This window comes from Anabaena sp. UHCC 0187 (genome assembly GCF_009712035.1).
GTDB lineage: Bacteria > Cyanobacteriota > Cyanobacteriia > Cyanobacteriales > Nostocaceae > Dolichospermum.
In genome coordinates this window covers 124,817-240,159 of record NZ_VILB01000011.1, presented here as the reverse complement: position 1 = coordinate 240,159, position 115,343 = coordinate 124,817, and the positions used below count along the sequence as shown (strand labels likewise).

General features: G+C 38.1%; 94 protein-coding genes, 2 tRNA genes and 4 pseudogenes (2 of these 100 running past the window's edge). 60 read left to right on the top strand and 40 right to left on the bottom strand.

Going from position 1 to position 115,343, the window contains the following annotated elements; genetic code table 11:
- A protein-coding gene (gene petH, locus FJR11_RS10175) for a ferredoxin--NADP reductase (protein ID WP_168503572.1) crosses the window boundary here: on the bottom strand, nt 1-476 show its 5' end (the start). The gene continues 856 nt to the left of window position 1, outside the view; only the first 476 of its 1,332 coding nucleotides appear in the window; the start codon lies at nt 474-476; its stop codon lies beyond the left edge, outside the window.
- 834 nt (nt 477-1,310) lie between these two features.
- On the opposite strand from petH, the gene FJR11_RS10170 reads away from it, so the two are divergent.
- Both FJR11_RS10170 and metK read left to right on the top strand, forming a co-directional pair.
- Nucleotides 1,311-2,312 (top strand): phosphoribulokinase, encoded by a 1,002-nt coding sequence (locus FJR11_RS10170; RefSeq protein WP_168503571.1) that lies wholly within the window; start codon nt 1,311-1,313, stop codon nt 2,310-2,312.
- A 208-nt stretch (nt 2,313-2,520) separates the two neighbouring features.
- Nucleotides 2,521-3,783, top strand: a complete 1,263-nt coding sequence (gene metK, locus FJR11_RS10165) for a methionine adenosyltransferase (RefSeq protein WP_168503570.1) — start codon at nt 2,521-2,523, stop codon at nt 3,781-3,783.
- 54 nt (nt 3,784-3,837) lie between these two features.
- Here metK and FJR11_RS10160 read toward each other — a convergent pair whose 3' ends face one another.
- The 4 genes from FJR11_RS10160 to FJR11_RS10145 form a co-directional block, all read right to left on the bottom strand.
- Nucleotides 3,838-4,269, bottom strand: coding sequence for a hypothetical protein (locus FJR11_RS10160; protein ID WP_168503569.1), 432 nt, complete (start codon nt 4,267-4,269; stop codon nt 3,838-3,840).
- An 11-nt stretch (nt 4,270-4,280) separates the two neighbouring features.
- Nucleotides 4,281-4,649, bottom strand: coding sequence for a YtxH domain-containing protein (locus tag FJR11_RS10155; RefSeq protein ID WP_168503568.1), 369 nt, complete (start codon nt 4,647-4,649; stop codon nt 4,281-4,283).
- A 97-nt stretch (nt 4,650-4,746) separates the two neighbouring features.
- The gene (locus FJR11_RS10150; protein WP_168503567.1) at nt 4,747-9,639 is read right to left on the bottom strand and encodes a CHAT domain-containing protein; all 4,893 of its coding nucleotides are present in this window, start codon (nt 9,637-9,639) and stop codon (nt 4,747-4,749) included.
- 115 nt (nt 9,640-9,754) lie between these two features.
- A complete protein-coding gene (locus tag FJR11_RS10145) occupies nt 9,755-10,174 on the bottom strand; it encodes a DUF2358 domain-containing protein (protein WP_168503566.1) in 420 nt (139 codons plus the stop codon).
- A 170-nt stretch (nt 10,175-10,344) separates the two neighbouring features.
- Here FJR11_RS10145 and FJR11_RS10140 point away from each other — a divergent pair, with 170 nt between their 5' ends.
- The 4 genes from FJR11_RS10140 to purT all read left to right on the top strand — a co-directional run bounded on the left by FJR11_RS10140 (nt 10,345) and on the right by purT (nt 15,236).
- Nucleotides 10,345-10,803, top strand: a complete 459-nt coding sequence (locus FJR11_RS10140) for a pentapeptide repeat-containing protein (RefSeq protein ID WP_168503565.1) — start codon at nt 10,345-10,347, stop codon at nt 10,801-10,803.
- Between the two features lie 287 nt (nt 10,804-11,090).
- Nucleotides 11,091-12,041 carry an ABC transporter ATP-binding protein gene (locus FJR11_RS10135; RefSeq protein WP_168503564.1) on the top strand — a complete coding sequence of 317 codons (951 nt, stop codon included), beginning with the start codon at nt 11,091-11,093 and terminating at the stop codon, nt 12,039-12,041.
- Between the two features lie 49 nt (nt 12,042-12,090).
- Complete coding sequence (locus FJR11_RS10130) at nt 12,091-13,905, top strand: ABC transporter permease (protein ID WP_168503563.1); 1,815 nt, start codon at nt 12,091-12,093, stop codon at nt 13,903-13,905.
- A 155-nt stretch (nt 13,906-14,060) separates the two neighbouring features.
- The gene (gene purT / locus FJR11_RS10125; RefSeq protein ID WP_168503562.1) at nt 14,061-15,236 is read left to right on the top strand and encodes a formate-dependent phosphoribosylglycinamide formyltransferase; all 1,176 of its coding nucleotides are present in this window, start codon (nt 14,061-14,063) and stop codon (nt 15,234-15,236) included.
- 135 nt (nt 15,237-15,371) lie between these two features.
- Here purT and FJR11_RS10120 read toward each other — a convergent pair whose 3' ends face one another.
- The 4 genes from FJR11_RS10120 to infC all read right to left on the bottom strand — a co-directional run bounded on the left by FJR11_RS10120 (nt 15,372) and on the right by infC (nt 19,984).
- Nucleotides 15,372-15,692, bottom strand: a complete 321-nt coding sequence (locus tag FJR11_RS10120; RefSeq protein WP_168503561.1) for a type II toxin-antitoxin system HicB family antitoxin — start codon at nt 15,690-15,692, stop codon at nt 15,372-15,374.
- Entirely contained in the window at nt 15,682-15,951 is a 270-nt protein-coding gene (locus FJR11_RS10115) for a type II toxin-antitoxin system HicA family toxin (RefSeq protein ID WP_168503560.1), read from the bottom strand. The genes FJR11_RS10120 and FJR11_RS10115 overlap by 11 nt, the downstream gene beginning before the upstream one ends.
- Nucleotides 15,952-16,064: 113 nt before the next feature.
- Nucleotides 16,065-19,085, bottom strand: a complete 3,021-nt coding sequence (locus tag FJR11_RS10110) for an MFS transporter (RefSeq protein ID WP_168503559.1) — start codon at nt 19,083-19,085, stop codon at nt 16,065-16,067.
- Nucleotides 19,086-19,450: 365 nt separating this feature from the next.
- Nucleotides 19,451-19,984 (bottom strand): translation initiation factor IF-3, encoded by a 534-nt coding sequence (infC, locus tag FJR11_RS10105; protein ID WP_104386296.1) that lies wholly within the window; start codon nt 19,982-19,984, stop codon nt 19,451-19,453.
- A 225-nt stretch (nt 19,985-20,209) separates the two neighbouring features.
- Between infC and FJR11_RS10100 the strand changes: the two genes are divergently transcribed.
- The gene (locus tag FJR11_RS10100) at nt 20,210-21,142 is read left to right on the top strand and encodes an alpha/beta fold hydrolase (RefSeq protein WP_168503558.1); all 933 of its coding nucleotides are present in this window, start codon (nt 20,210-20,212) and stop codon (nt 21,140-21,142) included.
- On the opposite strand, the gene FJR11_RS10095 is transcribed toward FJR11_RS10100, so the two are convergent.
- A complete protein-coding gene (locus FJR11_RS10095; RefSeq protein ID WP_168503557.1) occupies nt 21,120-21,452 on the bottom strand; it encodes a BON domain-containing protein in 333 nt (110 codons plus the stop codon). The two genes, FJR11_RS10100 and FJR11_RS10095, sit on opposite strands and share 23 nt — an antisense overlap.
- Nucleotides 21,453-21,722: 270 nt before the next feature.
- Here FJR11_RS10095 and ilvN point away from each other — a divergent pair, with 270 nt between their 5' ends.
- Nucleotides 21,723-22,241 (top strand): acetolactate synthase small subunit, encoded by a 519-nt coding sequence (ilvN, locus tag FJR11_RS10090; protein ID WP_168503556.1) that lies wholly within the window; start codon nt 21,723-21,725, stop codon nt 22,239-22,241.
- A gap of 143 nt (nt 22,242-22,384) precedes the next feature.
- Here the strand turns inward: ilvN and galE are convergent, their stop codons facing one another.
- Both galE and FJR11_RS10080 read right to left on the bottom strand, forming a co-directional pair.
- Entirely contained in the window at nt 22,385-23,425 is a 1,041-nt protein-coding gene (gene galE, locus FJR11_RS10085; protein ID WP_168503555.1) for a UDP-glucose 4-epimerase GalE, read from the bottom strand.
- A complete protein-coding gene (locus FJR11_RS10080) occupies nt 23,422-24,825 on the bottom strand; it encodes a sugar transferase (RefSeq protein WP_168503554.1) in 1,404 nt (467 codons plus the stop codon). The genes galE and FJR11_RS10080 overlap by 4 nt, the downstream gene beginning before the upstream one ends.
- A 944-nt stretch (nt 24,826-25,769) precedes the next feature.
- Between FJR11_RS10080 and FJR11_RS10075 the strand changes: the two genes are divergently transcribed.
- The 7 genes from FJR11_RS10075 to FJR11_RS10045 all read left to right on the top strand — a co-directional run bounded on the left by FJR11_RS10075 (nt 25,770) and on the right by FJR11_RS10045 (nt 35,328).
- Nucleotides 25,770-27,929 carry a GumC family protein gene (locus FJR11_RS10075; protein ID WP_168503553.1) on the top strand — a complete coding sequence of 720 codons (2,160 nt, stop codon included), beginning with the start codon at nt 25,770-25,772 and terminating at the stop codon, nt 27,927-27,929.
- A gap of 90 nt (nt 27,930-28,019) precedes the next feature.
- Nucleotides 28,020-29,519 (top strand): oligosaccharide flippase family protein, encoded by a 1,500-nt coding sequence (locus FJR11_RS10070; protein WP_168503552.1) that lies wholly within the window; start codon nt 28,020-28,022, stop codon nt 29,517-29,519.
- A gap of 72 nt (nt 29,520-29,591) precedes the next feature.
- The gene (locus FJR11_RS10065; protein WP_168503551.1) at nt 29,592-30,401 is read left to right on the top strand and encodes a glycosyltransferase family 2 protein; all 810 of its coding nucleotides are present in this window, start codon (nt 29,592-29,594) and stop codon (nt 30,399-30,401) included.
- 220 nt (nt 30,402-30,621) lie between these two features.
- Complete coding sequence (locus tag FJR11_RS10060) at nt 30,622-31,875, top strand: hypothetical protein (RefSeq protein ID WP_168503550.1); 1,254 nt, start codon at nt 30,622-30,624, stop codon at nt 31,873-31,875.
- 61 nt (nt 31,876-31,936) lie between these two features.
- The gene (locus FJR11_RS10055; RefSeq protein WP_168503549.1) at nt 31,937-33,076 is read left to right on the top strand and encodes a glycosyltransferase; all 1,140 of its coding nucleotides are present in this window, start codon (nt 31,937-31,939) and stop codon (nt 33,074-33,076) included.
- 35 nt (nt 33,077-33,111) lie between these two features.
- Nucleotides 33,112-33,960, top strand: a complete 849-nt coding sequence (locus FJR11_RS10050) for a glycosyltransferase family 2 protein (RefSeq protein WP_168503548.1) — start codon at nt 33,112-33,114, stop codon at nt 33,958-33,960.
- Nucleotides 33,961-34,143: 183 nt separating this feature from the next.
- The gene (locus FJR11_RS10045; protein WP_168503547.1) at nt 34,144-35,328 is read left to right on the top strand and encodes a glycosyltransferase family 4 protein; all 1,185 of its coding nucleotides are present in this window, start codon (nt 34,144-34,146) and stop codon (nt 35,326-35,328) included.
- Here FJR11_RS10045 and FJR11_RS10040 read toward each other — a convergent pair.
- The gene (locus tag FJR11_RS10040) at nt 35,254-35,895 is read right to left on the bottom strand and encodes a YdcF family protein (protein WP_168503546.1); all 642 of its coding nucleotides are present in this window, start codon (nt 35,893-35,895) and stop codon (nt 35,254-35,256) included. The two genes, FJR11_RS10045 and FJR11_RS10040, sit on opposite strands and share 75 nt — an antisense overlap.
- 63 nt (nt 35,896-35,958) lie before the next feature.
- Here FJR11_RS10040 and FJR11_RS10035 point away from each other — a divergent pair, with 63 nt between their 5' ends.
- The 5 genes from FJR11_RS10035 to FJR11_RS10015 all read left to right on the top strand — a co-directional run bounded on the left by FJR11_RS10035 (nt 35,959) and on the right by FJR11_RS10015 (nt 42,728).
- Nucleotides 35,959-36,909: a glycoside hydrolase family 32 protein gene (locus FJR11_RS10035; protein ID WP_168503545.1), complete on the top strand. Its 951-nt coding sequence runs from the start codon at nt 35,959-35,961 to the stop codon at nt 36,907-36,909.
- Between the two features lie 598 nt (nt 36,910-37,507).
- A complete protein-coding gene (locus FJR11_RS10030; protein WP_168503544.1) occupies nt 37,508-40,903 on the top strand; it encodes a phycobilisome rod-core linker polypeptide in 3,396 nt (1,131 codons plus the stop codon).
- 364 nt (nt 40,904-41,267) lie between these two features.
- A complete protein-coding gene (gene apcA / locus FJR11_RS10025) occupies nt 41,268-41,753 on the top strand; it encodes an allophycocyanin subunit alpha (RefSeq protein WP_148763726.1) in 486 nt (161 codons plus the stop codon).
- A 67-nt stretch (nt 41,754-41,820) separates the two neighbouring features.
- Nucleotides 41,821-42,306 (top strand): allophycocyanin subunit beta, encoded by a 486-nt coding sequence (gene apcB / locus FJR11_RS10020; RefSeq protein WP_168503543.1) that lies wholly within the window; start codon nt 41,821-41,823, stop codon nt 42,304-42,306.
- Between the two features lie 215 nt (nt 42,307-42,521).
- Nucleotides 42,522-42,728: a phycobilisome linker polypeptide gene (locus FJR11_RS10015; protein WP_168503542.1), complete on the top strand. Its 207-nt coding sequence runs from the start codon at nt 42,522-42,524 to the stop codon at nt 42,726-42,728.
- 143 nt (nt 42,729-42,871) lie between these two features.
- Here FJR11_RS10015 and FJR11_RS23880 read toward each other — a convergent pair whose 3' ends face one another.
- The 4 genes from FJR11_RS23880 to FJR11_RS09995 form a co-directional block, all read right to left on the bottom strand.
- Complete coding sequence (locus FJR11_RS23880; protein ID WP_168503541.1) at nt 42,872-42,997, bottom strand: abortive infection family protein; 126 nt, start codon at nt 42,995-42,997, stop codon at nt 42,872-42,874.
- A 251-nt stretch (nt 42,998-43,248) separates the two neighbouring features.
- Complete coding sequence (locus FJR11_RS10005; RefSeq protein ID WP_168503540.1) at nt 43,249-43,761, bottom strand: P pilus assembly/Cpx signaling pathway, periplasmic inhibitor/zinc-resistance associated protein; 513 nt, start codon at nt 43,759-43,761, stop codon at nt 43,249-43,251.
- Between the two features lie 155 nt (nt 43,762-43,916).
- The gene (locus FJR11_RS10000) at nt 43,917-44,420 is read right to left on the bottom strand and encodes a DUF2141 domain-containing protein (protein ID WP_168503539.1); all 504 of its coding nucleotides are present in this window, start codon (nt 44,418-44,420) and stop codon (nt 43,917-43,919) included.
- Between the two features lie 182 nt (nt 44,421-44,602).
- The gene (locus FJR11_RS09995) at nt 44,603-45,547 is read right to left on the bottom strand and encodes an NAD(P)-dependent alcohol dehydrogenase (RefSeq protein ID WP_168503538.1); all 945 of its coding nucleotides are present in this window, start codon (nt 45,545-45,547) and stop codon (nt 44,603-44,605) included.
- 813 nt (nt 45,548-46,360) lie between these two features.
- On the opposite strand from FJR11_RS09995, the gene nifB reads away from it, so the two are divergent.
- The 7 genes and pseudogenes from nifB to FJR11_RS09960 all read left to right on the top strand — a co-directional run bounded on the left by nifB (nt 46,361) and on the right by FJR11_RS09960 (nt 54,346).
- A complete protein-coding gene (gene nifB / locus FJR11_RS09990; RefSeq protein WP_168503537.1) occupies nt 46,361-47,800 on the top strand; it encodes a nitrogenase cofactor biosynthesis protein NifB in 1,440 nt (479 codons plus the stop codon).
- 117 nt (nt 47,801-47,917) lie between these two features.
- Nucleotides 47,918-48,262, top strand: a complete 345-nt coding sequence (locus tag FJR11_RS09985) for a DUF362 domain-containing protein (RefSeq protein ID WP_168503536.1) — start codon at nt 47,918-47,920, stop codon at nt 48,260-48,262.
- 170 nt (nt 48,263-48,432) lie between these two features.
- Entirely contained in the window at nt 48,433-49,641 is a 1,209-nt protein-coding gene (nifS, locus tag FJR11_RS09980) for a cysteine desulfurase NifS (RefSeq protein ID WP_168503535.1), read from the top strand.
- A 115-nt stretch (nt 49,642-49,756) separates the two neighbouring features.
- Complete coding sequence (gene nifU, locus FJR11_RS09975; RefSeq protein ID WP_168503534.1) at nt 49,757-50,656, top strand: Fe-S cluster assembly protein NifU; 900 nt, start codon at nt 49,757-49,759, stop codon at nt 50,654-50,656.
- 222 nt (nt 50,657-50,878) lie between these two features.
- Entirely contained in the window at nt 50,879-51,748 is an 870-nt protein-coding gene (gene nifH, locus FJR11_RS09970) for a nitrogenase iron protein (RefSeq protein WP_168503533.1), read from the top strand.
- A 176-nt stretch (nt 51,749-51,924) separates the two neighbouring features.
- Nucleotides 51,925-52,839, top strand: a pseudogene (locus tag FJR11_RS09965) (nitrogenase component 1); the annotation flags it as partial.
- Between the two features lie 97 nt (nt 52,840-52,936).
- The gene (locus FJR11_RS09960; protein ID WP_168503531.1) at nt 52,937-54,346 is read left to right on the top strand and encodes a site-specific integrase; all 1,410 of its coding nucleotides are present in this window, start codon (nt 52,937-52,939) and stop codon (nt 54,344-54,346) included.
- A 747-nt stretch (nt 54,347-55,093) separates the two neighbouring features.
- Here FJR11_RS09960 and FJR11_RS09955 read toward each other — a convergent pair.
- Entirely contained in the window at nt 55,094-55,831 is a 738-nt protein-coding gene (locus FJR11_RS09955; RefSeq protein WP_168503530.1) for a hypothetical protein, read from the bottom strand.
- 179 nt (nt 55,832-56,010) lie between these two features.
- Nucleotides 56,011-57,297, bottom strand: a complete 1,287-nt coding sequence (locus FJR11_RS09950) for an ATP-binding protein (RefSeq protein WP_168503529.1) — start codon at nt 57,295-57,297, stop codon at nt 56,011-56,013.
- Nucleotides 57,298-57,606: 309 nt separating this feature from the next.
- On the opposite strand from FJR11_RS09950, the gene FJR11_RS09945 reads away from it, so the two are divergent.
- Nucleotides 57,607-58,182: a Uma2 family endonuclease gene (locus FJR11_RS09945; protein WP_168503528.1), complete on the top strand. Its 576-nt coding sequence runs from the start codon at nt 57,607-57,609 to the stop codon at nt 58,180-58,182.
- Between the two features lie 105 nt (nt 58,183-58,287).
- On the opposite strand, the gene FJR11_RS09940 is transcribed toward FJR11_RS09945, so the two are convergent.
- The 6 genes and pseudogenes from FJR11_RS09940 to FJR11_RS09915 form a co-directional block, all read right to left on the bottom strand.
- Complete coding sequence (locus FJR11_RS09940) at nt 58,288-58,803, bottom strand: peptidylprolyl isomerase (protein WP_168503527.1); 516 nt, start codon at nt 58,801-58,803, stop codon at nt 58,288-58,290.
- A 143-nt stretch (nt 58,804-58,946) separates the two neighbouring features.
- Nucleotides 58,947-59,525 carry a hypothetical protein gene (locus FJR11_RS09935; protein WP_168503526.1) on the bottom strand — a complete coding sequence of 193 codons (579 nt, stop codon included), beginning with the start codon at nt 59,523-59,525 and terminating at the stop codon, nt 58,947-58,949.
- 61 nt (nt 59,526-59,586) lie between these two features.
- Nucleotides 59,587-60,164 (bottom strand): annotated as a pseudogene (locus tag FJR11_RS09930) (Uma2 family endonuclease).
- Between the two features lie 60 nt (nt 60,165-60,224).
- Nucleotides 60,225-61,751 (bottom strand): slipin family protein, encoded by a 1,527-nt coding sequence (locus FJR11_RS09925; protein WP_168504171.1) that lies wholly within the window; start codon nt 61,749-61,751, stop codon nt 60,225-60,227.
- Nucleotides 61,752-62,201: 450 nt separating this feature from the next.
- Nucleotides 62,202-62,277: transfer RNA gene (locus FJR11_RS09920), tRNA-Met, on the bottom strand.
- A pseudogene (locus FJR11_RS09915) lies at nt 62,277-62,356 on the bottom strand. The gene FJR11_RS09920 and the pseudogene FJR11_RS09915 overlap by 1 nt, the downstream one beginning before the upstream one ends.
- Nucleotides 62,357-62,560: 204 nt before the next feature.
- On the opposite strand from FJR11_RS09915, the gene FJR11_RS09910 reads away from it, so the two are divergent.
- Nucleotides 62,561-62,806 carry a type II toxin-antitoxin system Phd/YefM family antitoxin gene (locus tag FJR11_RS09910; RefSeq protein WP_168503525.1) on the top strand — a complete coding sequence of 82 codons (246 nt, stop codon included), beginning with the start codon at nt 62,561-62,563 and terminating at the stop codon, nt 62,804-62,806.
- Complete coding sequence (locus FJR11_RS09905; protein ID WP_168503524.1) at nt 62,803-63,207, top strand: type II toxin-antitoxin system VapC family toxin; 405 nt, start codon at nt 62,803-62,805, stop codon at nt 63,205-63,207. Before FJR11_RS09910 ends, FJR11_RS09905 begins: the two co-directional genes overlap by 4 nt.
- A gap of 42 nt (nt 63,208-63,249) precedes the next feature.
- Here the strand turns inward: FJR11_RS09905 and FJR11_RS09900 are convergent, their stop codons facing one another.
- Nucleotides 63,250-64,014 carry a hypothetical protein gene (locus FJR11_RS09900; protein ID WP_168503523.1) on the bottom strand — a complete coding sequence of 255 codons (765 nt, stop codon included), beginning with the start codon at nt 64,012-64,014 and terminating at the stop codon, nt 63,250-63,252.
- Nucleotides 64,007-65,203 carry an AAA family ATPase gene (locus FJR11_RS09895; protein ID WP_168503522.1) on the bottom strand — a complete coding sequence of 399 codons (1,197 nt, stop codon included), beginning with the start codon at nt 65,201-65,203 and terminating at the stop codon, nt 64,007-64,009. The genes FJR11_RS09900 and FJR11_RS09895 overlap by 8 nt, the downstream gene beginning before the upstream one ends.
- Before the next feature lie 185 nt (nt 65,204-65,388).
- On the opposite strand from FJR11_RS09895, the gene FJR11_RS09890 reads away from it, so the two are divergent.
- Nucleotides 65,389-66,723: a hypothetical protein gene (locus FJR11_RS09890; protein WP_168503521.1), complete on the top strand. Its 1,335-nt coding sequence runs from the start codon at nt 65,389-65,391 to the stop codon at nt 66,721-66,723.
- Nucleotides 66,724-66,743: 20 nt separating this feature from the next.
- On the opposite strand, the gene FJR11_RS09885 is transcribed toward FJR11_RS09890, so the two are convergent.
- Nucleotides 66,744-66,977 (bottom strand): hypothetical protein, encoded by a 234-nt coding sequence (locus FJR11_RS09885; RefSeq protein ID WP_254444732.1) that lies wholly within the window; start codon nt 66,975-66,977, stop codon nt 66,744-66,746.
- A gap of 122 nt (nt 66,978-67,099) precedes the next feature.
- A complete protein-coding gene (locus FJR11_RS09880) occupies nt 67,100-68,401 on the bottom strand; it encodes a site-specific integrase (RefSeq protein WP_168503519.1) in 1,302 nt (433 codons plus the stop codon).
- Between the two features lie 158 nt (nt 68,402-68,559).
- Here FJR11_RS09880 and FJR11_RS23875 point away from each other — a divergent pair.
- The 13 genes and pseudogenes from FJR11_RS23875 to FJR11_RS09815 all read left to right on the top strand — a co-directional run.
- A pseudogene (locus tag FJR11_RS23875) lies at nt 68,560-68,712 on the top strand (nitrogenase molybdenum-iron protein alpha chain); the annotation flags it as partial.
- A 161-nt stretch (nt 68,713-68,873) separates the two neighbouring features.
- Nucleotides 68,874-70,409 carry a nitrogenase molybdenum-iron protein subunit beta gene (gene nifK, locus FJR11_RS09870; RefSeq protein WP_168503518.1) on the top strand — a complete coding sequence of 512 codons (1,536 nt, stop codon included), beginning with the start codon at nt 68,874-68,876 and terminating at the stop codon, nt 70,407-70,409.
- Nucleotides 70,410-71,074: 665 nt separating this feature from the next.
- Nucleotides 71,075-72,442: a nitrogenase iron-molybdenum cofactor biosynthesis protein NifE gene (gene nifE / locus FJR11_RS09865; protein ID WP_168503517.1), complete on the top strand. Its 1,368-nt coding sequence runs from the start codon at nt 71,075-71,077 to the stop codon at nt 72,440-72,442.
- Between the two features lie 86 nt (nt 72,443-72,528).
- Complete coding sequence (gene nifN, locus FJR11_RS09860) at nt 72,529-73,857, top strand: nitrogenase iron-molybdenum cofactor biosynthesis protein NifN (protein WP_168503516.1); 1,329 nt, start codon at nt 72,529-72,531, stop codon at nt 73,855-73,857.
- Between the two features lie 117 nt (nt 73,858-73,974).
- Nucleotides 73,975-74,394: a nitrogen fixation protein NifX gene (nifX, locus tag FJR11_RS09855; RefSeq protein WP_168503515.1), complete on the top strand. Its 420-nt coding sequence runs from the start codon at nt 73,975-73,977 to the stop codon at nt 74,392-74,394.
- On the top strand, nt 74,391-74,867 hold the full coding sequence (locus FJR11_RS09850; protein ID WP_174762995.1) for a NifX-associated nitrogen fixation protein: 477 nt from the start codon (nt 74,391-74,393) through the stop codon (nt 74,865-74,867). The genes nifX and FJR11_RS09850 overlap by 4 nt, the downstream gene beginning before the upstream one ends.
- Before the next feature lie 69 nt (nt 74,868-74,936).
- Nucleotides 74,937-75,137, top strand: a complete 201-nt coding sequence (locus tag FJR11_RS09845; protein WP_168503514.1) for a CCE_0567 family metalloprotein — start codon at nt 74,937-74,939, stop codon at nt 75,135-75,137.
- Nucleotides 75,134-75,451, top strand: coding sequence for a nitrogenase-stabilizing/protective protein NifW (gene nifW / locus FJR11_RS09840; protein ID WP_168503513.1), 318 nt, complete (start codon nt 75,134-75,136; stop codon nt 75,449-75,451). The genes FJR11_RS09845 and nifW overlap by 4 nt, the downstream gene beginning before the upstream one ends.
- Before the next feature lie 10 nt (nt 75,452-75,461).
- Nucleotides 75,462-76,244, top strand: coding sequence for a HesA/MoeB/ThiF family protein (locus tag FJR11_RS09835; protein WP_168503512.1), 783 nt, complete (start codon nt 75,462-75,464; stop codon nt 76,242-76,244).
- A 186-nt stretch (nt 76,245-76,430) separates the two neighbouring features.
- On the top strand, nt 76,431-76,799 hold the full coding sequence (locus FJR11_RS09830) for an iron-sulfur cluster assembly accessory protein (RefSeq protein WP_168503511.1): 369 nt from the start codon (nt 76,431-76,433) through the stop codon (nt 76,797-76,799).
- Nucleotides 76,800-76,904: 105 nt separating this feature from the next.
- Nucleotides 76,905-77,204 carry a 2Fe-2S iron-sulfur cluster-binding protein gene (locus FJR11_RS09825; RefSeq protein ID WP_168503510.1) on the top strand — a complete coding sequence of 100 codons (300 nt, stop codon included), beginning with the start codon at nt 76,905-76,907 and terminating at the stop codon, nt 77,202-77,204.
- Nucleotides 77,205-77,314: 110 nt separating this feature from the next.
- Nucleotides 77,315-77,566, top strand: coding sequence for a FeoA family protein (locus FJR11_RS09820; RefSeq protein WP_168503509.1), 252 nt, complete (start codon nt 77,315-77,317; stop codon nt 77,564-77,566).
- Between the two features lie 182 nt (nt 77,567-77,748).
- Nucleotides 77,749-78,255, top strand: coding sequence for a hypothetical protein (locus FJR11_RS09815; RefSeq protein WP_168503508.1), 507 nt, complete (start codon nt 77,749-77,751; stop codon nt 78,253-78,255).
- Nucleotides 78,256-78,476: 221 nt separating this feature from the next.
- Here FJR11_RS09815 and FJR11_RS09810 read toward each other — a convergent pair whose 3' ends face one another.
- From FJR11_RS09810 to argF, 3 genes are all read right to left on the bottom strand, one after another.
- A complete protein-coding gene (locus FJR11_RS09810) occupies nt 78,477-79,958 on the bottom strand; it encodes a DNA phosphorothioation system restriction enzyme (RefSeq protein ID WP_168503507.1) in 1,482 nt (493 codons plus the stop codon).
- A gap of 80 nt (nt 79,959-80,038) precedes the next feature.
- A complete protein-coding gene (lexA, locus tag FJR11_RS09805) occupies nt 80,039-80,644 on the bottom strand; it encodes a transcriptional repressor LexA (protein WP_168503506.1) in 606 nt (201 codons plus the stop codon).
- A gap of 162 nt (nt 80,645-80,806) precedes the next feature.
- Nucleotides 80,807-81,727 (bottom strand): ornithine carbamoyltransferase, encoded by a 921-nt coding sequence (gene argF / locus FJR11_RS09800; protein ID WP_168503505.1) that lies wholly within the window; start codon nt 81,725-81,727, stop codon nt 80,807-80,809.
- A 229-nt stretch (nt 81,728-81,956) separates the two neighbouring features.
- Here argF and FJR11_RS09795 point away from each other — a divergent pair.
- A tRNA-Thr gene (locus tag FJR11_RS09795) sits at nt 81,957-82,028 on the top strand.
- A 1,119-nt stretch (nt 82,029-83,147) separates the two neighbouring features.
- Here FJR11_RS09795 and cas12k read toward each other — a convergent pair.
- Entirely contained in the window at nt 83,148-85,076 is a 1,929-nt protein-coding gene (gene cas12k / locus FJR11_RS09785) for a type V CRISPR-associated protein Cas12k (protein WP_168503503.1), read from the bottom strand.
- A gap of 163 nt (nt 85,077-85,239) precedes the next feature.
- On the opposite strand from cas12k, the gene FJR11_RS09780 reads away from it, so the two are divergent.
- The 6 genes from FJR11_RS09780 to FJR11_RS09755 all read left to right on the top strand — a co-directional run bounded on the left by FJR11_RS09780 (nt 85,240) and on the right by FJR11_RS09755 (nt 94,235).
- A complete protein-coding gene (locus FJR11_RS09780; RefSeq protein ID WP_168503502.1) occupies nt 85,240-85,413 on the top strand; it encodes a hypothetical protein in 174 nt (57 codons plus the stop codon).
- Nucleotides 85,414-85,612: 199 nt separating this feature from the next.
- Nucleotides 85,613-87,658 (top strand): class I SAM-dependent DNA methyltransferase, encoded by a 2,046-nt coding sequence (locus FJR11_RS09775; protein WP_168503501.1) that lies wholly within the window; start codon nt 85,613-85,615, stop codon nt 87,656-87,658.
- Nucleotides 87,659-88,954: a restriction endonuclease subunit S gene (locus FJR11_RS09770; protein WP_168503500.1), complete on the top strand. Its 1,296-nt coding sequence runs from the start codon at nt 87,659-87,661 to the stop codon at nt 88,952-88,954.
- A 202-nt stretch (nt 88,955-89,156) separates the two neighbouring features.
- On the top strand, nt 89,157-90,473 hold the full coding sequence (locus tag FJR11_RS09765; RefSeq protein ID WP_168503499.1) for an AAA family ATPase: 1,317 nt from the start codon (nt 89,157-89,159) through the stop codon (nt 90,471-90,473).
- Nucleotides 90,448-91,218, top strand: coding sequence for a hypothetical protein (locus FJR11_RS09760; RefSeq protein ID WP_168503498.1), 771 nt, complete (start codon nt 90,448-90,450; stop codon nt 91,216-91,218). The genes FJR11_RS09765 and FJR11_RS09760 overlap by 26 nt, the downstream gene beginning before the upstream one ends.
- Nucleotides 91,215-94,235, top strand: coding sequence for a type I restriction endonuclease subunit R (locus FJR11_RS09755; RefSeq protein ID WP_168503497.1), 3,021 nt, complete (start codon nt 91,215-91,217; stop codon nt 94,233-94,235). Before FJR11_RS09760 ends, FJR11_RS09755 begins: the two co-directional genes overlap by 4 nt.
- 73 nt (nt 94,236-94,308) lie before the next feature.
- Here the strand turns inward: FJR11_RS09755 and FJR11_RS09750 are convergent, their stop codons facing one another.
- From FJR11_RS09750 to FJR11_RS09730, 5 genes are all read right to left on the bottom strand, one after another.
- Nucleotides 94,309-94,863, bottom strand: a complete 555-nt coding sequence (locus FJR11_RS09750) for a TniQ family protein (RefSeq protein ID WP_174762994.1) — start codon at nt 94,861-94,863, stop codon at nt 94,309-94,311.
- Nucleotides 94,820-95,671: an AAA family ATPase gene (locus tag FJR11_RS09745; protein WP_168503496.1), complete on the bottom strand. Its 852-nt coding sequence runs from the start codon at nt 95,669-95,671 to the stop codon at nt 94,820-94,822. Before FJR11_RS09745 ends, FJR11_RS09750 begins: the two co-directional genes overlap by 44 nt.
- A gap of 3 nt (nt 95,672-95,674) precedes the next feature.
- Nucleotides 95,675-97,540 carry a Mu transposase C-terminal domain-containing protein gene (locus tag FJR11_RS09740; protein ID WP_168503495.1) on the bottom strand — a complete coding sequence of 622 codons (1,866 nt, stop codon included), beginning with the start codon at nt 97,538-97,540 and terminating at the stop codon, nt 95,675-95,677.
- 517 nt (nt 97,541-98,057) lie between these two features.
- The gene (locus FJR11_RS09735; RefSeq protein ID WP_168503494.1) at nt 98,058-99,140 is read right to left on the bottom strand and encodes a T3SS effector HopA1 family protein; all 1,083 of its coding nucleotides are present in this window, start codon (nt 99,138-99,140) and stop codon (nt 98,058-98,060) included.
- Between the two features lie 61 nt (nt 99,141-99,201).
- Nucleotides 99,202-100,440 (bottom strand): aminoglycoside phosphotransferase family protein, encoded by a 1,239-nt coding sequence (locus FJR11_RS09730; protein WP_168503493.1) that lies wholly within the window; start codon nt 100,438-100,440, stop codon nt 99,202-99,204.
- Nucleotides 100,441-101,060: 620 nt separating this feature from the next.
- Here FJR11_RS09730 and FJR11_RS09725 point away from each other — a divergent pair.
- The 3 genes from FJR11_RS09725 to FJR11_RS09715 all read left to right on the top strand — a co-directional run bounded on the left by FJR11_RS09725 (nt 101,061) and on the right by FJR11_RS09715 (nt 105,260).
- A complete protein-coding gene (locus FJR11_RS09725) occupies nt 101,061-102,386 on the top strand; it encodes an ATP-binding protein (protein ID WP_168503492.1) in 1,326 nt (441 codons plus the stop codon).
- Nucleotides 102,387-102,558: 172 nt separating this feature from the next.
- Entirely contained in the window at nt 102,559-103,869 is a 1,311-nt protein-coding gene (locus tag FJR11_RS09720; RefSeq protein ID WP_168503491.1) for a tellurite resistance TerB C-terminal domain-containing protein, read from the top strand.
- A gap of 62 nt (nt 103,870-103,931) precedes the next feature.
- Complete coding sequence (locus FJR11_RS09715; RefSeq protein WP_168503490.1) at nt 103,932-105,260, top strand: ATP-binding protein; 1,329 nt, start codon at nt 103,932-103,934, stop codon at nt 105,258-105,260.
- 178 nt (nt 105,261-105,438) lie between these two features.
- On the opposite strand, the gene FJR11_RS09710 is transcribed toward FJR11_RS09715, so the two are convergent.
- Nucleotides 105,439-106,065 carry an RloB family protein gene (locus FJR11_RS09710; RefSeq protein ID WP_168503489.1) on the bottom strand — a complete coding sequence of 209 codons (627 nt, stop codon included), beginning with the start codon at nt 106,063-106,065 and terminating at the stop codon, nt 105,439-105,441.
- The gene (locus FJR11_RS09705) at nt 106,050-107,366 is read right to left on the bottom strand and encodes an ATP/GTP-binding protein (protein WP_168503488.1); all 1,317 of its coding nucleotides are present in this window, start codon (nt 107,364-107,366) and stop codon (nt 106,050-106,052) included. The genes FJR11_RS09710 and FJR11_RS09705 overlap by 16 nt, the downstream gene beginning before the upstream one ends.
- 223 nt (nt 107,367-107,589) lie before the next feature.
- Here FJR11_RS09705 and FJR11_RS09700 point away from each other — a divergent pair, with 223 nt between their 5' ends.
- The 6 genes from FJR11_RS09700 to FJR11_RS09675 all read left to right on the top strand — a co-directional run.
- The gene (locus FJR11_RS09700; RefSeq protein ID WP_168503487.1) at nt 107,590-109,482 is read left to right on the top strand and encodes a GTPase family protein; all 1,893 of its coding nucleotides are present in this window, start codon (nt 107,590-107,592) and stop codon (nt 109,480-109,482) included.
- 241 nt (nt 109,483-109,723) lie between these two features.
- Nucleotides 109,724-110,575: a bile acid:sodium symporter family protein gene (locus tag FJR11_RS09695; protein ID WP_168503486.1), complete on the top strand. Its 852-nt coding sequence runs from the start codon at nt 109,724-109,726 to the stop codon at nt 110,573-110,575.
- Between the two features lie 64 nt (nt 110,576-110,639).
- Nucleotides 110,640-110,981 (top strand): DUF1622 domain-containing protein, encoded by a 342-nt coding sequence (locus tag FJR11_RS09690; protein ID WP_168503485.1) that lies wholly within the window; start codon nt 110,640-110,642, stop codon nt 110,979-110,981.
- Between the two features lie 42 nt (nt 110,982-111,023).
- The gene (locus FJR11_RS09685) at nt 111,024-111,461 is read left to right on the top strand and encodes a YidH family protein (RefSeq protein ID WP_168503484.1); all 438 of its coding nucleotides are present in this window, start codon (nt 111,024-111,026) and stop codon (nt 111,459-111,461) included.
- A gap of 75 nt (nt 111,462-111,536) precedes the next feature.
- Nucleotides 111,537-113,891 (top strand): arylsulfatase, encoded by a 2,355-nt coding sequence (locus FJR11_RS09680; protein ID WP_168503483.1) that lies wholly within the window; start codon nt 111,537-111,539, stop codon nt 113,889-113,891.
- A 104-nt stretch (nt 113,892-113,995) separates the two neighbouring features.
- Nucleotides 113,996-115,343, top strand: partial view of a mCpol domain-containing protein gene (locus FJR11_RS09675; RefSeq protein ID WP_254444731.1) — the 5' portion only. It continues 173 nt past the right edge of the window; the window shows 1,348 of its 1,521 coding nt (coding positions 1-1,348); its start codon is at nt 113,996-113,998; its stop codon lies off the right edge, out of view.

Below are 115,343 nucleotides of genomic sequence, written 5' to 3'. Positions count from 1 at the left end.
GCATTAGGACGATAAATGTTCACAGGAACATCAGCATGAGCATCTTTTTTGGCTTTTGCTTGAGTCATGGTGCTGCCTTTTTTCTCCTTAGCTGGTGTTTTAGCAAAGCCTTTGGCTTCACTAGCATTATTCACAGGTGTAGCTTTACCATGTTCCTCATCCTTAGCATTCACCTCAGCTTTGACTTCTGTGCTAACTGTAATATCAGCACTTGCTAATTCAACCTTGCCGTTGACTAGCTGTAAAGCTGTAATAGGTTGAATACTAACAATTTTACCGCCTAGGCGAGTGATCCGTCGCATTTCTTGATTCATGCGGTTGTAAGGTACTCTGATGAATACACTGCCACTTTTACGAATTGGGTAGTTGGTTTGATCAGTTTCTTCACTCTGACGCAAACCCATCACTTCATAAACGAAGACGCGGCTACCTGATTCTTTATTGGCAGCACCCTCAACAGCACCTTGATTGTACATTCCTTCTACCACTCCGATATTTACTTAACCGTTTATCAAAAAAATCATTCCCATCCTTATGCGAGCTTTAGTTTACCGGATTTTCGGATCACAAAACTGGCTATTTGGGAAAACGACATCATTGATCATGATGCCTTACTCAGTACACTCGCCCAAGACCAGTAGGCATGGCAAAAAACACACCTGTTCACCTTCTAAATTAGAGGATAAGTCTTTGCGAGAATGTTAATAGTGAATCACTTTAATCTTTTTTTCCTGAACTACATAGTTTTAGGCTTGTTGAAAACACATTCTACAGCATATTGACAATGCCAAAATCCTGGGTTTAAGGAAAAGCCTTTCTATTTGTGAAAATATCCCTAAAGATTGTATTATAACCTTGTTTGGTTATTGGACTAAAATCACCTACCCTAATTTATCATAACAGTGCGCTAACTTACGTACTTTCCTCCTGCTTTCTTCTGACTGGTCACTGAGCGAAGTCGAAGTGCCGATTCCTATTTTTCCTCACCCTGAAAAAAATTGTATCATCTGTGGCAGAATGTTAAGCAGATAATTGCTAGGGAACTAGATTCTTTCTGAGCGTAAGTCTTGTGAGAGTACACTCCCTTCTGTTAAAATTTAGGGCAACACTAAGATTAAATACTTACCAGCGATAAAATTAGGCTAATTAGGACGAGTAACTGCTATAGGCGTATAGTTATTTGTTTAAGTCTGTCATCGTTATGCTGGATAGCCAGAACGTAGGACGATACCATTGGGGTAAGCTCCTAGATTCAAAATCTGCTGTGAGAAAAATTATTGATTGACACATTTAGTATTTAGAGGAAATTTATGACTAAGCCGGAACGCGTGGTACTAATTGGAGTAGCTGGAGACTCTGGGTGCGGTAAATCTACGTTTTTGCGTCGGTTGATTGATCTATTTGGTGAAGAATTTATGACAGTTATCTGTTTAGATGACTATCATTGCCTAGATCGCATACAGCGTAAACAAACAGGAATAACAGCACTTGATCCTAGAGCAAACAATTTTGACCTGATGTATGAGCAAATCAAAGCTCTTAAAGAAGGTCATGGAGTGAGTAAGCCGATTTATAACCACGAAACCGGCATGATTGATCCTCCAGAATGGATTGAGCCAAATCATATTATTGTAGTAGAAGGTCTGCATCCTTTATACGATGAACGAGTACGAGCGCTCTTAGATTTCAGCGTTTACTTTGATATCAGTGATGAAGTCAAAATTGCGTGGAAAATTCAACGGGATATGGCTGAAAGAGGCCACCGCTATGAAGATGTTCTCGCACAAATCAATTCTCGTAAACCCGATTTTGAAAAATTCATCGAACCACAAAGAGAATTTGCTGATGTGGTTCTGCAAGTATTACCCACAAACTTAATTAAAAACGATACAGAACGTAAAGTTTTACGGGTACGGATGTTACAACGGGAAGGTAAGGAAGGCTTTGAGCCAAGCTACCTATTTGACGAAGGTTCATCAATTCAGTGGACTCCTTGCGGACGCAAACTGACCTGTTCTTATCCCGGTATGCAGCTTTACTATGGTTCTGATGTTTACTATGGTCGTTACGTCTCTGTTTTAGAAGTTGATGGTCAATTTGATAACCTCGATGAAGTAATTTACATCGAAACTCATTTGAGCAAAACATCCACCAAATATCAAGGTGAGATGACTCACTTGTTACTACAACACCGTGAATACCCAGGTTCTAACAATGGTACTGGTTTATTCCAAGTATTGACAGGTTTGAAAATGCGTGCTGCTTACGAACGATTGACAACTAAAGAAGCACAACTAGCGGTTCAAGTCTAAAACAGCAGTATTTGTGTCAAAGATTAGGGGGAAACAGTTAAATGTGTTCCCTCTTTTTTTATTGACTTCTTCCTTCTTCCTGACTCCTGCCTCCTGCTATACATTTAAGCCTTTAGATACTGGGATAAAAGATACTTATTGCCAAAACTGTAAATATTGTTATGATTTCATAAATTAAGTAAAAACATTCTTCCAGGAGGAAATTCCTTTGTCTCGACGCTATTTATTTACTTCCGAGTCAGTTACAGAAGGTCATCCAGATAAAATCTGCGATCAAATTTCCGATACGATTATTGATGCCCTACTCACAGAAGATCCTAATAGTCGGGTGGCAGCAGAAGTAGTAGTTAATACTGGTTTAGTGTTAATTACTGGGGAAATTACCACCAAAGCTCACGTCAATTATGTCAATCTTGCCCGTAAAAAAATTGCGGAAATTGGCTATACTGACGCTGGTAATGGTTTTTCTGCGGATAGTGCCAGTGTTCTCATTGCCTTGGATGAACAATCAGCCGATATTGCTCAAGGTGTAAATACTGCCAAAGAAACCCGGACTGAGGATAGTGAAGAACTATTCGATAAAATCGGTGCTGGTGATCAAGGGATCATGTTTGGTTTTGCTTGTAACGAAACCCCAGAATTGATGCCTTTACCCATCAGTTTAGCGCACCGCATTGCCCGGAGATTGGCAGGAGTTCGCAAAGCTGGTATTCTCCCTTACTTACGTCCTGATGGGAAAACTCAAGTTACCATCGTTTATGAAGATGGCAAACCTGTAGGTATTGACACTATCTTAATTTCCACCCAACATACAGCTACCATTGGCGATATTACCGATGATGCTGGGGTACAGGCTAAGATTAAAGCTGACCTGTGGACAGAAGTAGTAGAACCTGTATTTGGTGACATTAGTATCAAACCAAGTGAGGAAACAAAGTTTTTAGTTAACCCCACTGGTAAATTTGTTATTGGTGGACCCCAAGGTGACTCCGGCTTAACAGGACGGAAAATAATTGTTGATACCTACGGTGGTTATTCTCGCCATGGTGGCGGTGCTTTCTCTGGGAAAGATCCCACAAAAGTAGACCGTTCTGCGGCTTATGCTGCTCGCTATGCGGCTAAAAATATTGTTGCGGCTGGGTTAGCAGAAAAATGTGAAGTCCAGCTAAGTTATGCCATTGGTGTAGCGCGGCCTGTGAGTATCTTTGTTGATACTTTCGGTACAGGTAAGGTAGATGATGAAATTCTGTTGAATTTAGTCAAAGACAACTTTGAACTCCGTCCAGCGGGAATTATCCATGTTTTCAATTTACGTAACTTACCAAGTGAAAGAGGCGGACGTTTTTATCAGGACGTTGCAGCTTATGGTCATTTGGGAAGAACGGATTTGGATTTACCTTGGGAACGCATTGATAAAGTTGATGTATTAAAGCAATCTGTAAATACATCTCAATCAGCGACAATAGCTTAATCAGTTAGTTAGTTTGTTGACAATCCCAGTCCTGAACAGACGGGGATTGTCAATTCACCCTTCAAATCTTTTTGATGGTTTTTTATTGCTTGCTAACCGTTCAGCATTTATCTGGGCAGGTTTTTTACGCGTAAAGCTTGTCCAAGCGGCTTTAAAACCAACTAATACGCTGCCGGTGCTGATTTGAATATTTTCTGCTTGTTTTTTGGCACTATCTAGACTCTGATCAAATTGTTTAACAACTTGACCGGCACTTTTGACCCCTTCAGTAACATCATCGGTTAAATTTGTTATTTCTAAGCTGGTATTGCGGATAGCATTGAGTGTAGGTGGCAACTCCTGTGAAAGGATATCAAAGAATTTTTCGGCACTGCGAGCCGCACGGGCTAATTCCTGCAAAGCGGGTATGGCTGCGACCAACACCGACGTTAGGCTGGCAGCAACTAAGAGGATGGAGAGTCCCAGCCAAAATAAAGGATCAATCACAGTTATGTCATTTATAAACGTTCTAGTTTTTGAGTCAGAGGATCAGAATTATCTGCGGTGCTGCTGATATCAACAGTATTTTCTTTGTTTAAGCTTTGGCTTTCACGCTGGGCAGCATCTATGCCAACAGCGATCGCTTCCCGCAGTCTGTCTACCGTTTCATCCCAGTTTTGCAGGGTGCTAGTAGAAAGACGTTCTGCCTGAATTTGCACGCTAGTAGAGATATCTTCTGCTAATTCGGGGATAGCATTGGCAGATTTTTTAATAATTTTACGGGTATCGCGTCCTGTGCGGGGAGCAACTAGTAAACCGGCTAAAGTGCCGATAGCTGCCCCCAGCATCAAACCGCCAATAAAGATTCCAGAACGGTTGTTAGACATTTTTTGATTTTTCTACTCTATAAAACTTATCTTATCTGATGAGAAATTGCGGTTACACAGTTAAACCCCTACTTACAAGCATATTTGATCATCAACTTTACCAAGGATTACCAATCATTGTAAAAGCAGACCAAAAATAAGGATGTTGTAGATCTTTACGACCAATTTTCCTCAGTATGGGTGGTAGAATTACGTTACCACGAGACATCAGTAATTTACCATCTTGGATTCGGACTTCTCCTTTTAACATAGCTATTTGCGCTTGTCTTAATGCTTCGGCTTTAATGGGAGATGTTTTTAACTGCTTGTAGAACTCACTCATTAATCCTAAAGTCCCTTCATCAGAAACATACCATAAACTGGCTAATGCAGATTTAGCCCCAGCCTGGACGGCAAAGCCAGCAAAACCCAATTCAGCTTGTGCGTCTCCGACAGCGGTACGACAAGCACTTAATACGACTAACTCCACGGGAGGATTATTCCAACCCAATTGCCGCAACTGATCCATTTTTAACTGAGAATCCCACAATTGAATATAGGAGTTACCAGGGACACCGCTTTTAAATTCACCATGAGTAGCTAAGTGAATAATCCCGTAGGGTATTTGTTGTCTCTGGTTTTGCAGATTTTTGAGGGTAAAACCTTCATTTAAAAAAGATTTTCCTGTCCATAACTGGGCAGTAATAGCTGATAATTCTGTTGGTACTGCTGGTAAGGGATTTTGGTTGGTAAATTTAGATGCACCCATACCCAAAACCTCAGCTTTTTTAATATCAACATATTTAGTATCACTGAGGCTGAGACTCGGCATCAAACCCACGCTATAATTTTCTATCAGATATTTTTCACCATCATACAGGGTAGCGATGGGGAGCGATCGCAATCCCCCATCCATGATAAATACTAAATTATCTATTTTTTGTTTTTGCAGTTCTGACTCTATCGGTTTAATTAGCCAATCATACATTTGTTTGGCTGGCTTTTTATAGTTAGTCCGCAGTGTCGTATCTGTAACTGCCATTTTCAAGTTTTTAGCCACTTCTATGACTTGAGAACGAGTAACATTAATGATTTTCCGAATTGGTTCACCCTTACCAGTGACAATTAATAATTCTAAGTTATCACTATCAGACTTAATAATTTGTGAATCTGCGTTTGCAATATTTGTCGGTACAAAATTCACATATATTAATCCCGGTTTTATGCCAGTAGCATCACTAACTTTTGTCAGTATTCCCTGCGCTTCATTTACAGATACAATTTCAGTATTATCTGTAATTGATAAATATTGTTTAAACTCATTAGTAAATTTTTGATCAATTTCTACCACAGGATTGATGTTAACTTTTAGTGGAGGGTTAATTATTATAGGTGGCTGATCAGATTTAATTTCTGGTGGCTGCTCAGGAACATCGGGATTATTAGTAGGAACATCGGGATTATTCGTTAAACTAAATTGAGCAGGTGTTAAAATCCCACTATTAGCAGTAATATTATAAGTGCCGGCAATGGTATTTGCTTGAACGGGAATAGAGACAATACCACTACTATTAGTAGTTAAGGTACTGCTACCAGTGAAACTTGCACTTGCACCACTAATAGGAGCATTAAATGTTAATGTTACACCAGGAATTGTTTTACTAAAACCATTTTCTGTTACCTGTGCCTGTAAATTTGTAGCAAAAGCAGTATTTACCGTTGTACTTTGTCCCGAACCCCCAACAGGCATAATAGTATAACCAACTACTTCAAATGCACCAATGTCCGATGATGTGCCTTGAGGTCGAGAAATACCACGTTGATCTGTGGGAAAATCAAAATCTAAAAGACCAGCATTAATAGCAGGACTATCTGGTAATAAGGCCATAGTTGGAGTTTTACCACCATAATCGCCTAATACTGCTAGTTTAGGATCAATTGGTGCAGCAGCAGTACCAACTTGATTGCCATTGCTACCATTGGTAATACCTGTCATCCCAGTATCATTACCAATAAGGTTGTAACTACTGGTTGTATCCAGACTTCCAGATATATCAGGATTTGTTGAACCTGTATTACCTGCGACAATTGTATTCTGAAGTGTTATAGATCCATAGGGGTTGTAAATACCTCCACCCGTGATACTTGCAGAATTACCACTTAAAGTAGCATTATTAATATTTATTGTACCAAAATAGTTATAAATAGCACCACCGTTGTCTGTAGCCGAATTACCACTAAAGGTACTATTACTAATGTTTGTTGTACCAAAATAGTTATAAATAGCACCACCGTTGCCTGTAGCCGAATTACCACTAAAGGTACTATTACTAATGTTTAAAATACCACCAGAGGGATTATATATAGCACCTCCATAAACGGAAGAATTAGCTTTAAAATTAACATTATCAATGTTAATCGTAGTTCCAGACTTTTGATTATCAATACCACCACCGAATAAACCTAATGATTTACCATTGATTACACTAAGATTATTCAGATTGAGGGTTATCTCATTATTGGAAATTGTAAATACACAGTTTTGATTATTGCCATCAAGAAAGGTATTGATAGGATCAGCACCGTTAATTGTGATATTATTAGTAATATAAATTGGTGTTCCTGGTAAACTTTGATAAGTACCTGCACCGAGGTTGATTGTTGTCCCTCCTCCTACATTACCAATGGCATCTATAGCATTTTGAATAGAACTGCTAGGAGCTATTATTTCTGGGTTAATTTGATTAATATTAAATGTTAATGCACCATTTATGGTAATAGTAGGTGAACCATAGGAATTACGGTTAAATCTCCTACCTGTTAAAGTTAGAGATCCACTACCTAAGACTGATTGAGTAATACTATTACTTAAGGTAATATCACCATTACCACCTGTCCCACTAGCTGTGGTAATAGTTACGTTTGTACCTGTAGATAAAGCAGAAACAATGGTAGCAGGATCAATGTTAGTATTACCACCAGGATCAAAAAGACCACCTGTTAAACTTCCTGTACCACCACTGACAATTTCTACATTTGTAGGATCTAATAACCAATTTTCGGCATTAACAATAGCACCATTAACATCTAAAAAGTTTTTACCAGAAGTTTCAACAAATCCACCATTAATACCTGTGGCTGTAATTTTACCAAAGAAACGGTTAGTGTCATCTGCCCAAACAATGACTTTACCACCATTACCATTTGTACCATTGGCACTAATCACAGAATTCTGATTTGTGTAGGTATTAATAGCTCTGGGAATTGTACCTTTACCTTGATAATCTCCACCAATGAGGATTGTACCACCGTTGACACCATTAGCATTAATATTGGCATTAAATAGGGCTATGCGATCGCCTAAAATTTGGATTTGAGGTGTAGTATTATTAGTATTCTCAGAGTTAGCAACCGATACCTGTCCACTAATAATAGTCGTACCAGGATTACTAGGAATAACTGTATTTGTACTCGTCAGCTTAATTTCACCATTTTCCACAGTAAATCCCGTTGCACTGGGAAGATTTCCCCCTGTGAGAAGTTGTGGTAAAGAAAGAGGTGTGAATGGTTGGGGATTAATTTCATTTTGGGTTTCTATGGGTAAATCTACACTCAAGAGACTATTGTCTGGGGTAATTCTGACAAGTTTATTTCCGGAAACTGCCATAATTTTGATGTTACCACTGGGAGCAGTGAGCGTCCCTGTATTGATAACTGAACCTCCCAATAATGTGAAACTTTGCCCTGTTTTAACTGCCAAATTTCCCGCATTAAAAATACTTCCTGGTTGATTAGTTATAAAACCAAATCCTGTGGGATTACCAACTAAATTACTATAATTATTAGCACCAATGGTGTTAAACCATTGATTACCAAATTGAATACCATTGGCTGTAGTTGCGGTAAAAGATGCCGGAACATTTAAACTAGAATTAGCTCCAAATATAATTCCTGCTGGGTTAATTAGATATAAATTAGCATTACTACCAGTAACTTGAATTAAGCCATTAACAACAGAAGCATTACCACCTGTTACTCTACCTAAAATATTTTGAATAGATGGTTGAGCTAAAAAATTAGCAGTTTGATTAGCATCTAACCCAAATTGTGAGAAACTATGAAATAAATTGGCATTATCACTGCTAACGCTACCACCAGTAATATTAATATTATTGCCTTGATTATTAATAATAGTTCCTGTTCCATCATTAGCTGGTGTAATTTGGGCTTGAGCAGGATGAAAAAATAATCCTAAACAGAAAGGAAATATACTAGATGCTACCCAATTTGTCCAAGATTTATTCCAAGATTTATTTGCTAGTTGACGACGTTTTTGGGCTGCAACTATGGCTTTATAAGAATCTTTAATTTGTATATGTGGACGTTGCCAAGATAGACTATCTGGATGGGTGCGATAATAGTAAAGAGGTTTGAATATATGTTCTACTTGACTAACTTCTGATAGTTTGATACATAAATCATAATCTGATACTTCTGACTTTTCATTAATTCCCCCCACTAATTCCAATATTTCTCGACGAATTAGCCGAAAGTGAAATGTCATGAATTTATTTAATAATTCTTCTCGACTATAGGGAACAAGACAACGATAGCCATAACTCAGAATTGCATCCTTTTCATCAATATCTAAATAGTCTGTATAAACCCAACCAATATCGGGTTTTTGATCCAAAACCTGAGCAGTTTCTGCTAGTGCGGTTGGTGCTAATAAATCATCACTATCCAACCATCCCACATAGGGAGCAGACATTTGCGAAAATCCTCTTTGTAATGCTTGAGACTGTCCTAAATTTTCGGAACTTATGACTTTTATCCGGCGATCGCATTTTTCGTATTTACGAGCTATTGTTAATGAAGTATCTGTTGATCCATCATCCCAAATTAATAGCTCAAAATCACTTCTCGTCTGAGCTAATACACTTTCAATCGCAGCACCAAGATATTTTTCTCGATTATAAACTGTGATAATTAGAGATATTGCAGGCTTCATAAAAAATTTTATACTAAGACTTTAGTGATATCAACGGATTATATCGAAAATATCAATCTTAGCAAGTTATTAGTAAAATCTACGGATAAAAAAACATATATCTTAATATTTAATCTTAACCTTTTTGCCAAAACTGGGCTAGAATTTCCCCAGGTGTTTGCTCCCAAGTATCAATATGTTCATATATTAAACAATCGGCATTTAATTTATAGGTTGAGTAACCATTAAATAACAACCTAGCTGGCCAAGGAACACGCAAAACACCCCTCACAGTCCATGTTGCTACAATTGTATTAATATCAGTTTGATAAACATCATATAAATCAAAGGCAATTTCGCTAAAAAACAACCGAGCATGAAAACGCAAAGTCCAAAATATTAAGCGATAGTTAAATTTGCCTTTAAATTTATTAACCGGATCACGAAAATAGATATTATTGGTGTATATTTCATAAGAAATATCCTGCTCAAACAGTGTTGGTAAATCCTGTTGTAGGGTTTTAATTAGGTATTCTATCTGTAATTGAGGTTTCATGTAATTTTTACCTAGTAATAGATTCTTTACTGCGTCCTGTTGCTTATTACTGATAGATGAAAAAAAATCTCAAGCTTGTGATTTAAATCAACATTTTTTAGCCAATTAGTGGGATAATAAATTTGTGAGGAAAAGAACGGACATAACTCCATTATAAAGGGGGAAATTGTATGAAACTTCAACTTTTAGCCGCTATGGCCTTGATAACTCCCCTGTTTCTAGCTAATTCAGTTCAAGCTGGAAACCAACAAGATTTGCAGAAGCTTTTGTCAACAAGAGAATGTATTCAGTGTAACCTATCAGGACTCAACCTCAGCGGCACTCATTTGATTGGTGCTGACTTGCGAGGTGCAAATCTTCAAGGTGCTAACCTCACAAATGCTAACTTAGAAGGTGCTGACTTGACTGGAGCAAACTTAGCAGGTGCTAATTTAACATCAGCTTTTGTTACCAATGTCAATTTGAAACAAGCCAATTTAAACGGGGCAAATCTTACCCGCGCCACGGTTAATGATTCCAATGTCTATCAAGCATCAATGGATAATATTAACATTACTGATGCTGGCATATATAACACAGGGATCGGTATTGGTGGAGAAAATGGACAGATGATTCCCGATTGGGACTAGGTTAAATTTAGATATACGAACTGAGGAATGTTTGTATAAGTGGGTATAACTTCTCCACTAAACAAAAAGTGGAGAAGCCACCAACCTAGAATGGATAAAATATAAAATTATCAACAATTTTTAACTGATAAATACAATTAACTTCGCGTAGCGTCTCGAAGAGAAGGAAATATTCTGAATTCCGAATTATTTTATTTTTTATTGGTTTCCATTTCCGAAACGAAGGTAAATACTACTGTAGAAACAGGTTAGGGTAACTATTAAATACAAGCAGCACCCCAGCCGCGATGGTAAAAGAAATAGCAATTCGCACCACTGGACTAACTAAGCAATTTGAAAGACACGTTGCTGTTAATGATGTTGACTTAGAAATCCAAGTCGGTGAAGTTTACGGATTAATTGGTCCAAATGGGGCGGGTAAAACCACCCTAATTCGGATGTTAGCTACTGCTGAAGAACCGACTACCGGTGAGATTTATATTAACGGAGATCGGCTGCTGCGAGATCAAAGTAATCTCAAACTTAAACGTCGTCTTGGTTATTTACCTGATGACTACCCACTGTATGAAGATTTGACAGTTTGGGATTATTTAGATTATTTTGCGCGGTTGTATCGCTTGCAAGGAAAGCACCGTACCCAACGTCTTCACGAAGTTTTAGAACTCATTCAACTGGGTAATAAACGTCATAGCATGATTTCTACCCTGTCACGGGGAATGAAACAGCGGTTAAGTTTAGCCCGCACCATTATTCATGAACCAATTTTACTCCTTTTAGATGAACCTGTTTCTGGACTTGATCCCATTGCGCGGATGCAGTTTCGGGAAATTATTAAAGCTTTGCAAGAAGCAGGAATGACAATTTTAATTTCTTCCCACGTTCTTAGCGATTTAGCGGAATTGTGTACGTCCGTAGGAATTATGGAATTAGGTTTTTTGGTGGAAAGTTCTTCACTCAAACATCTTTATCAACGTCTTTCCCGACAGCAGATTTTTATCTCTACTTTGGGCAATATAGATATATTGGTGAGTGAACTAAAAAATCATCCTTTGGTGGAAGAGTGGGAGGTAATACCTAATAAAAATAGCGTGCGAGTCAATTTTTCCGGTAAACCCGAAGATTCTGCCGATTTATTGCGATCGCTTGTGAGTGCAGGAATTCCTTTAACAGAGTTTCATTGTACCCAAGAAGACCTAGAAACTATTTTCCTCAAATTAGGTCATAAACAAGCATCATAGACAATTAAAAATTAAAAATTAAAAATTAAAAAATTTGGAGGTATGGACTATGTTACTAAACTTCATAGATAGAGTGGGAGAATTAAATCCCCAACTATTTCGAGAACTAAAAGGTAGATTTAAGCCTTTTAACATAATTATAGCTATGGGTTCTTCCTTACTAGGACAACTCATAGTTTTTCTCTTTCAATTACGAGAATTTCCTGATGAAACCTACCGTCTAAGAGAAACTTACTGTACTTTACGAGAAGTATATCAAAGCCAAGAACAAGAACTTTATAAACAACAAAACTTACTTACTCAGAAAATAGTTAATTATCAGCAAATTCAATTATCAGACAATACCATAATTCCCAATTTAGAAGCCCAACTTCAGCAAGTTAGAACTGACCTATCTAGCCTTCAAAGTCATTTATCTAAGAATATTTGTCCTTTAGATAACATAGACTGGCAATTATGGTGGAGAGATCATTGGGAATACACCTTTTTAACCTTGAGTGTAATTTTCGTTTTTACACTATTAGTTGGAGGAACTTATTTACTCATTAGCGATTTAGCTAAAGAAGAACAACGGGGAACATTAAACTTTATTCGCCTTAGTCCCCAAACAGAAACAAGCATTTTAACTGGAAAAATTCTCGGAGTCCCCAGTTTAATTTATCTCTTTGTCCTCACCGCAATTCCTCTACATTTCTGGGCTGGACATTCTGCTAAAATCGCCTCCAGCCACATTTTCAGTTATTACGCTGTTCTTGTTGCCAGTTGTGTTTTCTTCTACAGTGCAGCCTTGATTTTTGGTTTAGTTAGTCGTTGGTTTAGCAGTTTTCAACCTTGGTTGGGTAGCGGGGCTGTACTTGTATTTTTGTTTATGACAATGACAATGGCATCCTCTTATGAACACTTCAATAATCCTCTAACTTGGATTAGATTTCTCGCTCCTTGGGATATCACCAATTATCTATTTCCTAATCTGTTTCATTCATATCGAAATTCATCAATAGACCAGCTCCAATTTTTCTATTTACCAATAGGTAAAAGTTTCATTACCTTAGTGGGCTTTCATTTAGTTAATTACGGAATTTGCTCCTACGGTATTTGGCAAGCAATGAAACGCTGCTTTCGGAATGCAGATAGTACAATATTGAGTAAAGGACAAAGTTATTTATTTGTAGCTTTTACTCAGGTGATGTTTTTCGGGTTGACTATATCAGGAGTTAACGATAGATACGATGTAGAGATGATGTTCCTGATTGCTTTATGCAATTTTGCCTTAGTTCTGGCTTTAACTATAGTCCTTTCACCCCATCGTCAAATTATTCAAGATTGGGCAAGATATAGACATCAAAATCATCGAGATAAATCTGTATTACAAGATTTGGTATTTGGTGAAAAAAGTCCAGCAATTGTTGCCATAGTGATTAATCTATTAATTGCTACTATACCAATAATGATCTGGGTTTTGCTTTCGCCCACAAGTTTCTATAATGGTGGTGTTGATAAAAGTAAAGTCCTATTAGCTTTGGTTTTGTCTTTTAGTTTGATGCTGATTTATGCCACAATTGCTCAACTGATGCTACTCATAAAAAATCCTAAGCGTTATGTGTGGACTGTTGGTACAATTGGTGTAGCAATGTTTCTACCATCAATTATTCTCTCAGTTTTGGGTGTTAGTCCTTCAGAAAATCCAACTTTGTGGTTATTCTCTACCTTCCCTTGGGCAGCTATAGAATATACTCAGATGACAACAATTTTTATAGCACTTTTAGCTAACTTTGCTGTTGTCGCTTTGTTAAACTTCCAATTAAATCGAAAAATTGGAATTTTAGGAGAATCTGCAACCAAAGTATTATTAGCAGGACGATAACTAAAGAATTCTTTCATTTATAACCGCCGATATCCGCGTTTATCTGCGGTTAATTTTTTATATTACTGATGATATGATCATGATCAGATCCCCGACTTCTTAAAAAAGTTGGGGATCTAAAATTTTTGTATTCTTTAAATAATTACCAGAAACTCATGGTTAAGGCGCTCAAACTCCCCCAAAAATTAATGCTGCTTGGTTCAGGAGAACTAGGAAAAGAATTTGTCATTGCGGCTCAACGTTTAGGCAATTATGTCATTGCTGTGGATAGATATGCTAATGCTCCCGCTATGCAGGTGGCTGATTGTGCAGAAGTTATTTCTATGCTCAGTGCTGATGATTTAGAAGCAGTGGTAAATAAACATCAGCCTGATTTTATAATCCCCGAAATTGAAGCAATTAGAACTGAAAAATTACAAGAATTTGAACAAAGAGGAATTACAGTGATTCCCACAGCAGCGGCTACTAACTACACCATGAACCGCGACAGAATTAGGGAATTAGCACATCAAGAATTAGGCATTAGAACTGCTAAATATGGTTATGCTGTCACCTTAGCAGAATTAATTACTATTTCCGAAGAAATTGGTTTTCCCAATGTTGTCAAACCTGTGATGTCATCTTCTGGAAAAGGACAATCTGTAGTTAATAATAGAACTGAAGTAGAAAAAGCTTGGAATTATGCAATTTCTAATTCTCGTGGTGATAGTCAAAAAGTAATTGTCGAAGAATTTATTAACTTTGAAATTGAAATTACTTTACTAACAATTAAACAATGGAACGCACCTACAATTTTCTGTTCTCCCATTGGCCACCGTCAAGAAAGAGGTGATTATCAAGAATCTTGGCAACCCGCAGCCATTTCTGAAGATAAAATATTAGCATCTCAAGAAATTGCTAAAAAAGTTACTGATGCTTTAGGTGGTGCGGGAATTTTTGGCGTAGAATTTTTCATTACTAAAGATGAAGTTATCTTTTCTGAATTGTCTCCAAGACCCCATGATACAGGGATGGTGACATTAATTTCCCAGAATTTGAATGAATTTGAATTACATTTGCGAGCGATTTTAGGTTTACCAATTCCCCACATTGAACAGTTAGGATTTTCGGCAAGTGCGGTAATTTTAGCTTCCGAAAAATCTGATTCTATTAGTTTTACTGGTGTCGCTGAAGCTTTAGCCGAAAAAGATGTTGATATTAAGTTATTTGGTAAACCTACGGCTCATCCTTATCGTCGTATGGGGGTGGCTTTGGCAAAAGGTGGGGATATTCAAGCAGCTAGAGAAAAGGCTACAAAGGCAGCTAGTCAGGTGAAATTGGTGACAGGGTAGAATTAAAAATAAAAACTGTCCTGGCGACTAGAAGTCACGGCTATACAAACAAAGTCCAACTTTGTGGACTAATAAAAATCAATGATTTTACCTGTATAGACGCGGTTTCTAACCGCCTTTTTAAGTAATTATGTCCTATGCAATAGATTCAGACAATTGTTGCTCTATCCAAGAATTTAGACTTTTACCTTCTTTTCTAGCTCGTATAGCAATTACTTGGTGTAATTGAGGATTAATTCTCACCACAAATTTACCTGAAAATGGCTTATCTGGTTCTTCACCACGTTGTTTACAAAATTCTAAATAATCATCTACGGAATCTTGAAAGGCTTGTTTTAATTCCTCTACACTACTCCCTTGAAATGTAATCACATCTCTAATATTAATAATTTCACCGTGAAAAATTTCAGCTTCATCATCAAATTCTACTACTGACTCATAACCTTTATATTTCATCACTATTAAACCCCGCTTCTAATAGAAAACGCCGCATAGATTTCACAGCACCTTTATCTGTTTCTTTTTCAGGATGTGGTCTATGAAAAACTGACCTGACTCCATTAAGAGCAATTCTGACTCTTGAACCAGAACCCTCGGTCACTTCAGCCCCCAATGCTAAAAACAAACCTTCGATAGCAGTCCAAGGGATGTTTGCTCTGATTGGGTTCTCAAAAATGTCTTGGAGAGTTTTTTGGTGTTTGTTGTTTAGTTCCATTTATATAGTATCATAGAGTGATACTATTATCCACCACGATGTCTATATATTGACAAGAATTTTATCTCCGATATATTGCTCACTCCCATATTGTTCTTGAAGCCTGTTACATTCTAAACAGATTTTTTCATCAATTCCTCAACTTGAGCCGCTACCAGAGGATGTGGATCTGTTTTCAAGTAGGGAAGAATTTCTTGGACAACCCTTCCAGAAACTACACTCAAATAGGATATAGCAGCTTCCCGCACAAAGCCTGTCGGGTGGCGTAAAGTTACTAAAATTTCATCGGAACTAACGCGGATATGGGCGGCTTGGGCAAAATGGAAACAGCAAGCCAAACACCAATCAGAAAGCAAATTACCAAGGCTAATCAACTTACGCAGACGATTAGCAATGATAGTGTCTTCTTTTTCATTACTTCCCGGTATTTTTTCCCGTTCTACAATCCCATTCTCTATAAGACGCTGGAGTTTTTCCTGGGGTGGACGGCGATCTAAAATCTGCAATAACAGTAATTTAGATGATAACTTGATTGTATGGTCTAAGATTTCTAAACCCCTGGCTAAACTTACCACTGATTCAGATTGAAGATTCAAGGCTGCGGCTTGGATCTTAGCGGGAGAATAAAGTAATTTTAGTAGTAATAGCAATCGATCTTTAACGTCAATTTCTCCTTCTAATAGTGATTTTTGCAATAATTCACCAATAGCCATTAATCTGTCATTATTGTGATGATTGTCTAGAGAATGGATCATTTGCAAGTCTATATAGGCAGCATAAATTTCTCCTAGAAATCGCAATTCTTCCTTAATTAAAGCTTCTATTCTAGTTTCATCCAACCGATGAATAACATTCTGATTTTCTGACTGTTGATTGATTTTAATTAAGCTACGGAGAATAGATTCCCTGGTACTACCCCAAGATGTTTCCAGATTTACCCATAAACTTTCCTGTGCTTCTACAGTCCCAATTTGAGCGATAGTCCGCCAAGCGTGCATTCGCACCACATCAGGTTTATAAATATTTGTCCCTAGTTGTAATAACAAATGCAGTCCATCGTTTTCCAATTTTACTAAAGAATGGATGGCAGTAGTCCGGGTAGACTTGTAGGATAATGCGGCTAATAATGTGGGATAGTATTCTTCTAATCTAGTCGCCGCAATCATTTCTAAGACAGCACAACGCACCCGCAATGATTTATCTGTTAATAAGTTGGGGATATGTACTCGTAATTCTTGCAAATCTACGGATTCTCTGAAAGCTTTCACCGCGTTAATCCGTTCTTGTTCCTGGGAATCAGTCAACATTTCCCGTAAAATTGTTGAGGCTGCTACTCTTTGATCCTTTGTTCCCTGACGCAGGAGTAAAGCCGCAGCGGTAGCCCGAATTAGAGAATGGTGTTGGGGATGTAGATACTTTTCTAATAGGCTTAAATCAGGATTGTTATTAGCTAACCAAACGTAACGTAAAGCCAGCGCAAACACATCTGGTGCAAATGTTTCTGGAGACTGTTCCAATAGGGGAGTAACTGCATTCAAGTATGCTGGGTTTGCACCGGCTAACAGCATTACTTCTAGGCTTTTAGACTGTAAATCCGGTGGCAATTGTCCGAGTAAAGGGGCTAAAACCTCCGCTGCTCCCTGGAGATCAATTTGGGCTAAAAGTTCAACACAAGCACCTTTATCGGCGGCGTTGCCTGTTTCTACTAAGGCTTTGACTACTCCCTGTTGGAATACTCGTAAACCAACGGTGGCTGCACTGACTTCTCCTCTTTCGGCACTTAAAACTAATAAATCAACGTAGCGCGATCGCAATTCCCAGACGACTTTTAAACAACTGGCGGCGATAATCACTGTTTCTCCCACAAACACCCATTTTTGTAAGGATACAGGTACATATTGTTCAATAAACCACAAAGTGGCAAAAATTGTTAATCCCGTTAAACCACTGGAGATGGCTTCTGCTGTACCACCAGATAGTGTTTGTATCCAACTGCGAATTTCTTCGGGAATCGGTTGATATAAGACGGGTCCACTACTAACAACAAAGGTGTAGCGAAGAAGTTCATCGCAGAATTTGAGGCTTACCAAACCCCAGAACACTGTTTGGGATTGGAGAGAAGGAAAGAAACTCAGAAGGGCGATCGCTGATGGTAATAAAAATCCCACAGTAATTGGTAAAAGTGCAGCCGTAGAAAATACGCCAATCTTTTCAATTAACCGACTAGAAACAAACCATTGAGTGAATAATTCACACAGTCCCACAATCCCACCAAACAACCCCAAAAAACTAGCTAAATCTTGATTACCAAAGTTAGCATTGAGTTCTCTGAGATATTGAAAATCTATTAATAAGCCCATCACTTGCAACAGGGCTACAAAAATAAACAAATACCAAACATAACGCTTTAAAGGAGTTTGTAAGCGGCGATGGCGAGTACCTTGTTCTTCGGGAATATCTCTTTGGGGAGAACTGGGAAAAGACCCACGATATTTATAAGTTAAAAGAAATAAAATTCCTGAACCACAGAGAACCACCAGACAGGCGATCATAATCACCTGATTAAGTGTCATCACTTTCACTAACCAAGGCAAACTAAAGCCACTGATAACATCTGCTACTAACAAACCACTACTAACCAGGGGGTAAGTTCGCTTAATTTCCCGAATATTAAAGAGTTGATTAGCAACTATGGAAGTATTCAGATCATTAACTACATAACAAGCATCTACCCATAATCGGAGTACAAAAATAATCACCATTGCCACGGAAGGAACACTGATTCCCCACCGCAATAATACTAATAAAAATAAAGGGACGATCATACAAGGTACAATCGCTACAATCACCCACCGCAAAGGAAAAATCCTTTGAAACCAAGAAAATAAACCGACTAAGCCCGCACCCAAGGCAGCACTAGCAATATAAATCCAAGGTAATTGCCCTGCACCATATTGATCCAAAAATAGGGCGACAGTGCTATCTTCTGCCCACCGTAAGCCCACAGCTACTACTGTGTAAAAGGCAAACATCATCCAAGTGCGTTCAACTTCTTCCGGCCGGAGATTCACCCACTGAAGCAGTCGTGCCAAAATGCCTCTATTGGCAGTAAACCCATGATTTTTTAATTCCATGCCATTTAATTTTCTGAGGTAAGTAAGTAAAAATAACTATACTTTGATAAGGATAAAGCAAGAGGGAAGAGAGTTTTGCGCTTTCGGGGGAATATTCCCATCTTAATATTGAATAAGGTTTTCTTACTTAATCACAGTCACAAAGGTAAGTAATATAGTTTAAAAGATTTTTTCAATAGCAAAAGTCCTGAACAACTGAGTATTATCTTTCCCACTCAGCCGTCAGGACTATCATTTTGAAATAAATTGAGAAGAATCTACATAGTGATGAACGCTGTGGGAATGGGAAAAATCCCGCTGGTATTAATTTTAGGTAATATCATTACGTAATTTATACGCCATTCAGCACCAGTTGGTTGACAAAATTATTTTTTGGGTGAAATCAGCATCATCATATTTCGCCCTTCTTTCTTTGGTGCTTGCTGAACTTCACCAAAAGGCTCTAAATCTGTAGCCATGCGCTTGAGCAAAGTTTCTGCCAAGTCACTGTGTTGAATTTCCCGACCTCGGAACATCACAGTAGCCTTAACTTTATCCCCATCTTTCAGGAAGCGTTCCGCTTGTTTGACGCGCACATTATAGTCATGTTCTTCTATTTTATAGCGCATCTTCACTTCTTTCACATCAGCGGTGTGCTGCTTCTTCCGGGCTTCCCGCGCCTTCTTCTCCTGCTCAAACTTATATTTCCCATAGTCCATAATTCGACATACCGGCGGATCGGCCTTGTCACTGATTAGCACTAGGTCTAATTCCTTTTCTTCTGCTAATTGTATGGCTTCTTGGGGAGTTATGATTCCCAGTTGTGCGCCATCAGTGTCAATCACCCGAATCTTCGGGAAGCGAATCCGTTCGTTAATTTGGGGCAGATCGCGAGTTCTTTTTTTCTCAATCACAGGCATTATGATTAGTGGCAGCTCTTTAGTTAAGAATTTGGGTTGGTCTTGATTTAGTTAGCTTAGTTTAATATGCCGATAAAGGCAAAATAAAAGAATAACTCAGAATTGAAAAGCAAGTATCCATCTTTAGTTTAGCTAATTCATATTATAGTAACAAAATTAAGTGGACATGGGATTTAATCAAATATAATGTAACATATTAGGAAACAAGGAAGAAAGTCAGTAACCGTGACCACTGCAATATCTTGGCAGTATAGAGTTGGTAATCAAAGGGACTGGGTGTGGCGTGGTTGGCAAACCCGTTATACTTACATTCGTCCTGAAAATAATTATGCAAAGACAACACCATTAATTTTACTTCACGGGTTCGGTGCTTCCATTGGTCATTGGCGACACAATTTAGAGGTTTTGGGTAAATCACATCCAGTTTACGCCCTAGATATGATTGGCTTTGGTGCTTCGGAAAAAGCTGCAACTAGCTACAATGTAGAACTATGGGTAGAGCAAGTTTACGATTTTTGGCAAACCTTTATCCGTCAACCAGTTATTTTAGTTGGTAATTCCATCGGTTCACTAATTTCTCTAGTCGCAGCCGCTACCCATCCTGACATGGTCAAGGGCATAGTGATGATGAGTTTACCCGATCCCACCTTGGAACAAGAAATGATTCCCACTGCTTTGCAACCTCTTGTGAGCGGGATTAAAAGTATATTTACTTCCAGATTAATATTAAAACCGATATTTTATTTTGTGCGTCGTCCCAGCGTCCTGCGTCGTTGGGCTGGTTTAGCTTATGCCAATCCCGAAGCCGTTACTGATGAACTGATCGATATTTTAGGGGGACCGCCCCAGGATAGGGGATCTGTCCGTGCATTTAGAGCGTTATTTAAGGCCACAACAGGAGTTAATTTTAGTCCTAGTGTCAAGAAAATTTTACCAAACTTAACAATTCCCATGCTATTAATTTGGGGAAAAAAAGATCGCTTTGTTCCCCCAAAATTAGCGAATCAATTTGTTCGCTACAACGAAAAATTGCAATTGCTATATTTAGAAGATGTGGGTCATTGTCCCCATGATGAATCACCAGAACAAGTTAATCAGGCTATTTTAGATTGGGTTAATAACCTCCCTGTATCATTTAACTCACATCGACTTGCGTAGTATCAATATCTGTACTTCCATCAACACGATGAGCGACAGCAACCATTTTATCGAGAATATCTTCACTGGGAACTTGACCTTTTAATACTACAGTGCTACCTGTTTGGGCAACCCAGAGAGTCTCAATATCGTCAAGATCGGGATCTTGATCAAATGCTAATGCTACCCGCTTTGCTAAACCATTTTGGTCATATTCTCCATTTAACCCCATGCGTTCTGGAGGTACTTCTTGGGTGTTAGCGTCCTCAGGAGGATTAACTTGAGTGCTTGCTGATGGTTCTAAGCCAAACATTCTTTGTAACCAACCCATAAATACTTTAGTCCTATCAATGTTTACTTATTAGGATAGTATAGTGCTTTTATCGAAAAGTGGCATCTACCTTGCTGAACATAGATATGTATATTCAGAAAAATTCCGGGGTTTTTAGCCAATCTTCTGATAACTTTTTTCAAAGTAACGTAACGAATGTTAACTATTAAGTATAAAATGGGAATTCAGACCGACAATTCAGCGTGGTAAAAACTCGCTTCGCAGTCATAAGTGCCGGTCTGCGTTCAAGCCATGCTCCTTTAATCGCCGATGAAACATACGCTGTCAGTTATCGTTGAAGATGAAGCGGGAGTTCTATCCCGCATTGCTAGTTTATTTGCTCGTCGGGGTTTTAATATTGAAAGCCTGGCTGTGGGACCTGCGGAGCAGGAAGGAGTATCACGGATTACAATGGTTGTCCCTGGTGATGATCGTATTATTGAGCAACTCACCAAGCAACTATATAAGTTAGTTAATGTTCTCAAAGTCCAAGATATTACAGAAACTCCTTGTGTAGAAAGAGAATTAATGCTTCTCAAGGTAAATGCTACTAGCAGTAATCGTTCAGAAGTTATTGAATTGTCTCAGATTTTTCGAGCGCGAATTGTTGATGTGGCTGAAGATTCTTTAACTTTAGAAGTTGTGGGTGATCCTGGTAAAATGGTGGCGATTGTGCAAGTGCTACAAAAATTTGGACTGAGAGAAATTGCTCGGACAGGTAAAATTTCTCTGACTCGTGAATCTGGTGTCAACACTGAATTACTCAAGTCCTTACAAGCAAAAGTCTAGTAGCACCGTGAATTTAAAAGAGTGCGGCTCTTTTGAGAAGACAATGTTAATCCTGGTATAAAGTCTAAAATTCATCCAGGGTAGGGATTGTAAGTTTTAGCTCAAATTTTAAAACCAGGATTATGTCTTTTTGTAGTATTATATTACACCGTGAAAAGGGATTTTTGGTTTGATTTTTCTGCGATCCCGGCGATCGCTCCGGACTCCATTTCTCGCTGTCTTTCCCAAGCCAAAGCGGTAGATACGATCAGATCCAGATCATTATATTTGGGTTGCCAGCCCAGCACCTTGTGGATTTTATCGGCACAAGCTGTGACGCAGGCTGGATCACCCTCACGACGGTCAGTTTCCACCACAGGGAAATCCACCTGAGAAATTGCCTTGACTCGTTCAATGACTTCGCGCACACTGTAGCCTTGCCCATAACCGCAATTAAGAATTTGGCTGTCTCCACCCATCTCCAAATAGCTTAAAGCATCTAAGTGCGCTGTTGCCAAGTCTTCCACATGGATATAGTCCCGAATTCCCGTACCATCTGGAGTGGGAAAATCAGTGCCAAAAATTTGCATTTGTGGCTGACGTTTAAGTGCTGCATTACAGGCAGACATAATCAGATGATTTGTTTTCGGTGATATTTGCCCCAGCTTTCCACTAGAATCGGCTCCTGCTACATTAAAATAACGGAGAATTACGTAACGCAGAGAAGAAGTAATTGCATAATCCTTAATTATCCATTCGCTCATTAGCTTTGAGCGCCCATAGGGATTAATCGGCATGGTTGGGGTATACTCAGCCACCGGATTTTCTCCTACTTCTCCATAAACTGCGGCTGTACTGGAAAAGATGATTTGATTAACACCCATCACATGACAACAGCGGAGTAAATTCAAAGTATTGCGTGTGTTATTAGCGTAGTAGTCAAGGGGATGGATGATTGATTCTGGAACAATCAGACTAGCGGCAAAGTGCAACACGGCACTAAATTCATGCTGGGCAAAAACTAGATAAAGACGGTCTAAATCTGCTAAATCGCCGATAATTAGATCGCCGTAAAGTACAGATTTTGGTGAACCGGTAGAGCAATTGTCATAGACTATAATGTCGTAGCCTGCTGTACCAAGTTGACGGACAACATGGGAGCCTATATAACCTGCTCCACCGGTGACTAAAACTTTTTTTCTCATCTACCTTTACCTAAAAAAACAACTCGGACAGTTTTGAAAGCGATCGCCAAATCTAACCAAATGGAATAGTTCTTGATGTAATAGAGGTCGTAAGAGAGCTTTTCATAGGCATCTTCAATTGATGCACCGTAGGGATAGAGTACCTGGGCCCAGCCTGTTATTCCCGGTTTGACCAAATAACGCAGTTCATAGTAAGGAATCGCTTCTTTCAGCTTGGTATCAAACTCCGGGCGTTCTGGACGTGGGCCAATCAAGCTCATTTCTCCCCTGAACACATTCCAAATCTGCGGTAGTTCATCAATTCGCAATAGACGTAGCCAACGTCCGACTCTAGTAACACGGGAGTCGTGTTTATCTGCCCACTGTACCCCGCGTTTTTCAGCATCTTGATACATGGAGCGGAATTTGTAAACTCTAAAAGACTTGCCATATAAGCCTGTTCGTAATTGGCTGTAGAATACTGGGCCTGGACTATCTAATTTAATTGCCAGAATTACGAGCAACATTAGTGGGGATAAAATTACGAGTAAAACCATGACCAGAATCAAATCTACAAACCGCTTTAACTTCATAGTTAAGTAACCAGGCATTAAGTGAAACCCAGGACTAAAAGCGAACCACTTATCCTGTAGTAGGTAAGAAGGGAGTTTATACCATAGGGTTTCATAAAAATCTGGAAGTCTATAAATGGGAATACCTCGCAGCCGGATTTGCATCAATTGCTGTACCTGGGTATCAGAAAACTGAATATTCGTGGCTATGATTACGGCAGACCAAGATTCTTGAATCCATTTAGATAAATCATTGAAGTCTCCTGCATAATTCAGATTATCCAATGCTGAACGAGGAGTATTTTGATCAGCTTCAGGAGTTAGCACAACTAACTTCCCCAATAGATTTAGCTGTAATAGATTTTGTGTAAATTTGGTGGCGTTTTCACCTGCACCCAGCATCAACCAACGACTTTGTTCAGTGCGCGATCGCACCCATCTCGCTGCCAATAATCTTAACATCACTGCCCAGATGCTAAACATTCCCAAACTTGATAGCAAAATGCCCCGTTTAACTAATGTGTGATCCACCCAAGCCATGAGCGCGAAAATGAAAAAACCACTTGCACAAATGCCGATTAGGGTGCGAGCCGATGTCGTCAATCCCGCAATTTGCCTGTCTGGATGATAAGTATCAGCCAAATAGAGTCCCACTAATATTAATAAGACAAAACAGTAAATAAATGGATCAAATCCGTCAATTGGTTGGTCTAACCGTAACCAAAAAGCAAATAATAAACTAACAAACAAACCAAAAATATCACCTAAAAAAAGTATTATAGGCAGGGTATGTGGTATGTTTGGCAACTTGATATTATTTGGAGAACTAATGTAACTGGTAAGAGTCATATATTTTATTAGCTTGTGTTTTGCTCATGTACAGATTTTAAATTTCGCGTACACATTGACAAGGTAGAAAAGATATCAATTAGCGGCAGAAGTTGAATATCCAACTACCACACAGTTGTGACCCAAAGCTGTAAAGTTAAAAGTATGGCTATGCCACGCAAGCTATCAAAAATTAAATAGGAGTCCTATACAATACTGCTCAGTTAAGGCAAAATTATCAAGGATTTTGTTGGGTTTTGCTGTCGCTCAACCCAACCTACATTTCCTTAACCGACAACTATTGAAGTCCTATAAAATGAGTTGTGCTTGAGAATGTACTTAAAGTACAAGCATCACAGCTTATTTGTCTAGTTTTATGCAACTATAATTTCAAAAAATTGCCATTGTTGCCATTGTAGAACTCATGCGAAATTGCCCCATCACATCCCCCAAGAAAACAAATAAATTTTTAATTTAAATTTTCAACTCATAATAGACATCTCCGAAAAATCTGTGTGGATTAAAAACTTTTGTAGAGACATTCCATGGAACGTATCTACAATCTTTACTAATTTGCTGGCTGAAAAAAGCCAATAATTATGGTTCTAGCAAGTTTTGACCAAGATTAGCAGCCAGTAATTGGGAAATTTAAATTGATGTTGCATAAGGGCTAGACAGATGAATTATGGTATGTGTATTGTAGGTACATCCTTTCAGAGGAATAGATGTTATAAGCAAATTAAAGATCCGTATAAATGTGGAATAGTCTTCTCTGTTTAAACCTGTAAACGAAGTTATTTGCCAGAATTTTTAGGCTCATAAGCTACAGTTAGAACAGAGATGGTTGAGTAAAATTTTGTCTAGTTCAATACAGCTAAAATCAGGTATTGTTTGCCAAAACAAATATGCCAAATATTCGTTTTTAACAATTAAAATTATATATCGGGTAGCGATCAAGTTTTAACATGGAATCTAACCAAGAAGACCAAAATCTATTAGAATTTTCAAATTACTCGCTGGTTTTCAAAAAGCATGGGTTGGTGATAGTAAGTGTGATTGCCTTTGTCTTTGGATTGACAGGGTTATTAACTTTCACACAAAAACCGATTTACGAAGCCAAAGGTAAACTACTTTTAAAGCAAAGTGATGCTTCTTCTTTGACGGGTTTGAATCAAAAATTGGGAGGACTGACAGGTCTGAGTAATGCAAGTAATCCATTGGATACAGAAGCAGAAATAATTCGTTCTAATCCCATGGTTCAGAAAATTATTGACAGACTTAAATTAAAAGATAACCAGGGTAACCCGCTAACAATCGGAGAATTTATCGCAAAACTAAAAGTCACCGGGATTCGTGGTACAGATGTGATGGAGTTAACTTATAAAAGTAATAATGCAACGGAAACTGCGGTAGTTGTTAATACTTTAATGAAAACTTATTGGGAAGATAATATTCTCATGAACCGATTAGAGACAACATCTGCGAAAGAATTTTTAAGTAAGCAATTGCCGCAAATTGAAAATAGATTGGCACGAGCAGAAGCAGCTTTACGGAACTTTAAAGATAAAAATCAAGTAGTTTCCTTAGAAGCAGAAGCAAATTTAGGAGTACAAGAAATCAAGACTTTATTAAGTGAAATTACCAAAGAAAAAGCCCAATTGGAGGCTGTTAAAAGTCGTTCTATAGGTTTGCAAAATCAGTTGAATTTGAGTCCTAAGCAAGCCTTTAATCTTGCTACTATAAGTCAGTCTCGTGGTGTGCAACAGGTGCTAACAGAATATGAAAAAGTTCAGGATGATTTGGTTGTAACACAAACTCGCTTGACAGATCAACATCCAACAGTTAAGAATTTGAGGAGGAAAGAACAAGCTTTAAAACAGCAGATAGAAAAGCGAGTTGGAGACATTATATATAGTCAAGAATCTATCCCAGAAAAAAATTTACAAATTGGACAATTGAAGCAAACACTGACCACTGAATTGGTACAATCGCAGCTAAATAAGTTGGCATTAACAAACCAAATTAGAGTTTTACAAAATGCCTTCTTGATCAAACAAGCACGATTAAGAATGTTACCCCGACTAGAACAACAACAGCGAGCGCTAGAACGACGTTTGCAAGTAGGACAAACAACTTATCAACAAGTATTCAAGCAATTACAAGAAATGGAGGTGGTAGAAAAGCAAAAAGTTGGTAATGTGCGGATAATTTCCGAGGCTTTGATTCCTGACACAGCTATTTCTCCCAAGATTAGCTTCAATTTAGCTCTAGGTGGATTTTTAGGGGTGCTATTGGGAATTGGTTTAGCACTACTGTTAGAAGCTATGGATAAATCACTGAAGACAGTTGAAGAAGCTAAACAGTTGTTGGGTTATCCCTTATTGGGAAGTATTCCTAGTCTCAGTCACAAAGAAGGAATTGGATCAGAACTACCCATTAGAGACAATCCCTATTCATCTGCCAGTGCTGCCTTTGAGATGCTGATGACTAACTTGAATTTCACCCTCTCTGACAAGGAATTACGGGTAATTTTAGTGACTAGTTCCATCCCCAATGAAGGCAAGTCTTTTGTTGCTGCTAATTTGGCAGTGGCAAAAGCACAGATGGGATGCCGAGTCCTGTTGGTGGATGCAGATATGCGTCGGCCTCGGCAACATGAAATTTGGCAACTACCTAATTTCGTGGGGTTGAGTAATGTGCTGGTAGGTCAGAGTGAATTAACAACACCGACACAAGTAATGGTTGGTTTAGAACTATTAACATCAGGAACAATTCCGCCCAATCCTGTTCCGTTAATTAATTCCCAGCGGATGGATTTGTTAATTAAAGAATATGCAAAAGAGTATGATTTTATCATTATTGATACTCCACCATTAAGTATAGCTGCGGAGACACAAATTCTCGGCAAATTGGTGGATGGAATGTTGCTAGTTGTCCGTCCTGGAGTGGTTGATTCCCCTGCGGCGATCGCAACCAAGTCCCTGCTAGAGCAGTCAGGGCAGCAAGTTTTGGGGATGGTGGTAAATGGGGTTGCTACTGAAATTAGTGGTTACTACAGTTACAAGGGTTATTACGAGAAAAATAGCAGTGGTCGGAATAGCAAGGATAAAGTGAAGTTTGCCTAATATAGGATTTTTCTAACCATTTAGTCGGAATTTTCAGCAATTTATTTTCTATGTTCAGAAAAAGTAATTTATCCAAGGAAAATATTTTTAGTGAAAAATAGCTTACTAAAAAATGGTTTTTACAACACAGTCGGAGGAGTAGTCCGAATCGGACTAGCTGTACTCACAATTCCCATACTAATTAGGATGCTGGGAATTGAGGAATATGGTTTGTGGACACTGGCTTCTGCAGTGGTGCAAGTGGTTAATTTAGCTGAGGCTGGGCTTTCTGTCGCTACTACAGTCTTTGTCTCACAAGACATAGTAAAAGAAGATGCTGATGATTTATCAAATTCTCTTTCAGAGACATTGACTGTAACCTTTGGGGGAATGCTAATATTTGCAACCCTTGCCGCTATTGCCCTGTTATTTGGTGCTGAAGCAATTGTTAGTTTATTTCCTAAATTAGGGCAAGTTCAACAGGTAACAATTCAACATACTTTACAGATTGGTGGGTTAGTAGTGTGGGCGCGATTGCTCCAAAGGGTTTTGATTGGTGTAGAACAAGCCTATCAACGTTATGACTTGATAAGTTTATTCAGTACAATTGAGTCACTATTGCTTTCTTTTGGAATGTTAATAGTGACTTGGCTAGGAGGACGGACAATCGCCCTCATGCAGTGGCAAGCTTTAGCAGCTATAGCAATTTTATTGAGTCATGTCTGGGTGTTACGAAATTTAACCCATAACGTGAAACTGCACGTAAACTGGAACCAAAAAAGAGGATTAGCAATAGCTCGATATAGTCTTATGAGTTGGCTAACCTTGTTGGGGGGAATAATTTTTGCTAGAGGCGATCGTTTAATTGTAGGAAGCTTGCTAGATACTCAGACTTTAGGAGTTTATGCGGTAATGACAGATATTACTACACAAATCAATTCCCTCTCCGCATTACCTGTACAACCCTTACTTCCGAGTGTAAGCAATCTCGCTGCCAATTTAGATACCCATGAGGCAAAGTTACAAAAGCAAGTTAAGCAAGCTCTTCAAATTAATAGCTTTATCGCATTAGTAATTGGAGCAGGATTATTCACACTTGCAGATGATGTTTTACATTTGTTTATTCCAGGGATATTTTCTAAAGAAAATATAGCTGCATTCTATATTTTAGTTATGATTTATTCTCTTTATTCCATAAATGCAGTAGGCTATTACCTTCTATTGGCATTAAATGCAGCAGATAAATGTATGCTTATTCAGCTTATTAGTGGGATTTCGTCATTATTGTTAATAGCTATTGGAGCCAATCAATTTGGTTTAGTGGGAGCATCGCTTGGAAATAGTGGATATCTTATAATTTGGTTATTAACTTTTTTTGGAATGCGACAATTATTTATTCCCTTAAAAAGATGGTTAATATGGCTTCGATATCCGCTACTATGGTTTTTTGTAGTAATTATGATAAATTTCTTTTTACCCAGTCAATTAGAAGTCAAAATATTTACTTTTTTTCTAGAGACAGTTCTTTTGACTGTTTGGTTTATTTATGAACAGAATATTAATGTTAGTTCTGCCATTAGGAGGCTATTTATTAAGTTCGTGAGGTCTTAATAATCTCTGCACCTTTAGGTGCGGAGAGTGTCAATTTTGTTTGGAAAATACTTCTCAAATAGTGTCAAAAATATGTCAAACTTAGTTTCTATTATTACACCCTGCCTCAACTCTGAGAAAACCATTGAACGAACAATTTTATCTGTACTTAATCAAAGTTACAAAAACATTCAATATATTGTGATTGATGGTAAATCATCAGATAACACTTTAGAAATATTAAAGAAGTACCAAGAAAAGGATTCCAGACTTTTAGTTGTATCTGAGAAAGACAACTCGATGACTGAAGCTTTGAATCGTGGCTTGTACTTAGCAAAAGGTAATATTGTTGCCTCCATCAATGCAGATGATTGGTATGAAATGGATGCTATTGCATACGTTGTAAAACTCTACCAAAACAAGCCCTTCATTTGCCTTATAGGAAACACTCAATTTATTTCAGAGTCAGGCAAAGTTCTCTACACCAACAGACCCTGGACTGCACCCTGGTTGTTAGCTTGGTATATAATGGGCTGTCTCACAACAGAGTCTTCTGTTTTTTATAGTGCAGATTGCATTAAAGATGTAGGTTACTTCAATGAAAAGTTTAAATATACTCAAGACTTTGAATATTACTTAAGAATCCTCAAGAAGCACAAAATTACATATACCAATAAGCTCATCTCAAATTTTTGGGTGAGCGCGAATCAGACTTCATTCTTGGTTGGTAATCAAATGAGTTCTGAAGTACTTAGCTATATAGACTACAAAATTCTAAGAAAAATAGTAGGAGGAACTAGTCTTGGTTCTTTCATTAGAATATTTTTAGGTGTTAGAAGGTATACGATCAATCAAATATACAATCATATTTTACAGTATCTAAAAATTAGAGGTTATTTATAAAATAAAAATCAATAAATCCAGAAACTTTAAGGTATTGGTAGATTATCAGAGTTACCTGTGCAGCCTTCAAAAAAATAGAGTTTAAAAATAATAAAAAGTCGTTTTTTAAGTAACAAAGTTTACATAAGGTATTTTTTTATGATAATTTGCAAAACAGTAATGCTTTTTTCGATACTTAATTCATAAATTAATTTGCAAAATCACAAGGAAATAATACTAAATGGCTTCCAATTTTTCTTCTATTTTATTAGTTGCAGTAATTACACTTTTACTATTTATTTGGATAAATACTTTTTTCAACAAGTATTTATTTATCGTCATTCTAGGATTTATAGTCAGGCTATTTTTGATTTTTATTCAGGAGCAGACACATTTTTTTGGAGATGCTGATATCGGAGACTACTTACCCTACTTTAAAAGATTTAGTCAGGCTGTAAGTACTGATCCCTTGAGCTATATTGAACCACACGTTCCCTTCTATTGTATCCTCTATCCCGGCTGGATATTCAATACTTTTGGAGAGTCTGGCCTTTGGATCATAAGAACTTTCAATGCAGCTTTAGGTGTAGCGGCTATTGCTCCATTGGTATGGATTAACCAAATTATCTTCGGGAAAAACCTCAGTGAGTTACAGGCAGCGATTGTTATATTCTGGCCTACTTGGTTGCGTTACAACATTGAGGTTGGGCGCTCTGCACCTAGTGTCTTAGTAGTTCTAGTTGGTATATCTGGTTTGCTTGCAATAATTAGTTATCCAAAAGCCCGCAATAACTTATTTGTACAAGTTTATACGTGTCTAGGTATCTTTTTTAGTTGTTATCTAAGAATCCATTACATAGCCTATTTCATACCGATTCTTTCACTAGCATTCTTAACTCAGGTGGGAAAATTAAAAATCTCACCCTACATACGTCCAATTCTATATTTCATTTCTATTATCCTAACACTGTTAATCACTTTTTCGATGGTTGGTATATATCAGCAATTATCTCAAGGAAATCATAGTGGGATGATATTTGAATCTTCAGAAAGTGCCTTAGGTTATTTAGAAATGAGAGATAATGAAGAAGGGAATTCTGGCTACCTTGAGGGTGTTTACCCCAGAACTCCTGTTGATTGGATTTGGTATTTACCTATTCACTGTTTCTATTTCATGTTTTCACCAATGCCTTGGAATGTCCATACTGCATTTGCAGCCGGTAGTTCACTACAGGCATTAATTCTATTTTCACTATGCTTTCAAGCACTAAAAAAAGGCTGGAAACTTTTTAAAAGGAATGAAGGTATTAAATTATTATTACTTTCATTATTTTTTGTTGCCCTTGCTTTTGGCTCCGTGACTAAAAATGCAGGAGGTGCTGAAAGATGGAGGCTGCCTTCAACTCTCATGTTAATTACAACAACCACAAGCATATTAGACTACTCAAAACAATTAGTTCAGGCAAGGAAATCTCCTGCGATACCGTATATATAACTGTTTTTTTAGTAAAAATGTTGATTGCGTTTAATGTATATAAAGCGGAGGAACATAACATATGAAATCGAGAATTCTAATACTATCTACTAGCTTAGGTCTAGGGGGTGCAGATCAGCAAGTAATCGCATTGGCTTCTAATCTTATTCAGAGAGGTCATCAAGTTAAGATTGTGTCAATGGTGCCTCTTGGAGTCATGGGATTAGAAGCTCAGTCTGACGGATTTGATATTGCGACTCTTAATATGTCACGAGGTGTTCCAGAACCAAGAGTAATTCCGAAATTGATACACCTGATCAATGACTGGCAACCTCACATCCTACATTCTCATTTGTTCCATGCAAATTTATTAGCCAGAATCGTCCGACTTTTTACAAGGGTTCCAGTTATCATCTCTACAGCTCATAGCATAGATGAAAGTAATGGTGCGCGTTGGCGAGAAATTGCTTACAAATTTACTGACTTTCTTTGCGATTTGACAATTTGTATAAGTAAAGCTGGAGTAGAACGTTATATTCAGATAGGATTAGTTTCCAGAGAAAAAGCAAAATTTATTCCTAACTTTGTGAACACAAATAAATTTAAATTTGACTCAGAATTAAGAAGTAATATTCGTTGTAAATTAGGACTTGGAGATGAATTTACATGGCTGGCAGTTGGACGATTTGATCCACCGAAAGATTATCCCACCACAATCAAAGCATTTGCAATTGTATTACAGCAAAACCCAAATGCTTTGTTAATTATTGTCGGCATAGGAAAACTCCAGTCAGATATTGAAGAATTAGTAAAAGAGCTACAAATTGATTCAAATGTTAGATTTTTAGGCGCTCGGAGCGATGTAGTGGCATTAATGAATGCCGCCGACGCATATTTAATGTCTTCGGCTTGGGAAGGAATGCCAATGGTTTTATTAGAAGCAGCAGCAACACAACTACCAGTAGTTTCTACAGATGTTGGTGGTATAAAAGAGACAGTATTGGATGGCAAAAGTGGATTTTTAGTACCATCAAAAAATCCTCAATTACTAGCTCAAGCAATGTTTAAAATGATGGCAATACCAGAGGTAGAACGATTACAAATGGGGCAAAAAGGGAGAGAATTTGTTGTTGCTAACTACAGCACAGAAGAAGTTGTTACACAATGGGAGCAATTATATTGCAACCTACTAAAACAACGTCAGATTACAGCTTTTATTTAGGGTAGATTTTAATTACTAATTTGGAAATATTTTCTATGTCGAAAAAACTTTCAGTTGTCACCACAGTCTATAATGGACAGCAATATTTTGATAGAGCAATTCCTAGTATTTTGAATCAAACATACAGTAATTTTGAATGGATTATTGTAGATGATGGCTCTACAGATGCAACATCAGAAATGCTGGCAAAAGTTGCACAAAAAGATAGTCGAGTTAAGATTTTTACCTCTGGACACTTAGGTCGTACAAAGGCTCTGAACTATGCCATTGAAAAAGCCCAAGGAGAATATATAGCTAACCAAGATTTTGATGACATTAGCTATCCAGAGCGTTTAAGTTTGCAAGTTGAATTTTTAGATGCTCATCCAGAAGTTGGCGTTGTTGGATGTAATTACATCGTAGAAGACGAGAATCGAAAAGAACGTTATGTCAGAATGCCTGCAACTGAGCATGATCAACTTATAAAGACGATGGCAAAATGCGTACCTTTTGCTTTTACACTAGCCACTTTCAGGAAACAAGCTTTGTTGCAAGCCGGAGGATATCCTGATGTGGAGGGAGGTGTAGAAGATTTACGGTTGTGGATTACATTTGCCAAGCATGGTTGGCTTTTGGCAAGTATTCCCGAAAATTTAGGTACACATTGGGTTCACCCAAAAAGTTTTTTTCATCGTAATTTTGAATATTCCTATCGTCAAAAACAGTTAGCTGGTGTACAGTGGCAAGCCATTCGGGAACTGAATTTGCCATTATGGATGGGCATTTATCCTATAGGACGGTTTGTATATTTATATGCACCGAATCAATTAAAGTCATTTGTGCGCCGTTTGTTAGGTGGCTCAAAAGAAAAAACTTTGGAATATCGCAAATCTGGCGTTGCATAAATGGGGGATGAATTGGCGGTTAAAACTCTTGAAAATTCGTTCCCAATTTGGCTAAATCATCCCATAATTCAGTAACACGGGGAAAGGAATTTCCCTTATCTTCCTTTCCTTGTCTACTTTTCCACAAAATCAAAAATCTAATATTCTTTGTCACAATTTTGTAACTTAGGTGAGGTGCTGTGTATGAAATATTCCAAAAAACCTGTCTTACTTTATATCATTACAAAATCAGAGCTTGGTGGCGCTCAGAAAAATGTTTATGATTTAATCAAAAATTTTTGCAAAGACTATGAAATTCACCTAGCAACTAGTCAATTAGGGTTACTTACAGAATTTGTTAGTGATTTAGATGTTCCTTTACATTTAATTTCTAACTTAAGTCGTGATATTAAATTCTCAGGTGAATTTCTCGCTATCAAAGAATGTATTTCATTGATTAATAAAATTAAACCTGATATCATTCATGCACATAGTAGTAAAGCTGGCGTTATAGCACGTATTTCTGGATGCATATCCAAGACACCTGTTATCTTCACGGCGCATGGTTGGGGTTTTACTCAGGGAACTCCTCCACTTCAGCGAACCGTGGCACTGATAGCTGAAAAATTATTGGCACCACTGTCTGCGAAGCTAATTTGTGTCTCTGAAAGCGATCGCCAACTAGCTCTAAGTCTTAGAGTTGGTAATCAAAATTCACTCCGGACTGTTCACAATGGCATTGCTAACATTCCTGTGACTATTGCTAATCCTTCACAACAGCCACCTCAACTGATTATGGTGGCACGTTTTAATGAACAAAAAGATCACAGTACATTACTTCAAGCGATCGCTCAACTCCAAAACCCTTGTATCCATCTGGACTTAGTTGGTAGTGGTTCTTCCCTGGAATCTTGCAAAGCTTTAGCTAATTCCTTGGGTATTACTGAGCAGGTTTCTTTTTTGGGCGATCGTAGAGACGTACCCGATTTATTAGCCCAATCTCAAATCTTTATTCTCAGTACCCATTATGAAGGTCTGCCTATCAGTATTCTAGAAGCTATGCGTGCTGGTCTACCTGTTGTGGCAACTAACGTAAATGGTATTCCAGAAGAAGTTGAAAATGGAAAAACAGGCTTATTAGTACCGCCTAAAGATATAGATGCACTGGCTAAAGCATTACAAACTCTGATTGAGTCTCCCGAACTTCGTCAGCAAATGGGTGAAGCGGGTAGACAAAAATTTGAGCAAGAATTTACAGTTGAGCGGATGATAAATGAAACCAAAATAGTGTACGAGAACATATTCAATCAAGAATCAAATAAATTCATTCAATTTAATTTTGGGGTTAAAGCTGGCACCAGTTCGACCAGTCGCAATCCAAATTACTGAGCGAGCGCAATCTCGTAAAATGTGTACCCAGGATTCAAATTCAACTCCTGTTGAAGGTACTACAACTGGGGTGACAATAACCCCGCGACTTCCCAAAACTATTGACGCGATCGCTTTTGCTCTGCTCATGTGATAATCCGAGGTAATCAGGTAAATATGGTTAAACTTTTGGACAACAAAATCTTCTGCCAAAGTTGTAAAATTAGTTACGGTATCTGTAGCTCTACCATCCAAATGTAACTGTCGCCTTGGAATATTAAACTTTTGGAAAATACGGCGGTTAATTTCTAAGTGCCAGGCATAATCAGAAACCCAAATATCCAAATTTTTGTGAATTTGCCAAAAGCGACCAGCAAATTCCATCCGTTCACTATCACTCCCTAACACAAAAATGGCCTGCGGAATTGGAGCTAGATGGAGTGCAACCACTAGCCTAACAGGAATAATACTAATCAAAACTAGTAAAGCAATTAAAACTAAGATTAACCGTCCTTGTTTGCGCTTGAAGTAAAAACGCAATTTTTCTTGAAAATGGTTTTTTCGTAACCCATGTTTACGGTTTTTCATTCAAATCGCCTTCTTCGTTTGTTATCTCACAAAACTTCCTTGTTGTTTATATTGTAATTCACAATGAAATTTCTCAAAAAAACCATTAGAAAGCCCTACTATAAGTTAGTTAATAGCCTTCCTAAATCCATAGCTAATCAATTACTCTTAATAAGTAGCTTAATTAATAGAAATATGTGGTCTATTGGGATTTATTTTGGTGATTCTCCTTTTAATTTAACTGCACCTGCAAATGTAAAAAATCCAGTCCTGACTCACCAAGATGTATCTGATGTTAGAGCTGCATTTGTTGCAGACCCCTTTATGATTAAAGTTGGTTTAACCTGGCTTATGTTTTTTGAGGTTTTAAATAACGGTATACGTCGAGGAGAAATTGCATTTGCAACGAGTGAAGATGGAACTAATTGGAAATATGAACAGATTGTAATTGCCGAACCATTTCACTTATCTTATCCATACGTTTTTGAATGGAATAATGAATATTACTTGATTCCAGAAAGTTATCAAGCAAACTCAATCCGACTTTACAAAGCATCAAATTTTCCTACAGAATGGAGTTTCGTTGGCAATCTCCTTAATGATGGATTTTTTGTAGATTCCTCTATTTTCCGTTACGCTGACAAATGGTGGATGTTTGCTGAAACTAATGCTGATCACAAACATGATACCCTGCGTCTTTACTATGCAGAGGATTTGCTCGGTTCTTGGTTGGAACACCCAAAGAGTCCAATTGTCAGTAACAATGCACATATAGCTAGACCAGCCGGTAGAGTTTTGGTAATGAACGATCAGATTTTTCGTTTTGCCCAAGACTGTCAGCCAGCTTATGGTACTCAGGTAAGAGCATTTGAGATTACCGAGTTAACGACTACAAGTTATCAAGAACGAGAAGTTGAACAAAGTTTAGTATTGAAACCAAGTGGTTCTGGTTGGAATAGTAGTGGTATGCACCACATTGACGCTCATTTCATCCATGAAGGAAAATGGATTGCTTGTGTAGATGGTCGAAGTTAAATCCTGGTACTAATATACTCTTTGACAGGTTCATCTTCAGACAATTTGAGTTAAAGTCTATTACTACTGAGTATCGTCGATATTTATTGAAGGTGTAGTGACGGTTATTCATAAAATCGCTACACCACAGTATTAGTATTTTCCCCCGGTAAAGCATAAACAGGAGCAACAGCAAATACCATTGCCAAAGTAGACAAAGCCATCTGGTACGCAAAGTTATATTTATTACTCAATTGTCTCTTCTCAGTAATTTAATTCTGCTCTTATATATAGCCGTTCTCATTTTTTCCGCCGGTTTTCCGCGTTTATGAGTAAGTCTGGCGACACCACACAAGCTATGATCAACTCAGACAGTGCGTTTACAGCGAGCAAAATGAAAGTATGTATTTTGTTCAAGATCAAATTTAGATTACAGATTCGACATACTTCTTAATAAACCAACAGTGTAAACGCAAAACGTTCTAATCTAAAAATTGACCGAGTTAATTTACTGGGTTTTAGAGGCGTAACATCCATAAATACGCAAAAATGTCAAGCCTTAAAATAAATAACCCAGGCTGAACAGATAAACAATTATGATAGGAGTCTTAAAAATCCCATGAGTGTTAAGGCAAGCGGTGGAAGCTCAGTTGCGCGTCCGCAACTATATCAGACCTTACCTGTCGCCACCATTTCCCAAGCGGAACAACAAGACCGCTTTTTGGGAAGAGGTGAACTAAGTGAATTGGGTAGTTATTTTGCCTCCGGGGCAAAGCGGTTAGAAATTGCCAAGATTCTGACAGAAAATTCCGAGATCATCGTTTCTCGCGCGGCTAACCGGATTTTCGTTGGTGGTTCACCAATGGCCTTCTTAGAAAAGCCCCAAGAGCGCGAACTGGCAATGGTTGGTGCTGGTGGTATGAGTGTCCAAGAGGGCATGACCCTAGGAACAGTCACCTACGTTGAAAGTCGTGGTGGTTTCTTTGAAAACCTGCGTTCCATCTTCAATACCTCTGCTGGTGGTCCCACACCTCCAGGCTTTAGACCGATTAACGTAGCTCGTTATGGTCCTAGCAACATGGCCAAAAGCTTACGGGACTTGTCCTGGTTCTTGCGCTATGCCACCTATGCGATTGTCGCTGGCGACCCCAACATCATCTCTGTGAACACCAGAGGTTTGCGGGAAATTATTGAAAATGCCTGTTCTGGCGAAGCAACCATTGTCGCTTTACAAGAAATCAAGTCAGCGTCCCTGTCTTATTTCCGTAAAGATGTCGCAGCCACAGAAATTGTGACTGAGTACATGGATGTGTTACTGACAGAATTCAAAGCACCCACACCATCTACAAAAGTTCGTCAACGTCCTTCTGGCGACCAACAAGGATTACAACTGCCGCAAATTTACGCTGTTGCCGCAGAACGTCGTCCCAAGTACGCCATGAAGCCAGGTTTGTCTTCTAGCGAGAAAATAGAAATCATCAAAGCGGCTTACCGTCAAGTATTTGAGCGCGATATTACCCGTGCTTACAGCTTGTCTATTTCTGACTTGGAATCAAAAGTTAAAAATTGCGAAATCTCCATGCGGGAGTTTATTCGCCGTTTAGCTAAATCTCCCCTTTACCAAAAACAGTTTTATCAACCTTTTATTAACAGCCGGGTGATTGAATTAGCTTTCCGTCACATTTTAGGACGGGGGCCAAGCAGCCGTGAGGAAGTGCAAAAATATTTTGCCATTGTTTCCCTCAAAGGTTTGGCAGGTTTAGTTGATGCTTTGGTAGATTCTAACGAATACAGCGATTACTTTGGTGAAGAAACAGTTCCCTACATTCGGGGTCTGGGTCAAGAAGCGCAAGAATGTCGCAACTGGGGACAACAGCAAGACCTGTTTAAATACAGTGCGCCTTTCCGCAAAGTTCCTCAGTTCATTACAACTTTTGCTGCTTACGAACAACCATTACCCGACCAACATCCCTACGGTTCTGGGAATGACCCCTTGGAAATTCAATTTGGGGCAATTTTCCCGAAAGCAACCCGCAACCCCAGCAGCAGCCCTGCACCGTTTAGTAAGGATACTCGCCGGATCTTGATTCACCAAGGGCCTGGTATCAATAACCAACTCAGCAATCCTAATGCTCGGAGTGTAGCTCCTGGGACTTTGGGTGCGAAGGTGTTCAAATTAGACCAGTTACCTGGAACTATTGGCAGAAAAGCTCCTAAGGGTGTAAGTGTCAAGTTCTCAGAAAGTTCTACCCAAGCGGTAATTAAGGCTACTTATCTACAAGTTTTTGGTCGTGATGTTTACGAAGGTCAACGCCTGAAAGTTGCGGAAATTAAGCTAGAAAACGGCGATATCACCGTCCGCGAGTTTGTGCGGATGTTGGCGAAGTCGGATTTATTCCGCAAGATGTACTGGACTTCTCTCTATGTCTGTAAAGCGATTGAATATATTCACCGTCGCTTGTTAGGTCGTCCTACCTACGGTCGGGAAGAGAACAACAAGTATTTTGACATTGCTGCTAAGAAAGGCTTCTATGCGGTCGTTGATGCCATTCTTGACAGTGAAGAATACAGTCAAGCATTTAATGAAGATACAGTTCCTTACGAACGCTATCTAACTCCTGCGGGTGTGTCTTTACGTCAATTGCGCGTGGGAACTATCCGCGAAGATTTGGCGAATGTTGAGAAACAGGAAACACCTCGCTTTGTGGAATTGGGTACAGTCACAGAAATGCGGACTGAACCAGATATTGAGTTCCGCATGAATCAAGGTGTTACTAAGCAACGTGAGCAAACCAAGGTCTTTAAACTGACAGCAGTTAAGAATGACAAGGTTGCGGCTGAAACTGTGATTAGCGGTGCTTATCGGCAGATTTTCGAGCGGGATATTGCTCCTTACATCTCTAAGAATGAGTTTACAGTTCTAGAAAGTAAGTTGGTAAACGGTGAAATTACCGTTAAGGAATTTATTCAAGGTTTGGGTTACTCTAGCCTGTACCAGAAAGAGTTCTACACTCCTTACCCCAATACAAAAGTAATTGAGTTGGGTACTAAGCATTTCTTAGGTCGCGCCCCTATTGACCAAGCAGAAATTCGCAAATACAACCAAATCCTCGCTACTCAAGGGATTCGGGCTTTTATTAGCGAGATGGTAGATAGTGCAGAATACCGTCAAGTGTTTGGAGAAGATACTGTTCCTTTCCGTCGCTTCCCCACTTTACCTGCGGCTAATTTCCCCAATACCGAGAAGCTTTACAACCAGCTAACCAAACAAAATGATGATGTGGTTGTTCCTAGTTTTGAAACTGTGAAGCCACGGATTAAAACTGAGAATACGCCAATTCTCGCCAAGGCGATCGCCGATTTGGCAGCCCAAGCCAAGAAAATGGACAAGACTAAACCCTTGTTTATCGAGTTGGGTCGTTCTTTCAACGATGGTCGTGGTCAATCTGTAGAAGTTGGTGTCGGTACAAGCCGTCGCAAACCAGCCCGGATTTACCGTGCTACCACCGGGACAAATTCCCCCGAAACCAATCAGGTCATTAATGCTATCTACTGTCAGGTAATGGACGTATTTAGCGGTCAAGTTCCTGAATATTTCCGCCGTTCTGACTTAGATAGCAAATTGCGTAACGGTGAAATTACCGTGCGTGAATTTGTGATTGAACTAGCCAGTTCTGAAATCTATCGCAAACGGTTCTACGCACCTTATCCCAACACCAAGGTAATTGAATTCCTATTCCGTCACCTTTTGGGACGCGCACCAGCTACCCAAGGCGAAATCCGTCAATATAACAAATTATTGGCTGATAGCGGTTTACGGGCGGCTGTAGAAGCAATGGTCAACAGTCCTGAGTATGCTCGCTACTTTGGTGAAGATGTTGTTCCTTACAAACGCTATCCATCTTTACCAGCAGGTAACTATTTAGGTAGTGTCCAGGCTGAAGCTGACCTAGTGAAACAATCCTGGTCTAGCTTATCTCCTTCTGTTTTAACAGGTGGTCTTCCCAATAGATAGGTGCTACGCCACGGTTACAGGTTACAGGTGACAGTAGAAGAAGAAATGGAGCAGGGAGCAAGGGGGAAATCCGTCTCCTCTGCACCCTGCCCTCTGCCCCTCTGCCTCTTTTGCCTGTTCCCTGTTCCCTGGTGAATGAGCAAATCTGAAAATAAGTGTTACAAAATATTAAGAGCAGTAATAAATGCTCAACATAATACTGGACAATATTTTGCGGGAGGTAATTGAGTTTTCCACCTGGTTTACACCAAATCCAGTCAATCTGGCTAGAAATGTAAATCAAGATGTAAAGTCAGTACCAACCATATAAAGTCGTACCAGTTTAATCAAATTCTGGTTCCATTAGTTTTGGAGGAATCCATTAATGAGTATCGTCACGAAAGCTATCGTGAATGCTGATGCAGAAGCTCGCTACCTCAGCCCCGGTGAATTAGACAGAATCAAAGGTTTTGTTGCTGGTGGCGCACAACGTCTTCGCATCGCTCAAGTATTGACCGAAAACCGCGAACGCATTGTTAAAGGTGCTGGCGACCAACTGTTCCAAAAACGTCCTGATGTTGTTTCCCCCGGTGGTAACGCTTACGGTCAAGAAATGACAGCTACTTGCTTGCGTGACTTAGACTACTACTTGCGTCTTGTTACCTACGGAATCGTTTCTGGTGATGTTACAGCCATCGAAGAAATCGGTATCGTTGGTGTCCGCGAAATGTACAAATCTTTGGGTACTCCCATTGATGCAGTTGCTGGTGGCGTTGCCGCTATGAAGAACGTTGCTGCTACCCTGTTGTCTTCTGAAGACGCTGGTGAAGCTGGTTCTTACTTCGACTACGTTGTTGGTGCAATGCAGTAAGTTTTAGCTGTTTTTTGGCTCAAACTAAAACTGTTGCAATAAGGTTGGAAATAAGGAAAAAACAACAATGCAAGACGCAATTACCTCCGTTATCAATTCTTCAGACGTTCAAGGTAAATACCTTGATACCGCTGCTCTCGAAAAGCTAAAAGGCTACTTCGCTACTGGTGAACTGCGCGTTCGTGCAGCTACAACCATCAGCGCTAACGCTGCTGCTATCGTTAAAGAAGCTGTAGCTAAGTCCTTGTTGTACTCTGACATCACCCGTCCCGGTGGTAATATGTACACCACACGCCGTTACGCAGCTTGTATCCGTGACTTGGATTACTACTTGCGTTACTCTACCTACGCTATGCTTGCTGGCGACGCTTCCATCTTGGATGAGCGCGTATTGAATGGTTTGAAAGAAACCTACAACTCCTTGGGAGTACCCGTAGGCGCTACTGTTCAAGCTATCCAAGCTATGAAGGAAGTAACCGCTAGTTTGGTTGGTCCTGACGCTGGTAAAGAAATGGGCGTTTACTTCGATTATATCTCCTCTGGCTTGAGCTAGGAGTTAGGTTTGCACTTAGTTATATAGGTGCGGCTTTGTTAAGGTCTGGAGATCAATCATGATTGCTAGAAGGTTCTCTTGCTGATTGATTGTAAGTGTTATCAGTCTAGTGTTGATGGTTGATTTCCAGCCTTGGAAAAAATAATTAAAGATTTTGACTCAAGATATTTGAGATAAAAAAGTTTCTAAAACAATATCAGGAGATTTGAAACAAAATGGCTCGTTTATTTAAAGTAACTGCTTGTGTTCCTAGCTTAACTCGGACTCGCACCCAACGCGAATTACAAAATACTTACTTTACTAAGTTAGTTCCTTTTGAAAATTGGTTCCGCGAACAACAACGCATCATGAAAATGGGTGGCAAAATTGTTAAGGTGGAATTAGCAACTGGTAAGCAAGGTACTAATACTGGTTTGCTGTAATTTTTATAAATCAAACATTATTTTATTTTGATTTTGAATGGGGTCTAAAAAGACCTCTTTTTTTGTGGATTAAGTTTTCGATGTTGCTGATTAAGAGAATTTAGCTCACGCAGAGGCGCAGAGTCGCAGAGAGTAGCAAGAGTTTATCTTTTTTTCATTTGATATTCCTTTGTATCAAAAAGAAAGTTGCAAAGTGTTTTAGCTGAGTTAACTGCTAATCTTGCATGATGTTCAGATGGTTTATAGGAAATTACATGAGAATTACTCATTAATTATAAAGTATTTTCCTATGTATCACAACGTGGAAATCTTACCAGCAAGTAATCTATATTATGAGATTATGAGCGATCGCTTGTGGTGCGATGCGCCAATAATAAAGTAAAATTAAATAACCTTAGCTAAAAATTCTCTCAACTATGGCAACTGCTACTAACATTGGTACGCTATTAAAGTTATACAAAAATGGGATGAGCTTTTTTGCCCACCCCTAATTTATTAATCCTATTTAAATATTTAAGAATTATTGAGGCTGATTTTGTTGACGACGAGAACGCATATTTTCCCGCATTTGCTTCATTTGTGCTTGCTGTTCAGGAGTTAATACAGCTTGCATTTGTTGTTTTGATGATTCTCTGATTTGTTTAATTTGATCTTTTTGTGATTGAGTTAAGTTTAAAGAAGCAAAAATATCACCCCTCTTTCCACGTCCTTGTTGACGTTGTCCTTGTCCTTGTTGACCTTGTGCTTTTCTCTCTTGACGTTGAGCCTTACGTTCTGCCATTGCAGCTTGTAACTTAGTCTTTTGTTCGGGAGTCAAAACAGCTTCCATTTGAGCGCGGGTATTGCGGCCAATTTCCTGCATTTTAGTTTTTTGTTCGGGAGTCAAATTCAACTTTTGGAATTGACCTTTTTTTTGCCATTCCTTACCAGGTTGGGGTGAAGATGGGTTTTGTTGGGCTTGAACTGCAAAGGGGCTTGCGGTTAAAGTCAAAGCTAAAGTAGCAGCAATCAGTGATAATGTCTTCAGTTTCATAATTACCTTTGGGTTATGTCGGTTTGCTATGCTTCTATCATATTGAGTAACACCAGTCACGACATGAGGCAAAAGTCACGTCTACACCCATTACTTTAGTCATGACATTAGCATTCAGATATCCTCATTGCCATTAAATGGAATTATGCAAAATTTTAACCACCCAAAAGGTATTGCAACTTAATCTCAATATCAGTATTAGGCCCTGCTAGAAAAACAGCCGAGTCTTTAAACTTGGGTGGTCCTGTCAGCACCAATGGATTGTTAGAAAACCCAAAACCTTCTGTCGGAATACCAAAAGAATTACTATTGAGAATACCATCTCCATTGGCATCATGAATTAATGCCACGGCATAAGTACCTGGTTTCAAGTTCTTAAAAGTCAGTTTTTGAGGCGTTTCTGTAACCTCGATACACTCGGATTGTAAAGCATTTTCACTATTACTAGGAAATCCTTTGCTTTTAGAAAAAAGACTAGCACAAATTTTTCCAGATTGGTTTTTTAGTCCAGCCACATTAATCGTTAGATTACTATTTAATTCTGATTTAGCATTAGCATTAGCATTAGCTAAAAATAGAAAGTTTCCCAACAGAGGAAGTAGTAAGATTAGCCCCCGAATTGACCCTTGACTTAATGAAATTTTTAAATTTTGCTTCATTAATTTACCCTTTATTAAATAGAACTAATATGTTACCCAGCAATCTTGTCAATTTGAATTTTCTGATCCTTTGACAGACCAGATCATCTCACTTGTGTAAACATCATCCATCATAAAGCAAAAATTCACAAAATGTCAAAAATATACTTCACCCAAGTACCCATTCCTAGCTTAAGTAGAAGCTAAGAGCGCGTTAATATCGCAATTTTCCCCACTGCACGCTCACTTTCACTATAGCGATGAGCTGCTGATAATTCTGGCAAGGGATATGTGCGATCAATTACAGTTTGCATTTTACCAGTTTCAATTAAATCTTTTAAATACAACAAATCCTGAGTATTAGGTTTCTCTAGTACAAATTTTACCTTTTGACCAGGTAAGAACATTGTGAAAACAATCTGCAAAATTACCTCTGGGGTAGGTAAAGTGAAAATAAAAACCCCATTTGGTTTGAGAACTTTTCTACAATCGGAAAATGCTCTTTTCGCAACCACATCAAAAATTATATCGTACTGCACATTACCTTCTGTAAAATCCTCTATAGTATAGTCAATAACTAAATCTGCATTGAGTGATTTAACCAAATCCAAATTTCTAGAACTACAAACACCCGTCACCTCAGCCCCCAATGCCTTAGCAATTTGCACTGCAAAAACGCCCACACCGCCGGAAGCGCCATTAATCAATACCGACTGACCTGATTTGATATTCCCCAAGTCTCGCAGGGCTTGGAGAGCCGTTAACGCCGCTAAAGGGACAGTGGCTGCTTGTTCATAAGTCATGTTCGTAGGTTTGGGAGCAGCTAAATTTTCAGGAACAACGGCCAATTCTGCATAAGCACCTCCAGGAAAGCTAGTGCTGCCATATATAGCATCTCCTACTTTAAAGCGCGTTACTTGCGAACCAACTTCCACCACTTCCCCAGCCACGTCAAAACCCAAAATCAGGGGAAATTTGTTTCCTGTTAATATACTCAACATCCCTTTGCGGGTTTTCCAATCAATGGGATTAACACTACTAGCATTAACTTTTATAAGTAACTGATTAGATTGAATTTGCGGTTTTTCCACATCTTCATACTGCAAAACTTCAGCAGCACCATAACCACGAATAACAATAGCTTTCATGACATTTTCCTTTATCTGATTTGTTTACTATATTTATAGTCTAATAATGATCAAAGGTTCATGGCTAACAAAATTATCAATAATCACCAATAAATAATGATAAAAAAGTTAAATCTTTTGCAAATTATCTGCATTAATATAGATGTTCTTGTTGGACTGTATTCGTTGTACAGCAGGCAATACAACCACAAAAAATATTATTAATAATGGAAAACTTAAAAAAATATAAATTGCATTTTTACTCGAAAAAAAATGATAGGTTGTATACAGAATTGAATTTCGCTCGGATCTGGAGTAGTCGGATTAGTCTTACTCCAGTTTTTTATCCTCAAATCCCTGATAAACAAGAGTTTTCAGGATAATTTGCAGAAAATTTGAGTACAGTTGAATATCAAGAAAACCCAATAAAAAGATAGCTGAAATCCTTACAGGTGTTGAATTTGAGATGAGTACAAAGAAATCCTGAACCCCTCACTATAAATACTCGTACCCCTGACTATAAATACTCGTACCCCTACCCGAAAAAATCTTTTTTAATTTTTGTATCGTTGCAATGCAAGGATTTAAGGATTTGAGTACAAACATAATAAATCCAATAAGTTCTATCCTGGTGCAAACCAAGGGGGGCAAAAAAAAGGGCTGCTATAAATCATTTATCGCCAATCACTTAACGCTCCTTAACAAAACACAGTTAGCAGTCAAAAGTGAGTGGAGGGATGAGATTAGCACCATGTCTAAAATAATTTAGATATTGGCAGTATTGACAGCATCTCCCACAGTGGCTCTCAAGTCCACCTCCAACAGCGAAATTCAATGACACTACCTGCTAACAACATTCTCACCTCCGACTTTGAGAATGCCATTATCACCCCTGCTACATCTGCTGCTTGCGGTTGCGACAGCAGCACAACTCCAGAAATGGATCAAAAAATGATAGATCGCATTTCTAAGCACCCCTGTTATAGTGAAGAGGCTCATCATCACTATGCACGGATGCACGTTGCCGTTGCTCCAGCTTGCAATATTCAATGTAACTATTGTAACCGCAAGTATGACTGCGCTAACGAAAGTCGTCCTGGAGTAGTGAGCGAATTGCTCACACCGGAAGAAGCTGCACATAAAGTGTTAGTAATTGCCGGAAAAATTCCTCAAATGACTGTATTGGGAGTTGCGGGTCCTGGTGATCCTTTGGCTAATCCAGAAAAAACTTTTCGGACTTTTGAATTAATTGCCGATAAAGCACCAGATATTAAATTGTGCTTATCTACTAACGGTTTGATGCTAACAGAACATATTGATCGCATCAAACAATTAAATATAGATCACGTTACTATCACCCTTAATACCATTGACCCCGAAATAGGCGCGGAAATCTATTCTTGGGTTCACTATAAACGCAAACGTTACAGAGGTGTTGAAGGCGCAAAAATTCTCCTAGAAAAACAGTTGGAAGGATTGCAAGCTCTCAAGGAAGCTGATATCTTATGCAAAGTTAATTCCGTGATGATTCCTGGAGTTAATGACAAACACTTGATAGAAGTTAATAAGGCTATTCGTGAAAGAGGAGCATTCTTACACAACATTATGCCGCTAATTTCTGCGCCAGAACATGGTACTCATTTCGGTTTAACTGGTCAACGTGGACCAACAGGAAAAGAACTGAAAGAAGTCCAAGACAATTGCTCTGGTAACATGAAAATGATGCGTCACTGTCGCCAGTGTCGAGCAGATGCGGTAGGATTATTAGGAGAAGATCGTAGCCAGGAATTTACTAAAGATAAGTTCATGGAAATGGCTCCAGAATATAACTTTGAAACTCGTCAAGAAGTTCACGAAGGGATTGAGAAATTTAGAGAAGAAATTAAGGCTGCTAAAGATAAAGCATCAACTGGCAAAAAGTCTGCCGATAGTCCTAAAATCTTGATTGCAGTAGCAACAAAAGGTGGTGGATTAGTTAACCAACACTTCGGACACGCCAAAGAATTTCAAGTGTATGAAGTTGATGGTAATGAAGTGCGTTTTGTTAGTCACCGGAAGATTGATCAATATTGTCAAGGTGGTTACAGCGAAGAAGCTACCGCAGATAATATAATGAAATCAATTGCAGATTGTAAAGCAGTCTTGGTATCGAAAATAGGCAATTGTCCCAAGGAAAAATTAGAAGCAGCAGGAATAAAAACTGTTGAAGCCTATGACGTAATCGAAAAGGTTGCTTTAGAATTTTACGAGCAATATGTTAAGGCTAACGGGTAATAGGTAATAGGTAATAGGTAATTGGTAATGGGTAATACTTTCCAATCACCTTTTTCTCAACAACTAATCACTTATTACCTATTACCTCTTCACCAATTCCCACAAAGGTAAATAATCATGGCTTACGAAATTACTAGCCAGTGTATTTCCTGCAAGTTGTGTTTATCGGTTTGTCCTACCGGCGCAATTCAAGAAGTTGACGGTAATTATTGGATTGACTCGGAACTTTGCACAAATTGCGCTGGTAGTATTCACACCGTACCTCAATGTAAAGCTAGTTGTCCTACTGTTGATGGTTGCGTTAAACAACCTAGTGATTATTGGGAAAGTTGGTTTGCTACTTACAATCGTGTTAGAGCAAAGTTAACCAATAAACAAGACTATTGGGAGAATTGGTATAACTCTTATTCCCAAAAGATTGCCCAACAATTGCAAAAGCATCAAGGACAAGTCGTTATATAGGTGAGAGGAATATCAAGCCCCGGCGAATGGAATTCGCGGCTATACAAACAAAGTCCGCCGTCGCGGACTAATAGGAAAGTCAAGGGTTTTGCCTGTGTAGCTGCGGTTTCTAACCGCCCTAATTCCCCCAATTATTCGATTTACCACTTTATACTTTTATAGAGAAAATCATGCAAAATAATTGTATCTATCTTGATAATAATGCCACCACTAAAATAGATCCTCAAGTTGTTGAGGCAATGATGCCTTATTTGACGGACTACTATGCTAATCCTTCTAGTATGCACTCTTTTGGTGGACAACTTGGAAAGGCTGTAAAGACAGCTAGAGAACAAGTTGCTGCTTTGCTGGGAGCAGATGAATCAGAAATTGTTTTCACCAGTTGCGGAACTGAAGGTGATAATGCGGCTATTCATGCTGCTTTATTAGCTCAACCTGAAAAACGTCACATCATCACTTCCCAAGTAGAACATCCCGCAGTTTTAAATGTCTGCAAACAATTAGAATCTAAAGGTTATCAAGTTACCTATTTGTCGGTAGATTCTCATGGACAAATGGATTTGAATGAGTTAGAAGCTTCTCTAACTGGTAATACTGCTTTGGTAACAATGATGTATGCCAATAATGAAACCGGCACGATATTTCCAATTGAAGAAATTGGTGCTATGGTTAAGGAATACGGCGCTCTCTTCCACGTTGATGCAGTGCAAGCGGTAGGCAAAATACCCTTGAATATGAAGACCAGCACCATAGATATGTTAACTATATCTGGTCACAAAATTCATGCTCCTAAAGGTATTGGTGCTTTGTATGTGAGACGTGGGGTTCGTTTCCGTCCTCTATTAGTTGGTGGACACCAAGAACGAGGACGTAGAGCAGGTACAGAGAACGTTCCCGGAATTATTGCTTTAGGAAAAGCGGCGGAATTGGAACTGTTACATTTAGAAGAAGTAACTACTAAAGAAAGGAAGTTGCGAGATTATTTGGAAAAATCTCTTCTAGCTAAAATTCCCGATTGTGAAGTAAATGGTGATATCAAAAATAGATTGCCAAATACTACAAATATCGGTTTCAAATATATTGAAGGTGAAGCAATTTTGCTCTCTTTAAATAAGTACGGTATTTGCGCTTCTTCTGGTTCTGCTTGTACTTCTGGTTCTCTTGAACCTTCTCATGTTTTACGGGCAATGGGTTTACCTTACACTACTTTACATGGTTCGATTCGCTTCAGTCTTTCTCGCTACACAACCGAAGCTGAAATTGATCAAGTAATAGCAGTAATGCCGGAAATTGTTGACCGTCTTCGAGCTTTATCTCCCTTCAAAAATGATAATGCCGATTGGTTACAACAACAAGGACAAACTTTAGTAAATAAGTAATTGGTATTGGTAATTGGTAATGAATGGGTAATAAATTCTTACCAATCATCAATTACCAATCACCTCACAGAAATCTAAGATCAAAAATTCCAAAATCCAAAATCCAAAATTAACTATGTGGGACTACACTGATAAAGTATTAGAGTTATTTTACGATCCCAAAAACCAGGGTGCTATTGAAGAAACTGGCGAAGCTGGTGTGAAACTGGCAACTGGTGAAGTAGGAAGTATTGCTTGTGGTGATGCTTTAAGATTACATTTGAAAGTTGAAGAAGCAACAGATAAAATTCTCGATGCTCGGTTTCAAACTTTTGGTTGTACAAGTGCGATCGCATCTTCAAGTGCTTTAACTGAAATGGTTAAAGGTTTGACTTTGGATGAAGCTTTGGGAGTAACAAATAAGGAAATTGCTGATTATTTAGGTGGTTTACCTCAAGAGAAAATGCACTGTTCTGTTATGGGTCAAGAAGCTCTAGAAGCTGCCATTTATAATTATCGTGGCATTCCTCTAGAGGCACATGACGATGAAGAAGGTGTCCTAATCTGTAGTTGTTTTGGAATAACTGATGCTAAGATAAAGAAAGCAGTTGCACAAAACAATCTCTTCAGTGCAGAGCAAGTAACAAATTATGTAAAAGCTGGTGGCGGATGCGGTTCTTGTTTAACGAAGATTGATGATATAATAAGAGAAGTAAAGCAGGAAGCCGCCAACAAAAATCTCTACAACTACAGGGCGAAAGCTAAAACAGAAATTTCCAGTTCAGAGCAACAAAGACCATTAACTACAGTTCAAAAAATTGCTCTGATTCAAAAAGTATTAGATGAAGAAGTCCGACCTGTTTTAATCGCCGACGGGGGAGATGTAGAACTTTATGATGTAGAAGGCGATAAGATTAAAGTCATTCTTAAAGGTGCTTGCGGTTCATGTTCTAGCAGCACAGCCACTTTAAAGATTGCGATTGAAGCGAGATTACGCGATCGCATCAGCAAAGAAATTATTGTCGAAGCAGTGTAGGGGCGGGGTCTCCCCGCCCAAGGGTCTCCCCTCCCAGGGTTTTCAAAGCCCATTAACCAATTATTCTTACAACCCAATAAACACCATGAACACCACTAGATTTTCTGTAGAGCGCTCGCCTCCATAGATAGCGACGTTCTACAAACGCTCACCGCCGTAGAACTTGGCCGTGAGAACCAACAGACAAAACCACCAATTAACTAATTCTAGGAAACACGAACAATGACTGAAGAAAAAATTAGACAGATAGCTTTCTACGGCAAGGGCGGTATCGGTAAATCTACCACTTCTCAAAATACTTTAGCCGCTATGGCTGAAATGGGTCAACGCATCATGATCGTAGGTTGCGATCCTAAAGCTGACTCTACCCGTTTGATGCTTCACTCCAAGGCTCAAACAACCGTTCTTCACTTGGCTGCTGAAAGAGGATCTGTTGAAGACCTAGAACTTCATGAAGTAATGCTCAAAGGTTTCCGCGACGTTAAATGCGTGGAATCCGGTGGTCCAGAACCCGGTGTAGGTTGCGCCGGTCGTGGTATTATCACCGCTATTAACTTCCTAGAAGAAAACGGTGCTTACACAGATTTAGATTTCGTATCTTATGACGTACTAGGTGACGTTGTATGTGGTGGATTTGCTATGCCTATCCGTGAAGGTAAAGCACAAGAAATCTACATCGTTACATCAGGTGAAATGATGGCGATGTACGCTGCAAACAACATCGCTCGTGGTGTACTTAAATATGCTCACTCCGGTGGAGTTCGTTTAGGTGGTTTGATCTGTAACAGCCGTAACACAGACCGAGAAATCGAATTAATCGAAACCTTGGCAAAACGTTTGAACACTCAAATGATTCACTACGTTCCCCGCGACAACATAGTTCAACACGCTGAACTACGTCGGATGACAGTGAACGAGTATGCACCTGATAGCAAACAAGCTAACGAATACCGCGCACTAGCTAAGAAGATCATCAACAACAAAAACCTCACCATTCCTACACCTATCGAAATGGAAGAGTTGGAAGAATTGTTGATTGAGTTCGGTATTCTCGAAAGCGAAGAAAACGCTGCAAAAATGCTGGCTAAATAGGCATAATTCGCTACGAAGAAAGAATTTTCTAGCACCAGGAAAAAGGCAGAGAGCAGCACATCAAAAGCTCTCACCTTTGACCAAAACTTCCTTTCCCTCCCTTCAGGGGACATTAAGTCCCCGTTTCCAAAAATTCATCACTAATTCCGTTCCTTTAGGAGCAAGAGAGATTAATAATGACTCCTCCAGACGACAAGAAGATTGTTGAACAAAGAAAAGAACTAGTTAAAGAAGTTCTCAAAGCTTACCCCGAAAAAGCTGCTAAAAAGCGTGAGAAGCATTTAAACGTATTTGAAGAAGGTAAGGCAGATTGTGGTGTTAAATCTAACATCAAATCCTTACCTGGTGTAATGACCGCTCGTGGTTGTGCTTACGCAGGTTCTAAAGGTGTGGTTTGGGGTCCTATCAAGGACATGATCCACATCAGCCACGGTCCCGTTGGTTGCGGTTACTGGTCTTGGTCTGGTCGTCGTAACTACTACTTAGGTACAACAGGTGTTGATACCTTTGGTACTATGCACTTCACCTCCGACTTCCAAGAACGCGACATCGTGTTTGGTGGTGACAAGAAACTGACTAAATTAATTGAAGAATTAGATGTATTATTCCCCCTAAACCGTGGGGTTTCTATTCAATCTGAATGTCCTATCGGTCTCATCGGGGATGACATCGAAGCAGTAGCTAGAAACACATCCAAAACCATCGGTAAGCCAGTTATTCCTGTCCGTTGCGAAGGTTTCCGTGGTGTGTCTCAGTCTTTAGGACACCACATCGCTAACGACATGATTCGTGACTGGGTATTCCCCAGAGCAGACAAGGCTAAGAAAGACGGTACATTGAAGTTTGAAGGCACTCCTTATGATGTAGCCATCATTGGTGACTATAACATCGGTGGTGATGCTTGGGCGAGCCGGATTTTATTAGAAGAAATCGGTTTACGCGTTGTTGCTCAATGGTCTGGAGACGGTACAATCAACGAAATGTTGATGACCCCCAACGTGAAGATGAACCTCATCCACTGTTACCGCTCGATGAACTACATCAGCCGTCACATGGAAGAAGCTTATGGTATTCCCTGTCTTAACTATGATAATGTGTTTTAAATCTACCAGAATTTAGTCTATATATAACTTTGTTTGATTTGATCATTGTTCTTAATGGACTGAATTTTAATCCAAATTTAAGACAATGCTAGAAAAAGAGTTACAGGAAATTTTCGACGATTTCACAGCACCAGCATCTACCGATGGCAGCTATTTAGGAACGCAGACACAAATGAAGGCTACTCGGCAACATCTGGAAGAAAAGTTTCAACACGGTTTAGTAGAGGTCAAATCTCGATTAAAAGCAGCTAAAATAAAAGTTGGGCTTGTTGTTAGTGGAGAAACTATTCAATTACAAGCTTCTCTACCCGTAAAACCTGATGAGATTGATGTTAGAAAAACTGGTAGAAAGCAATACAAAATTTCTTTAAATATTCCCGCTAATTTAGATGGTTTAAAAACAGCAGAAGAAGAAGCTCATGAGTTAGGTAAATTAATTGCTCGTCAGCAGTTTATATGGAATGATAAATACTTAGGACAAGCTGCTGGTAAAACTGAAGATCCAGTCAAAACTGTTGGTGAAATATTAGCAGAATTTGAAATTGAGTATTTTAAAACTCACAAACTCACAGAAAAAAGTAAGCATACCTTTTCTTATTATACTGGCTATCTAAAAAGGCTGGTAGGGTTAGATACAGTTTTGACACAATCAGCAATAGATCAAAAATTGCAAGAGTTAAATAATGAGTATGCAAAGTACAGTGCAATTAAAAGTTTGAAGGTATTGAAATCAACATTAAAATTAACTAGCTTCACTTTAGAAGGAATTAAAAATAAACAACCAGAAAGTCAACAGAGAGATATTCCTAGTGATGAAGATATAGTCAGATATTATCAATCATTTGCCAATTATGCACTTACTAGAAAAGGTACAATTAAAAGAGACTGTTTAAAAAGTTGGCAAATGTGGCAATGGGTTTATGGAATGTTAGCAACTTATGGTTTACGTCCTCGTGAGCTTTTTGTAAATCCAGAAATTAGTTGGTGGTTTAATCCTGAAAATAAAGATAACACTTGGAAGGTACACCCTGATACTAAAACTGGTTATCGGGAGGCTTTACCGCTACATCCTGAATGGGTTGAATTATTTGATTTAAAAAATTTAGAATGTTTGGAACTTTTGAATAGTCAAGTTGCTGGAAAAAGTAGTTATACAGAAATCAACACTATTCGTGTGAATTGTTCTTCATGGTTTCGGCGTGTAGATATTCCCTTTAGTCCCTATGATTTGCGTCATGCTTGGGCAATTAGAGCGCATATTATGGGTATACCAATTAAGGCTGCTGCTGATAATTTAGGACATTCTGTAGAAATTCATACAGAAATTTATCAAAAGTGGTTTAGTTTAGAAAACCGGAAAAAGGTAATTAAGCAAGCTGTGGATAAAAAGGATGATATAGAAGCTTTGAAATCGGAAAATATCCAATTAAAAGCTGAGATAAAACAGTTAAGACAAACTTTAGCAAAATATCAACTTGCTGAGGTATTGAAATAGAGTCATAGTAGAGACGTTTTATAAAATATCTCTACTATTAAATAAACAGTATTCATCTATCAAGATGAAAAACTGTTTGAGATAAACAATTTTATTGACTTGAGAATTTTAAGCCACTGTTAAGCAAATTTTGTGAATCAATTTCAAGTTATAATTGGTGTTTAGATGCAGAAACAATATTTTTTAATCTATAAATAAGCTGATTTATAAATACCAGAATAAAAAATCTTATATATCCAGGTTTTTTAGAATATCAATTTATATTCCCTGGAACTTGATCATGTTGGTGGAAAGGTGCGGTAAATTCAGGTTTTTTTGTTGGGGAATTAAGAGAGTTTAATTTTTAGACTAAATGGATTTTATTATGTTTGATAATAACATTGTTTGTGGATAACTACAAGTAGTAAAGGTCTGATTCTGTCTGAGTTTGAGATGGTTGTGAATTTTTGAAGTTTGGTGATTTGGTTATATAGGATAATGTTTTGAATTTTAATTTTTTAGACTAAATAGTAGGGTGCGTCAGACAAATAACCTAGTAAAAAAAGACAAATTAAAAATATGATGCCCCCTATTACTGTATTGACTCATTAATTTTGCTCCTCTCCTAATTCTTCCAGTTCACTTAATAAATTTGCTAATTGCTTTTCTAGGTAAATCTGAAGCTTTAATAAGCTAACATCAGTTCTGCAACATCTACCTCAGAAAATCCCATTAACTTTCCCACTTGCTTAATGTACATTTTTTCCGTTATGTGAAAATATTTACTTCCACGTCAGATGTAGAAAGAAGATTATCAGTATATTCAATGCTAGATTCACTTAATGATTGAGTCTCATCTAATATCTCAATTTCTTTTTCAAATATTTGAATAGACTTATTACCTACTTGTTTAGTTGAATAGGCTGACCATAAACCCATAGCAGTAGAACCAACTACAGGTAAATATTTACTAACACTTGATTTCAATATCTGTTGGGCATATTTTCCTGCTATCCAACGAGCCATATCTTGAAATATTGGCGTGCTTACTTTTCGAGCGATGATTTTACTACCTTGAGCAATAATAACTCTATTTGCTACTGCATTTATGCCGGGGGTAATTAATCCTGTACCCAATGAAGAAATTAAGACACCTGCTAATAGTTCTTTGTTTAAATATTGCTGCTTGTCATAAGCTACACCCACATCATAAATCATGGCAATTTGGTTTCGCATGACTGTGATAATTTCTGGAGCAACTGCTAACATTCCCAATAGACCTGGTACTAAATTAGCTGCTACTGATATCCCTCCATTACATTTTGCATAGCCATTGACAATTGAATTAGATGATTCTATGGAAGGTCTTTGATGTTGATAAGGATTTTTAGCAAAATAATTACTTCTATCTTGTGCAACCATATCAAAAGAAGTGATTATTTTTTCGCCAATTTGGTTTTGTAGTTCTTGAATAACTTTATTACTTGTATTTTGTTGGCTTATCATGGATATATAAACTCCCATTCAATTTTAGATAAAGCCGATTACAGATATATTGGATACATAACATAATTTGAAAAAATAATCAATTACATCCTGTAAATCCTAAAATCCTGGATATCCTGTATCCCTGACGGGAGGCGTTAGCCATTTCTGACAAATGCTACAATTAATAAAATTTTGCTCTATTTTCCTTGATGAATGGGAATTTGAATGATAAACTCTGTCCCTTTACCGGGAATTGAGTGACAATCTAGTTTCCCTCCATGTCTTTCCGTAATGATTTGATAACTGATAGACATTCCTAAACCCGTGCCTTTACCAACAGATTTAGTGGTGAAAAATGGATTCATCATCTGTTTTTGAACTTGCTCATTCATCCCGATTCCGTTATCTGCGATCGCAATTTCTAGCCACTGAGAATTAACTAGCTCAGTTCGCACGTGAATCTTTCCAGGATTGGCTTGAATTTCTGCTAATGTCAGTTGAGAATTTCGTTGTTCTATAGCATCAATCCCATTCACCAGAATATTCATAAATACCTGATTAAGTTCTCCAGCGTAGCATTGTACCAAAGGTAATTTGCCATAGTCTGTAATCACTTCAATATCTTGAAGACGACGTTTTAAAATCATTAATGTACTATTAATTCCTGCGTGAATATCCACCTCTTTAAAATCTGCTTCATCCATGCGAGAAAAAGTTCGCAGAGATAGAACAATTTGCCGAATCCGCTCAGTACCAACATTCATAGAGTTAAGAGTTTTGGGTAAATCTTCTTTGATATATTCCAAATCAATCTCATCTATAAGTTCCTGAATTTCTGGGTGATTATCAACGTCGTATTTTTGATATAATTCAATTAATTTTAAAAGGTATTGAATATATTCATGAAGAGGAGTAATATTACCATGAATAAAATTTACAGGATTGTTAATTTCGTGAGCTACTCCTGCTACTAATTGTCCCAAACTTGACATTTTTTCCGAATGAATCATCTGGGCTTGGGTCTGTTTAAGTTCTTGAAGAGTTTGTTCTAAATCTTGTGCTTGTTGACGGAGTTGCTCTTCTAGACGTTTGCGATCATTAATATCCCTGGCTACGATAACTACATTATCATCTCCCATAGGTGCAATACTAGCCTCAAACCAAACTTCCTGATCACCAATTGGTAAGCTATATTCTATTTTTACAGTTTTCTTGGTAGCAACAGTTTGTTTCATGTAATGCAGAAAATAATCAGCAAAAGCCGGAGGAAAAACCTCTTTGACTGTTTTACCGACTATTTCCGCAGGAGGTTTGTATAATGACGGGGCGCTACTAGGGGCAACTTTTAAGTATTTTCCCTCTGCACTGACAACCAGAATCACATCCTCGATAGCATTGAACAATGCTAGTAATTCTCTTTGAGAATCTCTCAGAGCTTCTTCTGTTTGTTGCTGCTTGTCAAAATACCCTGCTTCTGCAATCATGATTTTTATTTTCCCTTGACTGGTTAACTGGGATTTGAATCACGAACTCAGTAGCAATGCAACCTTCCTTGATCTCATTTTCCCATATATACATTATAACTACGGATTTCAATCAGGTAAAGCTAAACCAGTTCGTGGATCTCTAATATATAATCCCAATGTCAAACTCTACGGGCGATCGCATAACAATAAGGGTAAATAAATCCTAAAATTCTGGATATCCTGATATGGCTTGCCCAACGCTACGCTATCAGACAAATGGTGTAAAATATTAGTTAACTAAATTCTGTATATTAGGAGGATGATTTTATGTTAATTATGACAATTAAAGATGTAGAACAAGTCCAAACCGCTTTTAGTGAAGCCGGTTTAGATTATGATGTTGAGTTAACAAACGGGAGAATTTCTATTGTGGGTCCATCAGATATTGTATCTAGTGAAGTTGGTATTCTTTTTAGCCGACTATTAGCTAACTGGGTTTATCCTCGTCGTTTAGGAAGAGTATTTGATTCTGCTGGTGGTTTTATTTTACCTGATAGCAATCTCACCGCACCAGATGTTTCTTTTGTTCGGGCTGCAAGGTTGCGTCAAAGTCCCCGTTATTTTGGCGAACTTGTACCAGATTTAGTAGTAGAAATTAAATCTCAAAGTGATAGAATTAAACCTTTAGTTACTAAAATTCTCAACTTTATAAACTTAGGTGCTGTGATTGGAATTTTAATTGATCCTGATGAAGAAACTGTAACAGTTTATCGTCATCAAGGTGAACCAACTATTTTAAATAATGGGGATATTTTAACTTTACCAGAACTTTTTCCAGGTTGGGAATTAGCTATTTCTGAATTATGGCCTCCTATTTTTACCGAAGAAGAAACACAAGGTTAGTTTGTTTGATCAGATTAGTTTTTCTGTGGAGTTCTTTCATGAGAAATATAGGATTTTACCTGAAGATAGCGGTGTGCGGAGAAACCTCCGCAGCAATCCTTAATTTTATTCGTGAATAGTCACTTTGATCATTTTAACAGGTGTTTTGGGGCGATCGCCAGGTCCGGTTGGTGTGGTTTCAATGGCTTTCAATACATCCATCCCTTCAGTAACCCGACCGAAAACAGGATGCTTAGATTGACCGGCTGTAAACCAATCTAGATAGGAGTTGTGGACAGTGTTGATGAAAAACTGGCAACTGCCACTATTAGGGGCCCCCGTATTAGCCATAGATAGAGTTCCTGGTTCGTTAGACAGTTTCCCATCTTCCGGATGCTCATCTTGAATGCAACCATCGGGACTATTACCCGTTCCTGCACGAGGAGAGCTAGGATCTTTACTGTGAGGACAACCAAACTGCACCATGAAGTTTTTAATCACCCGGTGGAAATGCAGACCATCATAAAACCCACTTTTGGCCAATTTGATGAAATTTCCCGCTGTTATGGGCATAACATCGGTAAATAGCTCAAGAGTAATAGTACCAAGGGAAGTTTCCAGAGTTGCGGTGGGATTTGCCATGAATATTGAATTACTAATCTGTGTAATGGTTTAATTTGCAGTTTCCAGTTTACCGAAAATCTTGAAAATAATGTTCACCAAAATCTATAAATAACTCAAATCCGCGTCACTGACTTCAAGCTGAGGTTATTTTCTTTTGCATTTTAGTCTGGGAAAGCTAAACCTGTTCTCGGATCTCTGATATATAATCCTAGTGTCAAACTCCGCATGGCTTCATCCCACACAGGTATTAATTGTTCCGCTTGATCTGCCCAATAATCAAAAGTAATCAAACATTGAATATTAGAACCTAAACCAACACAAGTTCTAGAAAATGCTTCTCTGGGTTCGGTTTGAGTATCAATAAATTTAATTTCACGCCACATAATTTTGGCTGTTTGTCGCTTAACAGTAATCACTTCTCCCCTTTCAATCACATCACGGCTATCATCTTCCATGATTTTTTTCAAAGTAGATTTCAGGGGAAATAGAGTCCAATCATTAGGTGGTACATGATTGTAAGATACCTCTAAACAACAATCATCATCAGGTGGTTTTTTATCCATGAACTTGAAAGATTTTTCCTGTGGTTCAAACACCCAATTCTGGGGAACATTAAAGCGAACTGCACCCCTCCCGGCTACAAAAATCTTATAATCATCAGGGCCTTCCCAGTGATGATCAGGTTTTAATTCTAGGGTTTCTTTAATCCATTGAAGATTGCTTTTTTTGCGCTTTGCCATAATTTTAATAAGGTATTAAATTTTAGCTGACATTAATCAAATTTATTTGGGAAATGTGATTTTATGTTTCTGTTTCCAATCCCACACCATCATAAAGCATTTCTATGGAAAATTCAAATTCAATGCTTGATAAGGTGACAATATCTCCACTACTATAGGGATAATAAAGCCACATTCTTCCTTCTCCTCGACAATAACGTTCAACAGAGATTTTTTCAGAATCAATCAAGATGTATTCTTGTAAACTGGGCATTGTTAGATAATATCTGAATTTTCCCCTCTATCTTTACTGCTTGTACCAGGAGAAAGAACTTCAACGATTAATTTGGGATGTTGAATAAATTTGCAGGCGTTGAGGTCATCAGGGTGACAACTAACGATAAGATCAGGATAGAAATATACACTGTTAGGACTAATTTGCACTTTTACATCTAATATATTTATTCGATCACCTCTAGCACGAAGATGGGGATGTAAAATATTGTAAAGATTGAGAGTAATATCATTATGGGGAATTGTACCACCTGTCATGGCAAAAACTTCGCCGTTGATGTATTCATAGCGAATATCCTGGTCAAGTTCCCATGCGAGATATTCCTCAATGGTCATTTTTGGCAGTTGTTGGGGAATGGCTATCATAGCAGGATTTTTCAAGCTTGCTTTGATTATAGCAAATTACAAAAATCAAAGTTGATATGATCACTGCGGATTCATTCTAATCAAATCGGTTAAAATACTATCCAAACTCCCATTAACTTGAATTCGATCAATCTTCTCCGCAATTCGTTCTAAAACTTCCAATTCCTTCAATCTTAATGCGACTGGATTATCTTCCATGACCTTCGCAGTATTCAACATACTTCGAGTCGCAGCAGTCTCTTCCCTCCGTCTAACAACATTAGCTTGAGCAGCTTTTTCCGCTTCCACAACCTTACTTAAAATCGCCTTAATTTCCCCAGGTAAAATAATATCTTTGACCCCCACAGAATCTACTTCAATTCCATATTCAGAGGCTTTCTCACGAATATATTCAGAAATACTTTGATCAATCGCTCCTTTATCTTCCAATAAAGCATCTAAAGTTCTTTCTCCCACCGCACCCCGCAAAGCAAATTGCAATTCTTTGTACAAAAATCCAGTAATATCTGATAACCCATTTTTGGCTTTTAAGATGTCTTGAATGCGGAAACCAGCAGTTAAATTTAACCGCAATGGGACTTTATCTTTTGAGAGGATTTCTTGACCAGAAATTTCCATATTTTGTAATCTCAAATCAATAGTTTCCGTATTAAATGATTTTCCAAAAATCCACCAAGCATTTAATCCTGATTGTAATTGGGTTTGAAATTCCTGATTAATATATAATAGTCCAATGTGTTGGGGAGGAACTTGACAAATATGTAAATAATTCCGACTTAATGTTTTTACTTCTGCTGTTCCTTCCACCAATTCGGAAATTAATACAGGTGGTAATTTTGCATCTGTACTAATATCAATAATTTCCACTTCCACACCTTGCCAAAATAGTTTTCGGCTTGTGGGTGGTAAAATAGCAATTACTTTTTTTTGATAACGAACAATTGCAACTTGTGAATTTTGTAATTGTACATTTTCACAATAAGCTGCTACAAAATCGGGATGTTTTTCAATTAGGACATCTTCTAAAGGAAAATCAGGATTAGGAATAATTCTGCTAATACTCCGCACTGTCACATCTTTATTTATTGACCAAAAAGCATATTCTCCTGGTTCTAAAGGTCGAATAAAATTATTTTGTTGATATAGTAAACCAATCTCATATTCAAAGATTGGGAATTTCTTTAATCCATTTAATGTAATTGAGCGCAATTGTTGAACAAATGAATTAGGTAATTCCCAGTTTTCTTCTAAGTTGAAAAGATGAGTCTCTACTTCTATAAAACCACGCCAAAAAGCTCGTAACTGATTTGGTGCAATGCTTATCCAATTTTGACCTAAACGAACTAAAGCAACTTCATTGAATGTAGTTTTAACAATTAATAAATATTGTTCTAGTTCTGTTCCATGATTTCGCAATAATAATTCTAGGTTTTCAATTTCTGCTTCTGGTTGATTCAGGTCATAGGTTTTAAGTTGCCAATGACGACCAAAATAAGTATATTCACCAGGTTCTAATACTTTTTTAAAATCGCTGCGGTGATATAAAATACCGATTTCGTTAGGTTTGATATAAAAGGTTTTCCACATAATAGTATTTTTGAGGATATTTTCTACCAAGTTACTGACTAATTTTGAGATTGATTCCAGTTTTTTGTAATATACCATAATACAACTTTCTTGAAAACTCTGCAAATGCAAGTAAGTGTTACAGTCAATGGGTGGACAAAAGCGACTCGAAAACTGGATGAAGATAGAAGTAATTTTAACTAAGCTACTCCGTAGTAACTTCGAGAAAAAACGACCATCAGATATAGCGTTCATTTTGCGGTTAGCAAGTTGAAGGATATACTCAAGTTAGGGAGAGATGCAGTTGCGCGGACTCATTAACTGCTGCTTGCAAACATCGCTCTTGCGAGTAATGAAGACAAGCAAAATACTTGCACCGCAGAGTTGTGATAATTACGGAGTCGAACCGCAGGATTTCTCCTTTACCATTTGCTACCGTGACAGGGTATTGTCCTTTAACCTGGACGAGGTTGGTGAAAAGTGCAGGAATCGAACCTGCTACACGTTGATTATGGGTCAACTGCTCTACCAAATGAGCTAACTTCCTGGGGTTTGATACAGGAGTTGAACCTGTGACCTATTGATCAATTAAGTGTCAATTGCTCTACCAACTGAGCTAATCAAACGATATAGTAAAAAGCAGTTCGCGGTATACGCTCATACTAGAGTTTGGCGCACCAGTTAGGTATATAGAACCTAAACTATAGCTTTGTGACTTTTTAACTATCCCGCTTCAAATGTAGCATATTGTAATTTGAAGTTTTCTTTTTAATTCTTGCCAAAATTAAGGAATCAAAGTAAACTAAGTTTGTAGACTTAGCTATAAACCTGTGGAAACTGTAAATATCCATCAAGCTAAAACCAACCTGTCACGCCTATTATCCCGTGTAGAACATGGGGAAGAGATTATTATTTCTAATCGGGGTGTTCCCGTGGCTAAGTTAGTTCCGTTTAGTGTCTCGTCTCACCGCAGAGATAGTTTAGGACAAGATCGAGGAAAATTTGTAATTCCAGAAGACTTTAATGCTCCTTTACCGGATGACATTTTAGCAGCGTTTGAGGGGAATAAGGAGTGAAACTTTTATTAGATACACAGTGTTTTTTATGGTGGTTTGCTCAACCTGAGCGTTTGAATGAAGAGGTCATTTCACATATTGCTGATGAAAGCAATGAACTATGGCTTTCTGTGGCTAGTGTGTGGGAAATGGGGATAAAAGTTGCAATTGGTAAGTTACCATTACCAGAACCACTGGATAGTTATATTTCTAGCCGGATGATGAAATTGGGGGCGAAATCTTTGGAAATTACAACTTCTCATGCACTCAGAACGGTGGTTTTACCTTTGCATCATCGAGATCCTTTTGATAGAATGATCATTGCACAAGCACAGATGGAAAGTATGATGCTTGTAACTGCGGATTCAATGTTTAAAGAGTATCAAGATACTGTTATTATTTGGGCTGGGAATAAAGGTTAGTTTGGGAATTAATAATTATAAAGGTATTGTTTCCAATTGTTTTCACTCAGACATAATAATTGCAGCTAATCGTTCCTCAACTTCTTGAATATAATCTGTCAAACCTGTATCAACTCCCCTTTCTCGTAGATGTTTTAAATTTGTCTCTTCCCAACACTGCTTTTCCCGTTCCATATCATCTCCTGTAAGTTGTTCAACTACTACTTTTACATTTCTGATTCGTTCAGGTTCTTTCTCAGAAGTAGCACGTAATCTGTGTGACTCTATGCAAGGATCAAAACTCAATTTATTTTTGATTTCTTCTAAAATTTGTTCCTCTTCTTGATTAGATGCAATAAACCCATTTAAAACCCATGCTTCACGTTTTGGATCAGCCGCACCAATTATAATTTCTAATTTCGGCGTTTTATTAATATGTTCTGAACGTGCTTGTTCAATTCCTTCTTTACGTTCTGGTTGATTATCTAAATCACGGATAAATAAAACAGCTTTAATCTGTCGAGTTTTTTGCAGAAACCGTACCAAATTAAGAATCTTGATAGATGCTGCTCCATCAGCTTTTAAGGGTACACCCTTACTATGATGACCTCGATATTTTGGGAATTTTAAACCTGATGATATTAATATTTTTTTAATATCACTCCAACAAGAAAATTCTGTCCCTTCCTCTAAACCAGTCCACTGAAAACAATGTTGCAGAATATCATCATCTAACCAATCAATGTTTTCCTGCAAAACTCGCTCGGCTAATTTAGTAGCTGTTCTGGCATCTGCACCACTTTCAACTATGACAATAAACTCAATCACTGACTTCTCCTTCTACCACCCAATCTTCACCTTCAGCATCCCAAAATTCACCTGTTGTTAAGGTTTCTTTTGCCCATTCTACATCAGGATGTTCATCTAAGCGTTTGGCAATTGTGAAACCTGAATTACTGTTATTTAATATGTGGACTTGAGAAGGAGCAAGTGCATCAAGAATATAAGGGGAATGAGTAGAGAAAATAATTTGCAAGTTGGGATTTTCGGCAATGATTTCTTTAAAAACAGTCATTAACTCACGTTGTGCTTGAGGATGTAATCCCTGTTCTATATCATCTAATAAAACTAAATTAGGTTGAGTAGGATTCATCAATACAGTTAATAATCCTAAAGTTAACATTGTTCCTTCACTAATTGCATGGGCGGGAATACGTTCACCTGTATTCATATCTAAAACTACTTCTTGTCCCGTCATTTCCTGAGTATCTTCATAGTGAATAGGTTTACCATCAACTTCGATGAAACGCTCGCGAATGACTGGAACTTTTGCTCGCTTGATGCCAATTTTACGTACATTTGGCACGATTTTACACAACACTTTTTCTATGAGTTGAAACTTATCTGGAGCTTCATTACGCACAAAATCTAAAGTGGGTGCTAACCCTGAACCATCAGACTCAATTCTTGGTGTAACTTCATCACTGTAAGCTGCTTTAGCAAGTTTACTTGCATCTAATTTTAAGTAAACAGTAGGTTTTAAAGATTTACAAATTGCATCTGGGTATTTTGTTAGTCTTTTTGTCTTTGTTGTATCTTCTGGGAATTTCGTTAATATTTTTGTCTTTCCTTTATCCCAACTACCTTCATTTTCATTAATTTTCCATTTTGTGTCTGGAGTCCAAGGATTCATTTCTTTCTGTTTCAAATGATATGAATAAGAAACTTCCCAAATCTCTTGATTTGTCTCTTTCCAAAAACCACTCACACTAACAGACATATCTGTTTCCCCAATTGTTGTAATGAATTGAGGTGATTGGTCATATTGAAATATTTCCCTAAATGATACATGAGATATAGACCGAGCAGCAAGCCTACTGAGATTATGCAATGCTTGTAACACGCTTGTTTTACCAGCACTGTTTTTTCCTACAATTCCATGTAATCGGGAATTATCAAAATTAAGTTCTGTAGATTTATGGCCTTTGAAATTATGAAGTATGACTTTTTTTAGCATATCCTTGAATATAAGAGTCAGCTTCTTTTATTTAAGCATTTTTGGCTGGGATTTAGGAAAAATTTATGTCAACGCTCCTAATTGCTTTGTAGTTTGGGATTGTACCTTGTCAGAAAAGATAATAATTACACTTCTGTGCAATAATTATACTACATTACCTAACAATTAAACACCTGGAGATTTTTATGAATATTGATAAAATAGAATTTGTGCCATCAATCAATAATTTAAAAGCAGGAAAATCTTCTATTGAAGATAGACTCAGAGAATCATTAGAGAAATGTGTAAATATTAAAGGAGTAGTTGCTTATTGGACAATTGGTAAGGATTGTATGCCAATTTTGGCAGAAAAACTTGAACATGAGGATTCATTTTATTGTGTTGATTTGAATATAACTACTGACATTGATAAACTTAATGAGTTTGCGCGACAAAAAGCAACTAATCAAGAATATAAAGCAAATTTATTTTTATTTACTAAAAAATTAAGAAAAAGAAGCACTGCTGTTCAATCTACATCTGATATAAAAAGGGAGAAATATACACATTTACTGCATTCTAAAGTCATTTGTTTTGAAAATACAGATAATACTGTTGAGATATGGATAGGAAGTCACAATATGACGCATAGGGCAATAAAAGGAGGAAATATCGAATCAACCTCTGTAATACATACATCTAAAGGAAGTGATTTTCACAAAGAGATATTAGAATTTCTTAATTTTATTAAAGAACAATGTATTGATTTTGATCCTGACGAGATAGCTTACTATAAGCAAGTACAATCTAATCAACTATCAGAAGAGTATGAGCGAGTATGGATTCTTGAAATGCTAGGAGAAGATATTCATACACTGAAAAAAGGAGATGAAATTATTATTTTAGGATGTCAAATAGAAAATGTCTATGATAATTTACGAAAACATTATGGTCGTGATAATCAAGATACCTTTGTTTATGCTTATAATATTTGTAACAAGAAATATTACTTATACAAAATAGAAATTTTAGGAAATGAAAAAGCAGAAGAACTAGATATAGCAAAAGATTTAGAGAGAAGATATGCTTTACAAGTCGATAGATTAGTTCCGTTTATTACAAAAGATAAGAAGAAAATAGAAACAACCTTTAGCAATTGTTTTAAATGGTATTCAAGAATTAAAATTATAGAAATAGTACAAGAATATAAAATTCCAGGAGACACAACTATTACTAAATCTTTTTGTTGGAAAACAATACCCATAGAGGAACTGCCACATCTATCTAAAATGTCAGCAGATAATAAGGAAATGATATTTGGAAAATCAAAAAAGCCAATTACCCATTCCGACAAGGTAGTTCAAGATTCTCATCTAAATATTTTAGAAATAATATATAGTGTCAGTGAAATAGTTGATTTTTACAAAAATCTTGGTGATAATCCATGTCAGTCATCATCTCAAGGAATAAGAATGATATGGAATTTAACACGAAAAAGCCTTATTTACTTACCCAAGAAATATAACAATAGTGAAAATTGATCATTGATTGAAATAAATAATCAATAATGAAGGTGTTCTGGAATTTCCATCATTTCACCTTCCCAACTACCAATTACTTCTTCCAAAAACCTACGAGAATATCCTAATTCTTCCGGCGTTTTACTTGCAGATTGTAATGATTTTTCTGCAATACGTTGAAATACAATTACTATTTCTAATTCTTCATTAGCAAATTCATCAGGAAGTTCAATTTTGAGAATTTTATCATTACCAATGTGCGTCTTAATCTTCATACTTTCCATAGACTAACCTCCTAGTTTTTACTTTTACCTGTAGCTTGCATAAAGATTTTGATTATTGTTGACAACCAAATTATACCACACCTCGCAAAAATGATATTCTTGATTAACCAAACTTAACTCCGTTTATAAACCATTTCCATCCTCAACTTCTCCACCTCAATCTTCAACCGTTCGTTCTCCATTTTCAACCCTGTATTTTCATCCTTAATCAACTCCACTTCATTCCGTTTACTCAAAGCCTGATTTATCGCCAACTTCCGCATATCCAAAGAAAACCAACGTTGATAAGTTTTCGTATGAATCTGCACACTATGACCCAAATTATCCGCCGCAGCTTTAATAGGAACTCCCAAAATATGCGCTCGAATTGCCCAACCATGACGTAAATCATAAGGTTTAAAATCTAATCCAATTTTTCTAAACCACCAACTAACTCTTTGAATTAAAGCCGTGATTTCTGCATGATTATTTTGGTCTTTTTTACTAATTGCTATAGCCAACATTTCCAAATATTTCGGATTTCTTAAATCAAATTCATCAATCCATTCCTTATATAAAGGTAAAGCTTCCCTCTCTCCAGTTTTACAATCTTTATCAACCTTCCAAGTTAAATCTATATTCTCATCACTCAACCACCAATCAATATGAGGATTAACAAAAAGTTCACGAGGACGTAAACCAAAAACCGCTAACATTCCATAAGTCCACCGCCAAAGTTGCCAGCTATCTTTGACATCTTGATTAACTTGTTTACCTCGATTATGCAAATATTCATCAAACTTGTAAAATCCACTAACTATGTCCTTATCAGTAGGAACATTCCGAGAATTACTTTCAGGAACTTTAGAGTAATTAGTTAAATTAATCTCAAGTTTAAAAAGCTGACAAAAAACAGAAATAGCCCTCACAGCATTATATTTAGCCCATTCCTTATCTATTTTATCAATCGCATTAATCAAAACTTCCCCAATTGCCAAATCATCAGCATTTGTATAACGCTTAATGCGAGAAAAATAATAGAAAAAAGTATGTTCACTTTTAGTCGTGCGTTTATGGGTTTTAAAATATTCCTCCTCAAACCTTGCCAATAACTCACCAATAGTTATTAACTCTTGTTTATTTCCTTCATTTCCCAAATATTTATCATTCCAAACAAAACTCTTTCTCGCAATTAACTTACTCAACTCATAAGCTTCTTCTTCCGCCGTTTTCAAACCTGGTAAATTTGCCGGAATGTTCAAACTGAGATTGTATTGTTTTTTCCCCATTCCAGTTTTATCCTCATCTCCCGGCTTAATAGGTAAAGTTGCCCGTAATTGCAGACATCCATTGGATTCCCGAATAGTCACCCTAGCCTTCGCAGACTTCAACCGCAGATTTACCCGCTCCAATTCCCATAATAGCTCTTCTTTCATAATCCTTCCTTTGCGCCTTTGCGCCTTTGCGCGAAACTTAACTCTGAATCTTTGAGACTATATTTAGACTAAAAATAAATGAGTTAACTGCAAACATAGTTCATCCCTGACATTGCTCACTGCAAACATAGCGAAGTTAAAAGCTATTAAACCAGCAATATAAATACTCCGGTCCTTACCACGGTTACGACGGATTCGCAATCTTCGCTCGTGACATGGATTTGGCACTCAACAGCCCAACCTGGGGATTAATCGGCGCTCCCTGGAACAAGAAAGCTCAAGCTAAGGCTAAAGCTAAGGCTTCCGTCTAGGGAACAAAAGATAGTCTGGGGTTTTACCCCAGGAGAGTTGGGAATTCAAGATTCAAAATTAAAAATTCAAAGTTTTGGATTTTGCATTCTGAGTTTTGAGGCACATTCCCCACTCTCCACCGAACGCAAACATAATACACAGCAAGCTTGGAGATATAGAAATGCCTCAAGATCCCAATAATATTCAGGACCACGTTGAGCTATTCCACCAGCCAGAATACCAACAACTGTTTGAAAACAAGAAACAGTTTGAAAACGGTCACACTCCTGAAGAAGTACAACGAGTTTCCGAATGGACAAAAAGCTGGGAATACCGGGAAAAGAACTTTGAACGGACAGCTTTAACCGTTAACCCAGCTAAGGGTTGTCAACCTTTAGGCGCTATGTTTGCGGCTGTAGGTTTTGAAGGTACACTTCCCTTCGTTCAAGGTTCTCAAGGTTGCGTGGCTTACTTCCGTACCCACTTAACCCGTCACTACAAAGAACCATTCTCCGGCGTTTCTTCTTCCATGACAGAAGACGCGGCTGTGTTCGGTGGTTTGCAAAACATGATTGATGGTTTGGCTAACTCCTACAGCTTGTACAAGCCAAAAATGATCGCTGTCTGCACCACCTGTATGGCAGAAGTTATCGGTGATGACTTACAGTCATTTATCGGTAACGCTAAGGAAGCTGGTTCAGTTCCTCAAGATTTCCCCGTACCTTTTGCTCACACACCTAGCTTCGTTGGTTCTCACATCACCGGTTACGACAACATGATGAAGGGAATTCTTTCTACCTTAACAGAAGGTAAGAAGAAAGCTAAGAGCAACGGTAAAATCAACTTCATTCCTGGTTTTGATACCTACGTAGAAAACAACCGCGAAATCAAGCGGATTGCTTCTTTGATGGGTATTGACTACACTGTTTTATCTGACAACAGTGATTATGTTGACTCACCTTGTGATGGTGAATACAATATGTACCCAGGTGGTACTAAGCTAGAAGACGCAGCAGATTCCATCAACGCTAAGGCTACTGTTGCTCTCCAAGCTTACTCCACCACCAAAACCCGTGAATACATTGCTAAGGAATGGAAGCAAGACGTTTGTGTTGCTCGTCCTTGGGGTATCAAGGGAACTGACGAGTTCTTGATGAAACTCAGCGAATTAACTGGTAAGGCTATTCCTGAAGAGTTAGAAATCGAACGTGGTCGTGCAGTTGACGCAATGACCGACTCCCATGCTTGGTTACATGGTAAGCGTTTCGCTATCTACGGTGATCCTGACCTAGTTTACAGCGTAGTTGGTTTCATGTTGGAAATGGGTGCTGAACCAGTACACATCTTGGTTCACAACACCAATGACGTATTCGAGAAAGAATTGCAAGCATTGTTAGATTCTAGCGCCTTCGGTAAGTCCGCTAAAATCTGGGGTGGTAAAGACTTGTGGCACTTACGCTCCTTGTTGTTCACCGAACCCGTAGACCTATTGATTGGTAACTCCTACGGTAAGTACCTGTGGCGCGATTGTGGTGTACCTTTGGTCAGAATTGGTTATCCTATCATGGATCGTCACCACTACCACCGTTACGCAACAGTTGGTTACAAAGGTATAATCAACCTGTTGAACTGGATTGTTAACACAGTATTTGAAGAAATTGACCGCACCACCAACGTTGCTGGTAAGACCGACATTTCCTACGACTTAATTCGTTAAGAATGTCTGTAGGGGTGGGGTTTCCCCACCCTTTCGGTTTCCTTTCGCTGAAAAATAGACAAAGGGGATTGGGACTTAGGCAATTTACCTAAAATCCCATCCCCTATTTCAAGTTCTAATTCCAATCCTAGCCGATGCTCTTTGTTCCTTTCATCTACCGGACGGATGAATTTTGAAATAAGTTCCAGCAAAATTAATCTCTTAGCGCGTGCTTTATCTTACCTTCAATACAATAAATTTTCTATTTTCTCTTGCAAAACCAAATGTTATGAAAATCCCACCCCTAGAAAATACAGATAAATACATATCTTTTTTGAAAGTTTATCTGTGTAAATATTAAGTTAATCAGATTTTGCAGAAAATCTAAAAATCAATCCAAGCTAAGTATAAAAACTTGGTTATTTTCGGGGAATTAGAATTATTATATTTATTATATCCTGTGGTAATCCTAAATTATTTGTGAGATATTTCTCACTTGTTCACTATTACAGCAAGTTTCTATTATCTTTCCCCTATAGGCAGAAAGCAAGAAATAAATAATGCTGTAAATAGTTCCACAAATAATTTTTATTGATTTGAAATATTTTTGTAAAAATCATCATCTTGATGATGGATTTAAGCAAGATTTGTCATGGTAGTAAACTCCATCTAGCACCAGAATAAAAATGAAAGTCACCCAAAGTAAAATTAACGAATTGCTGAGTGAATCAGGATGCGAACATAATCAAAAGAAACAGGGAGAAAAGAAAAATAAATCTTGTACTCAACAGGCTCAACCCGGTGCGGCTCAAGGTGGTTGTGCCTTTGATGGAGCGATGATTGCTTTAGTGCCAATTACTGATGCTGCTCACTTGGTACATGGTCCCATTGCTTGCGCGGGAAATTCCTGGGGAAGTCGTGGTAGTCTGTCTTCTGGACCCATGCTTTATAAAACAGGTTTTACTACCGATGTGGGTGAAAATGATGTAATTTTCGGTGGTGAGAAAAAGCTTTATAAGGCGATTTTAGAACTAAAAGAACGCTACCAACCTGCGGCTATTTTTGTTTACGCTACCTGCGTTACAGCCTTAATTGGTGATGATGTTGATGCAGTTTGTAAGGTAGCAGCGGAAAAAATTGGTACTCCGGTAATTCCTGTTATTGCTCCCGGATTTATTGGCAGTAAAAACTTAGGTAATCGCTTTGGTGGTGAATCTTTACTAGAATATGTAGTCGGCACTGCTGAACCTGAATATACCACACCTTATGATATTAATGTTATCGGTGAGTACAATATTGCCGGGGAAATGTGGGGGGTTTTAAGTTTATTTGAAAAGTTAGGAATTCGGGTTTTATCAAAAATTACTGGTGATGCTCGTTATGAAGAAGTGCGTTATGCTCACCGGGCTAAATTAAATGTCATGATCTGCTCACGGGCGTTATTAAATATGGCGCGAAAAATGCAGGAACGTTATGAAATTCCTTACATTGAAGAGTCATTTTATGGAATTAAAGATATTAATCGTTGTCTGCGAACTGTAGCTGCTAAATTAGGTGATGCTGATTTGCAGGAACGCACAGAAAAGTTAATTGCTGAAGAAACTGCGGCTTTAGATATTGCCCTTGCTCCCTATCGAGCCAAGTTGAAAGGTAAGCGCGTTGTTCTCTATACTGGTGGTGTGAAAAGTTGGTCAATTATTTCCGCTGCGAAGGATTTGGGAATTGAAGTTGTGGCCACAAGTACCCGCAAAAGTACAGAAGAAGATAAAGCAAAAATCAAAAATTTGTTGGGTAATGATGGCATTATGCTGGAGAAGGGGAACGCCTCCGAACTCCTAAAATTAATTGAAGAAACTAACGCAGATATGCTTATTGCGGGGGGCAGAAATCAATATACTGCTTTGAAAGCGAGAGTTCCCTTTTTAGATATTAACCAAGAACGTCATCATCCCTATGCTGGTTATGTGGGTATGGTGGAAATGGCGCGGGAGTTGACTGAGGCTTTATATAGTCCTGTTTGGGAGCAAATTCGTAAGCCGGCTCCTTGGGAATAATTGCTTGTTTTTGTTTCGCGCAAAGGCGCTAAGGAGCAAAGACGCAAAGGAAGAAATACTTTGAGATTATTGAGATTATAGTTATTATGGCGATCGCAATTGTTCCAGAAAAGTCTCTGACTGTAAACCCCCTCAAACAAAGTCAGGCTTTAGGCGCTTCTTTGGCTTTTTTGGGTTTGAAGGGAACTATGCCTTTATTTCATGGTTCTCAGGGTTGTACGGCGTTTGCAAAAGTGGTTTTGGTTCGACATTTTCGGGAAGCAATTCCTCTTGCAACTACCGCAATGACGGAAGTAACTACTATTTTGGGTGGTGAGGAAAATGTTGAACAAGCTATTCTCACTTTAGTGGAAAAGGTACAACCGGAAATTATTGGTTTGTGTACCACTGGGTTAACAGAAACTAGAGGTGATGATATTGAAATGTTCTTGAAAGATATTCGAGAACGTCACCCTGAACTTAATCATTTAGCCATTATTTTTGCTCCCACTCCCGATTTTAAAGGTGCATTACAAGACGGTTTTGCAGTTGCAGTAGAAAGTATAGTTAAAGAAATTCCCAAAGCAGGGGGAATTAAACCAGAACAAATCACCATTCTAGCAGGTGCTGCCCTCACTCCTGGAGATGTCCAAGAAGTTCGAGAAATGGTGACAGCTTTTGGTTTAGAACCAATATTTGTACCTGATTTGGGAGCTTCTTTAGATGGACATTTGGAAGATGGTTATACTGCTATAACTGCTAGTGGCACAACTTTAAAAGAATTACGTTCTTTAGGTAGTTCGGCTTTTACCTTAGCATTAGGTGAAAGTATGTTGGGGGCGGCGAAAATTTTAGAGGAACGGTTTGGAACTAACTATCAAGTATTTAGAGATTTAACAGGATTAGAACCTGTAGATCAATTTCTGCAAAAGTTATCTTTATTAAGTGGAAATCCCGTTCCTGAAAAATATCGCCGTCAACGTCGGCAATTGCAAGATGCAATGTTAGATACTCACTTTTATTTTAGTTCCAAACGAGTATCTTTAGCCTTAGAACCGGATTTGTTGTGGACAATGGTGGGATTTTTGCAATCAATGGGGGCAGAAATTCACAATGCAGTCACCACAACTCGTTCCCCATTACTTGAATCACTTCCTATCGAGAATGTCACCATTGGTGATTTAGAGGATTTTGAAAACTTGGCGTTAGGTTCTGATTTATTGATTGGTAATTCTCATGTAAATACCATCTCTAAACGCCTTTCTATTCCGCTCTATCGTTTAGGTATTCCCATCTACGACCGTTTAGGAAATGGTCTATTTACCAAAGTAGGCTATCGCGGTACTATCGAGCTTCTTTTTGGCATAGGAAACCTCTTCATAGAACAAGAAGAATCATCAATGATGAACCAATGGTCATCAGTAATCAACAAATAACACCTGATACCATTTTTTCCATCTCTGTGTCCTCTGTGCCTCTGCGGTTCGTTTATCTTAATTCAGAGCATCTTCATACACAAGGACAACTGATAACTGACAACTAACAAAGGACAAATGAAAGTGAAAATTGCTTTTACGACAACTGACCGAATTCATGTTAATGCTCACTTTGGTTGGGCTAAGGAAATTGATGTTTATGAAATTTCCGACAACGGATATGAATTCGTTGAAACTCTCAAGTTTGAAGGTGATTTGAAGGAAGATGGTAATGAAGATAAAATTACCCCTAAACTTCAGGCTCTTAATGATTGTACTATTGTTTATGTTGTCGCTATTGGTGGTAGTGCAGCCGCTCGTTTAATTAAGAAGAGTGTAACCCCAGTGAAGGCTAAATCTGAAGAGGAAAAGATTGAAGACATTCTCAACAAATTAGTTAAAACTCTCAAGGGTAATCCTCCACCTTGGTTACGGAAAGCTTTGGTCCAGAAAAAACTTAGTTTTGCTGAAGAACTTGAGAAAGAAGCAACATTATGAGTACAAATGACGTAAATGGAACTGGTAACAATTCAGAGGTAGTTTTAACGCCTTTCCATAAATCATTAGTTCAACAAATCCGGGCGCAAGATAGCTATGGTTTTTACCGGAGTTGGACTGATGAATTAATCCTCAAACCCTATATTGTTACTAAACAAAAGAAACGGGAAATTTCCGTAGAAGGTGAAATTGATCCCGCAACTCTTTCCCGGATAAATGCCTTTTTTCGGGCTATAGCATCCAGTATTGAAAAGGAAACCGGACTCATTTCCAACGTGGTTGTTGAATTGGGACATGAGGGTTTCGGCTGGGCTTTAATATTTTCTGGACGCTTATTATTAACTGTAAAAACCTTACGTGATGCTCACCGTTTTGGTTTTGATTCTTTCGAGAAATTAGACGAAGAAGGCGCAAAATTTGTGGAGAAAGGCATTGATTTAGCCAAGCGCTTTCCCGAAGTAGGAAATCTTTAATAATTGGGGACTGGGGACTGGGCAAGAATTACCAATTACCAATCACCAATTACCAATGACCAATGACCAATGACGATTGAAGAAATCACAACCAAGATCAAAAAGCTAAATAGTAAAGCAGGTCAAATGAAAATGGATCTGCATGATTTAGCGGAAGGTTTGCCCACAGACTACGAAAAACTGATGGATGTTGCTGCTGCAACTTATGAAATCTACTGTCAGTTAGATGGACTCAAGCAACAACTCAAAAAAATGGAGAATTCTAAATGAGTACGAATATTGATGAATTCAAGAAGCTTGTAGATGCAGAAGAGTTTTTTATCTTTTTTAAGCTGCCCTACGATCAAAAATTTGTAAATGTCAATCGTTTACATATTTTGAAAAAGTTTTCTCAATTCATGAGTCAAATTGATGATAGTTATCCCCAGATAAGTGACGCAGAAAGATTAGAGAAATATTGCACAGCTTTGCAACAAGCTTATCAGGTGTTTATAGAATCTACACCCCATGAACAAAAGTTGTTCAAGGTATTTAATGATAAGCGAAAAAATGTTGTCACCCTGACAGAAATCACCTCAGATTAGGAGTTAAAAAGTGATCAACCTAACGCCTACCGAATTGGAACGCTATAGTCGTCAAATGATGCTTCCTAATTTTGGCGAATTAGCTCAAAAGCGCCTGAAATCAGCGACTGTTTTGGTGTCGGGTGTGGGTGGATTAGGCGGTACGGCGGCGCTTTACCTAGCAGTAGCGGGCGTTGGGCGGCTAATCCTAGTCCGGGGTGGAGATTTGCGGCTGGATGATATGAATCGTCAGGTTTTAATGACTGATGACTGGGTGGGTAAACCCAGAGTATTTAAAGCCCAAGAAACCCTCAAAGCCATCAATCCCGATGTCCAAGTGGATGTAATTCACGATTACATTACCGCCGAAAATGTGGATGAGTTGGTGCAGTCGGCGGATATGGCTTTGGATTGCGCTCACAATTTCACTGAACGCAATTTGTTAAATGCAGCCTGTGTCCGCTGGCGTAAGCCGATGGTGGAGGCGGCTATGGATGGAATGGAGGCTTACCTCACCACGATTATTCCTGGTGTTACGCCTTGTTTATCCTGTCTGTTTCCAGAAAAGCCGGATTGGGATCGGCGCGGGTTTTCTGTGCTGGGGGCTGTTTCTGGGACTTTGGCTTGTTTGACGGCGTTGGAAGCTGTGAAGCTGATTACTGGTTTTAGTCAACCGCTGTTGTCAGAGTTGCTGACGATTGATTTGAACCGAATGGAATTTGCTAAACGCCGTTCTCACCGCGATCGCAATTGTCCAGTCTGCGGTAATACAGCCCCTTGGAGATATTCCCAATCTCAAACTGCAACGGTCTAAGGGACTTCCAATAAAAACAATACCCAAAATCTTGTGGTGCGGGCATCTTGCCCGCTAATCATTAAGGACGGGCAGGATGCCCATCCCACAAAATTGGGTAATTTATTTTTTGGTGATTCCTAAAGTACCATTTCTTTCAAAATCCACATTCCAAATCAGAATATTCGCTACAGAATAGGAAACAAAATGACTGTTACTTTAACAGAAAAGGCTGAATTTCGTCTGCGGGCTTTTTTAAAAGGTTCTGCAACCGAAGACGCTAAAAAGGGTGTCCGCATCTCCGTTAAAGACGGTGGTTGCAGTGGCTACGAGTATGGCATCGAAATTACCAGTAAGCCCCAACCTGATGATGTCGTATCTCAACAAGGAAATGTGTTGATTTACGTTGATGCTAAAAGTGCGCCGTTATTAGCAGGTGTGGTAGTTGATTTTGTTGAGGGAGTCATGGACAGCGGTTTCAAGTTTTCCAATCCCAATGCAACTGATACCTGCGGTTGCGGTAAGTCTTTTAAAACCAATGATGGTACTCCTGATGGTGTACCTTGCGGCCAATAGTTCAAACTTCAAAAATTAAGCCTTTCATTTTGAATTTTGAACTCAGCCGGGGAAACTTAACTAACTCAAAAACTCACTTCATTCACGTTTGAGGAGAATTGGAAAATGGCGACCTATCAAGTAAGATTAATTAGCAAAAAAGAAGATTTTGACACCACAATTGAGTGTGATGAAGACACTAATATTGTAGACGCAGCAGAAGAAGCTGGGGTTGAATTACCTTTCTCCTGTCACTCTGGTTCTTGTTCTAGCTGTGTAGGTAAGATTGTTGAAGGTGAAATCAATCAAGACGATCAAGTCTTCCTAGATGATGAGCAAATGGGCAAAGGATTCGCTTTATTGTGTGTTACCTACCCCCGTTCTAACTGCACAATCAAAACCCACCAAGAACCTTATCTTGCTTAATACAATATCTGTAGGGGTTTAGCATTGCTAAACCCTCTAACTTTAACAATGATGGAGGATGTTTATCATCTTTCATCATTTCAATTTTCGCTTTTTATTTTGATAATCCAATGTTTACCCCTTTTACTGTTATGGGCTGTTCTTTAGAATTGTTGAAATCAGGAGAAGTAGGAATAGTTACTGTTTGTCAAAGTCAAGATGAGACGATTAGAAAAAAGCTGATATTAATGGGAATTAAAACAGGAAATACGATTACTGTAGAACAGCAATTTCCCACTTTTGTGATTAAATGTGGTGGTTTATCTATGACTATAGATCGGGAAATAGCACGGGCTATTTATGTGCGGGTGATTGACATTTGACAGAATAAATTATTATTTTTGGATTTCTTAATGGAAAAAGCATATTCAAAATATTTAAAATAAAGTAAATATTATGATTTAGATTATTTTTAATAGCTATTTGTGGAAAGTAAATATTTGTCTTTTGCTGCACTTAAAAAGATACAAATCGAACTCATCACCACAAGATTGAGGTTTTACCCATGCGTCTAAAATACATTGCTAGTTTGACCGCTACTATCGCCATAATGACCCATCCGGCTATAGCTCAAGAGACTAAAGAAAGCCAATCTAGCTTACCAAAACCACTAGTAAATACAAATATTTCAGATCAAAGCACTATTAATTTTGTTTTTAATAATAGATATACTTCCCTGTCTTTACCATGTAATTATCAAATTTGCCTATTCACATTGATTAGAAATTCATCTCAAGAGATAGAATTTTTAGGAGGTGTAGTGTGGCAATTAGGTGGTTCGCATGAAGATACAAAAGCAGAGACAGAGAAATTTAGAGCCATAGCTGAGAAAGAAAAGATCGATCAAGAAACTACATTAACGTTGACTGACAAACTGGCAGACGCAATAGAGAGCAACAAAATAGAAAGGGTCAAGCTTTATGCAATCACTCTTGCTAAAAGATTAGGATATGCTGACTATCATGAACTCTTGAAAGAGATAATAACCCCAATAGAACTACTTAAATATTGATTTTTCACTGAAATAAATTAAATGTGGTAATTTATCTATAATGATAGATCGGGAAATAGGTAATTGATGGGTAAAAAGACGGTATTTTGGCTTAAACCATGAGCAAATTGCAGAAGTGCTAGAGTTACCTTTAGAGATAATTAAACAAGCAGAATCAGAATAATAAAGCTTTTAATTTTCATGGTAATTTTTTATTTCTTTTTTAGAGTTTTTTGACTTTATTAAATATCCAATAACCCATATCGTTTTTGCAAAGCTAATAACTTCATTCTCGCTTCCCCAGCATTATCAGCTAAATCAGCAAATTCCACAAACCGCCGTAATTCCTTCTTTAATAAATTCCGTTCCACTTCAATAGTTTCCCTATCCAAATCCGGTGGTAAAACAATCATATCAAAAATCGTTGCCCGTTCCTTACCAGGGTGAGGACGCAAAACCCGTCCCCGACGTTGGATAAATTGCCGGGGATTTCCTGAACTTGATAAAATTACTGCGGTTTGAATTGCGGGAATATCCACACCTTCATCTAAACACCGAATTGCCACTAAACCCTGTAATTCTCCACTTTCAAATTGCCGGCGTAAAGTTTCCCTTTCCTCTAAAGAAGTATTTGCTGTGTAGGTACTGACTTTATAACCTAATTCTCCTCCCAAAATTTGAGCAACAGCTTTGAGTTGACGCAGAGAATAACGTTGTCCAATTTCTTGCGAACCATCACTACAATAAAATAATGTGTGGGTAGTTTCCAGACGATTTTCCATTAATTCTTGTAAGGCTATTAATTTATTTTCTGCTGTACCAACTAACCGCGCCCTTTGCATTAATAATGATTTGATATCTTCGTTGTCTTCAAAATCTCCTGCTTCTCCCATATCTCGATCTCGATAAAGAAGAGAACGCCCAATTTTTTTGGTTAGTTTTAAATAAGCGATACTCTCAGTTTCCGTTAATTCTACCAACACTGGATTATAGATATAATGGACTAATGCCCCTTGAGAAATTGCATCTTGTAAGCTAAATTCAGGTTGAAGAATATTCCCAAAATAATCTAATAAAGATTCTGTGCCATCATCATCAAAATATCTTTCTGGTGTGGCTGATAAAGCTAGACGTAAACCTACTTTCCGGGGTAAACTTTCCTCTAACTTCGGTGCGCCTAAATTATGGGCTTCATCACCAATAATCAATGTTTTTGGGGGGAAATATTTCAGTTGCGTCTGAAAACCATCACCAATTAAAGTCGAGTTAGTGGTAATTACCGTCACGAAATCTTGAAAACCAGAAGACAGATTATAGATTTGTGTAGAAAGTTGACTTTGCCAACTGCGTAAATTATCAAAGGCTAAAATCGGCTGTAAGTTAAATTTCTCACATTCTCTGCCCCACTGGGTAACAAGATGACGATAGGGACACACCACCAACAAGACTTGTAAACCAATTTGCTGGTACAATTCACAAGCGATCGCTAATGCAGTAATAGTCTTACCACTACCAGTAGCCATTTTTAATGTCCCTCTGCCATGATTAGCAAACCAGCTAGTCACGGCTTGGCGTTGATATCCCCGCAATTGCAGAGATAAAGGCATTTTCGGAAATCCCGGTAATGATTTATTAACTTGATAACTGCCTTTTTTCTCCCCCGCATAAGGTAATTTGAGTTTAAAAGTCGGCAATTTCGGTACTGCATTTCGCGTCAGGTACATAAATTTGGTAATTCGTAATTGGTGATTATCGGTAGGGGTTTAGCACTGCGAAACCCCTACAGTCTACAACTGAACATTTTTTAGTTATAGTTACGCCAAATGCCCACCAAAGAACCTTGGACTTCTACTTCCATTGCCGATACTTCTATGGGATGATAATTCCGATTTGCCGGCTTGAGAGTGACAAGATCATCATGGCGATAAAAGCGTTTTAAAGTTGTTCCGTGTCCTTCCACCCTTGCAGCCACAATAGTTCCGTTTTTTAACTGATTTGGTTCAGCTACAGGACGCAAAAATACCACATCACCATCTGCAATCAAATCTTCAATCATACTATCCCCAGCGACTCTTAAAGCATAGCTTTGGGGCGGTAATGATAAATTACCCAAATCCAAATGTTCCACCGCATCTGTGAAGGGTTCAATTAAACCACCTGCGGCAATAGTTCCTAAAATTGGTACACCAAGTTTTGCAGGATGAAGTATCCGCAAAGTTCTTGCCCTACCTTCATTCCAGCCAATGTAGCCCTTATTGCGTAAATGTTCCAACCGACTTTGAATGGGTGCGGGAGATTTCAAATTCATCCCTTGCATCATTTGGCGAATTGAGGGAGAATGTTGATTCAACCTGATATATTCTACCAACCATTCATATAGTTCTTTTTGCGGATCTGTGAGACGTTCCATAATTTTTTCGGGAAGTAAATAATAAATGCCCATAGAACATTGGTACTACAAAAATCTTCCCTTAACAAGCTTTAATTAAATATTCATGTTAATAGGTGACAGGTAACAGGTAACAGGTGACAGGGAAAATTACCAATTACCAATTACCCATTACCAATATTGTTATTTTGCCCCAAGAATACTTGCAAGTAAAGCTTTTTGAGCGTGGAGGCGATTTTCAGCCTGATCCCAAACCCGTGATTGTGAACCTTCAATTACTTCTTCCGTAATTTCTTCACCACGATGGGCTGGTAAACAGTGTAAAACAATTGCTTCTGGATCTGCAAGACTTAATAATTGTTGAGAAATTTGATAAGGTTGAAAAACAGGGAAACGGTTATTGGCTTGCGTTTCCTGTCCCATGCTTGCCCAAACATCAGTATAAAGTACAGACGCACCTTTGGCTGCCGCTTCGGGATCATGAGTCAAGATAACTTCAGTTTTTTTATTAGCTATTTCCCTAGTTTTTTCCACAATTTCTGCATCTGGGGCATATCCTGACGGAAAAGCGATTCTGACATTCATTCCCACCAAAGCGCAACCTAACATCAAGGAATTAGCGACATTATTCCCATCACCGACATAGGTTAAAGTTAAACCTGCTAAAGTCCCAAATTTTTCTTGAATGGTAAGTAAATCAGCCAATATTTGACAAGGGTGTTCTAAATCTGTGAGGGCATTAATCACAGGAATTTTCGCATATTTGGCAAAAGTTTCCAACTCCTGTTGAGCAAAGGTACGAATTGCTAAAACATCCAAATAACGATCTAACACCCTAGCCGTATCCTGGATAGGTTCTCCTCGACTCACCTGAGTGACATTGGGATGAAGATCAATTACCTGTCCTCCCAGTTGGTACATTGCGACTGTAAAACTGACTCTAGTGCGTGTTGAGGCTTTGGAAAATAACAAACCTAGAACCTTATTACAATGCAGCTTCAGTTTTTCCGACTTTAGTTGAGTAGCCAATTCCAGAAGTTCTTGCAGTTCTCCAGAACTCAGATCCGCCAGACTTAATAAATCTCTGCCTATCAATGCTGCCATGCTTGATTATCTATAAAGAACAAATGTTTCTGCGCCTTCGTTTAGCCGTGTCACCAGGAATACAAAATTGCACTGTACCAAATATTTTTGCATCAATCTACAGCATAGAGGCTAGTTTTCCCGATTTTTGGCAACTTTGAAAAATATTTTGCTTACCCTCTAGACAAACCATATGCCTATGCTATAATATGAAATCGGTGAGGCAATTAAAAACCTTCTTACCAAAATCGCCAGCATAGCACAGTGGTAGTGCATCCGACTTGTAATCGGAAGGTCGTAGGTTCAAATCCAACTGCTGGCCTATTTGTACATTCGCACATTATATGTCGCAGTTCGCAAATTAATGTCGTTCTTCGCAAATTAGTGTCGCGGTGGTTGTTTTTCAGAGTTAATTTAATTATTCTGAGTTTTCGCAAATTAATGTCGTTTCGTTTACCCTTGAATGTCGTAGGATTGTTTGGAATTAATTATCAACACAATCATATTACTTCAAAAAGTTGGTGAATACTTGTGCAAAACCCAATTACATAATTATCACAATTAAATAATATTTTCGTTCTAGGCTTGTAAGATTCAATATCTTTACAGGTCGGATGCACCTTTCAACCCTCTCCCATTTGACAAAATTTGTGTAATCCAAAGACGGATAAACCAAGAACTTGATTCGTTCTGCTTTCAACCCACCCCTAGTACCCCTAGTCGGGATGGTAGTTGAAACTGAAATATTGCCACTCCCCTGGCACGGTTCACCTACCTTTCAACCCACCCCTAGTCGGGATGGTAGTTGAAACGTAAATCCTGCTTGTCTGTGTTTTCATACCGCAAACTTTCAACCCACCCCTAGTCCGGATGGTAGTTGAAACTTCCCTAGCCCAACACAGATCAGAGTTGCCACCACTTTCAACCCACCCCTAGTCGGGATGGTAGTTGAAACCGCGCCCGTCTAGACCCTTGCCAATACAGGTTTCCAGATACGATTTTGGCAAACCTGTTAAAAAATCTGTTTTTTTTGCTCTCAATGGAGGACATTCATCACTCTTCAAATGAGTCAAATCAATACTAGACAAGGGATTCAAGGTTTTGGCAGATCCCCAGGGTTTTTGACCCCGCTTATGGTTCGCCAAAAAAAGATTTGGGAGGATTCCCCCGACGAAGGGGGTGATTCAGTAGCCACCACTGTGGAAATCCACATCGTTATAAATAACGACTATGGCTAAAAGCCTTACTTCTTATTGCTGGGAGCGCACCTATCCTGTCTTGCGACAGCAGCATCAGAAGCGGGCAGCTACCAGGCTCAGAAAGCATGACAGTCTTCCAACTGCCAAACTAAGCCAGATTTTTCATAGTACAGAGACTCCAAGGAGCATGAACTACGGCGCTATTGTATCTATATTATATTTTCAAGGTTCGGATTAGTAAACTAAATTAGTGCAGCTTGACGTTCTTGATAGGTAAAGACAGCTAAATCTCGTGCTTTTTCCTGTGAACTCGCTCTGATTGGCTGTGTTCCAGTTTCTATTGCAATTCCGGCTTGTGCTGCTTGGGATTTGATACTCTCTATTAATCGTCCATAACTCCAGCGATGAACGTTTATTCGATATTCTTTGGCATATTTCTGTTGGCCTTCTTTGTAACCAGGGCATTTGTTTTCTGCTCTGGATTGAATTTCACTACTGATTTGCTCCCGCATATCACGCAGTTTTGGTAAAACAATGCTGTTTGCTTGGTAAGTTTTGGCGATCGCAATTATTTCATCAGCCAATAATCTATCCACATATTGCCCTAATTCTGATTCACCAAAAGAGTTGGGTGCATTGTGTTTTTGGGCTTTGTGGCGTTCGTGAGAGAGGCGTTGCTGTTGCTGTCGCTGACGATTTAGTAAATTATAGTTTTCACCAAGTAATTGTTTAACACTGCGATAAGCTATAACTTCATTTTTAACAACATTTACCACAGCCGCTGTGACTGGTTTTTCTAGTCCCAAACTAAGACCTATTAAGATAGAGGATTTACCTTGATAATTAGGTTTGCTGGGACGAGGAAAAGGGTTATTAATTCGAGCCAGTGTTGATTGCTGACGAGTGATAAAAGCTTGTTGTTTATCGTTGAGATCATCTTTCTGTTTTGTTTTAGTTAAAATTTCGGTAATTGCTGTAACTTTCTCCTCAACTACCTGTTGAGTTCCTTCGGTAGTCAGCATCCGAGTATCTAAAGAACAATAGAAATTGAGTTGATTTACTTTCCAAGCTTGACCTTTTTCTTCACCTGGCAACCAAGAAATTCTTCCTGAGCGTAGAGTAAACAAACTGCTTGAGTGTTGCCTTTTACTATTGCGTAGAATTTCTTGATCCTCTAGGAAGCGTTGGAAGTAGTGCAAATGACGTTTATCGCAGTAAATCTCAAAGGTAAGTTTTCCCAAGCCATTGAACCGCACAAAGAGACGATTTTTATCATTCTTGAACCATGTCATATCCTCGTTAGATTCGTAAGCCACAGGAAATGGCACATTAGCAGTTTTTCTTAAAAGTGCTGCTTGCCATGCTTTTGCTTCATTTTCATTTTGCGGAACATTCAAGGTAGCAATTTCTAAGGTTTCTAACCACTCTTCTCCTGTCAAATCTCTACCTTTGGGGATGCGACTTTGGAGTTGATCTTTTAATCGCTCAATTTCTATTTCTTTTCTGCGTTTATTTCTAGTAAATTCTTCTGGGTTTTCATCCAGTTCACTAATTTGACAGTTATTTTTGAGTAGATATGCTAAAGCGCAACGAGTAAGAGGTTCTTCTGTTTCTTCATAAGTGTTTAGAAGAATTTTGAAAAGTGAAGATGTTTTGGCTCTTGTGGGTTTTTTAGTCTTTTTTACCTTTTTCTGTTTGTCATTTTGATTCCTACGGAGCGCTTCGCTATCGGACTGAGGGGTAAATTTGCTAAGAAGTTCAGTAGCTTTAGTACGGATTACGTCTAAGCTAGATTGACTTTCTTGCTCAAGTTCTTGATCACTTTTGAGCATTTTTAACCAACGCTGTTTCCCTTCTATTTGGTTCTTTCTTCGTTTCTGTAAAGCAAACCAGGATTTATATAGATAATCCACTAAAGTAATTGCTGAGGTGTAAAAACGTCCAGGTTGTCCAGTAAAAGGTTCTTGAGTTTTGAGGGAATTACCCAGTGTTTTGAGTAATTCAGCAGGTATCCTACCTTTTTCTAGCCAAGTTTCAAATTCTGGGTGTTTTCCTATCTGTAGCAAAATTTCATTGATGAATGGTGTATTTTTTTCAGTCATCAATTCCCATAGTTGACGGAGGCTGTCTTCTTCAGCAACTAAGCGACATTGAATTGTAATAACGCTCATGGTGTCTTTAATTTTGTGGATTTGAGAAACGTAACATGATTGTTGATTATTTTTTTACTTCCTCTAATTATAGCGTAATGACGCAATGACGCAATAGCGCAAATGTTTTTTTTCTCAAAGACTGTGCAAAAATAAAAGCCGCAAGCTTGGGCTTCTAATTAGGATGGCAGAAGAAACTAGAGAGGTTAGGGGAAGAGTCCCTAAAGACATAAAAATCGCTTTTGAAATTGCCTGTGCGCGTCTGGAAGTGACGCAAACTGCGGCTTTGGAGGAGGCCATTAGAGATTGGTTGCAAAAAAAAGATTCCCCTGCTGGTGGTAAGTCAGAGGGGAGGTAAAAGTGCGATGCTTATAGTGAGGGTAGAGATCGCAGAAAAAAACCATCAGTGGCGATCGCGCCTTTCCCACTTCCAACAAGCTGACGTATCCCACCATCCCCACTCTTGACACGGTGACTTTGCCAGTGCAATCTGTTTTAGTATTACGTTCCGCTTACCTGAAATGTGGATATAATAGGCAGATCAATAACAGACGCACATGACAGACCATCACCAACTCTCCAACTTCATTTGGCAAATTGCTGACTTGTTACGGGGGCCATATCGCCCACCGCAATACGAGCGCGTAATGTTACCAATGACGGTGCTGCGTCGTTTTGATTGTGTGCTTGCTTCAACTAAACCCCAAGTATTAGCAGAATATCACAGGCGGGAGGATACACCCACATTCAAGGGTAATGTCCCAGATGCAATTTTGAATAATGTGGCAGGGCAACGGTTTCATAATCGTTCAGAACTTAATTTTGAGCAGCTTAAAGGTGATCCTGACAATATAGAGCAACATCTCATTAGCTACATTAAAGGTTTCTCAAAAAACGTTTACGAAATTTTCGAGAAATTTGAATTTACTGCGGAAATTGAAAGGATGCGCGAGGCAAATATTCTTTATCTCGTTGTTTCTAAGTTTTGTGATGTTAATCTCCATCCTGATGGTGTTAATAATACCGATATGGGGTTGTTATTTGAAAATTTAATTCGTAGATTTAATGAAGCAGCTAATGAAACAGCAGGTGATCACTTTACACCAAGAGAAGTAATTCGCTTGATGGTAGATATTTTATTTGATCCTGATGATGATATTTTGACTCAGCCGGGGATTATTCGCAAACTCCTTGATCCAACTTGTGGTACTGGTGGAATGCTGGCAGAAGCACAGAATTATTTATATAAACACCATGAAACTGCAAAATTGTGGGTATTTGGGCAGGATTTTAACCCCCGTGCTTATGCTATTGCTGCTTCAGATTTGTTATTAAAAAGTAATGATAAAAGTGATATTCGTTATGGTGACTCACTAATTAACGATCAATATTATGGTGAGCATTTTGATTATTTTCTTGCTAATCCACCCTTTGGGGTGGACTGGAAAAGACAACAAAAAGAGTTGCAACGAGAACACGAAAAATTTGGTTTTGCTGGTAGGTTTGGTGCAGGTACACCGCGAGTTAATGATGGCTCATTGCTATTCTTACAACACATGATTAGTAAGTTTGAGCCATATCAGCCGGAAGCGGGGAAAAATGGCTCACGTTTGGCAATTGTTTTCAATGGTTCACCTTTATTTACTGGTGGTGCGGGTAGTGGTGAAAGTGAAATTCGTAAATGGGTGATTGAAAATGACTGGCTAGAAGCGATTATAGCTTTGCCAGAGCAGATGTTTTACAATACTGGAATTGGTACTTATATTTGGATTGTTACTAATCGCAAACAGTCAGAGCGGAAGAAAAAAATTCAGTTGATTGATGCTCGGAATTTTTATGTACAAATGCGTCGCAGTTTGGGGAATAAACGCCGCAAGATAGGTGAGAAAGAAGAAGGAGAACCTAATCAAATCGCTGATATTGTCGAACTGTATGGAAATTTTGAGGAAAATGAATTTTCCAAGATTTTCGATAATGAGGATTTTGGTTATAATCGTGTTCCCATTGAAAGACCGTTACGTTTGCTTTATCAAATGGATGTAGAACGCAAGAGCCGATTTTTAGATGCTGTTCCTCACTTGTTAGATGATGTACAAGCGATAGATAGAGAATTAGGAAGAGAACCCCGTCCTAATTGGAGTGAGTTTGATAAACTCATGGATGCTCTAATTAAGCAACGTGGCAACAAGTGGAAAAAAGCAGAAAGCAAACTGTTTCGGGATGTTTTTACGGAGCGTAATGCAGAAGCGGAGAGGGTTATTCTCAGGCAACGTCCAGCAACTAATGAACCTAATGCGCGTGTTTGGGGTTGGTTTCGGGATGCTAAAGGCAAAATGGAGCGGATGTATGAGCCAGATACGCAACTACGGGATTTTGAAAATGTCTCTTTAACTGATGAAATTGTGGGATATTTCCACCGTGAAGTTGAGCCGCACGTAGGTGATGCGTGGGCAGATGGTGATAAAATCCGCAGTGCTTATGAGATTAATTTTAATCGGTATTTTTATCAATATACTCCTCCTCGACCTTTGGCTGAAATTGATGCTGATATTAAGCGTATGGAAGAAGAGTTTATGACTTTGCTACGTGAGGTCATAGCATAAATGGATTTAACTAAAAGCAAGGAATTTATTGAAACTGGTATTCTGGCAACTCCTAAAAAGCCTTATGATTGGGTCGTTCGTAGAATATCTCATTTATGTGTTGTAGGCCGTGGTCGTGTTATTAGCAATGAAGATATTGCTCAGAATCCAGGCATTTATCCTGTATATTCTTCGCAAACAGAAAATAATGGTGAATTGGGAAAAATAGCAACCTATGATTTTGAAGGTGATTATCTAACATGGACAACAGATGGTGCAAATGCAGGAACTGTGTTTAGAAGGTCAGGTTTGTTTAGTTGTACTAATGTTTGCGGTACTCTTAAAATTAAAAATAATCTTGAAGTTGACATTGATTTTCTAAATTATGCTCTTTCCGTACAAACAAAATTTTTTGTGCGTAAGGATATTAATCCGAAATTAATGAATGATGTTATGGCGGGAATAAAAGTTATTTTGCCATCAATAAAATTACAAAAAACACTCGCAAATTACCTTGATCATGAAACTGCCAAAATAGACACACTCATCTCAGCTAAAGAACGTCTGCTTGATTTACTAACAGAAAAGCGTCAATCCTTAATTACTAATGTTATCACTTGTGGGTTAAATCCTGATGTTCCTATGCGTGATTCTGGTGTTGAATGGATTGGACATATTCCAAAACATTGGAATATTAAAAGAATCAAGTTTTTGATACATGGTATTGATACTGGCTTTTCACCACAATGTTATAACTTTCCAGCACAGGAAGGAGAATGGGGAGTATTAAAAACAGGATGTGTCAATGGTGGTATTTTTAATCCTCAAGAAAACAAAACTCTGCCTCCTGAAATTGAGATACCCTTAGAAATTGAGGTAAAAAAAGATGATATTCTGATGTCTCGTGCAAGTGGATCTACAGACTTAATAGGTTCAGTAGCACTTGTAGAAAATCAACCTAATGAAAGACTGTTGCTGTCAGACAAAATTTTTAGGCTTAGGCTTAATACTGAAATTTCTGATGCTAACTTTTTTGTCATCACAATGGGATCATTAATTATTCGACAGCAAATTTTACAGTTTGTGAGTGGTGCAGAAGGACTAGCAAACAATATTACACAAAGTGATATTCGTGAATTATTAATTCCTATACCTCCAATTGAGGAACAAATTAAGATGGTTTCATTTATTAAAGAAAAAATAAGTACAATTGATACGTTATCTCAGGTTGCTTTAAAGACTATTAATTATTTACAGGAGCGTCGCACCGCACTAATTACAGCAGCAGTTACCGGACAAGTTAAAGTAACAGCCTAATATACTTAGTCAATATTAGTCCAATGTTTATTTTTCACTTCATTTAATGAATCAATTTATGAATCAATTTTTTAAGAAAAGAAAAATTTAATTGATACATGATCCCAATATGCTGCAATAGATGTAAACTATTAAAGTCAGCAAAATGCTGTACTGATTATAGAGCAATTACTGAACAGATTACTGTGACAGTATTATAAAAATGCAAATTAAATCTCTTACTCTCACTCAATTTCGTGCTTTTGAGCAAGCAACCTTTGAGTTTCAACCGGGTATGAATCTACTCGTTGGTATAAACGGCGTAGGTAAATCAACTGTACTTGATGCAATACGGATTTTGCTATCGCAGGTATTACCCAAGTTCACTGCTTCTAAAAGTAAGCCAATTACTTTTACTGCTAGAGATATCAAATTTGCTCGTGGTGCGCTTACTGCTGAAATTAAGTTTGATGCAGAAGAAACAGCTTTTAATTATCTAGTGCATCAACCTCAAGAAAATTACATTGCTATTACAGATAGAGAAGGTGAAGTACGTGGACAAACCTATGAGCTTGTTAAACGTCAGGATCTACAACCTGATGTAAAGGATATTCCAAAACATATTAAAACTTCCTCAACACAGCCATTAGCGGTTTATTTTTCAACCCGGAGATCACTTGCTAGTATAGCTGCACCCAGTAAACAAATTAGTGCTGGTGGTCAAGCTGCTGCTTTCGCGGAAGCACTGAGTGAACGAGAATTGCGTCTTCGTGAGTATGCAGACTGGTTATTAGTACAAGAGGCGTTAGTTCAAGAGCGAAGGAAGTCAGCACAGCAACACCTTGATGCTTTAAAGCGTGCTGTCACCACATTTATGGACAAATGTACTGGACTTCATGCTGTACGCGAACCAGAAACCACATTATTCATAGACAAAGACGGAGTTTCTCTCGATGTGCGTCAATTGTCAGATGGTGAAAGAGGTATTTTGGCATTGGTGCTTGATTTAGCAAAACGACTATCGCAAGCTAATCCTAAATTGGAAGACCCTTTACGTGATGGTAAAGCCGTTGTTCTAATTGATGAACTAGACTTGCATTTACACCCGCAATGGCAACGAACAATTGTCGAACAACTAACCCAAACATTTCCTAATTGTCAGTTTATTGCTACTACCCATTCACCACTCATCATAGGCGAAGTCAAGCCACCAGGTTTAACCTTAATCACAAAAGAAGATAACGGAATTGTTGTACTTCAAAAAGAACTTCAAGGATTTGGTTTAGCTTCAAATTGGATTCTTGAGCAATTAATGGGAACTGCATCACGCAATGCAACTACCCAAGCTCAAATCAACCTTGTAGAAGATGCTCTAGAAGAAGGTGAACTTGAAGTAGCCCGTGACAGATTGGAAAAGTTAATAACGATGATGAAGGGCTATGACGATGAGGCAACTCGTCTAGAAGCAAGCATTAATAATCTTGAAGCTTTAGCAGAAGAGGTAGATTTAGAAGATGAGATGGATTCAGAAGAAGAATGAACCTCGTGAGTTAACCGAGTGGCGTATACGATATGCAAAAGATAATAACTTTGGCTATGATTTAATGCGTCAAGATAAAAATGTTACAAAAGCTGTAACTGACTCTTTAGTGGAAGAACAAGGTTGGTTATGTGCCTATAGTGGTATGCGTATTGAGGGCTATAAAGAAATAGAAAATAATGGAACAAAATATGATAAATGTTACTGTCACATTGATCATGTGAAAGCTCAGGACTATTGTAATGCTGAGGAAGAAGTCACATATACTAATATGGTTGCTTCTTATCCAGGTCCGAATGCTGAACACAAAACCCCTTTTGGTGGTGAGCAGAAAGGAAATTGGCCTGATCACGACAAGGGGGAGCAACCTTTATTTGTCTCTCCTTTAGATCCATCCTGTCAAAATCGTTTCTTATTCAATAAAAGGGGAGAGATAAAACATAAACCGGGAGATAACGCAGCAGAAACTACTATTGATAAGTTGGGACTTGATCATGATAAGCTTGAAAAGCTTCGTAAAGGGGCAATTCAAGGTACTCTCGGTTTAAATAATGACCTTCCTATTAAAGATGCTCGCATTAGACTTAGAAAGCTACAATCTCAGAATCAAGTTAGGTTAGATCCTTTTTGTTTTGTATTGGTTCAAGTATTAGAAAAGCATATAGAAACATTAGAGAAAATTGCCAGAAAAAATGCTAAATATAAGCCAAAAAATAAAACAAAACCTCAAAAGAGGAGTAAATGAATATAGCTAGATATGGTGAAACTGCATTTGAAAGCGTGATTGAAAATCACCTTCTCAGTCATGGCTATGTGAAAATTACAGATAAATTCGATCGCACTCGCGCCCTATTTCCCCAAATAGCGATCGCATTCATCCAACAAACTCAACCCAAAGAATGGAAAAAACTAGAAGCACTGCACAAAGAAAAAACAGGTGAACAAGTGCTGACTGACCTGTGTAAATGGCTGGACAACTACGGCTTACTACATACTCTGCGTCATGGATTTAAATGCTACGGTCGCACCCTGCGGATAGCTTACTTCAAAGCTGCTCACAAACTCAACTCAGACTTAGAAACCCGTTATGCTGCCAATTGTGTGGGTATCACCCGACAACTACAATACAGTGAACGGGAAAAAAAGCGATCGCTTGACATTACCCTCAGTCTTAATGGTATTCCAGTTATCACCCTAGAGTTAAAGAATCCACTGACAGGGCAAACAGTAGAAAACGCCAAACAGCAATACCGTCAAGACCGTGACCCCAGAGAAACCATCTTTGAATTTAAGCGCCGCACCTTAGTACATTTCGCCGTTGATACCGAAGAAGTTTGGATGACTACACGCCTAGCAGCAGAAGCTACCCACTTTTTACCCTTTAACAAAGGATACGATGGCGGGGCAGGTAATCCACCAGACACAGCAGGACGTAATTACCGCACGGCTTACCTGTGGGAAGAAGTCTTACAACGGGATAGTTTACTTGATCTCCTAGCTCGGTTTCTGCATTTACAAACAGAAGAAAAACGAGACGATGATGGGCGCAAATTCAAAAAAGAAACCATGATATTTCCCCGCTATCATCAACTTCAGGCTGTGCGCTTACTCGTAGATGCGGCTAGGGGTGAAGGTGTAGGACAAAATTATTTAATTGAACATTCAGCAGGTAGCGGTAAAAGTAATACCATAGGCTGGCTGACTCATCGCCTTGCATCTTTATACAACGACCAAAACCAGCGAATTTTTGATAGTGTCATAGTAATTAGCGATCGCCGCGTCCTTGACCAGCAATTACAAGACACCATTTATCAATTTGAACACCGTCAAGGGGTTGTAGAAAAAATTGACGATAACTCCCGACAGTTAGCGCAAGCCTTAGAAAGTGCTGTTCCCATCATTATCACCACTTTACAGAAATTCCCCTTTGTCACACGCCAATTAATCAAACTAGCAGAAGAACGCAACGAAGAAAGTAGCGGTATTTTGCCTACCCGTCGCTTTGCAATCATCATAGATGAAGCACACAGTTCCCAATCTGGGGAAACCGTCACCGAGTTAAAAGGGGTACTAGGCGGACAAGCATTGCAAGCAGAAGCACGTAACCGCGCCCAAGAAGAAGGACTAGAACATTTAGAAGAACTTTTCCGCAATTTAGTTAAACGTTCCCATCAATCAAACTTGAGTTTCTTTGCTTTTACCGCCACACCAAAACATGAAACTCTCAAATTTTTTGGTCGTCAAGGAGAGCCTTTCCATCGCTACACCATGCGTCAAGCCATAGAAGAAGGCTTTATCCTAGATATTTTGCGGAATTACACCACCTATAAAGTTTACTACAACCTGATTAAAGCCAGTAATAACGATCCCAACGTCGAACGCAAAAATGCTGCCCGTTCCCTAGCTCGTTTTATGCGTCTACACCCCCATAATATTGCCCAGAAGACAGAAATAATGGTGGAACACTTCAACACCTTTACCCGGCATAAAATTGGTGGTAGAGCCAAAGCAATGGTAGTAACTAGCTCTCGCTTAGAAGCAGTGCGCTACAAACAGAGTTTTGATAAATACATCCAAGAAAAAGGCTATGCGATCAAAACGCTGGTAGCTTTTTCTGGTATAGTCACAGACGACAAAATTCAAGACAAAACCTACAGTGAAGAGGAAATGAATCAAGGCATTCGAGAGAAAGAATTGCCAGAACAATTTGCTACTAATGAATATCAGGTTTTACTCGTAGCGGAAAAATATCAAACTGGTTTTGATCAACCTTTGCTACATACTATGTATATTGATAGGCGACTGTCAGGTATTCAAGCAGTACAAACTCTTTCTCGACTTAATCGCATTCACCCCAGGAAAGAAGATACATTTGTCTTAGACTTTGTGAACGACTGCGAAGAAATTCGCCAAGCATTTCAGCAGTTTTATGAAGGAGCAGAATTAGGAATAGAAGCAGATCCTCAACAACTGTACCAACTCCAAAGCGAACTTGAGGCTTTAGGAATATATCTGCATGAAGAAGTTGAAAGGTTTTGCGAAATTTATTTTAAACCGAAACAGCGTCAAAGTCCGGCTGATCATCAAGGGATGAACGCAGCACTTGATCCAGCAGTTGACCGTTTCCGTAGTTTCGATCATGAGAAACCAGAGGAAGCTAAAGTTTGGCGGAAAAAACTCACAGCTTTTCGGAATTTGTACAGTTTTTTGAGTCAGATTATACCCTACCAAGATTCTGATTTAGAACGCCTCTACATTTTTTTGCGTTATCTATCATCTAAATTACCACGTCGTCCCCAGGAAGCGCAGTATGATTTTGATAGCGAAGTCCAGCTAGAGTATTACCGTCTCCAGAAAATTAGTGAAGGTTCAATAGAGTTAAGGAAAAGTAATGCTCATCCACTGGATGGACCAAAGGATATTGGAACAGGTATTGCTAGAGAAAACACTGTGAAATTATCACAGTTAATTGATATTATTAATAATCGTTTTGGAACTGATTTTAATCAAGCTGATCAATTATTTTTTGATCAAATTGTGGAAGCTGCTGCCAATTCTGATGAATTACAACAAGCTGCACGGGTAAACTCTGCTGATAAGTTTGGGTTGCTTTTTAGTCAGATGTTAGAGTCTTTGTTTGTGGAGAGAGTAGATCAAAATGAAGCGATTTTTGCCCGTTATATGAATGATCGTGATTTTCAGAAGGTGGTTGCAGATTGGTTAGTTGGAGAAGTTTATAAGCGAATAACCAAGGGTGGATAAAATTATAATATTTTTCCAAATAAAAACAGAGAGACATCGTTATTTACGTCTCTTTCTTGTTGTTCAACAGTTCCTAATAACGCCTTTGCCGTTTAGCCATCTTTGCAAAAGGCAGGGAACAATGAGGACATTGACCTTTAACCCAATCTGCGGGAATAGGAAAAGGTGTTTCACAGTTAGTACATTTTATTAATAATCGTACATTGTGGCGATCGCATTTCATTCTATCCTTTAACTGCCACTCAACCCGATGACAAGGAGATTCTGCATAACAAGCAGCACATAACCTAATTGGTCTAGGCTTCATCGTCATTCCCTGAGATGGGAGCATTTCCATTAATCTATCCACATCCACTCCCACCGCAGAGGACAAAGCCTCCAACTCTTGTGGAGTAGGAAAAGGATTGAAATAAAGCTTCTCCCAACGTGAAATTATTGCACCGAGTCCAGCAATTTTTCCCAAAGAGTATCCTGACGGTAGGCTGTTAGCCTTAAATCGTCGCAAACGCCCTAGATAGTGACTTATACTCTCCCCCTCATAAGGTTCAACATAGCCTAACTTTGGGCGAATTTCATCATCTTCATTAATTCCTATTTCTGTTTTCGAGAGGAATATATTTTGTGCCATAACGACTAGCAATTTTTTCTAAAATACTTTCATCAACTCGGTGAAATCCATTTTTGAGAGAATGTAAAACTGCCTTAGTTAGTATCTTGATTAAAATTCCCATTCGTGCATTTGTACTAACTGCTAAAATCTCAAAAATATTACCCTCAGCTAAATTAGACGCTTCTGGAAGAGATAAAATATCTAGTTCAATTGTAGTTAATGTTTTTTTGAAATCATCATATTCCAACTGTTCAAACTCATATAGCGTTGGGAAATTAGTCAACAAATCACAATCTTGTAAAAGTTCATCTAACTCCCTAACTCCAGCTAAAACAATAGGAACATTACACTCTTCAAAAAGTTGTTTCAAGTCTAGCAATGCTTCTTTTTGAAGATGTTGTGCATTATCTATAATCACCAATTCCAATCCAAATAGTTCCAAACTACCCGCTAATCTCGGACGTAAATCCTGCCTTTTACCTGTTGGTGCAGCATGGTTAATATCCTTGAGAATTTCTGAAAATAGCCGCTTAGAACTTAATGAAGACCAAGCATTTACATAGGAAACTCGTTTTTTATCCTCATCTCGATAATGAAGTGCTGCTCTGCTTTTTCCTACATTTCTGGGACCAATGATTCGACCACATTGTTTAAGAATACGCAATTCATCTAACCATCTGAAACATTCTGAAGCCCGATCAGTTGTGATAAAACAAGCTCTAAAAATCTCTTCAATATCAATAGTTTTCGCAATTTGAGCTTTGCTGTCTAACCTTGGGGCTAGGACTTCAACAATAGATTGAGTTGCCAGTTGAGGTTGCGCCATAATTTACCAAATCTTGTTCAAATTTTTTCGACGGTTGGAGAAAACTAACCTATGTCTCTCTTCTTCTTGAGGGTTAGGTGAAGTCGATAGATTTTCCTGTGGTTGCTGTTCTATCTTCTCAATCTTGATTTCTTCCCTGGAAATTCTCTCTGGTAAAAATTCCTGATTCTCTTGTTTTTTTGAAGATTTAGAAGCTCTACTTTTACGTAGTTCAATAACATTTGAATCTTTCTTAGATGCAGAACGAAGACGCTTTTGTTCTGAGTTCCTTTTTGCCTTTTTATCCTCTTTACGTTCCTCTACAAGTTCCTTGCGTTTACCCAATGCTAATAAAGCATCATAGTTACAATGCTCCTTACGAGCATTACTTCGCTCTTTATTCAGGGCTTTTAATTCTTCTATACTCAAATCATGGGTATCCATATTGATGGCATGAGCATAACCCAAAAATTCTTCTGTATTATCATCAGTTTCACCACTGTAAATATATAAACTCAGGATATGATCTGGATCATATCTCAGCGTTACATATTCACCTTTATATGCTTTAAGTGATTCTCCTCGATAAATCAGGTTTTCAAATTGAATAGATCCATGAGCTTGAACAACTCTTTGCGCTTCTTTCATCAAACAAATATCTAATTCTCGCTCATCCAAAGGTTCAGGTAGTTTTCCTCCCATACCCTTAAACCAGCGTTCAAATCTCGTATCACGAGGCTCTTTAGGATAAGGCTCATGATTATAAATATCACAAAAGAAACTAGCGAGAATCTTATCCAAATTCTGTATTGTCAAACAGGCTTCTTTCTCAGCATTTTCAGGGCGTTCCTGAACATTTGCCCCTGTATAACCAGGTAAATCTTTGAGAACTTGAGTATTAATAGTTTTGAAAATTCGTTCGACAATACCGCCTTCTGGTGGGCGATCTCTCAATTCACACTGAAATCCTAATTTTTTACCAATGGCTTTGAGATGTTTTGAGCGAAAATCTTTACCACCATCAGTAAAAAAATATTGATAGGGGTGTCCACATACATCCCAAGACTTATTAAGTTGATAATCTTCAGGGTAGTTTTTAGGTAAAATGGCGTGTCTGAAAGCTAAAGCCACTTCTGTAGAACCGGGTTGTTTAATCCATAAGCGAAAACCAACAACACAGCTTGAAAAAGTATCCACAATAGTAGTTAGCCAAGGACGTTCAGACAGTAAATTGCCATGATTATCAACTATGCGAACATCTAATTTAGTATGATCACATTGGATAATTTGGTTACTAAAGTCAGCCCTGAGTAGTTCGCCATCCCTTGTTACCACTGTCATCCAAGATCCCGAACCCGGATTTCTAACTCTTGTTTTCCGTTTATGTTGTTCAATTAAAGGATCTAAAATTCGATAAACAGTAGCTTGATGGGGATATTCTCCTAGCTTCAGTCCAAGATCCACAATTGCGTGTCGCTTCACTTCACGAATTATAGATGCTGGTGATATTGGATGTTTGTCTTTCAGACTTTTTTCATAGATTGTTTTGATGAAGTTTTGCCAATATTCGCTAACTCGATATTTTCCCTTATCTGCTCGTTCTATTCCTGCTGTCTCTCTTAACTTATCTTCATCGTATTGCTTGAGAAGACGTTCCACCTGGCGAGTGGAAACATCAAGGGTATTTGCAACTGCCTGTTTTCTCTGAGACTTAATAGTGCGATTGGGTGATTCAGCAAGCCACTGGATTAGATTAAATGTCAGTTTATGTCTATCCGACGTTGCCAGAATAATTTGCGATGGATCTACCACAAAATTACTCTTGCCTAGCAAAATAGCTTCTGGAACTTGCGTCGAGTCTTCAGTGAATTCAAATTCTTCGTCTGTCATAGAGTGAAACCCACTCACGAATGATTAAGGTACTAATGTACCATGAATCTCTCAAAAATGCGACATCTAATTTGCAAAACACCAAAATCTTAACAAACGACGTTAAATTTGCGAAATTAGGTTTTGCGACATACAATATGCGAATTAGGTAATTTTGTCTTTTGTAGGGGTAAATAGCTTATGATGCTTATATAATAAAGGTTCTAGCCCTTAAAAGCAGTTGCGACATGACTTGCGAAATGCGACATTTAATTTGCGAACGTACATTGACAATTTTTATTAATCCTTTTTTTCGGAAAACCCTTGCACTCCAAGGGTTTTGTCGTTTCTGCTTTGTTCTTTTGGCTGGCAATAATTCTCTGTCTATAAATTATTAACGAATGATATAATATCCGCTTAATTAACCTAAATAGAAAATATTCGGATTAATGTTCGTAGTGAGGACTTTAGTCCTCAAAATCAGGGCTAAAGCCCTGACTACAAACCATAATATTGATTATGAACATTTTGCCAGACATCATACTAAAGGCTGATAAATATCCTCAGAAGCCGGATTCAGATAAGGATGCTGCATATCAATTAAATGCTGGGCAAAGTGTTGATTAATAACTTCTATCCGTTCCTCCAGGGCATTCTTACCCTTTTGCCAAGATTCTAACAACGCATTGGCTACAATTTGACAACGGTTCATACCAAAACTTTCTTGAGGAGCAAATTTGTGATTTGGTTCTTCTGCTAACCCTAACCCCGGTGCTAAAAATTTAGTAAATAAGGGAATTTCTGGCTGAAAATAAGCTTGATGTTCTTGATAAATATCTTGAAGAATAGTCCGAATTGTCGGGTAATCTTGGCGTTCAAAATGCAGTACCCCGGCATCATAACGCCCATAAGCTGCGGGATTATAAAGAACCTGAAAACTAAAGGCAATAGCCGCATTATTTAATGCTTGAGTTAAGCTATCCATAAGGACAATTGCCCCGGCTGATGTCAAATTAAAATAAATTCGCCCTACTCCTAAATCAGCATTTTCTGGATCTTGGTTTTCTATGCCTACATTACTAACTGCCACATAACAGCCATTTTGTAAGCGATTTTTAGGCATCCATATTGCTATTAATTCCCCCACTTTAGGTAACTTTTTCCGGGGTTGTAAATGACATTCTGGCTCAATATATAAGGTTAATCCGTCCTTACTCACAGCCATACTGCCATCAGGTTCAATTCGCAAAATCTGCCAATTAGGTTCATAATGTCCTGTACCATGATTGCTATGATGTAGTTGTTCATAGAAATTTTCATCTACACCTAAACTACTATTTTCTAATAAATTTACCTGAGATTGGCAATTATTATTATTTGCAGCTAAGACTGTTTGCAGTGAACCATTATAATAAATACCATAGAGAAAATTTCTCAGCAGTATGTTCAAATACTTCTGTTTTAAAGAAGGTGAGTTTTGTTGAAACCTACTTGCTATGTTAGCGGGTAAAGCAAAAGGTTGATAATGGGGATGGTAAATACAAAAATTAGGTTCAATCTGAATATTACTGGCAATATCGAATAATGAATTTACGATTTGATTGGTAGAATCATCAAACATTGACTTGTTTTGCACCTCAAATTTTAGAAAAGTATATGTGTACACATAAGGAATAATATTACTAACAACCGCGCAAGCGAGTTTTTTGGTAATAAAGAGGGACTAATTGTTGTTCCTTCTGGATCTGAGGAGGTTTTTGCAGTGTGGGGACAGATTGTAAAATTTCTGATGCGGAGATGCCAAAAATAGTTAACACTGATTGTTCTGGTATAGTCAAAAGAGTTTTAGCAACTTCCAGCATACACAAGTTACTATTATCAAAGGACTTTTCCCATTCAATTCTATTTTGAATTTGTTGAATTAATGCTAAACCTGCAAACTTAACTACACGGGTAATGAAGTCCTGATGATATTCTAAAATCATCGGAAAAGCATCAAGATAAGCTTGGATTAAAGCCAAAACAGAAGGTTGCAGTACATCTAGAGGAATCATGGCTAAATTTAAAGATTCTTCTAACTCTAGTGTCGGATCTACTATGAGACTAGAAAGCCAAATTCTTAAATAACTTGCTAAGAGAGTTCCTAAATCAAAAGCGGGATCTCCCCAACCACAAGCTTCCCAGTCAATCAATCTTATCAAGCAATTATCTAGCTGTTCCCATCGAGTATGAACCAAAATATTGCTTAAATGTAAATCGTTGTGAGTTAAACAAGATGGTTTCCACTCATAAGCTAAATCAGCAATAGCCGATTCTAAACTTTCGTAACGCTGATAAAGAATATGAAACTGGAGTGCCTCAGTGGGAATTATACCAAATGTTTCTGGAGTTATTGATGGTATGCCCTGGGCGGGATTGTAAAAATTGTAGCGAAACTGTCCTGCGGGAGCAGTGGACATAAAATCACGATACTCACGTTTATTGAACGTGGCTCGGTGTAATCCTGCTAACGTAGTACCAATGGCACTGGCGATCGCTGTGGGGAAAATACTGTTGTCTTGATAAAATTTTCCTAGTTCCGCATATTCGCTTAAGTAGCTACGTACAAGGATAGAATTTTCCTCATCAAAGTGTAGCAATGATGATGCAATCGCGCCAATATTACCAATGAGTGGGAATTGCTGTAATAACTGGTGAAATAGCCACTCATTAAAGAGTTCATGAGAACTTTGATGATTATTAATATTATGCTCTTGTTTAATCAGCAGTTGGCGATTATCTGCCAGCATTACCAGTAAATTTCGATTATTCTTGCTATTTTCTGGCAATACAGATTTATATGCAGCGCCATCTTCCGGGCTACACAGCCCTGCCTTGTGCAGATACTGGATAACATTTTGAGAAGACAGTGATGATAACATGAATTATTTCCTAGTTATTTAAATGGCTAAAGAATTACCGCAATCAAGATTGAGGTGGCTGTAGCAGTTCTTAGTTAATGGTAAAAAATTTACGAACTATTACTACTATCTACTAATATCCCATTTGTGTCAGAAAGACCTGCCAAAATGGCAATATTAGCTATTTTTTTACTTTCAAGTCTAGGGAAGAAACTATAAAATCTTTACAATATCTATAGTAGAGGTTTGTACATTGAATCACAACATTACTATTCTCAAAATAATTGGTAGTGGATATCAAGCAAAAACAACGGTTACTTAAAGTTATTGGTAATTTATATTTCTTAGGATGTGTAAGTAATCCATCCTGAATGCTATCAGTATTAGTTTACTACTATCCTCAAGACTTTTCCACTTTAATATATAAATGGCTACACTTATCTTGCTGTAAGCACAAGTTTTGGATGACTACTTACGGGTGTTGTAACTCACTCTTATTTAAGGTTAACATTTTTTTGGTAGTATTAATATACTAATGTAATTTAACTTGGAGGCAGAAACTAGCCAAGATAAAAATGCCATAGTGAAAAGTCACCATTATACTTAAATTCATGGTGAGAGATAATTTACCCAGTTGATTGATGGATCATCTACCAATGCTTACGGCAAATACGACATCTTATACAACAGTTCAATTTCTGCAACGCCAAGCTGCTTCCCTTTTACTGTACCAATCTGTCCTCCAAAGCGACGTAGGCACGACCTTTGTTAATTTATTACAAACCATCCGTTATACTGATGCAGATGGGCGGGATTGCCTACAAGCTTATGGTAGTTATTTCCAAGCTTTAGCCAGCAGTCATCAAACCTGGGAAGAATACCTAATTAAGCAAATTCTCACTGCGGATAATCCTTTTAGCAAATTGGCACAACAGCAGGAATTTAGCAAATTACCCTCAGCTTTAGTCGTGGCTGTCCAACATGATTTACAAGTATTACAAAGTTTATATGAATGCAATAGTGCAGTTTTGAGCGAGTGGGTACAAATGGCGACTCATTTACCCATTTCCCCAGTTGTTTGGTATCGAGAACCGGAAGCAGTCGGGATAGAAACATCTTTTCCCCAGTTAGAAAATTGGGGTGATGCTGTGGAAGATTTAGCTGCTTATTATCGTCAACATGGAACTGGTTTATTTGCCCAATATCGGGCTTTTCGTTGGCAAGGTGGGCGCTTAGTTGGCATTGCTTATGCTGATTCGGTGAAACTGTCTACATTGGTAGGTTACGAGTGGCAAAAAGATGCTTTAGTGAAAAATACAGAGTTTTTATTGTCAGGAGAAACCGCGCTGCACGTATTACTTTATGGTAGTCGTGGTTCGGGTAAATCTTCTTTAGTTAAAGCTCTGTTAAATGAGTATAGTCATAGAAACCTGCGCTTAATAGAAGTGTCCAAATCAGAATTGCCAGATTTACCGAAAATTGTGGAACAGTTGCGAGGAGTTCCCCAGAAATTTATTATCTTTGTAGATGATCTTTCCTTTGAAGAAGATGATGATACTTTTAAAGCGATGAAAGTAGTTTTGGAAGGAAATTTAACGGCAAGACCCGAAAACGTGGTTGTATATGCTACTTCTAACCGTCGCCATTTAATCCGGGAATTTTTTACTGATAGACCAGCCCCCAGGGATAACCATGAAGTTCATGGCTGGGATACAATGCAAGAAAAGTTGTCTTTTAGCGATCGCTTTGGTCTGACTCTAACCTTTGAAGCAGCAGATCAAAAAACCTATTTACAAATAGTCCAACACCTAGCAGCAAACATCAATATTTCTCCTGAAGATTTAGAATTCAAAGCTTTACAATGGGCAACCCGTCATAACGGACGTTCTGGTAGAACCGCAAGGCAGTTTATTGACTTCCTAAAAGCAGATTTAGCCGTATTTGGTGAAAATAAAAATCAATTATAGCTCTATGCACTGGAATAAGATCCAAAATTAACGGTAAAAGCTATAGAGCAATTTTACTCCTTCTTCTTTCTTCTGACTTCTTTCTTCTGACTCCTGACTTCTGACTCCCGCTATATCATGTAATCCAACCATAATTATAACTGTATATTTACCAATAAAAAAGTGAGGAATAATGACCTTAATTACTAATAACTCTAACAGTTTGACGACGATAAAACCCCGGAAAACGCAACCAACAATAGTGAGTCATCAGGTAGTGCTAGGAATAGCCGCTTTTAGTATCAGTTTCGGTTTAAGCCTAGTTCCCAACTGGGATTTTTCTAAAGCATTTCTTACCGGAATAATAACAATTTTGGCTACATATTCAGCCGCATTTCTTGTAGATAAACGGCGTAGAAGTGATGAATTGAGGATGATTGGTTCTCTCCAGCGACGCATTCGGGACATAGAAGGATTAAAATCTCGTATTGTCCGAGAAATACAGCAATTAGAAGAATATAGAAATTTATTGTATACAGAAACTCAGCAACTAGAAAACCAAATTGGAGATTGTCGTAGTCAAAGAGATGGACTACATCGAGATATCGGTAAATTTGCTGCTCAAAAAAAGCAAATTGAATCCGAAGTTTATAATCTCAAAAATGAATTTCAACATCTAGAAAATAGTAATATAGAACTGAATAATATCTGCAATAATCTGATTACAGAAAAGCGGCGACTAGAACTGAATTGTAACGCGTCTCGTGCCGAAATCCACCAAATACAACCTCACATTGATACATTTAAACAGCAGAAAAAAGAACTAGAAAATGATGTAATTTTGTTAGAAAGACTGAAGCCACAACTAGAAGAAAAGCTTTATGAACTGCGAATAGAAGTTCAAAATCAAGAATTGAAAATTGCCAAACAAAATGATTTACTACTACAGACAAATATAACTAGAAATAATCTAGAAAATACCCTCAAATCTTTACAGACTAAAACCTTAGGACAACAATCCGAAATCAATCAATTACAAAATCAAATTTCCCTCTTACAAGATGAACGGGATTTATTGCAAAATCAGGTTTGGGAATTACTCCAACAAGTGGAAACCATTAATTCCGAAACATTACCCGATAATGAAGAAAGTCATCTAGATTTATTTCCCTTTGATGAATTATTAGAACCATTAGATACAAAGGATCATCACCCAGACAATTTACCCACAGAATGGCATAATTTATTAGAACATCTTCCAGCTTATGAAATCCAAGTTTTAAAAGCCATACTTGAGCAAGATAACCCCAAAGCTACCATTAAACAAATTGCTGAAGCCAATATTACCATGCCCAATCTCTTAATTGATGCTATCAATGAAATTGCTAGTAATACCATTGGTGAGTTAATCATTGAAACTAATACCGAAGTTCCTGAAATTGTTGAAGAACATTTACTAAATGTGAAAACAATGATTAATAAATATGCAGAAATTAGTAATTAGAAGCTATAAATATGGTAAAATATAACAGCATCAATTATTAATAATTAAATACAATTAACTACATGACCAAGCTGAAACTATCGAAAAAAATATCCACTGCTTTAATTAACTCTCTTAGTGCAGGAGTAGTCCCCAGAATAGGAATTGAACATATAGCAGTTGGTCGAGAAAAAGAACTTAATAGCCTCTTACAAAATCTCAATGATATCGCAGAAGGTATCGCCGCATTTCGGTTTATAATTGGTAACTATGGCTCAGGAAAAAGCTTCATGTTACAAATGATGCGAAACCGAGCAATGGAGCAAGGATTTATAGTAGCTGATGCTGATTTATCCTCTCAACACCGATTAGCAGGAAGCAATAACGAAGGGTTAGCAACCTATCGAGAATTAATGAGTCATCTGGCTACAAAAACTCGTCCTGACGGTGGGGCTTTAATTTCCATTTTAGAAGGCTGGATTAATAAAATTCAGCAAGAAGTGGCTAAAGAAACGGGAATGCGTCCTAATGATGAAGGCTTTGATGACAAAGTAGAAACCAAAATTAGAGAAGTAATTCAATATATTGAAGATTTAGTTCATGGCTTTGATTTTGGTAATGTAATTATTGCTTATTGGCGTGGTTATCGCTTAGATGATGATGATTTAAAAAATGCCTCTTTGCGCTGGTTAAGAGGTGAATTTAATACCAAAACTGAAGCTAAAGCCGCTTTAGGAGTGCGGGTTATTATTGATGATGATAGTTGGTATGATTACATTAAATTAATCGCTAAATTTGTTGCGGAAATTGGCTATAAAGGCTTATTAATTTTCATGGACGAGGCTATTAATTTGTACCAAATATCTCCCACAGTTACCCGTGAAAAAAATTATAATCGCCTTTTGGCAATGTTCAATGATACTATGCAATGTAAAGCTGAAAATTTGGGTATTTTTATTGGAGGAACTACCAAGTTTTTAGAAGATCCAAATCGCGGACTTTTTGCAGACCAAGCTTGGCGTAGACGCACTAAAGAAAGCCGTTTTGCTACTCAAGCTAATGTCCAAGAATATATGGGTCCGGTGATTCGGCTGAATCCCTTAACCGCAACAGAAATACTCACTCTTTTACAGCGGTTGACAGAAATTCATGCTTTGAATCTTGGTTATCAAAGCACTTTAAAAAACTCCCAATTACAGGAGTTTATTCAAGAAATTGTCAGTCGTTTAGGTGCTGAAGCTTTGCTGACTCCAGGGGAAATTATCCGCGATTTTATCAGTGTGTTGAATGTGATTTATCAAAATCCAGAAATTAAGTTTGCTGAGTTAATTCATGGTGCTAATTTTCATCCTACGGTTGTGGGTAAAGATAGCAGTTTAGATGATGATAATGCGGCGGAATTTAGTTTGTAATTATTTATTAGTATTGGTGAATTGGAAATAAAATAATATGGTTTAGTTAAGCTACAAAATTTTTTTTAACGAACCGCAGAGGCGCAGAGGACACAGAGATTGAGAAAAAGGAGATGTTATTTATTATCGCTCAGAGTGCTGTTAGAATGAAATAAGTTATATTATGAATTTGTTAAGTTTATTTTAAATCTAATAAGCTACTAATTAGTTTCGATAAACCACTACAACAAGGATTTGAATATTCATATAATTCATTACGTTCTATCTGCTTGGCTATTTTCTCAGCATTTTGAATAGCTTTTTCCATTTCTGTTTTTAAAGGTTTTGGATATAAACACATTGATTTATCATAGTCAGGTATATGCTTATTTAATAATTTAACTAACTTATCTCGGCTAATTTGTGATAAATGGTCTTGAAAATGAATTAAATACCAAAGTTCAAAACAGGGATTGGTAATTGCTAAATTAATCTTTTGACTGTTAGCTCGATTAATTGCATTTTCCCAACTTGTACGACTTTTTTCAATATGTTCATCTCCATCAAAAACAGCCCAAGCAGCATCATTTGTAGTCCATCTTTTCTCATCTTTCATTTGCTGTCGTTTTTCGATGAGTATTTCAATAATATTACCTGGGTCAGTTTTTCCTTGATTACGCAATACAATAATTTCTAAAGTTGGTGAACGTAATTCATTGCGAATACTATTGAAATAAATTGGTTCTGTTTTACTTCCTTCACAAGCAATTAATATTTTTTGAGTAATTTTCCTGCTAGGTTGACTACGTTCTAACTTTCTTGACATTCCTCATCACCCTGTAATATCATTTCTTCATCAGATGGTAAAAATGGAACTGCACCAAAGCGTCCATCTAAATAAGCTTTATCAATTGCTAAATCATTGCGGACATGGAAATCAGTTAAAGGATATAATTCTGTACTATGGTCAGGGCGTTTTTGTGTAAACCATATTTGATCACGTCGTAATAAGTTATTTCTTTGTAATGTATTATCATGGCTTGTGAAAATAAGTTGAGCATTTTTTGGGTTGGTTTTGGGATTTTGAAACATTTTAACAATTTTTCTGACAATATTTGGATGAAGATTTGGAAATTCATCCACAATTGTCAAGCTATCAGTTGTCAAAGTTGTTACTATCCGAAATGCCAAGCTAAATAGGCGTTGTGTTCCCAAAGATTCCTCATCTAAAAGCCAATGAATTTCATTACCTTCAATGGTATTATGTACAGCATATATGTTGTAGTTAAGTAAATCATCTGATTTTTGTTTAATTTCAATTTTGGAAAGCCCAGTATCAAATTCTTGTACAATTTTCAGTGCTGTTTGTATTGTTTCTTGGAAGAATGAATCCTTACTATGAATATTTTTTATTACCCTCAGTTCAAACTCCTCACTACCTAAATTAATTCCTGGCCAGCGACCCCTTAACCAATCAAATAGAGGTTTAATTATATTAACCTCTAGTTTAAATAATATATGAATAAATAGTTCATCCTCTTTAATACTTTGCTGGAGTTGATTATGTGGACCAGCAAAATCATCACCAGTTTTCCAGATAAATTTATTTGTATTGTCATCCCATTGACGATGAAATAAACGACGAGTTCGCTTAGTTGTATTTAACGTATAATCCAAGTTTTCTAAAAGTACACGATGTTGATTAATTTCTAATAAATAGGTATAAATATTATTATTAAATAAAATTCTTAATTCAAATTTTGTAGGTTTTTTAGCAGAGATATTATCTAATTTAAAAGAATCTAGTTTGGCATATTTAAAAGCTTTATTTACTCCAATTGTTTGTGTTTCCTTTATACCACGCTGCATCATTAACAATAAATAATCCAAAGCTTGAATAATATTACTTTTACCTGATGCGTTAGCTCCAAAAATTGCTAAAACAGGTAAAATCTCCATATCCCAACCTTCAACATGATACCCAGGTGCAATTTCATGATCTAATTTTATCCCTTTGCGTTTACTGGTTGCGCTTGTCTTGCGAGTGCTTTGTTTTTGAGCAACAGCACTGAGGGTTACAGGTTCTTTAATGGAACGGTAGTTTTCAACAGTGAAGTCTACAAGCATAATTTTAAGGTACTCAAGGCAGTTTTTTGTGATTTATTCACGTAAATCTTATCGTAAAAGCCAATAAAATTTCTACTTTAACCACAACTCGTTATATTAACTTACACCGAATGCGGACTATGACCAAGAGATGATTACATTCTGTTACACACCACAACCGATCATATTAGTATTAGATTGACAATAGAAATATCCACACGACAACAAAAATAGGTATAAAACAATGATCCGTTTAAAACCCTGGCAATGGATAATCTTAATTTCACCAATTGCAATAATTGTTTCTTTCCTTCTCGTCTCCGCAGGAACACAAATTCATGCTTGGGGATTAAGTTGGATTTGGGCTTTATTTACATTTGTATTTGTCGGTTGGCGGTGGTTATTGGTACGGTGGACAAAACCAGAAATCAACCGAATTGAAGCTGTATTTGCAGAAGTTAGAGAAGAATTAGAAACTTCCACAGAAAATAATTTAGTCATCGAAACAGATACGACTAAAGCAGTAGAAATAGCATTACAAAATATTCTCACCGCAGCCGCAAATGATTTACCTATTTGGGAAGATTGGCAAACTTTTTGGAAAAGGTGTCAAGATTTAGTAGTAGCAATTTCTCATATCTATAATCCTGAAGTTAAATATCCGCTTTTAAATATTTACATTCCTCAAGTTTACGGTTTAATTCGCGGTACAGTAGATGACATGGATCAATGGATGCAAAAATTATCTCCTGTTCTTAATCAAGTTACTGTTGGACAGGCTTATCAAACCTATGAAGTTTATCGGAAATTAGAACCATCTGCCCGTAAATTATGGAAAGTTTGGAATTGGGCGCAATGGGTATTAAATCCGGTCGCTGCGGTGGCTAAAAAAGCTAGTGAAGGTGTGGGAAATCGGGCTTCTCAAGAATTATTAATAAATTTGAGTCAACTATTACGAGAAGCAGCTTTGCGGAATTTATGCAAACAAGCGATCGCTCTCTATGCAGGAACTAAAATTGAATTACCTATCCCCACCCTACCCCAAGTTAAAACCCAAACCCTGCGGGACATTCTTACCCAAGCTGAACCCCCAGAAATCGTTGCCCAAAAACCCGTAAATATTCTCATTATTGGGCGCACAGGTGCAGGTAAAAGTAGTTTAATTAATACTCTTTTTCAAAATGAATTGGCTGCTGTTGATGTTTTACCAAGTACAGATAAAATTCAAAATTATCATTGGGAAACGGAAAATGGGGAAACTCTCAACCTTTGGGATACTCCCGGTTATGAACAGGTAAAACGGGAAGATTTGCGAGATTTAGTGATTGATTATGCTAGTAATGCTGATTTACTATTATTAGTTACTCCTGCACTTGATCCAGCTTTACAAATGGATGTAGATTTTATTCAAGATGTAAAATCAGAAGTTGCAGATTTACCGATTATTACCATTGTCACCCAAGTAGATCGTTTGCGTCCTATTCGTGAATGGCAACCTCCTTATAATTGGGAAGGGGGAGAAAAACCCAAAGAGATTTCTATTCGAGAAGCAACAAAATACCGTCAACAACTATTAGGAAATTTTGCTAATTTAGTTTTACCTGTCGTTACAAATGATCCGAAAACTAATCGCCATGCTTGGAATATAGAAGCCTTGTCTTCAGGATTATTAGCAGCAATAGATCCGGCTAAACAATTACGGCTAACTCGCTTTTTACGGAATTTAGAAACTCGCACCACAGCAGCAGCTAATATTATTGAGCATTACACATTTCAGATGACAACTACTCAAGGAATTGCTGCATTACTAAAAAGTCCCGTTTTGCAATTTATTTCTACATTATCAACAGGTTCTCCTACTCTTGCTTATTTACTCGCAGAACAAATTCCCATAGAACAATTACCGATAGTAATTGGCAAATTACAAATGGCTTATGAACTTTTTCCTCTATTAAATACAGACAATTCCAAATCCCGTAATTTTGATTTATTATCCCTATGGCCGTTGTTGTTAGAAAATCCATCTACACCAGATCGTAATGCTTGGGCATTTGGTCATGCTTTAATAGAATATTGGACGCAAGATTTAACAATTGAACAAATGCGAACCAGATTTAATTATTATCTTCAGCAATGAAAAATTAGGGATTTTTTATGTGATTCTTTTATCCGCGTGAGTAGAAATTATCACAATAAATATTTCAGATATATCTATTACCAAGGATAGTAATACAAAGTTGGGTTAAGAGATATTATTTGTTCAATAGTAGTTAACAAGTGACCCGAAAAATCTCTTTTTTTCCTCTGCGGTTCAAGAAGTAATTTATCTAACCACAGAGGCACAGAGGACACAGAGGAAAGAGGGTTAATTTCCAGCTATGCACCATCCTTTATTGCTGATTTTCGTTAAAATCACGATTTTTTCTTTAATGTTAGCTATAGGAAGCAATCTCTGCTTTGAGGAAATGCTTTCTCTATGGCGAAAACCTGCTTTACTATTCCGTGCGCTTTTAGCGGTTGTAGTGCTAGTTCCTCTAGTGCTTATTGTCCTGCTAAAACTGTTTAACTTACCCCCCGAAGTAATCACAGGATTAGCCTTGTTGGCGGCTTCTCCAGGTGCGCCTCTGACCACAAAAAGAGCGCAAAAGGCTGGAGGCAGATTCTGTTATGCAGCCAGTCTTCAATTAACTCTCGCCATACTTGCAGTCTGCATTACTCCCGTCACCTTGGGGATTTTTTTTAGCCTATTTCAGCATCTTGCAGAAAAAGTGACAATTTTAGAAGTCGCCCGACAAGTGATCATGGTACAGTTATTGCCTATAAGTATCGGTCTTTTGCTGCAAAAGTTTGTGCCTCAATTTGCCGAAAATATCGCCCAACCTTTAAATTTTATTGCTGATATTCTTTTGTTGCTGCTGGTTGTTTTGTCCGGTATTTTAGGGATTCCCCTATTTTTTAAAGTTTGGGGATTACCGATAGTTGTAATTACCATCATGGTAATTGCTTCCTTAGTAATAGGACACAGTTTAGGAGATCATAATGATGATACACAACCAATTTTAGCAATTTCCTGTATTGCTCGTAATGTCGGATTAGCCTTGTTTATTGCTATCTTGAATAACGTACAGCAACAGGTAATTCCCACAATCATAGCTTATGTAATTGTAGGAGCAATTCTAGGAAGTTTTTACTCAAATTGGAATAAACGCAAACTTAGAGCAACAACCTAACTAAATGCAATTTTTTAACTCCTCTCTGTGCCTCTGCGTCTCTGCGTGAAAAAAAAGCTAAATTATGGTATTACTTGAACAGCTAGAGAGCGGGTTAGCATTTGTTATTACTTTGCTCAAATTCTTACTAGAATCCATTGCTGTATTTTGTATCTTATTGGGTGTATTAAAAACCGGAAAAATAGCGATTTCTCTAAACCATCATCATAGTCAAAACCGATTTCTACAAATCCGGCTCAATTTCGGAATTTGGCTAGTGCTGGCATTAGAATTTCAGTTAGGATCAGATATTCTCTCTACCACCTTATCTTCAACCTTTGAGTCTCTAGGAAAACTAGGAATTGTTGCCCTAATCCGAACTTTCCTCAATTATTTTCTGACTCAGGAACTCGATCAAAAACAATAAAAGTAATTATTCAGAGGTAATTTACAGGCACATCTTACCAGAATGAATCAGCCACTTATCAAATCAGAAATACCTGAACAACTTTCTACCAATGACTTAGCCGCAGATCGGACAGAACTAGCTAAATACCGTAGTCGAGCGGCAGCAGACCGCACATTAATGGCATGGATACGCACCTGTCTTTCCTTAATTGGTTTTGGCTTTGGTATTCCCACCATTGTCAGAGCGATTGAAAATACTCGTCTGAGTAATCACCTCAACCCAGTCAGATTTTCGGTGATTGTGGGACTATCTTTTATTGTTACGGGAATGTTGGGAATGGTTTTAGGGTTGAGAGAACACCGTAAGTTACTTAAACAAATTCAAAATAACCGTTATACCTATGAAACCTCTCACAGTGCGGAAATTATCGGAGTGGCTTTACTGGTAATTGGTTTAGTTAGTTTTATTGGTGTGGTAATTCGGGCAATGAATTTATAAATTACCCCCTCCTAAAGAGGATATAGAATTTCGGGCTTTTTGTTAAAAATTAAATATTCTCAAGAGGTCAGATTTATGTCTCTGCATGAATACAAACCCGGAACTACCTTCCCAGGAGTAATCGGCCGCACAGTTGATAAATCCAGTCCAGCTTGGCCAGAACCATTGCGGGCAAAAGAAAATACACCAAACATCCTATTTATCGTTTTTGATGATACAGGATTTGGACAATTTGGCAGTTACGGAAGTCCCATCAAAACACCCAACCTAGACACATTAGCCGCCAATGGATTGCGGTACAATAATCTACACACAACGGCACTGTGTTCTCCCACCCGTTCTTGTCTGCTAACTGGGCGCAATCACCATTCTAACGCCATGTCCTGCATTACAGAAGGGTCTACGGGTTATCCCGGAGGTAATGGGAATATTCCCTTTGAAAATGGGTTTCTCTCAGAAATATTACTCCAGAAGGGTTATAACACCTATGCGTTAGGAAAATGGCATTTAACCCCCTCAGACCAACTTTCAGCCGCAGGACCCTATGATCGCTGGCCTCTCGGTCGTGGTTTTGAGCGTTTTTATGGATTTTTAGGCGGAGAAACCCACCAATATTATCCAGATTTGGTTTATGATAACCACACCGTTAAGCCAGAAAAGACCCCCGCAGAAGGCTATCATTTAACGGAAGATTTAGCAGACAAAGCCATTAGCTTTATCGCTGATGCCAAGCAAATTGCCCCAAATAAGCCCTTTTTCATGTATTTCTGTCCGGGAGCAATGCACGCCCCCCATCATGTCCCCAAAGAATGGGCTGATGCCTATGCTGGACAATTTGATGATGGTTGGGAAGCTTATAGGGAAAAGGTTTTTGCCCGTCAGCAGGAAATGGGGATTGTTCCCGCAGATGCCGAACTTTCTCGCCATGATCCCGATGTCCCGCACTGGGATACTCTCCCAGCCGCCGAAAAACGGCTTTATGCTCGGATGATGGAAGTATATGCTGGTTTTTTAACCCATACTGACTACCATATCGGTCGTTTACTCGATTTCCTCAAATCTATCGGTGAGTTCGAGAATACTGTAATTATGGTGATTTCGGATAATGGCGCAAGTTCGGAAGGGGGACCGACGGGTTCAGTAAATGAAAACCTGTTTTTTAACAATGTGCCAGAATCCCTAGAGGAAAATCTCAAAGCATTAGATAAACTAGGTAGTGCCGAAACCTTTAACCATTATGCTTGGGGCTGGACTTGGGCAGGAAATACGCCTTTCCGGCGGTGGAAACGGGAAACCTATCGAGGGGGAATTAGCGACCCTTTAATTGTGCATTGGAGTCAAGGTATTGAGGCAAAAGGGGAAATTCGGACTCAGTACGCTCATGCTATTGACCTTGTACCGACGGTGCTGGAATTACTGGAAATTGAACCACCGACAACGATTAAGGGTGTGACTCAATCTCCTATTGAAGGTGTCAGTTTTGCCCATACTTTTAATCATAGTACCGCCCCTACTAAGCATCTTACCCAGTATTTTGAGATGATGGGACATCGTTCTCTTTACTATGATGGTTGGCGGGCGGTTTGTCCTTGGCCGGGTCCCTCATTTACTGAAGCGGGGCAATTTTTTGGTGAGGCGATTTCGGCGGAAACTCTAACAGATTTGGATACTCATCATTGGGAACTGTATCACGTCGCCTCGGATTTTGCGGAAAATCACAATATTGCGGCTGATAATCGTCCTAAGTTAATTGAGATGATTGCCACTTGGTATATTGAGGCTGGCAAGTATAATGTGTTGCCTGTGGATGGACGTGGTGTGCAACGATTCGCGGAAGAACGCCCGCAAATTGCTGTCAATCGTAGCCGCTATGTTTACTATCCTGATACTCAAGCGATTCCCGCCGGTAGTGCGGTGAGGGTGTTAAATCGTCCCCACAGTATTACGGCTGATGTGGAGATTCCCCCAGGTGGCGCGGAAGGGATATTACTGGCTCATGGGGGTAATGATAGTGGCTATTCTTTCTATGTGCAAAATGGCAAACTGCACTGGGTTCATAATTATGTGGGGCGATTCTTGTATCATGTGGAATCTGGGTCATCTGTGCCGGCTGGTCGTCACCAGTTGCGCTTTGAGTTTAAAGTCACGGGTCAACCAGATTTAGCGAAGGGGAAAGGAACGCCAGGACGCGGCCAATTGTATATTGATGAGAAATTGGTCGGGCAGATTGATGTGCCTGTAACTACTCCTTTAGCACTAGGTCTAACCAGTGGTGTCACCTGCGGAATTGCCCCTGGTGCGCCTGTTACACCGGATTATGAGCCGCCTTTTAAGTTTACGGGGAAGATTTATAGTGTGATGGTTGATGTTAGTGGCGATTTGATTCAAGATCGGGAAACTGAAATGCGGACTATTATGGCGCGACAGTAAGGATTAAATCACTGGAACGGAATTTGGGGACATCAGTAACCCAGATTTCGTCCTTAATACTGGTTAATTGTATTTTTTTGTGAGAATTAATACTAATTATATTGATGGAGACTACAGATTACTGTACCATAGAGGAAACTGGTCACTTTATAAGCACTTACAGACATATGACAACCTTGCTCGTTCTCGGCAACATTAATCAGTTTACATTTGCAAACTCCATCATTGTAGCTAATGCTAAGGCTGAGGAAATGTTTGAGCAGGCTCTAACAAACATATTTGTTGTGCATTCAAAGGATTCCTATTCCAAACTAAAGAGTAATGAAGATTGGGTAAATCATATAGAAATAAATGGAGTAGATCGAGAATTATTTGTCGATAAAATTATCGAGATTACAGCAAAAGAAACTTCAATTAAAAAGTTCGTTGATTATGTTGAGTTTATTTTCAAAGGTATTCCAGATGATTCAAATCTTATTGTTGATCTCACTAATGGAACTTCATTACAGAAAAATCTTCTCTCAATAGTGTCTTATATCCTTGATATAAAAAATCAATATATAATCGATGTTTCAAAATTATTTGAACTAACTAACGAAAGGAGATTTATTCCAATTGATATTTTATTATCCTGCTATACTATAGTACCTGATAGCACTAGGCTCGATAGCATAGCCTATCTAAATTTATCAGAAATGGTACGTTACAGAAAGATCATAGAAAATCACACTAATAAATATGTAGCTATAGATTCAGATTCTTCGGATCAAGAGTTTTTTAAGGATAACTTAGGTCATTCTATTCAGTTGAAGTTGCAAGGTGATAAAAGTAAAGACAATGCTATCTATCGGATTGCAGCTTCGTCAATTTCAGCTAGTGTAGAGGACTTGATTCGCCTTCTTGTAAGTAAATTTATTTTGGCTGATAGCCCTGATAGAGTAGATCGCAAAACTTTTGGGCAAAAACTCAAAATCATTCAAGCAAAAATCGAAAAAGATGCTCCATCTGACTTTGATGTAGAGTTCTTTAGCAAGTTCAATGATTTCATATTGTACTTGAGAAATAGTTCCACGCACAAAGGTAAACTTTTAACTGATGTGGAGAAATTCAAGGCAGAGCTTTCTGTCAAAATGGCTTTTCCTTTTATTGAATTTTATACAGATATTGTGTATCCTTTATTATCAAGTGGCGAGCTTTCTAGAGAACCTAAGCAGATTAAAAAATTATCATATACTGACATAGCACTAGAAGAGACTTTATATTATGGGTTAGATGGAGATGATACAGGAAAGATATTAGAAGAGTTATTTCTTGCTTGTAGCGATGAAGCTAGTTTTCGTAAGTTAAGCAAAGATATAACTAATGCAATTTCAAAGATTGCTAAGGTTGTCACTGATGAGCTTGGTAAGAATGCAATTGTATTTGAAGCAGGTGACGATCTTTTATTTAAGG

Bases quoted from the DNA above. Each gene is read 5' to 3' on its own strand.
- FJR11_RS10055 (WP_168503549.1), top strand. From the start codon at position 31,937: ATGAAATCGAGAATTCTAATACTATCTACTAGCTTAGGTCTAGGGGGT.
- FJR11_RS09960 (WP_168503531.1), top strand. From the start codon at position 52,937: ATGCTAGAAAAAGAGTTACAGGAAATTTTCGACGATTTCACAGCACCA.
- FJR11_RS10170 (WP_168503571.1), top strand. From the start codon at position 1,311: ATGACTAAGCCGGAACGCGTGGTACTAATTGGAGTAGCTGGAGACTCT.
- FJR11_RS10080 (WP_168503554.1), bottom strand. From the start codon at position 24,825: ATGACTCTTACCAGTTACATTAGTTCTCCAAATAATATCAAGTTGCCA.
- FJR11_RS09810 (WP_168503507.1), bottom strand. From the start codon at position 79,958: ATGTACCTGACGCGAAATGCAGTACCGAAATTGCCGACTTTTAAACTC.
- FJR11_RS09730 (WP_168503493.1), bottom strand. From the start codon at position 100,440: ATGTTATCATCACTGTCTTCTCAAAATGTTATCCAGTATCTGCACAAG.
- FJR11_RS10110 (WP_168503559.1), bottom strand. From the start codon at position 19,085: ATGGAATTAAAAAATCATGGGTTTACTGCCAATAGAGGCATTTTGGCA.
- FJR11_RS09945 (WP_168503528.1), top strand. From the start codon at position 57,607: ATGTTAATTATGACAATTAAAGATGTAGAACAAGTCCAAACCGCTTTT.
- FJR11_RS10155 (WP_168503568.1), bottom strand. From the start codon at position 4,649: ATGTCTAACAACCGTTCTGGAATCTTTATTGGCGGTTTGATGCTGGGG.
- nifX (WP_168503515.1), top strand. From the start codon at position 73,975: ATGAAAGTGAAAATTGCTTTTACGACAACTGACCGAATTCATGTTAAT.
- FJR11_RS09830 (WP_168503511.1), top strand. From the start codon at position 76,431: ATGACTGTTACTTTAACAGAAAAGGCTGAATTTCGTCTGCGGGCTTTT.
- FJR11_RS09735 (WP_168503494.1), bottom strand. From the start codon at position 99,140: ATGTTTGATGATTCTACCAATCAAATCGTAAATTCATTATTCGATATT.
- FJR11_RS09690 (WP_168503485.1), top strand. From the start codon at position 110,640: ATGGTATTACTTGAACAGCTAGAGAGCGGGTTAGCATTTGTTATTACT.
- nifW (WP_168503513.1), top strand. From the start codon at position 75,134: ATGAGTACGAATATTGATGAATTCAAGAAGCTTGTAGATGCAGAAGAG.
- FJR11_RS09705 (WP_168503488.1), bottom strand. From the start codon at position 107,366: ATGCTTGTAGACTTCACTGTTGAAAACTACCGTTCCATTAAAGAACCT.
- FJR11_RS10005 (WP_168503540.1), bottom strand. From the start codon at position 43,761: ATGAAACTGAAGACATTATCACTGATTGCTGCTACTTTAGCTTTGACT.
- FJR11_RS09725 (WP_168503492.1), top strand. From the start codon at position 101,061: ATGGATCATCTACCAATGCTTACGGCAAATACGACATCTTATACAACA.
- FJR11_RS09845 (WP_168503514.1), top strand. From the start codon at position 74,937: ATGACGATTGAAGAAATCACAACCAAGATCAAAAAGCTAAATAGTAAA.
- FJR11_RS09935 (WP_168503526.1), bottom strand. From the start codon at position 59,525: ATGGCAAAGCGCAAAAAAAGCAATCTTCAATGGATTAAAGAAACCCTA.
- FJR11_RS09985 (WP_168503536.1), top strand. From the start codon at position 47,918: ATGGCTTACGAAATTACTAGCCAGTGTATTTCCTGCAAGTTGTGTTTA.
- nifE (WP_168503517.1), top strand. From the start codon at position 71,075: ATGAAAGTCACCCAAAGTAAAATTAACGAATTGCTGAGTGAATCAGGA.
- FJR11_RS10135 (WP_168503564.1), top strand. From the start codon at position 11,091: ATGGTAAAAGAAATAGCAATTCGCACCACTGGACTAACTAAGCAATTT.
- FJR11_RS09715 (WP_168503490.1), top strand. From the start codon at position 103,932: ATGACCAAGCTGAAACTATCGAAAAAAATATCCACTGCTTTAATTAAC.
- FJR11_RS09755 (WP_168503497.1), top strand. From the start codon at position 91,215: ATGAATATAGCTAGATATGGTGAAACTGCATTTGAAAGCGTGATTGAA.
- cas12k (WP_168503503.1), bottom strand. From the start codon at position 85,076: ATGAGCGTTATTACAATTCAATGTCGCTTAGTTGCTGAAGAAGACAGC.
- FJR11_RS09740 (WP_168503495.1), bottom strand. From the start codon at position 97,540: ATGACAGACGAAGAATTTGAATTCACTGAAGACTCGACGCAAGTTCCA.
- FJR11_RS09940 (WP_168503527.1), bottom strand. From the start codon at position 58,803: ATGGCAAATCCCACCGCAACTCTGGAAACTTCCCTTGGTACTATTACT.
- FJR11_RS09680 (WP_168503483.1), top strand. From the start codon at position 111,537: ATGTCTCTGCATGAATACAAACCCGGAACTACCTTCCCAGGAGTAATC.
- FJR11_RS09750 (WP_174762994.1), bottom strand. From the start codon at position 94,863: ATGGCACAAAATATATTCCTCTCGAAAACAGAAATAGGAATTAATGAA.
- FJR11_RS09820 (WP_168503509.1), top strand. From the start codon at position 77,315: ATGTTTACCCCTTTTACTGTTATGGGCTGTTCTTTAGAATTGTTGAAA.
- FJR11_RS09895 (WP_168503522.1), bottom strand. From the start codon at position 65,203: ATGCTAAAAAAAGTCATACTTCATAATTTCAAAGGCCATAAATCTACA.
- FJR11_RS10035 (WP_168503545.1), top strand. From the start codon at position 35,959: ATGAAATTTCTCAAAAAAACCATTAGAAAGCCCTACTATAAGTTAGTT.
- FJR11_RS23880 (WP_168503541.1), bottom strand. From the start codon at position 42,997: ATGAGTAATTCTCATGTAATTTCCTATAAACCATCTGAACATCATGCA.
- FJR11_RS09815 (WP_168503508.1), top strand. From the start codon at position 77,749: ATGCGTCTAAAATACATTGCTAGTTTGACCGCTACTATCGCCATAATG.
- FJR11_RS09770 (WP_168503500.1), top strand. From the start codon at position 87,659: ATGGATTTAACTAAAAGCAAGGAATTTATTGAAACTGGTATTCTGGCA.
- FJR11_RS09775 (WP_168503501.1), top strand. From the start codon at position 85,613: ATGACAGACCATCACCAACTCTCCAACTTCATTTGGCAAATTGCTGAC.
- nifS (WP_168503535.1), top strand. From the start codon at position 48,433: ATGCAAAATAATTGTATCTATCTTGATAATAATGCCACCACTAAAATA.
- FJR11_RS10045 (WP_168503547.1), top strand. From the start codon at position 34,144: ATGAAATATTCCAAAAAACCTGTCTTACTTTATATCATTACAAAATCA.
- FJR11_RS10115 (WP_168503560.1), bottom strand. From the start codon at position 15,951: ATGGAACTAAACAACAAACACCAAAAAACTCTCCAAGACATTTTTGAG.
- FJR11_RS10060 (WP_168503550.1), top strand. From the start codon at position 30,622: ATGGCTTCCAATTTTTCTTCTATTTTATTAGTTGCAGTAATTACACTT.
- FJR11_RS09700 (WP_168503487.1), top strand. From the start codon at position 107,590: ATGATCCGTTTAAAACCCTGGCAATGGATAATCTTAATTTCACCAATT.
- FJR11_RS09955 (WP_168503530.1), bottom strand. From the start codon at position 55,831: ATGATAAGCCAACAAAATACAAGTAATAAAGTTATTCAAGAACTACAA.
- FJR11_RS09890 (WP_168503521.1), top strand. From the start codon at position 65,389: ATGAATATTGATAAAATAGAATTTGTGCCATCAATCAATAATTTAAAA.
- FJR11_RS09760 (WP_168503498.1), top strand. From the start codon at position 90,448: ATGAGATGGATTCAGAAGAAGAATGAACCTCGTGAGTTAACCGAGTGG.
- FJR11_RS10065 (WP_168503551.1), top strand. From the start codon at position 29,592: ATGTCAAACTTAGTTTCTATTATTACACCCTGCCTCAACTCTGAGAAA.
- nifK (WP_168503518.1), top strand. From the start codon at position 68,874: ATGCCTCAAGATCCCAATAATATTCAGGACCACGTTGAGCTATTCCAC.
- ilvN (WP_168503556.1), top strand. From the start codon at position 21,723: ATGAAACATACGCTGTCAGTTATCGTTGAAGATGAAGCGGGAGTTCTA.
- FJR11_RS09765 (WP_168503499.1), top strand. From the start codon at position 89,157: ATGCAAATTAAATCTCTTACTCTCACTCAATTTCGTGCTTTTGAGCAA.
- FJR11_RS10130 (WP_168503563.1), top strand. From the start codon at position 12,091: ATGTTACTAAACTTCATAGATAGAGTGGGAGAATTAAATCCCCAACTA.
- nifN (WP_168503516.1), top strand. From the start codon at position 72,529: ATGGCGATCGCAATTGTTCCAGAAAAGTCTCTGACTGTAAACCCCCTC.
- FJR11_RS09950 (WP_168503529.1), bottom strand. From the start codon at position 57,297: ATGATTGCAGAAGCAGGGTATTTTGACAAGCAGCAACAAACAGAAGAA.
- galE (WP_168503555.1), bottom strand. From the start codon at position 23,425: ATGAGAAAAAAAGTTTTAGTCACCGGTGGAGCAGGTTATATAGGCTCC.
- FJR11_RS10000 (WP_168503539.1), bottom strand. From the start codon at position 44,420: ATGAAGCAAAATTTAAAAATTTCATTAAGTCAAGGGTCAATTCGGGGG.
- FJR11_RS09995 (WP_168503538.1), bottom strand. From the start codon at position 45,547: ATGAAAGCTATTGTTATTCGTGGTTATGGTGCTGCTGAAGTTTTGCAG.
- FJR11_RS09745 (WP_168503496.1), bottom strand. From the start codon at position 95,671: ATGGCGCAACCTCAACTGGCAACTCAATCTATTGTTGAAGTCCTAGCC.
- FJR11_RS09850 (WP_174762995.1), top strand. From the start codon at position 74,391: ATGAGTACAAATGACGTAAATGGAACTGGTAACAATTCAGAGGTAGTT.
- FJR11_RS09685 (WP_168503484.1), top strand. From the start codon at position 111,024: ATGAATCAGCCACTTATCAAATCAGAAATACCTGAACAACTTTCTACC.
- FJR11_RS09825 (WP_168503510.1), top strand. From the start codon at position 76,905: ATGGCGACCTATCAAGTAAGATTAATTAGCAAAAAAGAAGATTTTGAC.
- FJR11_RS09695 (WP_168503486.1), top strand. From the start codon at position 109,724: ATGCACCATCCTTTATTGCTGATTTTCGTTAAAATCACGATTTTTTCT.
- FJR11_RS10140 (WP_168503565.1), top strand. From the start codon at position 10,345: ATGAAACTTCAACTTTTAGCCGCTATGGCCTTGATAACTCCCCTGTTT.
- nifH (WP_168503533.1), top strand. From the start codon at position 50,879: ATGACTGAAGAAAAAATTAGACAGATAGCTTTCTACGGCAAGGGCGGT.
- FJR11_RS09720 (WP_168503491.1), top strand. From the start codon at position 102,559: ATGACCTTAATTACTAATAACTCTAACAGTTTGACGACGATAAAACCC.
- nifU (WP_168503534.1), top strand. From the start codon at position 49,757: ATGTGGGACTACACTGATAAAGTATTAGAGTTATTTTACGATCCCAAA.
- FJR11_RS10050 (WP_168503548.1), top strand. From the start codon at position 33,112: ATGTCGAAAAAACTTTCAGTTGTCACCACAGTCTATAATGGACAGCAA.
- FJR11_RS10030 (WP_168503544.1), top strand. From the start codon at position 37,508: ATGAGTGTTAAGGCAAGCGGTGGAAGCTCAGTTGCGCGTCCGCAACTA.
- FJR11_RS10120 (WP_168503561.1), bottom strand. From the start codon at position 15,692: ATGAAATATAAAGGTTATGAGTCAGTAGTAGAATTTGATGATGAAGCT.
- argF (WP_168503505.1), bottom strand. From the start codon at position 81,727: ATGGCAGCATTGATAGGCAGAGATTTATTAAGTCTGGCGGATCTGAGT.
- FJR11_RS10040 (WP_168503546.1), bottom strand. From the start codon at position 35,895: ATGAAAAACCGTAAACATGGGTTACGAAAAAACCATTTTCAAGAAAAA.
- purT (WP_168503562.1), top strand. From the start codon at position 14,061: ATGGTTAAGGCGCTCAAACTCCCCCAAAAATTAATGCTGCTTGGTTCA.
- FJR11_RS09885 (WP_254444732.1), bottom strand. From the start codon at position 66,977: ATGAAGATTAAGACGCACATTGGTAATGATAAAATTCTCAAAATTGAA.
- FJR11_RS10145 (WP_168503566.1), bottom strand. From the start codon at position 10,174: ATGAAACCTCAATTACAGATAGAATACCTAATTAAAACCCTACAACAG.
- nifB (WP_168503537.1), top strand. From the start codon at position 46,361: ATGACACTACCTGCTAACAACATTCTCACCTCCGACTTTGAGAATGCC.
- apcA (WP_148763726.1), top strand. From the start codon at position 41,268: ATGAGTATCGTCACGAAAGCTATCGTGAATGCTGATGCAGAAGCTCGC.
- FJR11_RS09710 (WP_168503489.1), bottom strand. From the start codon at position 106,065: ATGTCAAGAAAGTTAGAACGTAGTCAACCTAGCAGGAAAATTACTCAA.
- FJR11_RS09780 (WP_168503502.1), top strand. From the start codon at position 85,240: ATGGCAGAAGAAACTAGAGAGGTTAGGGGAAGAGTCCCTAAAGACATA.
- lexA (WP_168503506.1), bottom strand. From the start codon at position 80,644: ATGGAACGTCTCACAGATCCGCAAAAAGAACTATATGAATGGTTGGTA.
- infC (WP_104386296.1), bottom strand. From the start codon at position 19,984: ATGCCTGTGATTGAGAAAAAAAGAACTCGCGATCTGCCCCAAATTAAC.
- FJR11_RS10095 (WP_168503557.1), bottom strand. From the start codon at position 21,452: ATGGGTTGGTTACAAAGAATGTTTGGCTTAGAACCATCAGCAAGCACT.
- FJR11_RS10150 (WP_168503567.1), bottom strand. From the start codon at position 9,639: ATGAAGCCTGCAATATCTCTAATTATCACAGTTTATAATCGAGAAAAA.
- FJR11_RS09925 (WP_168504171.1), bottom strand. From the start codon at position 61,751: ATGTGGAAAACCTTTTATATCAAACCTAACGAAATCGGTATTTTATAT.
- apcB (WP_168503543.1), top strand. From the start codon at position 41,821: ATGCAAGACGCAATTACCTCCGTTATCAATTCTTCAGACGTTCAAGGT.
- FJR11_RS10015 (WP_168503542.1), top strand. From the start codon at position 42,522: ATGGCTCGTTTATTTAAAGTAACTGCTTGTGTTCCTAGCTTAACTCGG.
- FJR11_RS10075 (WP_168503553.1), top strand. From the start codon at position 25,770: ATGGAATCTAACCAAGAAGACCAAAATCTATTAGAATTTTCAAATTAC.
- FJR11_RS09880 (WP_168503519.1), bottom strand. From the start codon at position 68,401: ATGAAAGAAGAGCTATTATGGGAATTGGAGCGGGTAAATCTGCGGTTG.